General features: G+C 58.0%; 80 protein-coding genes, 3 tRNA genes and 1 pseudogene (2 of these 84 cut by a window edge). 37 read left to right on the top strand and 47 right to left on the bottom strand.

The genetic code is table 11. The features are described 5' to 3' along the window. Positions 1-1,749, bottom strand: partial view of a hypothetical protein gene (locus VEH04_17795; protein ID HYG24632.1) — the 5' portion only. It extends 555 nt beyond the left edge of the window; 1,749 of the gene's 2,304 nt are visible here — the first part of the coding sequence; its start codon is at positions 1,747-1,749; its stop codon lies beyond the left edge, outside the window. Between the two features lie 194 nt (positions 1,750-1,943). On the opposite strand from VEH04_17795, the gene VEH04_17790 reads away from it, so the two are divergent. After that, positions 1,944-2,858, top strand: a complete 915-nt coding sequence (locus VEH04_17790; protein ID HYG24631.1) for a purine-nucleoside phosphorylase — start codon at positions 1,944-1,946, stop codon at positions 2,856-2,858. Here VEH04_17790 and VEH04_17785 read toward each other — a convergent pair. The 7 genes from VEH04_17785 to VEH04_17755 all read right to left on the bottom strand — a co-directional run bounded on the left by VEH04_17785 (position 2,753) and on the right by VEH04_17755 (position 7,179). Continuing rightward, on the bottom strand, positions 2,753-3,349 hold the full coding sequence (locus VEH04_17785; protein HYG24630.1) for a hypothetical protein: 597 nt from the start codon (positions 3,347-3,349) through the stop codon (positions 2,753-2,755). The two genes, VEH04_17790 and VEH04_17785, sit on opposite strands and share 106 nt — an antisense overlap. A gap of 50 nt (positions 3,350-3,399) precedes the next feature. Further along, a complete protein-coding gene (locus VEH04_17780; GenBank protein ID HYG24629.1) occupies positions 3,400-4,536 on the bottom strand; it encodes a hypothetical protein in 1,137 nt (378 codons plus the stop codon). Further along, a complete protein-coding gene (locus VEH04_17775; protein HYG24628.1) occupies positions 4,526-5,149 on the bottom strand; it encodes a sigma-70 family RNA polymerase sigma factor in 624 nt (207 codons plus the stop codon). Before VEH04_17775 ends, VEH04_17780 begins: the two co-directional genes overlap by 11 nt. A 111-nt stretch (positions 5,150-5,260) precedes the next feature. Continuing rightward, positions 5,261-5,578: a hypothetical protein gene (locus VEH04_17770; GenBank protein HYG24627.1), complete on the bottom strand. Its 318-nt coding sequence runs from the start codon at positions 5,576-5,578 to the stop codon at positions 5,261-5,263. 29 nt (positions 5,579-5,607) lie between these two features. After that, the gene (locus tag VEH04_17765) at positions 5,608-6,009 is read right to left on the bottom strand and encodes a hypothetical protein (GenBank protein HYG24626.1); all 402 of its coding nucleotides are present in this window, start codon (positions 6,007-6,009) and stop codon (positions 5,608-5,610) included. Positions 6,010-6,147: 138 nt separating this feature from the next. Then, complete coding sequence (locus VEH04_17760) at positions 6,148-6,666, bottom strand: tetratricopeptide repeat protein (GenBank protein ID HYG24625.1); 519 nt, start codon at positions 6,664-6,666, stop codon at positions 6,148-6,150. Between the two features lie 87 nt (positions 6,667-6,753). Next, the gene (locus tag VEH04_17755) at positions 6,754-7,179 is read right to left on the bottom strand and encodes a hypothetical protein (protein ID HYG24624.1); all 426 of its coding nucleotides are present in this window, start codon (positions 7,177-7,179) and stop codon (positions 6,754-6,756) included. A 245-nt stretch (positions 7,180-7,424) separates the two neighbouring features. Between VEH04_17755 and VEH04_17750 the strand changes: the two genes are divergently transcribed. Continuing rightward, positions 7,425-8,948 (top strand): DUF5060 domain-containing protein, encoded by a 1,524-nt coding sequence (locus tag VEH04_17750; protein HYG24623.1) that lies wholly within the window; start codon positions 7,425-7,427, stop codon positions 8,946-8,948. Here VEH04_17750 and VEH04_17745 read toward each other — a convergent pair. Beyond that, entirely contained in the window at positions 8,939-10,039 is a 1,101-nt protein-coding gene (locus VEH04_17745; protein HYG24622.1) for a sugar kinase, read from the bottom strand. The genes VEH04_17750 and VEH04_17745 overlap by 10 nt on opposite strands. Positions 10,040-10,140: 101 nt before the next feature. Between VEH04_17745 and VEH04_17740 the strand changes: the two genes are divergently transcribed. The 5 genes from VEH04_17740 (at position 10,141) to VEH04_17720 (ending at position 16,349) form a co-directional block, all read left to right on the top strand. Continuing rightward, positions 10,141-10,320: a CPXCG motif-containing cysteine-rich protein gene (locus tag VEH04_17740; GenBank protein HYG24621.1), complete on the top strand. Its 180-nt coding sequence runs from the start codon at positions 10,141-10,143 to the stop codon at positions 10,318-10,320. Between the two features lie 14 nt (positions 10,321-10,334). Continuing rightward, entirely contained in the window at positions 10,335-10,640 is a 306-nt protein-coding gene (locus VEH04_17735; protein ID HYG24620.1) for a TMEM14 family protein, read from the top strand. A 52-nt stretch (positions 10,641-10,692) separates the two neighbouring features. Beyond that, positions 10,693-13,290 carry an ATP-dependent helicase HrpB gene (hrpB, locus tag VEH04_17730; protein HYG24619.1) on the top strand — a complete coding sequence of 866 codons (2,598 nt, stop codon included), beginning with the start codon at positions 10,693-10,695 and terminating at the stop codon, positions 13,288-13,290. A gap of 132 nt (positions 13,291-13,422) precedes the next feature. Continuing rightward, positions 13,423-15,858 (top strand): DUF3536 domain-containing protein, encoded by a 2,436-nt coding sequence (locus VEH04_17725; GenBank protein HYG24618.1) that lies wholly within the window; start codon positions 13,423-13,425, stop codon positions 15,856-15,858. 68 nt (positions 15,859-15,926) lie between these two features. Further along, positions 15,927-16,349 (top strand): response regulator, encoded by a 423-nt coding sequence (locus VEH04_17720; protein HYG24617.1) that lies wholly within the window; start codon positions 15,927-15,929, stop codon positions 16,347-16,349. 64 nt (positions 16,350-16,413) lie between these two features. On the opposite strand, the gene VEH04_17715 is transcribed toward VEH04_17720, so the two are convergent. From VEH04_17715 to nifJ, 6 genes are all read right to left on the bottom strand, one after another. Beyond that, positions 16,414-20,775, bottom strand: coding sequence for an immunoglobulin domain-containing protein (locus VEH04_17715; GenBank protein HYG24616.1), 4,362 nt, complete (start codon positions 20,773-20,775; stop codon positions 16,414-16,416). 119 nt (positions 20,776-20,894) lie between these two features. Then, entirely contained in the window at positions 20,895-23,480 is a 2,586-nt protein-coding gene (locus VEH04_17710; protein HYG24615.1) for a hypothetical protein, read from the bottom strand. Then, positions 23,477-24,409, bottom strand: coding sequence for an ABC transporter ATP-binding protein (locus VEH04_17705; GenBank protein ID HYG24614.1), 933 nt, complete (start codon positions 24,407-24,409; stop codon positions 23,477-23,479). Before VEH04_17705 ends, VEH04_17710 begins: the two co-directional genes overlap by 4 nt. Further along, positions 24,406-24,837 carry a GntR family transcriptional regulator gene (locus VEH04_17700; protein HYG24613.1) on the bottom strand — a complete coding sequence of 144 codons (432 nt, stop codon included), beginning with the start codon at positions 24,835-24,837 and terminating at the stop codon, positions 24,406-24,408. The genes VEH04_17705 and VEH04_17700 overlap by 4 nt, the downstream gene beginning before the upstream one ends. A gap of 410 nt (positions 24,838-25,247) precedes the next feature. Further along, the gene (locus VEH04_17695; protein HYG24612.1) at positions 25,248-26,243 is read right to left on the bottom strand and encodes a dihydroorotate dehydrogenase-like protein; all 996 of its coding nucleotides are present in this window, start codon (positions 26,241-26,243) and stop codon (positions 25,248-25,250) included. A 2-nt stretch (positions 26,244-26,245) separates the two neighbouring features. Next, a complete protein-coding gene (gene nifJ, locus VEH04_17690; protein ID HYG24611.1) occupies positions 26,246-29,887 on the bottom strand; it encodes a pyruvate:ferredoxin (flavodoxin) oxidoreductase in 3,642 nt (1,213 codons plus the stop codon). Positions 29,888-30,124: 237 nt separating this feature from the next. Here nifJ and VEH04_17685 point away from each other — a divergent pair, with 237 nt between their 5' ends. Together VEH04_17685 and VEH04_17680 are read left to right on the top strand one after the other, a co-directional pair. Then, positions 30,125-30,517: an NADH-quinone oxidoreductase subunit A gene (locus tag VEH04_17685; GenBank protein HYG24610.1), complete on the top strand. Its 393-nt coding sequence runs from the start codon at positions 30,125-30,127 to the stop codon at positions 30,515-30,517. Positions 30,518-30,592: 75 nt separating this feature from the next. Next, positions 30,593-32,020: a phosphoglucomutase/phosphomannomutase family protein gene (locus VEH04_17680; GenBank protein ID HYG24609.1), complete on the top strand. Its 1,428-nt coding sequence runs from the start codon at positions 30,593-30,595 to the stop codon at positions 32,018-32,020. Positions 32,021-32,032: 12 nt separating this feature from the next. Here VEH04_17680 and VEH04_17675 read toward each other — a convergent pair whose 3' ends face one another. Beyond that, positions 32,033-32,578, bottom strand: coding sequence for a hypothetical protein (locus VEH04_17675; GenBank protein ID HYG24608.1), 546 nt, complete (start codon positions 32,576-32,578; stop codon positions 32,033-32,035). A 152-nt stretch (positions 32,579-32,730) separates the two neighbouring features. On the opposite strand from VEH04_17675, the gene VEH04_17670 reads away from it, so the two are divergent. Both VEH04_17670 and VEH04_17665 read left to right on the top strand, forming a co-directional pair. Continuing rightward, positions 32,731-32,952, top strand: coding sequence for a hypothetical protein (locus tag VEH04_17670; GenBank protein ID HYG24607.1), 222 nt, complete (start codon positions 32,731-32,733; stop codon positions 32,950-32,952). A gap of 215 nt (positions 32,953-33,167) precedes the next feature. Next, a complete protein-coding gene (locus VEH04_17665; protein HYG24606.1) occupies positions 33,168-33,323 on the top strand; it encodes a hypothetical protein in 156 nt (51 codons plus the stop codon). 54 nt (positions 33,324-33,377) lie between these two features. Here the strand turns inward: VEH04_17665 and VEH04_17660 are convergent. Continuing rightward, positions 33,378-33,452: transfer RNA gene (locus VEH04_17660), tRNA-Glu, on the bottom strand. Between the two features lie 99 nt (positions 33,453-33,551). Between VEH04_17660 and ilvE the strand changes: the two genes are divergently transcribed. From ilvE to VEH04_17620, 8 genes are all read left to right on the top strand, one after another. After that, a complete protein-coding gene (gene ilvE / locus VEH04_17655; protein HYG24605.1) occupies positions 33,552-34,424 on the top strand; it encodes a branched-chain-amino-acid transaminase in 873 nt (290 codons plus the stop codon). Positions 34,425-34,428: 4 nt separating this feature from the next. Beyond that, complete coding sequence (locus VEH04_17650) at positions 34,429-34,938, top strand: UvrB/UvrC motif-containing protein (GenBank protein ID HYG24604.1); 510 nt, start codon at positions 34,429-34,431, stop codon at positions 34,936-34,938. A gap of 4 nt (positions 34,939-34,942) precedes the next feature. Beyond that, positions 34,943-36,055 (top strand): protein arginine kinase, encoded by a 1,113-nt coding sequence (locus VEH04_17645; protein ID HYG24603.1) that lies wholly within the window; start codon positions 34,943-34,945, stop codon positions 36,053-36,055. A 33-nt stretch (positions 36,056-36,088) separates the two neighbouring features. After that, positions 36,089-38,584, top strand: coding sequence for an ATP-dependent Clp protease ATP-binding subunit (locus tag VEH04_17640; protein HYG24602.1), 2,496 nt, complete (start codon positions 36,089-36,091; stop codon positions 38,582-38,584). A 244-nt stretch (positions 38,585-38,828) separates the two neighbouring features. Further along, positions 38,829-39,233, top strand: a complete 405-nt coding sequence (locus VEH04_17635; protein ID HYG24601.1) for a hypothetical protein — start codon at positions 38,829-38,831, stop codon at positions 39,231-39,233. A gap of 74 nt (positions 39,234-39,307) precedes the next feature. Next, positions 39,308-40,291, top strand: a complete 984-nt coding sequence (locus VEH04_17630; protein HYG24600.1) for a trypsin-like peptidase domain-containing protein — start codon at positions 39,308-39,310, stop codon at positions 40,289-40,291. 13 nt (positions 40,292-40,304) lie between these two features. Beyond that, the gene (locus tag VEH04_17625) at positions 40,305-42,236 is read left to right on the top strand and encodes a hypothetical protein (protein HYG24599.1); all 1,932 of its coding nucleotides are present in this window, start codon (positions 40,305-40,307) and stop codon (positions 42,234-42,236) included. Between the two features lie 15 nt (positions 42,237-42,251). Further along, positions 42,252-43,433 carry an MFS transporter gene (locus VEH04_17620; protein ID HYG24598.1) on the top strand — a complete coding sequence of 394 codons (1,182 nt, stop codon included), beginning with the start codon at positions 42,252-42,254 and terminating at the stop codon, positions 43,431-43,433. A 9-nt stretch (positions 43,434-43,442) separates the two neighbouring features. On the opposite strand, the gene VEH04_17615 is transcribed toward VEH04_17620, so the two are convergent. The 4 genes from VEH04_17615 to VEH04_17600 all read right to left on the bottom strand — a co-directional run bounded on the left by VEH04_17615 (position 43,443) and on the right by VEH04_17600 (position 49,608). After that, a complete protein-coding gene (locus tag VEH04_17615; protein ID HYG24597.1) occupies positions 43,443-45,746 on the bottom strand; it encodes a VCBS repeat-containing protein in 2,304 nt (767 codons plus the stop codon). 41 nt (positions 45,747-45,787) lie between these two features. Continuing rightward, positions 45,788-46,210, bottom strand: a complete 423-nt coding sequence (locus VEH04_17610) for a secondary thiamine-phosphate synthase enzyme YjbQ (protein HYG24596.1) — start codon at positions 46,208-46,210, stop codon at positions 45,788-45,790. Between the two features lie 5 nt (positions 46,211-46,215). After that, a complete protein-coding gene (locus tag VEH04_17605; protein ID HYG24595.1) occupies positions 46,216-48,153 on the bottom strand; it encodes a tetratricopeptide repeat protein in 1,938 nt (645 codons plus the stop codon). A gap of 135 nt (positions 48,154-48,288) precedes the next feature. Next, entirely contained in the window at positions 48,289-49,608 is a 1,320-nt protein-coding gene (locus tag VEH04_17600; GenBank protein HYG24594.1) for a type II secretion system F family protein, read from the bottom strand. A gap of 310 nt (positions 49,609-49,918) precedes the next feature. Between VEH04_17600 and purD the strand changes: the two genes are divergently transcribed. The 3 genes from purD (at position 49,919) to VEH04_17585 (ending at position 53,694) form a co-directional block, all read left to right on the top strand. Then, complete coding sequence (purD, locus tag VEH04_17595) at positions 49,919-51,217, top strand: phosphoribosylamine--glycine ligase (protein ID HYG24593.1); 1,299 nt, start codon at positions 49,919-49,921, stop codon at positions 51,215-51,217. Positions 51,218-51,300: 83 nt separating this feature from the next. Next, complete coding sequence (locus VEH04_17590; protein HYG24592.1) at positions 51,301-52,956, top strand: AarF/UbiB family protein; 1,656 nt, start codon at positions 51,301-51,303, stop codon at positions 52,954-52,956. Positions 52,957-52,983: 27 nt separating this feature from the next. Beyond that, a complete protein-coding gene (locus tag VEH04_17585) occupies positions 52,984-53,694 on the top strand; it encodes a class I SAM-dependent methyltransferase (protein HYG24591.1) in 711 nt (236 codons plus the stop codon). A gap of 28 nt (positions 53,695-53,722) precedes the next feature. Here VEH04_17585 and polA read toward each other — a convergent pair whose 3' ends face one another. Then, positions 53,723-56,554 (bottom strand): DNA polymerase I, encoded by a 2,832-nt coding sequence (polA, locus tag VEH04_17580; GenBank protein HYG24590.1) that lies wholly within the window; start codon positions 56,552-56,554, stop codon positions 53,723-53,725. 149 nt (positions 56,555-56,703) lie between these two features. Between polA and VEH04_17575 the strand changes: the two genes are divergently transcribed. Then, on the top strand, positions 56,704-57,108 hold the full coding sequence (locus tag VEH04_17575) for a hypothetical protein (GenBank protein ID HYG24589.1): 405 nt from the start codon (positions 56,704-56,706) through the stop codon (positions 57,106-57,108). 62 nt (positions 57,109-57,170) lie between these two features. Here the strand turns inward: VEH04_17575 and VEH04_17570 are convergent, their stop codons facing one another. Next, positions 57,171-57,314 (bottom strand): hypothetical protein, encoded by a 144-nt coding sequence (locus VEH04_17570; protein HYG24588.1) that lies wholly within the window; start codon positions 57,312-57,314, stop codon positions 57,171-57,173. A 1-nt stretch (position 57,315) separates the two neighbouring features. Between VEH04_17570 and VEH04_17565 the strand changes: the two genes are divergently transcribed. From VEH04_17565 to VEH04_17555, 3 genes are all read left to right on the top strand, one after another. After that, a complete protein-coding gene (locus VEH04_17565) occupies positions 57,316-57,846 on the top strand; it encodes a hypothetical protein (GenBank protein HYG24587.1) in 531 nt (176 codons plus the stop codon). Then, positions 57,840-58,859: a M23 family metallopeptidase gene (locus tag VEH04_17560; GenBank protein HYG24586.1), complete on the top strand. Its 1,020-nt coding sequence runs from the start codon at positions 57,840-57,842 to the stop codon at positions 58,857-58,859. Before VEH04_17565 ends, VEH04_17560 begins: the two co-directional genes overlap by 7 nt. A 108-nt stretch (positions 58,860-58,967) precedes the next feature. Then, a complete protein-coding gene (locus VEH04_17555; GenBank protein HYG24585.1) occupies positions 58,968-59,771 on the top strand; it encodes a prepilin-type N-terminal cleavage/methylation domain-containing protein in 804 nt (267 codons plus the stop codon). Positions 59,772-59,844: 73 nt separating this feature from the next. Here VEH04_17555 and VEH04_17550 read toward each other — a convergent pair whose 3' ends face one another. Further along, a complete protein-coding gene (locus tag VEH04_17550; protein HYG24584.1) occupies positions 59,845-60,642 on the bottom strand; it encodes a LamG-like jellyroll fold domain-containing protein in 798 nt (265 codons plus the stop codon). Positions 60,643-60,861: 219 nt separating this feature from the next. Here VEH04_17550 and VEH04_17545 point away from each other — a divergent pair, with 219 nt between their 5' ends. The 3 genes from VEH04_17545 to VEH04_17535 all read left to right on the top strand — a co-directional run bounded on the left by VEH04_17545 (position 60,862) and on the right by VEH04_17535 (position 65,879). Beyond that, entirely contained in the window at positions 60,862-62,808 is a 1,947-nt protein-coding gene (locus VEH04_17545) for a hypothetical protein (protein HYG24583.1), read from the top strand. Between the two features lie 318 nt (positions 62,809-63,126). Further along, positions 63,127-64,407 (top strand): glutamate-5-semialdehyde dehydrogenase, encoded by a 1,281-nt coding sequence (locus VEH04_17540; protein ID HYG24582.1) that lies wholly within the window; start codon positions 63,127-63,129, stop codon positions 64,405-64,407. A gap of 131 nt (positions 64,408-64,538) precedes the next feature. Continuing rightward, positions 64,539-65,879 (top strand): hypothetical protein, encoded by a 1,341-nt coding sequence (locus VEH04_17535; protein ID HYG24581.1) that lies wholly within the window; start codon positions 64,539-64,541, stop codon positions 65,877-65,879. Positions 65,880-65,901: 22 nt separating this feature from the next. Here the strand turns inward: VEH04_17535 and VEH04_17530 are convergent, their stop codons facing one another. Further along, positions 65,902-67,317 carry a nitronate monooxygenase gene (locus tag VEH04_17530; GenBank protein HYG24580.1) on the bottom strand — a complete coding sequence of 472 codons (1,416 nt, stop codon included), beginning with the start codon at positions 67,315-67,317 and terminating at the stop codon, positions 65,902-65,904. Between the two features lie 1,569 nt (positions 67,318-68,886). Between VEH04_17530 and VEH04_17525 the strand changes: the two genes are divergently transcribed. Genes VEH04_17525 through VEH04_17515 form a run of 3 tightly spaced genes read left to right on the top strand, consistent with a single transcriptional unit; the run spans position 68,887 to position 71,330 of the window. Beyond that, complete coding sequence (locus tag VEH04_17525; protein ID HYG24579.1) at positions 68,887-69,228, top strand: transcription initiation protein; 342 nt, start codon at positions 68,887-68,889, stop codon at positions 69,226-69,228. 55 nt (positions 69,229-69,283) lie between these two features. Further along, positions 69,284-70,453: a hypothetical protein gene (locus VEH04_17520; GenBank protein HYG24578.1), complete on the top strand. Its 1,170-nt coding sequence runs from the start codon at positions 69,284-69,286 to the stop codon at positions 70,451-70,453. A 7-nt stretch (positions 70,454-70,460) separates the two neighbouring features. Next, complete coding sequence (locus VEH04_17515) at positions 70,461-71,330, top strand: glutamate cyclase domain-containing protein (GenBank protein ID HYG24577.1); 870 nt, start codon at positions 70,461-70,463, stop codon at positions 71,328-71,330. A 148-nt stretch (positions 71,331-71,478) separates the two neighbouring features. Here VEH04_17515 and VEH04_17510 read toward each other — a convergent pair whose 3' ends face one another. From VEH04_17510 to VEH04_17490, 5 genes are all read right to left on the bottom strand, one after another. Then, positions 71,479-72,213 carry a hypothetical protein gene (locus VEH04_17510; GenBank protein HYG24576.1) on the bottom strand — a complete coding sequence of 245 codons (735 nt, stop codon included), beginning with the start codon at positions 72,211-72,213 and terminating at the stop codon, positions 71,479-71,481. Next, entirely contained in the window at positions 72,176-73,531 is a 1,356-nt protein-coding gene (locus tag VEH04_17505; protein ID HYG24575.1) for a glutathionylspermidine synthase family protein, read from the bottom strand. The genes VEH04_17510 and VEH04_17505 overlap by 38 nt, the downstream gene beginning before the upstream one ends. Beyond that, on the bottom strand, positions 73,531-74,328 hold the full coding sequence (locus tag VEH04_17500; GenBank protein HYG24574.1) for a hypothetical protein: 798 nt from the start codon (positions 74,326-74,328) through the stop codon (positions 73,531-73,533). Before VEH04_17500 ends, VEH04_17505 begins: the two co-directional genes overlap by 1 nt. A gap of 430 nt (positions 74,329-74,758) precedes the next feature. Next, positions 74,759-75,004, bottom strand: a complete 246-nt coding sequence (locus tag VEH04_17495; protein HYG24573.1) for a GIY-YIG nuclease family protein — start codon at positions 75,002-75,004, stop codon at positions 74,759-74,761. Positions 75,005-75,125: 121 nt separating this feature from the next. Then, positions 75,126-75,201: transfer RNA gene (locus VEH04_17490), tRNA-Ala, on the bottom strand. A 668-nt stretch (positions 75,202-75,869) separates the two neighbouring features. Here VEH04_17490 and VEH04_17485 point away from each other — a divergent pair. After that, positions 75,870-76,412, top strand: a complete 543-nt coding sequence (locus VEH04_17485; protein ID HYG24572.1) for a hypothetical protein — start codon at positions 75,870-75,872, stop codon at positions 76,410-76,412. Further along, positions 76,358-76,480: pseudogene (locus tag VEH04_17480) on the top strand (oxidoreductase). Before VEH04_17485 ends, VEH04_17480 begins: the two are co-directional and overlap by 55 nt. Before the next feature lie 9 nt (positions 76,481-76,489). On the opposite strand, the gene VEH04_17475 reads toward VEH04_17480, so the two are convergent. Further along, positions 76,490-77,677: an LptF/LptG family permease gene (locus VEH04_17475; protein ID HYG24571.1), complete on the bottom strand. Its 1,188-nt coding sequence runs from the start codon at positions 77,675-77,677 to the stop codon at positions 76,490-76,492. A 232-nt stretch (positions 77,678-77,909) separates the two neighbouring features. Between VEH04_17475 and VEH04_17470 the strand changes: the two genes are divergently transcribed. Together VEH04_17470 and VEH04_17465 are read left to right on the top strand one after the other, a co-directional pair. After that, on the top strand, positions 77,910-78,251 hold the full coding sequence (locus tag VEH04_17470) for a hypothetical protein (GenBank protein ID HYG24570.1): 342 nt from the start codon (positions 77,910-77,912) through the stop codon (positions 78,249-78,251). A 426-nt stretch (positions 78,252-78,677) separates the two neighbouring features. Next, on the top strand, positions 78,678-82,694 hold the full coding sequence (locus VEH04_17465; GenBank protein ID HYG24569.1) for an alpha-amylase family glycosyl hydrolase: 4,017 nt from the start codon (positions 78,678-78,680) through the stop codon (positions 82,692-82,694). Positions 82,695-82,916: 222 nt separating this feature from the next. Here VEH04_17465 and VEH04_17460 read toward each other — a convergent pair whose 3' ends face one another. The 5 genes from VEH04_17460 to VEH04_17440 form a co-directional block, all read right to left on the bottom strand. Then, entirely contained in the window at positions 82,917-83,729 is an 813-nt protein-coding gene (locus VEH04_17460) for a prepilin-type N-terminal cleavage/methylation domain-containing protein (protein HYG24568.1), read from the bottom strand. A gap of 180 nt (positions 83,730-83,909) precedes the next feature. Beyond that, a tRNA-Ser gene (locus VEH04_17455) sits at positions 83,910-84,002 on the bottom strand. 78 nt (positions 84,003-84,080) lie between these two features. Beyond that, positions 84,081-84,875 (bottom strand): prepilin-type N-terminal cleavage/methylation domain-containing protein, encoded by a 795-nt coding sequence (locus VEH04_17450; GenBank protein HYG24567.1) that lies wholly within the window; start codon positions 84,873-84,875, stop codon positions 84,081-84,083. Positions 84,876-85,013: 138 nt separating this feature from the next. Continuing rightward, on the bottom strand, positions 85,014-85,664 hold the full coding sequence (locus tag VEH04_17445) for a response regulator transcription factor (GenBank protein HYG24566.1): 651 nt from the start codon (positions 85,662-85,664) through the stop codon (positions 85,014-85,016). Between the two features lie 11 nt (positions 85,665-85,675). Then, positions 85,676-88,972, bottom strand: a complete 3,297-nt coding sequence (locus tag VEH04_17440) for a histidine kinase (protein HYG24565.1) — start codon at positions 88,970-88,972, stop codon at positions 85,676-85,678. Between the two features lie 259 nt (positions 88,973-89,231). Here VEH04_17440 and VEH04_17435 point away from each other — a divergent pair, with 259 nt between their 5' ends. Next, positions 89,232-91,133 carry a LamG-like jellyroll fold domain-containing protein gene (locus VEH04_17435; GenBank protein HYG24564.1) on the top strand — a complete coding sequence of 634 codons (1,902 nt, stop codon included), beginning with the start codon at positions 89,232-89,234 and terminating at the stop codon, positions 91,131-91,133. A gap of 92 nt (positions 91,134-91,225) precedes the next feature. Here VEH04_17435 and VEH04_17430 read toward each other — a convergent pair whose 3' ends face one another. From VEH04_17430 to VEH04_17380, 11 genes are all read right to left on the bottom strand, one after another. Then, entirely contained in the window at positions 91,226-93,595 is a 2,370-nt protein-coding gene (locus VEH04_17430; GenBank protein ID HYG24563.1) for a glycoside hydrolase family 95 protein, read from the bottom strand. A gap of 19 nt (positions 93,596-93,614) precedes the next feature. Next, positions 93,615-99,002, bottom strand: a complete 5,388-nt coding sequence (locus VEH04_17425) for a lamin tail domain-containing protein (protein ID HYG24562.1) — start codon at positions 99,000-99,002, stop codon at positions 93,615-93,617. Between the two features lie 146 nt (positions 99,003-99,148). Further along, positions 99,149-100,837, bottom strand: a complete 1,689-nt coding sequence (locus VEH04_17420; GenBank protein ID HYG24561.1) for a sialate O-acetylesterase — start codon at positions 100,835-100,837, stop codon at positions 99,149-99,151. A 13-nt stretch (positions 100,838-100,850) separates the two neighbouring features. Further along, positions 100,851-102,110 carry an endo-1,4-beta-xylanase gene (locus VEH04_17415; GenBank protein ID HYG24560.1) on the bottom strand — a complete coding sequence of 420 codons (1,260 nt, stop codon included), beginning with the start codon at positions 102,108-102,110 and terminating at the stop codon, positions 100,851-100,853. 176 nt (positions 102,111-102,286) lie between these two features. After that, complete coding sequence (locus VEH04_17410; GenBank protein ID HYG24559.1) at positions 102,287-104,440, bottom strand: alpha-glucuronidase family glycosyl hydrolase; 2,154 nt, start codon at positions 104,438-104,440, stop codon at positions 102,287-102,289. Between the two features lie 10 nt (positions 104,441-104,450). After that, positions 104,451-105,743 (bottom strand): glycosyl hydrolase family 8, encoded by a 1,293-nt coding sequence (locus tag VEH04_17405; protein ID HYG24558.1) that lies wholly within the window; start codon positions 105,741-105,743, stop codon positions 104,451-104,453. Between the two features lie 25 nt (positions 105,744-105,768). Beyond that, positions 105,769-107,853 (bottom strand): hypothetical protein, encoded by a 2,085-nt coding sequence (locus VEH04_17400; GenBank protein HYG24557.1) that lies wholly within the window; start codon positions 107,851-107,853, stop codon positions 105,769-105,771. Between the two features lie 175 nt (positions 107,854-108,028). Beyond that, complete coding sequence (locus VEH04_17395; GenBank protein ID HYG24556.1) at positions 108,029-111,115, bottom strand: zinc-dependent metalloprotease family protein; 3,087 nt, start codon at positions 111,113-111,115, stop codon at positions 108,029-108,031. Between the two features lie 61 nt (positions 111,116-111,176). Next, positions 111,177-112,661: an NADH-quinone oxidoreductase subunit N gene (locus VEH04_17390; GenBank protein HYG24555.1), complete on the bottom strand. Its 1,485-nt coding sequence runs from the start codon at positions 112,659-112,661 to the stop codon at positions 111,177-111,179. Next, a complete protein-coding gene (locus VEH04_17385) occupies positions 112,658-114,175 on the bottom strand; it encodes an NADH-quinone oxidoreductase subunit M (GenBank protein ID HYG24554.1) in 1,518 nt (505 codons plus the stop codon). Before VEH04_17385 ends, VEH04_17390 begins: the two co-directional genes overlap by 4 nt. A gap of 3 nt (positions 114,176-114,178) precedes the next feature. Then, positions 114,179-115,343 carry the 3' portion of an NADH-quinone oxidoreductase subunit M gene (locus VEH04_17380; protein ID HYG24553.1) on the bottom strand. The gene runs 395 nt beyond the window's last position, so only the last 1,165 of its 1,560 coding nucleotides appear in the window; the start codon falls outside the window, past its right edge — the gene reads right to left on this strand; the stop codon is at positions 114,179-114,181.

Genomic DNA, 115,343 nt, shown 5'->3' with positions numbered 1-115,343 from the left:
AATCACAAAGGGCGCCGGAATTCTCGCGTGGTTGATCCGATACTCCCCCGTGCCGTCCAAATAATAACTGTGGGCTACAACAGTAAAGATCCCGCTGTTGGTTGCGACGAAACTCAACCCTGCGTCGTTGTCGCTGCTGAGCGTGCCGAACGCCGTCGCAGACACTTCGCCCGAAGGACCGTAAACATCCATGCGCGGCCTGAATTGGGGCGCACCCATGCGCAGAAGCACCGTGTCCCCTGCCTGCGCCAGAAACGTCCAGGCATCGAGGTCCCCCAAACTGTTGGTGGCAAGATGCTGCGCGCCATTTGTCATGGATCCGCCTTCATCCCCGCCGCCCACGAAGATGGTGGCCGGAACACGCACGGCCGTCAGGGAGTAAGGGCTTGCGGCGTCATCGTAAACACTTTGCACGAGCACGGTAAAAACACCGCTGTTCGTGGAACGCACTGATAAATAGGCATCGTGGTCGCTGCTTACGGAACCGAAGTTCTCTCCCAGCAACTTTCCGGTCGGCCCGAACAAGCGCAGCCACGGCCTCAGGTTCGGAGCGCCCACACGGAGCACCAACTGATCGCCGGCCATCGCTGAAAAACTCCACACGTCCAGGTCCCCAAGAGTGTTCGTTCCCAGTGCCGCGACTCCGTTTGTCAGTTCGCCGCCCTCGTCCCCCGGCGAAACCACAAACACACCCGGCACTTTTGCAAGCGTCAGCGCGTAATCGCTTGTGTTGTCATCATAATAGCTTTGCAGCAGTACCCTGAACGTCCCCGCGTTCGTGGTCACAAAAGAAACGTTTGCATCGTTGGCGCCGCTGGCGGCGCCGAAACCTTGATCCTGCAATGCGCCGTTCGGCCCGATCACGGCAAGCCACGGCCGCATCGTCGGCGCGCCTGCACGAATCGACACGTTCTCACCCGCGTCCGCCGTGAATTCCCAAACGTCAATATCCCCGAGTTCAATGCTCCCCAAAGTCGTTGCACCATTAATCAACGGTCCGCTCTCATCTCCCGCTGCAACCATGATCTCGCCTCCTGACTTCGCCAGGTTGATGGTGTAGCCGCCCGCACCGTCGTCATAATAACTTTGGACGACTGCCGTGAACGTTCCGCCGTTGGTCGCGCGCACCATCAATGCCGCATCGTTCGCGGAACTCGTTGCGCCCGCGCTTTCAGCGACGGCGACGCCATTCGGCCCATACAACAGCACATACGGACGGAAACCTGGCGCGCCCACGCGAATGGCAATTGTGTCTCCCGCATCCGCATCGAGCCGCCACAAATCAAGATCGCCCAACGCAATTGCAGCCGCCGACGCAAAACCGTTCGTCAGTTCACCGCCCTGGTCGCCCGCCGAAACCACGAAATCGCCAGGAACGCGACCGAGCGTGATGGAATAGTCTCCGCTGGCGTTCCCATAAAAAGCGCTGAAGGAAACCGTGAAGATCCCTGAGTTCGTTGCGCGCAGGACCAGCAGCGCGTCGTTGGCGCTGCTGGACGCCCCGGCGGCTGCGCCGATTCGGATCCCGCCCGGATTGTAAACATCCAAACGCGGACGAAATGCCGGCGCGCCCGCACGCAACAGCAAGGCGTCACCTGCGTTGGCCGCAAACGTATAGGAGTTCGTGGTGTTTACGGCGAGAGCCCCCGCCTGGAGCACGCCGTTGGTCAGAACCTGCGCGTGCGCACCGCACAAAAAAAACGAGCCAACAACGCACACCGTCTTGATCGCCACATGAGTCCACTTCATCGATAAAACTTTCTTTGTGGGCTGTCGCCCGATTGCAAAAAGGCGTGGCGCCTGCGTTGATGCAGACGTCGACAAGTGGTGGGAACGGATTGCTTCTACTCCAGCGAGTCTCGAAAGTCCATAGCGATCAGCCCACAACTTTGATCATTGATATTGTCGATTCCAAACCGCGAACCCTCCTAAGCTGATTCAACATGAAACGGTTTCCGCAGGAACATGGCGCGGCGGCACTGATCCGGAACGCGTCATCGTTTCGTCCAAGACTGGCGGTCATGCTCGGCAGCGGCTTCGCTCAAGCCGCCACCCGCATGGCCATCGACGCAACGCTGCCATACGACCGCATCCCGGGTTTCCCCCGAACGCAGGTTCAAGGTCATCGCGGGAACCTGCACATCGGGCGATTGGGAGGAACTCCGATTCTCATATTGAGCGGACGCTCCCACTTCTATGAAGGGCATTCAATGGAAGAGATCACGTTCCCGATTCGAGTGCTGGCATGTTACGGAATCACCGACCTGCTGCTGACGAATGCGGCGGGCGGGATCAATCGAAATTTCCGGGCAGGCGATTTCATGTCCATCTGCGATCACATTAATTTCATGGGCGTGAATCCCCTTCGATCCAACATAGCGGAAACACCACCGCAGTTCCTGGACCTGAGCGCAGTTTATGACAGCAGACTTCGCAAGCTCCTGAAAACTGCAGCTTCCCGAGGTCGCGTTCTCCTGCGTGAGGGAATTTATCTGGCAGTAAGCGGACCCACTTATGAGACACCAGCGGAAATTGTGGCATTTCGACGGCTCGGCGCCGACGCAGTCGGCATGAGCACCGTGCCCGAAGCGATTGTGGCTCGCGCGTGCAACATCAGGGTTGCCGGACTTTCGTGCATCAGCAATCTCGCCGCAGGCATGACCCGCAACCCGATCAGCCACGACGAAGTTTTGGACATCGCATCTCTAAACCAGGCGCGCGCCTGCGCCTTGCTCGAGCAATTTGCGAAGCTCTACGGCCGCGGACCGCGCGCTTTGCGAACTACGAAGACCGTTGCCGCGATGAAGACAAAGACCGATGTGGACGGTTCCGGAACGGCTGCGATCGTTCCCACGTAAAAGTCATTCAGGTGAACCACTCCCTCGCCTCTCATCAACGCTTCAAGAAAGCCATCGGGGAGGGAAATGGTGCCCGAGTAAATCGTGGCGTAACGAATGGACGCGTTATCAATCAGGTAAGGATTGCCGTCTTCGTCGTACTGAAACGGCGGAGTCCAGGGCACGAATGGATTGCGATCCGCCACTGTGTAGCCACCATGCAGCGCCGCAGCGGTTCCTTGCCCAAGCGAAAATGACACGACGGTGCCATCGGCGATCAGCGCAGGCGCCAAGCCTTCGGACATTCCCGCGAAGCCCTGGAACAGCACCGCCATAAATTCCATTTCGTTCCCGCTGACACGACCCCAGAACCGGCCGGTACTGAGCTGCGCGCCGCCGTCGGGCGGGGTTGCCAGGCTTGCCTGGAACACTCCCTGCCCGTGGGCCGTCATTGCAAAAAGCGCGGCCGCGAGGCCGAATGAAGAAGCAGTAAACCGGAATGTAATTTTCATACTTTAGTTCGCAGAATTTTCACGAGTGGTGGGGCGTTCGACAAAAGCGTTCACGGCGGCGTTCCCTCGACTGAAATCTGGAACACCTGGGAAACACCTGACACGGAGGTTGCTGTCAAAATGAAGGTGCGGCTCGAGAACCCAGAGAGTGAAAGAGTCGCCACCAGCGGATTCTCACCCAAGAACGCCATGCCTATCGTCTGCGATGCATCGCCATTTGAAAAAGTCAGCTCGCTTCCTTGAGGCACGACGGTGGAATCGATTGCCACGACGAGGGTTTCGCCGGATACGAATGCCGGAACGGCAGGCTCTGGCCTCCCGGCATTCTCAGTCGGGGCCGAATCAGTCATTCCGCTTTGGATTGCAGGCTGCGCAGCGATCGGCCGGGATGTTGCATTCGTGCCTCGATCGAAATCGACAAAATCAACACCGGGATACTTTTCAGAAAGGGGAAGGTTTGATTCAAAAAGATCGGCGCCGGAATTCCAGCCAAGCTGGCGGGCAACTGCCAGCATCAACGCACGCTGCAATCCGGGTGAAAGGTTTGCGATTGCCGCGCCCTGGCCATTCGCGGACGTGCCGGAGGCGCGCACAAACCGGATGCGATTTGTTTCGCTGAGCGCTGACTGATGCCGGGCAAGCGCTTCGGACAAATACGCGACACGATTCTCGAGGGCTCTCACCTGCCACTGAAGCGCATCCGCGGCGTGCGATTGAGGCTCGTACGAAGAATGAGCGGCTTCATTGGCGGGCACCGCCGGCGCCGGGAGTTCATGATCATTGGAAGGAAACGATGAATTGGAAACGAGCGGAGTTTCCTTGGTGGACTGCGGCAAACCTAATTGCCGGGCGGGAGCATCGACCCACCATGCATAAAGAATCCATCCCAGCAGACACGCGCCCGCGGCCGCCCACCCGCTCTTCAAAAATTGAATCCAGCGTGCCGGCCGGGCGTGTTCGCAAGGTTGCTGTGCAATAGATTTCTCAATCCCTTTCCAGGCCGCCGACGGCGGCAGCTTCGGCGGTGCAGCCATTGCAGCGGCGACCGTTCCTTCCTCGAGATCATGCAGCAGCGAACGGAGCTCAGAGGACTCCGCCAATCGGGCTTCAAACTCCTGGCGCTGACCGGGTGTGAGTTCGCCCAGCACGTATAGCAATGCTTCGTCTTCCGAAGATTCAGGATTCATATTCCTTGAGCTTTTTGCGCAGCGCCAGCAAAGCGCGGCGGATCCGCGCTTTCACAGTTCCGAGCGGTTCGTTGAGAGCGCCCGCGATTTCTTCATGGGTCCACCCGCGATAAAACGCGAGCTGCAATGCACGCCCCTGTTCCTCCGGCAAGTGATTCAGGGCAGCGGCACAAGCCCGGGCCAGCTCATCCCGCTCAGCGGGCCGCGGCGTGTTGATCTCGATCTCCAAGGCAACAATCTCGCGTTCAAAAACGGCGCGATTGCGGTTCCGCCGTGAAGCGGCACGCAACCGGTCGCGAGCCAGTCCGTGTGCAAGCATGACCATCCAGGAAAGGGGCGATGAACGGCCTCCATCGTAGCGGTGCGCCCGTTTCCAAATCAGCACGAACGCATCCTGCAGCGTTTCCTGCGCATCGATCTCATTGTCCAGCATCCGCGCCAGCAACGAATAAATGAGTTTGCTGCGGCGCCGATACAACTCAGCCAGGGCATTCTCCTTTCCGTTTGCGACCTGCGTCAGGAGCCGTGCGTCCTCGCTCCATTCAGCCTCTGACGACGCCGCCGCGGATCGGTTTTCCGAAATGCCGGGCTCTTGATGTCGGATGCGTTCCACTCAGGGTATGCGTCGGTTTTCACGACTATATCCGCCGTCCCCTGCTGTTTGGATGCAGAAGTTTTTAAGGGAAGGAATCTTCTCCCGAAGCGAGCGGCCGCAATGGCCGTCCTAACGTTGAAGATTTCGAACGGTGATGCATGAAGTCTCGCTGTCGAGAGTCGCCGTGATCGAGAACCGGATCCCGTGCTGGAGCGGGTAAACGAAACGCAAATCTCCGCAGCGGCCAAGCTCCGCGAGCTGCTCAGCACTTGCCACGCTTTGGAGCAGCTCATGAACGTCTCCGACGCTCAGTGCGGGGACGTCGATTGGCAGGTGGGCGGAATCGCTGCTGAGGAAGGGCGACGTTCCGGATTTCAGCTGCAGCTCACACGCGTTTTCGCGCAGCAGGAGTTCCAAAAGATCCCGCATGCGATATGTTCCAGACATAGAATGGATTGCAAGAGCGGGCGCCGCTCTTATTTCGCGTAACCCAGGCTCAACTTGTAGTTCAGCATATGCTGGCAGTTCGACTGGCCATTGGACGCGACATTCCGCATTCCTGCACAGCGTAACTGGCCTTGCGCGCTCTTGCGGGTGGATGTCACCGCGTTGAGGAGAACCTCGCTCAAATCGAACCCTCCGCCGAGGCATGTGGTGCTGGGACAACTGAATTCCAGGATGACCTTCGCGTGCTCAACGTTGGCCCGATACCGCAACTGTCCCGCGTGGGACATGCGCATTTCATCAAAATAGCCGAGGACGACGCTCAATGATTTGAGGTTCGGATATTGGGTTGCAAGGGTGGGAGACTGCAGGAGGCGTTCGCGGTCGCGCTGGCGTTGTTCCTGGACAGGATTCATTTTTCGAGCGTAGGTCATGGCTTTGAATTCAGCCGAACCCAGAGGACCGTCAGAGCCCCGAAAAGCTTGGATAAATCGAAGACACTCTACACCAGCATGAGGGATCTACAAACAGCAAAGTTCCGGCAGGTGATGAACAGGAGGCGGTTGGCGATCTCAGCAGGCGGTTAATTCCACCTGGAGCGCTTTTGGAATCTGGATGCTTTGCGTGGCAGCCTTGCCGACCCATTTTTTGGCTTCCTTCGGATTTCGTTCTACTCCGATTCCGTGGGCGTACATCCGTGCCAGTTGCGCTTGCGAGGGAGCGTGTCCGGCTTCGGCCGCCTTGCGGCACCAGCGAAACGCTTCCTCGTTATTCCGTGGAACTCCCCGGCCAAGAAGATGATATTCCGAAACCTTCGCCTGCGCGTCCACCAACCCTTGGAAGGCCGCGCGAAGAAACCACTTGTGGGCTTCGTAATCCGATTGCGAAACGCGATGCCCGGTTTCGAAGAGCATGCCAAATCGAAATTGATTCAAGGCATCGCCGTTCTCGGCTCGGAATCGGGTGTAGTAGAAGCGTGCGTCGGCGATTTCCCGGCCGAACCAGGCGCGCACTGTGGTTTCAGCAATACGAACCCGGTTGGGCAGATTCGCCCACAGGCTGTTGAACGTTTCCGGTATCGGCAGGTTCATTGGCTTCAGCGCACTCCTGCGCGGAGCAGTCGCGTCGGATGAGTGGCGAGGACTTAGGCAAGCAGGGCGCTTGCCATCTGAGGGCGGTTAGAAAACTTTGCGCGTGGAAGCTTGTGCGAGTTGCTGTTCGCGTTCGCAGAGGTTGGCAAAGCGGCGGCAGCGCTCGGCCACCACGCGGCTGACACGGCCCCTGAGCACCTGCGAGGGCGCGTTCCACAAGCCGTAATACTCAAAATCGTTTGGGAGACGGCCGTATGCGGCTTGGAATGCCTTGACGCGTTTCTGCATGATGGCCAGGACGACATGCCGGGCTGTCTCGGAATCGGTATAGGCCACCGAATTCGTGACACTCCGCCATTCGCGGCGCAGCACCTGGTAACGGCTGACCTCCCCTGCTCTTCCAATCGCCCGGTCATTATTGCCGGTCTCCAGCATCGACAACGCGGCAAGACGTTCCGTTCCGAATACTCCGAGCGGGAGGCCAAGTATCAACGCCAGGATGAGGTTTCTCATAAGCAAAGCACATCAGATCAAAAGTCCGTGCTCATCGGAATCCGGGAGTCCCTAGAATTAAACCCCGGCTTTTCCCCTGAACACAGCCCGGGCAAACCCTTGGCAGATCCACCGCCCAATCCCAGTCCGGTCTGAAAAGATGACGGCGCCTGGGGAAGTCAGCCAGTGGGTGAATACCGGATTGCCATGAATTTTGCGGGAGGTGATTTGACTCCGTTCAAGTAATCCGTTTACCTCGCCATCCCATGAGCCACCCGCAATCGCCTCTGTTGCAAGTCGTCAGAACGATTGCCCGCTCGCTGCTCCTTCCACTGTGGGTCTGGGCGGTCGTGGAAGCTCAGGGCGCAGGTGTCCAGATCATTCCGAAGTGGGGCGTGTTTGAACAGACCCTGCGCAGCAGCACGACCTATGATTCCCCATCGGCCGATTGTTCCCTCCAGGCGGAATTCACATCTCCCTCAGGCGAAACCAGCCTGATTGACGGGTTCTGGGATGGCGGCAGAACCTGGCGCCTCCGTTTCAAGCCTGATCAGGCGGGAAACTGGAAGTACGTGACGCGCTCCTCTGATCCGGCCAACAGCGGCTTGCGGATCAGCGGGCAATTCGTATGCATTGCCCCTTCGGCCGAAACCCGCTTTTCGCGGCATGGTCCCGTGGTGGGTGAACCGCGAACAGGAAAATTCCAACATCGCGATGGCTCACCATTTTTTTGGATAGCCGACACGCTTCGCATCCAGGCGATCCACGCGTCCCACGACGACCTTGCGTTTTACGCGCAAACGCGCTGGCACCAGCAGTTCAGCGCTGTGCACCTGTCCATTCCTGCGAGGGAACCTGGCAGTCGTTCCGCTCATGCCGGCGCGCAGCCGGCAATTTCCTATTTCCAGCGGCTTGACCGTGCGATTTCGTTGCTGAACAGCCGCGACTTGCTGTGCGCTATTCGCCTGGAGTTGCCGCGTTCCGTGAGCGACTCCGAGGCGGCGGCACTCTTCCGTTACGCGAATGCCCGCTGGCATGCGTGGGATGTGGCCTGGATTTTCGATCAATTCCGCGTCACGGGTTCGAACACCCTGCTGCGCGCGGAATTGGCTTCTCATCCAGACGTGACCGCCATCCTCGCGCGCGAGCGGCTCGCATTGAATGCTGAGCCGTGGGTGGATGGATTGCTGGTCAGGGGTACGAACCGGAACCTGACGAACCCATTGATTCGGGCACAGCTTCGACTCCCCGTGTTGGTTGAATTGACAGCGCACGAAAACGCCCTCTCGGCTTCGAAACATCGTGTCACGGCCGATGCCGTCAGGCGGGAGCTTTGGCCCGCCTTGCTCCTGGGATCCGCCGGAGGTTTTGCCTACCAGGCCCAGGGCGTCGCGATTTGGGATACAACCGCAGTCAACAAAGACGAATTGCCTCTGTGGCAGCGATCGCTGTTCCTGCCGGGAGCGAAACAGATGCGCATTGCAGCTGAGCTGTTTGATTCGATGGAAGAAGAACATGAAGTGCGCATCGCATCCCCCGACGCATCCTCCGTTGCGTTAGCAATGGATTCCAACAAAACGTTTCGCGCTTACTATTGCGCTGACCAGGATGTGCTCGAGCTTCCGAGTGAAACCATTCCCGACATGCCTGGATTGCGCTGGTTGAATCCGCGAACTGGCGAGACGCGCGAAGCCGTTGCGGTGCTGGGTTCCGCAACGATCAAAGTGCCAGCACCGACAGCAGCCGATTGGATCCTTCTCGTCCGCAGCCGCCCGCAGCGTCAACGCTGAACGCGTGCGCTCCCGCCCTTCACCAGCGCCTCGACCTCTTTCAGCGAAGCCATTGAAGTGTCTCCCGGCGTGGTCATTGCCAGGGCGCCATGCGCGGCGCCGTATTCCACAGCCTGTTGCGGATCGTTGAATTTCATGAAGCCATAGATCAGCCCGCTGGCGAAGCTGTCCCCACCCCCGACGCGATCGAGAATCTCCATGTCGGGCCGGTTCGGCGCCTGGAAGAACTTCCCGTCCGCCCAACAAATGGCACTCCAATCATTGCGGGTGGCCGATCGCACCGCGCGCAGGGTCGTCGCCGTGACGCGAAAATTCGGGAATGTCTTGACCGCCTTTTCAATCATTTTTTCAAACGCCTTCACATCAATTGAGCTGATGTTCTCATCAACACCTTCAACCTCGAAACCAAGGCACGCGGTGAAGTCCTCCTCGTTGCCAATCATGACGTCCACATGCCGTGCAATCTCGCGGTTCACCTCCTGCGCCCGCTTCTGTCCCCCAATGCTTTTCCACAACGACGGGCGATAATTGAGATCGTAACTCACGATCGTGCCATGACGTTTCGCCGCCTGCACCGCTTCGATGACCAGTTTCGGCGTTGTGTCGCTCAAGGCAGCGAAGATGCCGCCTGTGTGAAGCCAGCGCACACCTGCCTTGCCAAAAATATAATCCCAATCAAAATCACCAGGCTTCAACTGGCTGGCCGCCGTATTCCCGCGATCAGGAATGCCCACAGCACCGCGCACTCCGAATCCTCTTTCCGTGAAGTTCAGCCCATTGCGTGTGACGCGCCCAACGCCGTCGAAAGGCGTCCACTTTACAAATTCGGTGGCAACGCCCCCCTGCAGGACAAAATCCTCAAGCAGGCGGCCCACGTCGTTATCGGCAAATGCCGTCGCCACGGCCGTATTCAATCCAAAACATCTGCGCAACCCGCGCGCCACGTTGTATTCGCCACCGCCTTCCCACACCGTGAATTGCCGTGCCGTCCGGATGCGTCCTTCTCCAGGATCCAGGCGCAGCATGATTTCTCCAAGCGCAAGCAGATCATATTTGCACGAGCCGGCCGGTTTGATTTCGAGCGTTGCCATAGGTTGATTCGAGATAGCGGGTGAATTTGGAAACAAACATCCCGTGACTCAATCCTTTTCCTGCGCTTGTGCGGGCAACTCCAACGCAGTAGTGGTGGCGCATGGAAATTCCCGAATCCATCCAATGCCCTTTTTGCGGGCAGGAGTCGACTGTCATGATCGACACGCGCCAGGGCTCGCAGCGATTCACGAGCGATTGCGAAGTTTGCTGCCGCCCGTTTGAGATCACTGTCGAATGCGAAGGGGGCGAGATTCTGGGCTTGGACGTCGCGCCGGGTTGAGGCACTCTTCGCGGATGCAAGATTTCGCCACGAAAGTTCTCTGGATTTATATCGTGCTGCTCGTGATTGGCGGACTGATCGGCTTTTTCAAAGGGAAAAGCCAGGTGTCGCTGATCATGTCGATTGCCTTTGCGGCCCTGCTGATGCTGACTGCGATTCCCAATTTCCTCACTCCCAGCACAGCTCGCGGCCTCGCCGATGTGCTCATGGCCATCCTGTTTGTGGTGTTCGGAATTCGATTGGCGAAGACCCGCAAGTTCATGCCTGCGGGAATGATGCTGATCGTCACGCTCGTCGCGATTGTGCTGCGTCACGTTTGATTCCAGGTGTGCCCGTGCGCCCAGGGCCTGAAGCCACGCCGCGCTTTTCTCCGTGCCAGCGACCTCCCTTCCCATTTGGGAAATCCATGAATCCATTGCCGGCGCCTTGCGTTCCGGCAACCGGCTAATCCTTTCCGCACCGACGGGTTCGGGCAAAACCACGCAGGTCCCGCAGATGCTCCTGCAATCGGGATTGCTCGAAAACGGCCAGGTCGTAATCCTGCAACCCCGCCGTCTTGCCGCCCGCCTGCTCGCGACCCGCGTTGCCGAAGAATTGGGAGTGAAGCTCGGACGCGAGGTCGGATACCAAATCCGATTCGAGAATGTGACTTCAGCGGAAACCCGCATTCGCTTCGTCACCGAAGGCGTTCTGCTTAGGCAGATGATCGATGACCCCAACCTGAAGGGCGTTGCGGCGCTGTTGTTCGACGAATTTCACGAGCGGCATCTCTATGGAGACATCACGCTGGCGCGGGCTCTCGACGTTCAGGAATCCGCAAGGCCTGACCTGAAGCTGGCGGTGATGTCCGCCACGCTCGATGCGGACCTCCTTGCAGATTACTTTTCAAAATCGAAAAGCGGCGGCCGGCATCCCTGTTCCGTGTTGACCTCCGCCGGCCGAACCTTCCCGGTTGAAATACGTTACGAGTCGGAGCCTGCCTACACGGACAAACGCCCGATCTGGGATCAGGCCGCGGACGCGTTCAGCCGTTATGTGCGTTCCGGGGAACCAGGCGATGTGCTGGTGTTCATGCCCGGCGGATTTGAAATTTTTCAAACGCTGGAAGCAATCCGGCACACCGACGAAGCACGCGATTTCATTCTGCTGCCACTGCACGGTGAATTGCCGCCGCGGGAGCAGGACGCCGCCGTGGCGCGTTACGGCCAGCGCAAGGTTGTGGTTTCAACGAACGTAGCGGAAACATCGCTGACGATCGAAGGCGTGCGCCTGGTTATTGATTGTGGACTCGCGAGGATTCCGCGTTACGACGCGTATCGCGGCATCAACACGCTGCTCGTCGAGAAGATCAGCCAATCCGCAGCCGACCAGCGTGCGGGCCGCGCCGGGCGCACGGCGCCGGGCGTGTGCATGCGGCTTTGGTCACGCCAGGAACATGAACATCGCGCGCCGCAGGAAGTTCCTGAAATCAAGCGTCTCGATCTTGCCGAAGTCGTGCTGACGTTGAAAGCGGCTGGCATTTCGAACCTTCGGCAATTCCGCTGGCTCGAACCGCCGTCAGAACAAAGCCTCGCGCATGCTGAAGAATTACTGACGGATCTGGGAGCGCTCAAGATGACACCCGCCAGCGGAGGCGCGGGCGATTGTGATTCTCTCGAAATCACGCCGATCGGCCGCAAGATGCTGGCTTTCCCCGTGCATCCGCGCTACGCCCGCATGCTGATGGCCGCCCAGGAATACGGCTGCGTCTATCAGGCCGCTGTCATCGCCGCCCTGACGCAAGGACGCGACTTGTTGCTGCGCGGAGTCGACAAGGCCACGCACCAGTTGCGAGAGGATCTGCTGGGAGAAAAGGCTTCGTCTGACTTTTGGATCCTCATGCGCGCCTGGACCTATGCGTCGAAAAATCAATACCGCGTGGACGCCTGCCGCAAGCTGGGGATCCACGCGGTCACTGCTCGCCAGGTCGGCCCCTTGCTCGATCATTTCCTGCGAATCGCCGAACGTGAAGGGCTCGATGTTGAGCCGCGTGAAGTCAAGGACGAGGCATTGCAGAAATGTGTATTGATCGGCTTCTCCGACCGCGTGGCGCATCGACTCGATCAAGGCACGCTTCGCTGCGAGTTGGTCCATGGCCGCCGCGGCGTGCTTGCGCGTGAAAGCGTGGTGCAGCACAGCCAGTTGCTCGTGGCGGCCGAGGTGCGCGAAGTTGAAGGGAAGGACAAGGAGTTGAACACGATCCTGTCGCTGGCCACCGCCATCCAAGCTGAATGGTTGCCTGAACTGTTTCCCGACGATATCGCGAGCGAACTGCGCGTTGCGTTTGATACGACACAAAAACGCGTGGTGGCCGCAGAACTCTCTCGCTTCCGCGGCCTTGCGTTGTCGGCCCGGCGGATTGAACCGCCGCCCGCCGAGGCCGCCGCGCGGTTGCTTGCCGAAGAAGTTCTCGCCGAACGGCTCACGCTGAAGGAATGGGATCACACGGTTGAGCAATGGATCCTGCGATTGAATCTCCTCAGCCAGTGGTGCCCCGAAATGGGTCTTCCGCCAATTGCGGATGAAGATCGAACACACCTGATCGAGCAGATTTGCCACGGAGCAATCGGTTACAAGGACATCAAGGATCGCGAGGTGAAAACGGTGGTGAAGTCGTGGCTTTCGCCCGCGCAGCACGAGTTGCTCAACAAACACGCTCCCGAACGCCTGCCCCTGACAAACGGCCGCACTCCTAAAGTGGTTTACGAAAAAGGCAATCCTCCTCATATCGCCTTGCGCATCCAGGAGCTTTACGATGTAGCGCAAACCCCGAAGATCGCGCTCGGCCGCGTGCCTGTGGTGGTTCACATTCTTACTCCGGGAATGAAACCCGTGCAGGTCACACAGGATCTTGGCAATTTCTGGCGCGAACAATATCCGCGGCTCAAATCAGAACTGCAGCGCCGCTATCCCAAGCACGAGTGGCGCTGAGCACAGGCCTGGGGTTGGCGAAAATTCAGGCCTCCGATTCCGATCATCAGACCCCCGGTTGGGGAAGCGCGACGCCCGCTTCGCGGGTAATCCCCCTATTGTTGGTGACAGCCAAAGCCACACACTGGTGGCATGAAAAAATTTATCTGCATTCATGGCCATTTCTACCAGCCGCCGCGGGAAAATCCGTGGCTGGAGACGGTCGAACTGCAGGACTCCGCGGCGCCGTGGCACGATTGGAACGAACGCATTGCGGTCGAATGCTACGCACCCAATGGGGCCGCCCGCATCCTCGATGGCAATGGCAAGATCGAGAATATCATCAGCAATTACTCTAAAATCAGCTTCAACATCGGACCCACGCTCCTCGCATGGGCGCAGGACAAGATGCCGGAAACGCATGCAGCGATCGTTGCTGCTGACAAACTCAGCCGCGAGCAGTTCTCGGGACACGGTTCCGCCATGGCCCAGGTTTACAATCACATGATCATGCCGCTCGCCAACGACCGCGACAAACTCACCCAGGTGATCTGGGGAATCCGCGATTTCGAGCATCGTTTCGGCCGAAAACCCGAAGGCATGTGGCTCTCCGAAACCGCAGCCGACACCCCCAGCCTCGAAGTGCTGGCCGAGGCGGGAATCCTCTTTACGCTTATGTCCCCGTTCCAAGCCAGTCGCATGCGCAAGATCGGGGCGGCGGATTGGGAGGACGTCAATGGCGCACGCATCGATCCCAGCCGCGCCTACCGCGTCAATCTTCCGTCAGGCCGATCCATCAACGTGTTCTTTTACGATGCCCCCGTCTCCCAGGCGGTCGCGTTCGAGAAGCTTCTTGTCAGTGGCGAGAAATTTGCGAACCGCCTGCTCGGCGCATTCAGTGAAGGACGGGATTGGGATCAGCTCGTGCACATCGCCACCGATGGCGAATCGTATGGGCATCATCATAAGCACGGTGAAATGGCGCTTGCCTACGCCATGCAGCACATCGAGAACAGCGGCGCCGCCCAGTTGACGAACTACGGCGAATTTCTTGAGCAACATCCGCCTGAATACGAAGTGCAGATCCATGAAGGCAGTGCGTGGAGCTGTTCGCACGGGGTTGGCCGATGGAAGGAGGATTGCGGCTGCAACAGCGGCGGGCATGGCGATTGGAAACAGCACTGGCGCGCTCCCCTGCGAAAGGCGCTCGACTGGCTGCGCGACGAGATGGCTCCGCTCTTCGAATCCAGGGCCGGGGAATTGCTGAAAGATCCATGGCTGGCCCGCAACGAATACATTCAGGTCATCCTGGATCGCACACCCGAAAACATCGACCGCTGGCTGTCCGAGAAGGCCAAGTCGGATTTGTCGCAAGAGCAGAAAACCATTGTGTTGAAATGGATGGAGCTGCAACGGCACGCGATGCTCATGTATACGAGCTGCGGCTGGTTCTTCGACGAGCTGTCGGGAATTGAAACCGTGCAGGTCATTCAATATGCCGCGCGCGTGATTCAGCTGGCCAGCGAACTCACCGGGCAGGATTTTGAACCCGGCTTCCTTGATCTATTGCAGCAGGCAAAAAGCAATCTGAACGAGCATTCGGACGGTCGCGCGATCTATCAGGCTTTCGTGAAACCGGCGATGATCGACTGGCCGAAGGCCGCCGCGCACTACGCAATCAGTTCGTGCTTTCACGATTACGAGAATGCCATCCGCATCTTCTCTTACACGTTCGAGGACGTGCATCGTCACGTTGCCACGGCCGGCAAGGCCAAGCTGGCAGTGGGAAAGGTTCGAGTGGTTTCGGAGATCACCCACGAATTCGACCAGCTTTCCTACGCAATTCTGTACCTGGGTGAACACAACCTGGTGGGCGCGGTCACCAAGTTCGATGACGATTCTCAATACCAGGCGATGGTGCAGTCGGTTCGCGGCGCGTTTGACACAGCGGATTTCCCGCAGGTGATCCTGCTGATCAACCAGCACTTCAAGAACGCGTCCTACAGTCTCAAGTCGTTGTTCAAGGACGAGCAACGGCGCATCCTCAACGAGATCCTCGCAAGTGCGAGGGAGGATCTGGAGTCGCGTTTCCGATTGATCACCGAACGTTACGAGCCGCTGATGAAATTCTTGCAGGGCGCTGGCGCGCCGTTGCCCGCCGGGCTGCAGCTTGCCTGGGATTTGACGTTGAAGAGCAATCTTCGGCGACAGTTCGAGAACGGCCACACCGATCTGGAACAGCTGAAGGGTCTCGTGTCGGAAGCCCAGAGCCGCGGCCATGAAGTGCTCACACCCGACATCAGCTTTGCGGTGAAGAACCGCATGGAACGCGCGATACGGCAGGTTGCGGAGAATCCGTGCGACCTGGAATGCGTAAAGGAACTGCAAACCATTGCGGGGCTGATGATGCCGCTGCCGCTTGGGTTGAACCTTGCCGAGGTTCAGAACACGTATTGGCAGCTGCGACACACAAAGCTCGATGAGTTCCGCGATCGCGCCGCAAATGGGGACAAAGAGGCCGCTGAATGTTTGGACGCTCTCGTTGCTTTGGGAGATCGCCTTGGATTTGCGCCCTCTGCCTTGACCTGAGAATTTTGCCAGCCTCGCGAACTTCGCAGTTCAAGAACGGGGCATTGTGTCCGATGTAGGTGTTCGAAATGCAGCAGATTGAAGCGGCTAAATTGGCGCAGAACGCGGCCCGACCAGCCTCGGTCAAACGCATATTGATTGTGGACGACGAGCCTGCCGTCCGCGGGGCGCTCCGTGCAATGGTCCCCAAGTCGACCTACACCGTCACGGAGGCAGGTGACGGTGTGGAAGCATTGGATGTCATTGCCAAAGGTCATGCGGACATCGTCGTGCTCGACTTGAAAATGCCTCGCAAGGGTGGAATCGCGACGTTGCGCGAGATCAAAGCCAGATGGCCGGGCATTCAGGTCATTGCCATCTCAGGCGAAGGTCTCTTCGCCGATGAATCCCGCCTTGAATCCAGCATCGTATTGGGCGCGAGTTTCATGATCGAGAAACCGATTTCCCGCGCAAAATTCCTGGCCGCCCTCGAGACTATGGCAAGACGTTAGATCACGGTCCTGGAACGCGGGCACTGCGGTTGGGGCTGCGCCCTTCGCTTGGAAATCTTTTCTTCTAACGCTCTTCAACTCGGAAGAATCGCTGCATGGCATTCGTTCCCACTGCGTCAAAATAAAGGATGGTTCCAACCGCCGCGGCATTGGTGTGCACGGGTTGCCATTGCAGCAGGTTGGTTGACGCATACACAAGCACTTCCCCGTGTCCCGACAAGCCCAGGATCCGCATTCGAAAAGTCCCCGGCGCCTCAAACCCGGAACCCGCTGCAGTGACCTGCGGCGTCGACCGCAATACCGCCAGCGACGCGGGATGCGATGCTGCGACTCCCGCCGGATTGGTCACCACGCAATGATAAATTCCAGCGGCCATCAGCGGCGCGTTTGTCAGAAGCAACGTCGCGCCTGTCGCACCGGGAACGTTGGTTCCATTGTGCTTCCACTGATAGCTCAATATTTCGTTTCCAAGCGCTGCAACATCGAACCGGACGGTATCGCCCGTGAACACCGTCTGCGTCCACGGATGTCGAACAATGTGCGGCGACCCGTCATTCAACAGTGCAAGGCTGTGGGTTCTTCCACCATCGATGGCAACGACGTTCGTCAGCCATGGCGGCATTTTATCCCGTGCATCGGACCCGTTGCCCCACGTCACCAATGTGCGATCGCTTCGCAACGCCAGCGCGTGACTGCCGCCTGCGGCAATCGCAACCACGTTCGTGGCCGAGATTGGAATGGTAGTAACCAGGGAGCCTCCGGATCCCCATGCAGACACACGCCCGCTAGAATCCAGAGCCATGCTGAAATCGCCTCCAGCCGCGACGCTCACGATATTTGACAACCCAGGCGGGACATTAGTTTGGCCCCGTGAATTGTAGCCCCAGGACACGACACCGCCTTCGCGTGTCAATGCCACACCGTGATAGTTGCCGGCGGCGATCGCTACAATGTTCGAGAGATTTGGCGGTACGTTTGTTGGGTTCAAGAACCCGTCGCCCCAGACTGTCAGAGTGCCATCCGCCTTCAGGACAATGTGGAATGCGTCGCCGGATGCTGTTTCGATGACATTCACAAGCCCGGGCGGAACGATGGAAGATGAATCAAAGAAGGGATCGCCCCAATGAGTCAATGTTCCATTCTGATGCAATGCGGAGCCGTGCATGCCACCCATGGAAATTTTTACGACATTGGTTGCGGTCGATGGAACCGCCAGCCGGCTGAAGGCATCCCAGCCCCAGGCGTAGAGGGTTCCATCATCGCGGAGTGCAACGCTGGTGGCGTCGCCTGCGGAAATGGCAATGACGTTGGTCACTCCAAACGGCGGTTCGGGCGTGCTCGCGGTAATTGTTCCCCACCCCACAATAAGACGTGGAACAACGGTGAGAACGGCCTCAGAAGTCGCAGATCCGAAAATGTTGGTGATGACGACGCGGTATGTCCCGGCAGAGCTCGCTTCCAGCAGGCTCAGCCTCAAGGATGCGTTGGTCGCATGCGAGATGGCGACACCCGCATGTTCCCATTGATATGTCAGCGGATCAGTTCCACGGGCTTCGACATCGAATTGCACGGTGCCTCCAAAAACCATTTCCCGGCTCTTAACGGGCGTTGTGATCTGCGGAACAGATGGAGTAATGGATACGGTTGCCATTGCATTGGTTGACCCGTAGGGGCTGGTGATCAGCAGGTCGTATTCTCCAGAATGATGCGCTTGAACATTGGTCAGGCTCAGTGACGTACGCGTCGCGCCGGCAATGTTTGTTCCATTGTGCCTCCACTGCAGGGTCAGCGGCGGAGTTCCGAAGACCGGCGCAGAAAGAACCAGATTCTCTCCTGCCGCAGCTGTCTGGTCTGCGAGGGGTGTCACGAATGGCGGGACCGCGCCTGGAGTGACACTCACCGAATCCAGAAGTCCGAAAATTCCTGTCTCGGAAGACCCGGCGGACCATTCGACTGCATTCGTTCCCGCAGGCAAAAAGACGGTCTCCTCCTTCCAAACCATTGACGAAAGAGACCGGGATTCGTAACCAAAAGGCCCATAGGCACGAAAGTCGAACCGCTTGGTAAAGCCGCTACTGAAGGCAACTGTATACCAAAACTTTAGAATTGCAGGTCCAACAACGTATGTCGAAAGATGGCTCGGAATAATCGGGTTCATTCGGATGCACATCCCGGCGGCAATCCCATCGTGCGAGTCGCCGGTATGTGGAATCCAACTGCCCTCTGCATAGGTTGCCCAAGCTAACTCTGGCGCATCCAGTGCCTCAGGCAAATCGATGACGATCAGCGCGGCATTCGCGCTGATCGTTTGGCCGAACGCGTTGCTGGCAACCAGCGAATACTCGCCTTCCTGTCCAATGTGGACATTCGTTAAGGTGATTTCCAGGTTGGTATACCCTTGGATGTTCGTTCCATTGAATCGCCACTGGAGGCTGATCGGAGGCATCCCAACAACGGTCGCTCTCAGAACTGCGTTGGAGCCAACCGCCACATGCACCAATGAAGGGTTTTGTGTGAAGGAGGGCTCCAGCGTGTTCACCGTCAGCCGTCCAACCAGGCCTGTAACGCTGCCGGAACCATGGCTCGCGATGATTGAATAGGCGCCGCTGTCGCCGGCTGCTGCCGCAGAAATGTTCAGCGCGCGATTCGTTTGATCCGGGAGGATCTCGTCGTTTCGCATCCACTGAAGGAAGAGCGGCTCAGAACCGAAGGGAGATGCCGCAAACGATACCGGCTCTCCAACAAACACCGTGCGATTGATCGTTCGGGTCAGAAGCGCCGGCCCCCCGGAATGTACCATTGCCAGGTTGTGAAAGGCGCCTGACGAAACCGCCACAACGTTCGTCAGTGCATCGGGAACAGCGGCTTGTCCGTGCTGATTAGCTCCCCACGCAATCAACGATCCATCATACCGGTGCGCGAGGATATGACCGAACCCGACACTTGCCGCGAAGATATTGGTCGCCGATGGTGGAACATTGGTTTGACCAGATCCATTGTCGCCCCACACCACAATTGTTCCGTCGCTTCGGATTGCCACGCTGTTCGATCCGCCTGCAGCGATCGCCACGACGTTGCTCAATCCGATCGGAACGTTTGTTTGGCCCGAGAAATTCCCGCCCCAGGCGCGGACGGTTCCGTTGGTCTGAAGCACCACATTGTGATGGGCACCGGCAGCGATCCCAACAACGGGCAGAAGGTTCGTGGGAATTATGCCCTGCCCTTGCACCAGAAATGAACCAGCTACCATGACGGTTCCGTTGCTTCGCAGTCCGAGAACGTGGCTTGATCCCGCGGCGATTGCGCTGAGGTTGGTCGCGGTTCCGACCTGGAAACTGATCGATCCCCAATACGACAGGGTCCCATTTGTTCGCAACGCGGCGCTGAATGTGCTGCCGCCGGAAACAGCGGCTGCATTCGTGAGGTCTCCGGGCGGCTGTGATTGCTGGCCCCAGATCGCAACGCGTCCATCGGGCCGGAGTGCCAGGCTGTGATAAAATCCAGTGCCAATGCTTTTTGCATCGACACCCGAAACTGGGACGGAGCTTTGGCCGAAATGCGGATTGAAATTCGAATTGGCTGTTCCTGCGCCCCACGCCACAAGATGAAGCACTCTGACCTCAGCATTGGTGCTCACTGCAAATCCAAAAGCATTCGAGACACTTGCGTGATAGGTGCCCGCGTCCAGAAACGTAACGGCATCAAAGGCGAGCGTTGCGTTGGTCGCGCTCTCCACTGGCTCGCCATTTTTGAACCACTGGATTTGCAACGGCGGCGTTCCACGGGGTTCGACGCTCATACTGGCCGAAGCGAAGGGTGCGAACACACGGCTGGCTGGATCAACCGCAATGGCGGCAGCCTGGGCTCCGGCGGCGAAGGAGACGTCTTCGAGCCACACGACATTGTTACCACCCGAACCCGTTCCGTTGCGGCTGTATTGCCAGGTGATCAGGTGTGATCCAAACCCGACGTCGATTGATCTCTGCCGCCAGGCGGGCACCTCACCGGAAATGCGCGCGTGCTCGTGGCTGTCGACGAGAATCGCACCATAGTCATTGTTGGTCTCTGTCGAAGCGCGCCACCAAAAGCTCACGGTTCCGGGACCCGTAACCGTTGTTTCAAGGGCTGAGGATTGATTGTGGGTGATGTTACCGCTGCGCGCGGCCAGATAATCGGAACGTCCAGGACTCTGCGCAATCCAAGGGAAATCACCGTGCGTGTTCCAGACCAGGTTCGTCGCGTTCAATGCCTCGCCGAGAGAGGCGGCAGAAACTGCAGCTGGCTGCAGGAAGAGCAGGAGGATCGAGGAAACAACGAAGCGGCTTGTGGATCGCAGCACCTCACGCAAGTGTCCAGGTTCTTGATCCGGCAATGGAGATTGGACGATTTCCCGGGAACCTTCCGACAGCAGACTGCAAACTTTCATAAATCGCCGCCATGTTACACGTAACGAAAGGACCGAAACAAGGCCGCAACATGAGCGCTCGCCGGATCGTGTCTGGGACGATGTCATTCGCGAGCGCAACGCTCTGCGAAACCGCATAGTTACTGGCGATCCGAGCTTCCAAAGATGTTCCCCAGCCAATGGGGTTTCCGCGAAGGCGCGAGCAACTGCAACTGGTCGGCCGGATGATGTTCACCGAAGTCGCCCATCAGGTCGTAGCGCCAGAGACTTCCATCCTTCGCAAGGGTCATCACGTCATACCACTCAACCGCGACCCCGATCCAGTCGCGATGATTCCCGACTGCCTCAACTTCGAAGTCACTGTTCCTCTTGAATCGCCACCTCCATAACGTCCCGTCCTGTCTCAGCGCAATCAATGGGTGGCTGGCGCAGGCGATCCAATCCGAAGACGAATGCAACGGGGTATGACTGCTAACGTAGCGAGTATTCCGAGGGCTGAGGATTTCCATTTGACCAAAGATCTCGAGACGCCCGTCAGGCGTGATCCCTGCGAGTGCGGGCGGTAGTCCCCAACGCCAGACTGACGAAATATCGCTCCACCGGCCCTGCTCCAACGCTTGAACACGTCCGAACGGATAACCACCGATCGAGACTTGCTCCTCACGATTTTCACCCAGGCCGCTGTAAACGGCTCCTGTCGTCGTCCGCAAGGCGACCCGGTCATCGATAGGGATCATTTCAGTCCATTCGATTTGCGGAGTGCTGATCGAGCGGAGAGGAAACGCCCGAAGGCCAGGCCAATGATCATTTGTGCCAGACTGCCATCCAACTTCAGGGCCGACCATCCACAGCGAACCGTTTTTCTTAAGTAGAAGACCGGCGCTCCCAATCCTGGCAACCTGTTTCCAATCCGAGTCTTCGCTCAACGGAACCATAACCCAAGCAACTGAAATGTCTCTCAGCACTCCGCGCCCGGAAACTTCTGGTTCGCGGGAAACCCACAAGGTTCCGTCCGTCTTCAGTGTAATGAATTCTCCGCCGATGCGGACGATCGCCATCCAATTCGAGCCCGAGAGAAAACCGCCAATCATCGCTGATGATTCGAGCCGATTCGTTGAACCAAAGCCCGGCCAGTGACCGACCCAGATACGGCTGTCGGGCAGGATGGCCGCATAGTTTCCACGTCCCAGCGGCAGCAACTCTGCGTTCTCAAGCCGCGCAGGGCCGTGAGCCTGATCCGAGGTCAGGAATTCCCAAGCTCGATGGTATGTTGCCGAGCTGAGCACAATTGCAAACGCTCCAGACGCCGCGAGAACTGCGATGTTTCGCCGCCACAAGGGCCAGCCAATCACCGTTCGCGACAAGTTCCAGAACGCCAGCGCGAGAATGACAGCGAGAAGAATCGGAACTCCGATCATTTGCGCGATCGGCCCGCGCCATAGCGGATAACCAACGTACGCCTCCGGCCAGAATGCTGCCTGATTCACCGCGACAGCCACGGCTAACGCCAGAACCGCGGGTCCCAGCCCGTGCAAGGTGCTGCGCGTGAGGCTCGAAAAATAGAACCCCGTAAAACCGATCAAGAGAATGGGAGCGGCGAAGGCTAGAAACGAAGCCACTTCATCCAAACGCGCGAGCCCCGGAAGAAACAGGTTGAGGAACATTTTGGAATCGGGGTCGGGCAAAATGCGCCTGCCCTCAAGCAGCACCGGCACCAGCACACCAAACACCAGCGTCAGAAACAACACGACGCTTAACTTCACAAGAAATTGGGTTCGCCGCCTGACAGGCAGGCACAATGCTGATTCCAGTGTTCCCAGCTTGCGTTCCTCGGCAATCGCCGCGCAGCCGACGAGCGTTGGAATGAAGAGCCACAGCACCCAAATTGTTTCCGAGACGAACCTTGCGGAATCGCTCAAGCCGTCCACGCGGCTGGATGCCAGGGCTCCGAGATGCAACAGCAGCAAGCTTCCTGCAATGATCCATTGTGCCTCGTGCAATCGAAACTCGCGGCGGAACAATGCTGTAACCGGTCTAAAACTGGATTGCTGCGAACGCGCCGTTTGACCGGCGAACGTGAACGTTGGCAACTGAATCACACCGCCTCCCCACTGAATATCCTGCGCACGGAGGAAGAGTCTTTGCGCAAAAAAGTATCCCGCGATGCTGTAGAGGATCAACGTTCCGCAAATGTAAATCAGGGGCTTCTCATTCATCTTTTCGGCGCCAAATCCCGTGGCAACGCTCAGCGCTAATGGAATCAAAATCGAAATCCAAAACGCCACTCCTGGCTGGCGCAGCAGGAGGACCGTCCACAACGCGCTTGAGTACAGCGCAAGCGCAAAGACGCCAGGCAACACAGCGAATTCTGCCCGGTGCGACCCTGGCACACCGGCCGCCGGAGCGAACATGCATGTGAACAGCCACGCCACGACAAGCACGGCGAGCGCTCCGAACAGAATGCTGGCTTTGATCCGCCATACCGACAGCCTGGCGACCGGTTGGCTCAGGAGCATGGAAAACGTTCCTGAATTCAGCTCACGCCCAAAGCTCTCAATGCACATGAGCAAGGCCATCGCGGGCGCACCGGGAAGCAGAAGCGTTAGAAGCCAGTTGGCCCCTTCGTTCTGAAGGTCCGGAAGCATCCACATCGACAGCGTCAACGCGAGGGCGCCGCCAAACAGTGGCAGAAGGCTTCGAATCTCCTTCCGAACCAGCGCGTTCATTGGCCGCCTCCCACGGTCGCAACACCGGCGTCACGATTTTCCGCAGTGAGCGCCCGAGAAGCTACAAAGATTTCTTCGAGCGACAACGATTCCACGCGCAAGTCTTCAAGACCGCGCTGGCGCAGTTGCGCAATCAAATGATCGCTTTTGCCGTTCACCAATATTTCGGCGTCTCGCCCGGATTGTTTCACATGCAAGGCGTCAAGCAGATCCACACTTGCGCCCGCCTCCCTGAATCGAACCCGGATCTTCTTAAATCGTTCCCGCGCCGCATCCGCATCCATCGTCATCAGTTCCCGACCGTTCTCGATGATGGTAAAACGATCAATCAACCCCTCGAACTCCGAGATCAAATGCGTCGATACAAAAACTGTGCGATTCAGGGGATCACTCGATTGATATGCGCCAATCACGGTCTCGATGAATTCGCGCCGCACGATTGGATCGAGACCGGAAGTCGGCTCATCCAGCACGAGCAATTCGGGTTCGGGACAAACTGCAGTGATGAGCGCGAGCTGCGTCTTCTGCCCCTTGGACAGCGCTGTGGCTTTCTGTTTCAACTCGAGACCAAATCGCTTGAGCAGGTCAGCTTCGATATCCCGATTCCAGTGCTTACGAAAAGATGCGAAGTATTCGAGAGTGTCACGAACGGTCATCCACGGATAGAACGCTACCGCGTCGGGCACATACGCCAGCCGCGATTTCACTGCGACTTCGTCCTTTTGCGGATCGACGCCAAACACGCGGATCGATCCCGCTTGCGGCCGCAAGAGGTTCAACAGGCACTTAATCGTCGTGGTTTTTCCGGCGCCGTTCCGCCCGAAAAACCCGTAACACGATCCCGTTGGCACCTTGAGGCTGAGCCCCTGGACCGCATCGAGTTTCCCGTAGCGTCGCGTGAGTCCGTCGATTTCGATGACATGGTTCATTGGTTTTTCCTTGGCGTTTTTGAAGAGGATTCCTGCGCGTCAGCGGCCTTCCGTTCGATTTCATTCAGGCGCTCCCCAACGAGCTTGAGGAATGTTTCGCGGTCGACCTGCAGGTGATGCGCGGTGATGACGGCTTCGTCAATCTCCCTGATCAAGAGCTTTTGCCGGACCGCTTTTGTGAAGGGCGAATGGGTCTCGCAAAGAAAACAGCCCTTGCCTGGAATGGTTTCAATGACTCCCTGGCTCTCAAGTTCGGAATACGCCTTGGCAATCGTGTTTCGATTCACCTTGAGCTCCTCTGCCAGCGGGCGAATGGATGGTAACGCTTCTCCGGGACGCAAGCCGCCCGATGCCGCCGCATAACGCACCTGGTCCACCAGCTGTAGGTAAACCGGCTTGCCTGACTTGAAATCGATTTGAAACACCATGGCACCTTCTGTCCTAGGACACTATGACAGTTAACAACTATGTCAAGCCGAAGTTGTACAGCAGAAATCTTTGGAAGGGGACTTGTTCCGGGAACGAAGGTTTCCCTCAGAAACGAGGAAGCGGGGCCTCGAAGCGCCGAGTGCAGTGGGCTTATGACGAATAAAAAAACGATAGCCCCTGCATGAAGAATTATGTCGATACCCAAAAGAACGCCACCGCTGGATGAGGTCGGGCGTCCATTCCGATTGAAAGTGCTATGCCGACTGCAAGTTGGCGCTTCGGTCCCCGCCGATCCCGTTCCAGTACGATTGTCGTCACGCCTGCAGCACCCGCTCGTTCCGGGGTTGCCGCAAATCCCATGCTGGAGACACGTCTCCGTCGCCGCACGCCGACCCGGTAGACACAGGTTTCAGCGCATTGGAAATGTCGCCAGCGCTTTCATGTATTGCGCGCGCTCGAAGGCTGTTGGATTGGCGGAGTTTTTTTGGCTGAGGCTCCCGCGCAATTGTTGAACGGAAACATATTCGTGTTCCTCCATCCATTGCGCGAGTTCGCGTTCAATGTGACGGATCTGTTGGATTCCGTGCCGTATCAGGACAGAACACAGCATCGTGACGTCGGCGCCCGCCATCAACATCTTCAAGGCATCGGAGGCGCGATGAACACCGCTCGTCGCCGCGAGGTCCGCCCGGATGCGATCATACAGCAACGCCACCCATCGCAACGGGACGCGCATGGCCATCGGCGTGCTCAGCAGGATATTCGGCTTCACTTCCAGGGTTTCGAGCTCGATGTCGGGCTGGTAAAAGCGATTGAACAACACCAATCCATCTGCCCCCGCATCGTCCAGCTTCTTCGCCATGTTCGCGAAGTTGCTGAAGAACGGACTAAGCTTTACCGCAACAGGAATCGTCACCGCCGATTTCACGGATTTCAGGATGTCGAGATAGGTTTGCTCAACCTCGTTGCCTGTGAGGTTCGGATCCGTTGGAATATAATAAATGTTCAACTCCAGCGCGTCGGCACCGGCTTGCTCGATTTTCTTTGCGTAGTTTGTCCAACCGCCGGTGGACGAGCCATTGAGACTCGCGATCACCGGCAGATGGACTGCCGCCTTGGCCTTTGCAATGTGGTTGAGGTATTCCTCCGGGCCGAGGTGATATTCTTCGGGTTCAGGAAAATACGTGAGCGATTCCGGGGAACTGAAGGTCCCCTGCTCCATCCGCTGGTTCAACTCAAGTTGATCCTGGCGCAGCTGTTCCTCGAACAGCGAATAGAGAACAACCGCGGCAGCGCCCGCATCCTCCATTTCTTTGATGTTATCGATCTCCTCGGACAGGGGACACGCCGCGACGACCAGCGGTGTCCGTAACTTCAGGCCGAGATAATTAGTCGCAAGGTCCATTGTCATACAGAGGTGATCTGGGATCGGGGTTGCACGGTTAATTCCGGCTTCGCAGCGGCCGCCGCATGTCCATTGGAGCCCGCCTTCATGTCACGTTGCGCCATGAACTGGTAGAACTTCCAGCGATTATCGGCATCGACCTGCGCCTGTGCGAAGTATCGCTTCGCGTCTTCGGGTTTGCTCTTGGTCAGCATCTTGAAGCGGTTTTCCGAGAGCATGTAATCCTGGACTTTCGCGCGGGCCGCGCCTGAGTCGAGCTGCAGCGGATTCTCACCCGCCTGCGCCCGGCGTGGATCGTATCGATACAAGAGCCACTGTCCGGAATCGACAGCCAGTTTCTGCTGGCGCGCGCCAACGCCCTGGTCGAGCGCGATGCCATGGGCGATGCAATGGCTGTAGGCAATGATCAGGGACGGCCCAGGATACGTCTCCGCCTCGATGAAAGCCTTCAGTGTGTGCTCATCCTTTGCGCCCATCGCCACACTCGCGACGTAAATGTGCCCGTAGGTCATTGCGATCAGGCCGAGGTCCTTCTTGCCAGCCGGCTTTCCGCCCGCTGCGAACTTCGCCACCGCACCGCGCGGCGTCGACTTCGACATCTGGCCTCCCGTGTTTGAGTAAACTTCGGTGTCCATGACGAGCACGTTCACGTTACGGCCGCTGGCGAGGACGTGATCCAAGCCACCGTAACCGATGTCATACGCCCAGCCGTCGCCGCCGAGAATCCAAACGCTCTTCTTGACGAGAGTGTCAACGAGCGGGACGAGCAGCTTGGTCTCAGGTGCGTCCAGTGTCTTGAGCTTTTCCTTGAGCGCGGTGACGCGCGCGCGTTGATCGTGAATGCCGGCTTCGTCACTTTGATCCGCCGTGAGAATGGCAGTGACAAGGTCGTCGCCGATTTTTGGGGCGAGCTTCTGCACCAGTTCAGAGGCAAATTCCTGTTGCTTGTCAATCGACACCCGGAAGCCGAGGCCGAACTCTGCGTTGTCCTCAAACAGCGAGTTCGCCCATGTGGGCCCGCGACCGCAGCTGTTTTTGGCATAGGGGGTGGTCGGCAGATTGCCGCCGTAGATCGAGGAACAGCCTGTTGCGTTGGCGATGACAATTCGATCGCCGAACAATTGCGTGAGCATCTTGATGTAGGGCGTCTCGCCGCAACCCGCGCAGGCGCCGCTGAATTCAAACAGCGGCTGCAGCAACTGCTGCTGGCGCAACACACCAGGCTTTATTTTTCGGCGATCCAGCTCGGGCAGGGTCAGGAAGAAGTCCCAATTGTCGCGCTCCTGCAGTCGCAATGGCGGCTGCGGGCGCATGTTGATCGCCTTGAGCTTGGCCTCCGTTTTGTTCTTCGCAGGACAGACGTCGACGCAAATGCCGCATCCCGTGCAATCCTCGGCTGCCACCTGCAGCGAAAACTTCATCCCCTTGAAATCCGGCAGGCGTGAGTCGCAGCTCTTGAACGTCGCAGGGGCGCCTGCAAGGTCCGACTCGTCATAAACCTTTGCGCGAATCGTGGCGTGCGGGCAGATCGCGACGCACTTGAGGCACTGAATACAGGTTTTCTCGTCCCACACCGGGATATCAGTTGCGAGGTTGCGCTTTTCATACTGCGCAGTCGCAGTCGGAAAGGTTCCGTCAACAGGAAAGGCGCTGACTGGCAGTTCATCCCCTTCGCCCGCAGTAAGTCTGCCGAGAACATTTTTGACAAAACGCGGTGCGTTGTCGGTGACGGGCGGAAGCAGCGGGCCAGTGCCATTCTTCGGGCTCGTCAACGAAACCTCATGCAGATGGGCAAGCGTGTTGTCCACCGCCTTCAGGTTCATGGCGACAATTTCCTCGCCCTTCTTCCCGTAGGTCTTCCTGATGGAATACTTGATCGCCTCAATCGCTGCCTCGCGTGGCAGCACGCCCGACAAGGCGAAGAAGCAGACCTGCATGATGGTGTTGATGCGTCCGCCCATGCCGCTGTCGCGGGCAACCTTCGTCGCATCGATCACAAACAGCTTGATGTCTTTCGCAAGCAGCGCTTCCTGCACAGGCGTCGGAAGGTGCGACCAGATTTGATCCATGGTGTAGGGCGTGTTGAGCAGGAAGGTTCCGCCGTTCACAAGCGGCTTCACCATGTCGAAACGTTCAAGGAACATCGGCTGATGGCACGCGACGAAGTTTGCGCGCGTCACCAGGTACGTGGAACGAATCGGCTCGGGACCAAAGCGCAGATGCGACACGGTCATGCTGCCGGACTTCTTGGAATCGTAAACGAAGTATCCCTGCGCGTAATTATCCGTTCCCTCGCCAATAATTTTGATCGAGTTCTTGTTCGCGCCAACTGTTCCGTCCGCGCCCAGGCCGTAAAACAAGGAGCGAATGACGGAAGCCGGTTCAGTCGAGAAGTCGGGGTCAACGGGAAGGCTCGTGTGTGATACGTCGTCGTTGATTCCAACCGTGAAGTGGTTCTTGGGCTTTTCGAGCTTCAGGTTGTCGAAGACAGCCTTCACCATCGCGGGCGTAAATTCCTTGGACGACAATCCATAACGTCCGCCGAAAATTCGCGGCAGCGATTGAATGCGCCCCCAGCCGTTGGTGAGCCCTTCGTAAATGGCGGCGATGCAATCCTGGAACAAGGGCTCGCCTGCTGCGCCCGGTTCCTTGGTACGATCGAGAACTGCAATCGTGCGCGCCGTTGCGGGCAGGGATTCGATGAAGCGTTTGCTATCGAACGGGCGATAAAGACGAACCTTCACGATTCCGACCTTCTCGTCCTGCGCCAGCAGGTGATCGACGGTTTCATGCGCTGCTTCGCAACCCGATCCCATCAGCACAACCACGCGTTCGGCCAGCGGCGAGCCGGCGTACTCGAACGGCTGGTAATGGCGTCCCACCTGTTTGCCAAATGCGTCCATCGCTTCTGCAACGATGTTGGAGCATTTGTCATAATACGGATTGCAGGCTTCACGACCCTGGAAAAACGCGTCGGGATTCTGTGCTGTTCCGCGAAGCACGGGACTGTCCGGAGTCATGGCACGGGACCGATGGGCGGCAATCAGTTCGTCATCGATCAGCGCGCGCAGGTCTTCCTCAGCAAGCATTTCAATTTTCTGGACTTCGTGCGACGTTCGGAAGCCATCGAAGAAGTGCACGAACGGAATGCGCGAACGAAGCGTTGCGGCCTGCGCAATCAATGCAAAGTCAGTTGCCTCCTGGACACTGGCCGACGCGAGCATCGCCCAGCCCGCGGAACGAACCGACATGACGTCGCTGTGATCGCCAAAGATCGACAGCGCGTGGGTCGCGACAGCACGCGCGGTCACGTGGAAAACCGTCGGCAGCAATTCGCCGGCGATCTTGTACATATTGGGAATCATCAGGAGCAACCCTTGCGAGGCTGTGAAGGTCGTGGCAACCGAACCCGTCTGCAGCGCGCCGTGAACGTTGGCGACTGCGCCTCCTTCGCTCTGCATCTCCACGATGGCCGGCGTGGTGTTCCAAAGGTTCTTACGGCCCTCGGACGACCATTGATCACACCATTCCGCCATGGGTGAAGACGGGGTGATTGGGTAGATCGCCATGACTTCGTTGAGCCGGTAGGCGACGTGCGCGACGGCTTCGTTGCCGTCCAAAGTGAGTTTGGGTCGATTGATCATGGATGAAGGTTCAACGTCATGTGCCGTTAAAATCTGTGTCAGTTCTGCCCGTTGGTCTCTGACGAATCTGAAACGAAACTAAGAGAGCCCGTGCTGAGCGCCTCCACGAATCTTGCTAATGAGACAACATGGTTTGTTTGGAAGCGCGCGCCGTTCGTTCGGTTCGCCAAGAGGTCCCAAGACGGGGCGGAAAACATCCTCCTTGATAAAAAGGGCCCGCCCCATAAATTTCAGCGCATGGATTCGGATTCGTCGCAACTGACACAATACATCCCGGTGCTGATGCTCGGCGTGCTCGCAGTGAGCTTTGCCTTCGGGATGCTTGGGTTCTCCGTGCTGGTCGGAAAAAAAGGCAAACGCCTTCCGATCAAAGATTCCGCTTACGAATGCGGCATGATGCCCGTCGGCGAAGGCAGCTCGAGGTTGTCGTTGAAGTTCTACCTCGTCGCGATGCTGTTCATTCTGTTCGATATCGAAGTCGTTTTCCTCTATCCCTGGGCCGTCATTTACAAGGATATGCTGCGCGAGAATGCCTCCCTGATTTTCGGATCCATGCTTTCCTTCATGCTGATCCTGTTCGTCGGCTATATCTACGCAGTGAAGAAGCGCGCCTTTGACTGGAGAAGTTAAGCAGCGTGTGACGCATTCACACGCGCGGGTCTTCGCTTCAACAAGCCATCACGCATTACTGACCTTCGTCACCCTATGATTAAATTTGGAACGTCGGGCTGGCGCGGCATCATTGCCCGCGAATTCACTTTCGACAATGTGCGGCTCGCGACGCAGGCGATTGCCCTCTACCTGAAGGACGAACTGAAGGATTCCCAATCTGCAATTCACGGCCGCAAGCCCGTGGTGATCCTTGGCTACGACACCCGATTCCTCGGCCGCGAGTTCTCGCTCGCTGCCGCTGAGGTGCTTGCCAGCAACGGCCTCACTCCCCTGCTCTGCAACCGCGATACACCCACGCCTGTGATCGCCCACACCATTCGCGCGCGAAAAGCGATTGGCGGCATCAACATGACGGCGAGCCACAATCCGGCGGAATACCAGGGCCTGAAGTTCTCTACGAGCAACGGCGCGCCGGCGACACCCGATGTGACAAAGCGCATCGAAGCGAACGTCGCGGCGCTGCAGCAGGACAAGTGGAGTTTCAACGGCGCGGTGATTGGATCGCTGGAGTTCAAGACCATTGATCCGCAACCGGATTACTTCAAACAACTGCGCAAGCTCATCGACTTCGGAACCATCAAACGCGCAAAACTCAAAGTGGCCGTGGAGCTCATGTACGGCACGGGCCGCGGTTATCTGGATCGTTTGCTTGAGGACTCAGGGGCAAAGATCACCGTGTTCCATGACGAGTTGAACCCGCTGTTCGGCGGACATCACCCTGAACCAAATGAAGAAGGCATGGCTGAAGCGAGCGCGTTCGTGCGCAGCGGCAAGGCGCAAGTCGGGCTCGGGCTCGATGGCGACGCCGACCGGTTCGGAATCGTTGACAAGGACGGCACCTGGCTCACCCCCAACCAGATCCTCACCCTCGCCCTGTATCATCTGAAGAAGAATCGCGGCTGGACGGGCGCCGTTGTGCGCACGGTTCCCAGCAGTCACCAGGTTGATGCCGTTGCCGAAATGCTCGGTGTGAAACTCCACGAGACGCCAGTCGGGTTCAAATACATTGGCGCGCTGATGGAAAGTGAACCCATCATTGTCGGCGGCGAAGAATCAGGCGGCCTGAGCGTCAAGGGCCACGTTCCGGAAAAGGACGGCATTCTCGCGTGCCTCCTGATGGCTGAACTGGTGGCAACTGAAAAGAAATCGCTCGGCCGCATTCTAACGGATTTGGAGAAGCAAATTGGCGAGTTCCACAGCGACCGCATCAACGTTCGCGTTCCCGAAGCCAAAAAAGACGCGCTGCTGTCAAAGCTCGGTTCAGGGCTCTCAAGCGTCGGCACTTACAAGGTCGAGAAATTTATTACGACCGATGGGTTCAAGTATCTCCTGCCAAAAGGTGAATGGGTTGCCTTTCGGGCGAGCGGCACCGAACCATTGATCCGCTGCTACATCGAAGCGCGTTCCACAGCGAGCCTCAAGAAACTCCGCCGCGCCTGCCAGCAATTGCTCGCCGTTTAAACGGTTTGGACTTCAGCGGCGATGCGGCCGCGGGCGCGGGTGCCGAATGATTGGGGCATTGTGATGATGATGATGGTGCCGCGGCCGTGGATTGATGTAAATGCGTGGGCCATAAAACATCGGCGGGTGGTAATGATAGTAGTACGGGTAGGGGTAAAAGCCCGGGGGATAGGGCGGCGGCGGCGCGTAGACAGGAGGCGGTTGGTTCAAATCGAAATAGATCTGCGGCGGGATGCGATCTTCTCCCGCGAACATCCTGCCCGTTAAGAACACGCGCGTCTGGGTGAACTGATTGGTCCGCGCGGGGTAGGCCCGCACAAGGAATTCATACGAACCGAAATCGTGGAACGTGCCGTCCGGGTCACCGAATATCTTCAGCGTCAGCGGCGATGTTCCCACCATCTCGCCGTTCACTTCGATCCTCGCGCCAGGTTCAGAGGTTTCCACGGGAACATGGAATGCCATCGTGCCATCGGGTCCACGTTCCGCTCCGGGTGGAATGGTCTGGCACCCAGTGAGGACAACTGCTGCAAGGAATAAAGCCGGTCCAACTTTCATGAACAACTGACGGTCAACCATTGAAGAACATTCGTTTTCCGAGCCAGCTCGGCCATTCACTCGACACCCCAGGCTCATCGCTGCAAAATTCCTGCGGTTTCTCGGGTTATACCCACTTTAGGCATTGTACTTGCGGACGTAGGTAACCAAGCATGAACAAAAACTACGTCATTCAATGGAAATCCACAGTGAACGGCCGCGCGGGCAAAGGCACCAAGGTTTTCGAACAGGGCGAAGCGGAGCGCCTGGTGGAGGAGCTCAATCGCGAATATCCGCAGATCCTGCACGAAGCGGTTCCGGCTGAAGCCGCGCCGCTCGCAAACGAAGCCGAACCTGCCCATGCCGGGACCACAACTCTCCTTGCGATTGCCTGAGCCGCGGCGTTGAACAGCTGCTGCGGGTTTTACCCCATTTGTCCCAAAATGGGCGGTGGTAGAGTGGCATCGCAATGTGATTGAGAGTGGCAATCACGGCGGCTCCGAGTGGAGCCGCATTTTTTTTGCCGCAATCCGTTTTGCATTTCAACGGCTGGATGATCATTGACGACAATACAGCTTCTCTCCCGGAAAAACGGGTGTAAGGTTCAACCATGAACTGGACGGGCCTGACTGAAAGCTTTGAGCAGGTTTGGCGTGCAAAGCCAGGGCTCCTGATTCTGCTGCTCCTCGCGTTCATTATCTTCGCAGCCTTCGTCATCGATACCCGAATTCATCGCAAGCGGCACGGCCGGCGGCGCCGGTGGTGAGGTCGCAGCGGTGCCTGCTTCGCAACGGGAGAATCATCCTTCTTTGAACGGAAGTGGCGACCCTATCGGGAATCGAACCCGAGCTACCGCCGTGAAAGGGCAGTGTCCTAACCGCTAGACCATAGGGTCGTCTTGAGCGGCGCAAAATATAATCAGCAAAAGGAGCATGTCACGAAAAATTCGCGTTTGCGTCGCATTCTGCCTTTCAATAGCTTGGCCCGCACGAGCATGAAAGTTTATCTGGACGGAAAATTCTGTGACGAACAGGACGCCAAAGTGTCCGTTTTTGATCACGGGTTGCTTTATGGCGACGGGATCTTCGAGGGGATTCGGGCTTACAATGGCCGCGTCTTCAAGCTCAAGGAGCACATCGACCGCCTGTTCTACTCTGCCAAGGCGATCCTCCTCACAATCCCAATGCCCCACGCGGCAGTCATGAAGGCGGTCGTGGACAGCTGCCGCGCAAACAACCTGCGGGACGGCTACATTCGATTGATCGTCACCCGCGGAGTCGGAACGCTCGGGCTGAATCCGAACCGCTGCAAAAATCCGTCAGTGATCGTGATTGCGGACAAGATCCAGCTTTATCCTGAGGAGTTGTATGACCGCGGTATGGAAATCATCACGGTTCCGACTGTTCGCAACCTGCACAGCGCAGTGAACCCCGCGATCAAGTCGCTCAATTATCTCAACAACATCCTCGCGAAGATTGAAGCCAACAACGCGGGCTGTGAAGAAGCCGTGATGTTGAATGCCGACGGCTATGTTGCCGAATGCACGGGCGATAACATTTTCATCATCAAGGAGGGCAAACTCCTCACGCCTCCCTTGTCGGCCGGGGCGCTTTATGGAATCACGCGCCAGACTGTGATCGACATTGCCCAAAAACGCGGAATGGAAGTGTCTGAACCAAATCTCACCCGCTATGACCTGTTCAATGCGGATGAGTGTTTTGTAACCGGAACAGGCGCGGAAATCGTCCCGATTGTTAAGATCGATGCACGCGTGATTGGAGATGGAAAACCGGGAGCGCTGACGCGGTCACTGGTCGCGGATTACCATTCCTTGACGAAAGTCTCAGGGGAGCCGATATACGATTAGATTTATGCTGTGCTGCATCTGCAAGGAACGCGAAGCCACCGTGCATTTAACCCAGATCGCTGGTGAAAAAATGCAGAAGGTGGACCTTTGCGAAGAATGCGCGAAGACGAAGGGAGTCAATGATCCCACCGGATTCTCGCTTGCTGACCTTTTGCTCGGGCTCGGCGCCTCGCAGGAAATGGAACAATCAGCCGGAGGCGTCGACCTCAAATGCCCGCGATGCGGCTTCACGCAGGCCGATTTCAAAAAAGCTGGGCGTCTCGGCTGCCCGGATTGCTATAAAACCTTCGCGGACGGCCTGGATGGATTGCTGAAGTCCATGCACAAGGGAACGCGTCATGTCGGCAAAGTTCCGGAATCCTTGCGCCAGTCGCGTGACATATCGGATCGGTTGAAGCTGTTGCAGAAGAAACTCGCAAAGGCCATTCAGGAAGAGAACTTCGAGCAGGCTGCGCAACTCAGGGACGAGATCAAGCAGATGAACGCGAAGCTTAGCAACATAGCAGCCACTTGATGACATGGACATTCATGAGTTCCTGATTCCACCGGCCGACACTGCCCGACGCAAAGGACCGCACGATCGAATTGTCATGTCCAGCCGGGTTCGCCTGGCGCGAAACATTCGCGAGGCGGCATTTCCGGGTTGGGCCAAAAAGCCGGAACGTGTGCGTGTCCTGGATATCATTCGCCCCGCCGTGGAGCATCTTCCCGAGATGAAGGATGCCTTCTCGCAATCGATGGACAATCTTACCACACTGGATAAACAAATTCTCGTGGAACGGCATCTGATCAGTCGTGAACACGCGGCAAAAAGCGCCGGCAGCGGGCTTGTTTTGAATCGGGACGAAACCCTCTGTGTGATGATCAATGAAGAGGATCATCTGCGCATGCAGGCGTTGCGCCCAGGGTTGCAGTTGCGGCAGGCGTGGACGGCCATTGACGCCTTCGATTCCACGCTTGAGAAGAAGCTCGACTACGCCTTCAACCCCGACCTGGGTTACCTGACCGCCTGCCCCACCAATATAGGTACAGGCATTCGGGTGAGCGCGATGTTGCACCTCCCAGGACTGGTGCTCGCAGAGCAGATCAATCCGATCATCCAGTCAGTCAACAAACTGGGCCTGGCTGTGCGCGGATTATACGGAGAAGGGACGGAGGCGCTCGGAAATGTGTTCCAGGTGTCCAATCAAATGACACTGGGGGAATCGGAAAGCGCGATCGTGGAGCGGTTGGAGAAAGTTCTCGCCCAGATCATTGAGCACGAGGAGAACGCGCGGGCCACACTGCTGGAGAAAAAGCCCAAGATGGTCTTCAACCATATCGGCCGGGCCTATGGCATCCTTGCGAATGCACACAGTATTTCTTCGAAAGAAACGATGAATCTGCTTTCGTTGATGCGCCTGGGCGTCGATGTGGGTGTGTTTCCGGGAGTCGAGCGGTCGCTGGTGGACGAGTTGTTCATCCTGACGCAGCCGGCGCACCTGCAGCAGCAGCATTCAGAAAAGCTCTCGGCGGAGGAACGCGACCTGCTCCGCGCTGACATGGTTCGCGAGCGGTTGAAGCAGGTCAGCAGGCCGATTTCACGGCCGAAGGGTGGGCAGGGTACGGGATTGGACAAACCGGAAAAATAAAAGCATTGTGATTTTATTATGAGCGATGAAGCCATGAGCAACTTTACACCGCGCGCCCAACAGGTTCTCGCCCTGGCGCGGAAGGAAGCGGATCGGTTCAACCATAACTTCGTTGGCACAGAACATCTCCTGCTCGGTTTGATCAAACTTGGCCAGGGCGTCGCCGTCAACGTGCTTCAGAAAATGGGCCTGGATCTCGAAACGGTCCGCATGGAAGTCGAGAAACAGGTCGGAACGGGTCCCGATCAGAAAATGATCGGCAACATCCCGTACACGCCGCGTGTCAAAAAAGTCCTCGCGCTTGCAGCAAAGGAAGCCAAGGCCCTGAATCATACCTACGTCGGCACCGAACATATCCTGCTCGGCTTGCTGCGGGAAGGCGACGGCGTCGCCGCACGCGTGCTGAAAAATCTCGACGTGGACATCGAGCAAACACGGCAGGAAATCCTGAAGGAACTGGATCCCAATTTTGCTGCGCAGGAAGAAGCGGCTTCGGCTGCACCTGGTGAAGGCCCTATTGAAAAACCCGCGCCTGGTGAGAAGAAAGGCGAAGTCAAGACGCCGGCTCTGAAGGCTTTCGGACGCGATCTCACCGAGATTGCCCGCAAGGGCGAGATGGATCCCGTCATCGGCCGCAAGAACGAGATCGAACGGGTCATTCAAATCCTGTGCCGCCGCACGAAGAACAACCCGGTTCTGCTGGGCGAAGCGGGCGTTGGCAAGACTGCGATCGTGGAAGGCCTTGCGCAGGAAATCGCCGCGGGCAACGTCCCCGAATTGTTGCGCGAGAAACGCGTGATCACTCTCGACCTCGCATTGATGGTAGCCGGGACGAAGTATCGCGGGCAATTTGAGGAACGCATCAAAGCCGTCATGGACGAAATCCGGCGCGCGAAGAACATCATCCTCTTCATCGATGAGTTGCACACGATTGTGGGCGCAGGCTCCGCCGAAGGAACGATGGACGCTTCCAATATCATCAAACCCGCATTGAGCCGCGGCGAACTCCAATGCATCGGGGCGACAACGCTCAATGAGTATCGGAAGTACATCGAGAAGGACGCCGCCCTTGAACGCCGGTTCCAGGCCGTCAAAGTTGAGGCGCCCTCCATCGACGAAGCCATTCTCATCCTGAAAGGTTTGCGTCCGAAATACGAAGACCATCACAAGGCCGAGTTCAGCGACAAAGCCGTGGAGGCTTCCGTCAAACTTTCGGATCGGTATATCACCGACCGTTTTCTGCCGGACAAGGCCATCGACCTGATGGACGAAGCCGGTTCGCGCGCGCGTATCGGCACCATGACTCGGCCACCCGAAGTGAAAGATCTGGAAGTCGAGATCGAAGACATCAAGACCCAGAAGGAACGGGCCATAAAGAATCAGGATTTCGAAGGCGCCGCGGCGATGCGGGACAAAGAGAAGCACGCCAAGGAAAAGCTCGAAAACCTGCTCAAGGAATGGCGCACCAGCCGCGAAGAAAAGCGCGTCAAGGTGGACGAGGAAGACATCCTCCAGGTCGTCTCCAAGTGGACCGGCATACCGCTCCAGCGGATGGAACAAGGGGAAATGCAGCGGCTGCTGAAGGTCGAAGAGGAAATGACCAAGGTCGTTGTGGGACAGAAGGAAGCCGTGTCGGCCATCTGCAAAGCCTTGCGCCGCTCCCGCGCTGACCTTAAGGACCCGCGCCGCCCGATCGGGACTTTTGCACTGCTCGGACCAACAGGCGTCGGCAAGACCCTGCTAGCCAAGACGCTGGCTGAACAGATGTTTGGCGATCCCAAAGCGCTCATCCAGCTGGACATGAGCGAATACATGGAAAAGTTCAACGTCTCCCGGCTGGTGGGCTCGCCTCCCGGGTACGTGGGATATGAGGAAGGCGGCCAGCTGACCGAACAGGTCCGGCGCAAGCCCTACTCCGTGGTGCTCTTTGACGAAATCGAGAAAGCGCATCCCGACGTCTGGAACATGTTGTTGCAGATCCTTGAAGAAGGAAAACTGACGGACAACGTCGGCCGCGTGGTGAACTTCCGGAACACGATCATCCTAATGACATCGAATGTCGGCTCCGACACGATCAAGCGCCAGAGCTCGATGGGTTTCTCGCCGATCAGCGACGAGAGCAGCTACGAGAAGATGCGCGAAAAAATCAACGACGAAGCGAAGAAGACGTTCCGACCGGAATTCCTGAATCGCCTTGATGACATCATCGTCTTCCGTTCGCTCACCAAACCAGACCTTGTTGAGATTCTTGATCTCGAAACGAGCAAGGTGCTGAACCGCCTGAAGGCCCGGAATATCCTTCTCACGCTGGATGAGAAGGCCAAAGACTTCCTCGTGGAGAAGGGCTATGATCCTCAGTATGGCGCTCGTCCGATGCGCCGTTCTGTTGAAAAGTTCCTCGAAGATCCTCTCGCAGAAGAGATTCTGAAGGGCAACCTGCACGAGGGTGAACCGATCGTAGTGACGGTTGAGGGCGACAAGCTGATCTTTACGCAGAAGGCTGCGACAGAAGGCGCTCTTTCGAGTTAAGACGCCGTATTTTCGCAAGCGCCAGCCACACCCGTGGCTGGCGCTTTTTATTTGCGTCGGAGGAGCACCGCAGATGAGAGGTGCACCCAATCCTGGAACCGCAAAGGGGTGTGCTCACCAAGTTCAGATCGGGTAAACGGAGGCATGTGCAACGCTGCAACGCTGCTTGCCAATCGCCGTCGGACATGCCAGATTGCGCCCGTTGAATTCCGACGCCGGGTCGGACGTCCACATCAAAGGAACTATGAAAGCAACCTTATGTCTGGCCGTGCTGGCGCTCGCCTTCGTCTCCAACTCCAACGCCCACGACAATTACGTTTCGGATTATGCTGAAACCGTCAGCTATTCAACCCCGGTCGTCTACGAGGCTCCCGTGGTATATCAGGCTCCCGTAAATTACTACGCCCCGGTCTATTATCTGTCATCCGCGGCAGCAGCAGCAGTGCAGGTGACGGCCAATGCCTATTGTCCCGAGCCTTCAACCGTCATTCACATCACGGGCGGACGCGGAACATACACGCGCTCGAATCTGGGTCACTATGGTTCTTCAGTCATCGTGATCGGCAGCCAGTACGCCCGCCGCGATGGGCCCTACCGCCCTCATGGATTCCACCACGGCGGCTTTCGTCGCCACAGCTGGTTTCGCTGAAGCTATTGCACGCGGTGCGGTCCCCGAAATTTCCGTCCCTTGTCAAATAACAGTTGCTTCACTACCGTCTGGGAATGCTACGAAAGTCTGTCGTTCTTTCCGCGCTTGGGCTCGCCAGCGTCCTTGCCCTGCCCGCGGCGACGATCCAGCTGAAGGAGAAAAACACAGTATCCGGCAAGATCGTGGCGGAAAATCGCCGGGAAGTGGTCGTGGATCTCGGCTACACATTCCTTACGATTCCGCGGGATCAGATTCTCTCGATCGTCGCAACGAATCTTCCCGCGTCGTCCCCTGCTTCGGCTGAGCCGCCGATTTCGACTGCCGTGGCCATTCCCCAGGGCGATGATGCTTCCCGATTTTATGTCGCCCCGCGCAGTCCCGGGCCAGCAAGCAATGTCCGCGACCTTGTGAAGCAGATCGGTGAAGCGGTCGTTCAGGTGCGCACGCCGGGTGGTTTGGGATCAGGATTCATCATCAACGAGGATGGTTTTCTGCTGACAAATTTCCATGTGATCGAAGGGGAAACCCAGATCTCAATCGAAGTTTACCTGCAATCAAACGGCCAGATCGAACCCCGCACTTTTCGCCAGGTCCGCATTGTTGCCATGAACAAGTTCGAGGACATGGCGTTGTTGAAGATCGATGACAAGGACGCCCCCAAGTTCAAGTTCGTCATGCTCGGGAGTTCCGATGCCATGGCTGTCGGCGAACGGGTATTTGCCATCGGCAGCCCGCTGGGTCTGGAGAGGACCGTCACCGAAGGAATCCTCAGCACGAAGACACGGGAAATGCAGGGCGAACTTTACCTTCAAACGACCGCTCAGATTAACCCCGGCAACAGCGGCGGCCCGCTTTTCAATCTCAGTGGTGAAGTCGTCGGCATCACCAATATGAAGGTGACCTTCGGCGAAGGCATCGGCTTTGCCATTCCGATCGAATCCGTGAAGTACTTCCTGGATCATCGCGAGGCGTACGCCTATTCCAACGATAATCCAAGCAATCCCTATCGCTACCTGCAGCCGCCGAGCAGCACGCGCCAGACTCCTGTCCTCGAATAACTCCCCTGCCCTCATGAAACCATTGCCGCGCCTTCTCATGATCAACAACATTCGGTCCGCAGCCGCTGCGCTCCTCATCTTCTGTGCGGGCGGCGTGATGTCTGTGATTGCGGCGATCCCGGCTGCCGAACGTTTGCTGCCGGCCGAGACATTGTTCGTCTTCAGCATCCCGGATTTCGCAAAGCTGCGGGAACAACAGAACACGCAACCCCAGACGCAATTGTGGAGCGATCCGGCGATCAAGCCGTTCAAGGATCATTTTCTGAAGAAGCTCCAGGAGGAGGTCGTCACGCCGCTGGAACGCGACCTCGGCATGTCCCTGGACACCTTTGCACGCCTGCCCCAAGGTCAAATAACTTTGGCCATCACTGCCCCAGCCGCGGGTTCAAAGGGTCCTGGATTCGTGTTGTTGATAGACACGCGCAACGAATCGGGGCTGCTGAAAACCAACCTTGCTGCGCTGAAAGCGAAGTGGGTCGAGTCGGGCAAATCAATCAAGCGTGAGACGCTGCGCGGCATCGAGTTTTCAGTGTTGCCCTGGTCCGACGGCGATCTTCCAGAATTCCTGAACAGCTTTTCCGATGCTGGCGAGGGCGATGAAGAAGCAGAAGGCGAAGACGAGGGGGACGACACGGAGGAAGGCGCAGAAATTGTCTTTGGCCAGTATGAATCCCTGCTCATCGCAGCGGATTCGATCAAGGCAGCGGAGCAGGTTGCCATTCGCGCAACGGGCGGTTCAGCGCCGTTGCTTGCCGATCAGGCTTCCTTTGAAAGCAGCCGGATCTCTGTCTTTCGTGAGTCACCGCTCTATGCCTGGGCCAACGCAAAAGCAGTCGTGGATTTTTTCCTCAAGCAGTCCGAAGATTCCGAGGAGGAAAACCCGCTCGAGTCTGTATTCAATACCAAGGCCATCTTTGATGCTGCGGGATTGACTGCTTTGCGGTCAGCCGCACTCGAGATTCAACTCTCGCCCGACGGAGTCTCCGGGCGATTTTCCCTTGCCGCACCGGAATCAGAACGCCGGGGCCTGCTGAAGCTGTTTCCGACTTCTGGCAAGCCCGCCCTTCCGCCACCGTTTGTGCCCGCGGATGTGGTGAAGTTTCAGCGGATCCGCGTCGATGGCTCCGCAGCATGGACAACCCTTCGTGCGATGCTGGCCCAGATTTCGCCCGATTTTAACAGCAGCCTTGATTTCATGATCAAGACTGCCAACGAAGCGGCGCAGCAGAAGGATCCCAACTTCGACCTTCAGAAAAGTTTTTTTGGGAACATCGGCGACGACTTCATTGTGTTTGAAAAAAAGCCGCGGGGCACCAATGCCGCCGAACTGGCATCCGCCCCGTCGCTGTTCCTGATTCAGTCACCGCAACCGGAGCAGCTGGCCGCAGGGTTTAAGGCGGTGCTCGCACTCATGAGCCCGGAAGCTTCGAACCCTGAGGAACGGGATTTCCTCGGCCGCAAGGTTTACTCGATCCCGGTTCCGAGCTCCCCGTTGAGCCAGCCTCAAGCGGCCGGCAAACTGAGCTACGCCACGAGCGGAGGATATCTCGCGTTGAGCACTGACGTTTCGACGCTGGAGGAATACCTGCGTCATGCCGAGGGAGAACAGAAGCAATTGCGCGAACGAGCTGGGCTGAATGAAGCCATTGCACGCGTCGGCGGCGGGAACACGGGATGGCTCTCATTTGAAGACCAGGTGGAGACCATGCGTTCGGCTTTTGAGTTGTTGAAGCAGAGCGAGAACGCGGAACCCACCATGCTCGCTGCCGGAATTCCTGCGTTCACGCCTGAGAATCCGTTCCAGGAGTGGCTCGACTTCTCGTTGCTGCCGCCGTTCGAACGGATCGCAAAATACTTCTCGTTCACAGTTCTTGCAGGCCAGGCAAATGCCGAGGGCATTTCGTTCCAATTCTTCAGCCCCGTCCCTCCCGAACTAAGGAAATAGGCTCCGCACCATGCCGTGAACGCAAGCAAAGGCGCGCTGCTCCTCATCTGCTATCTCGGCTTTGTAAGCCTCGGCCTTCCCGACACCGTCATCGGCGTGGCGTGGCCGTCGGTTCGACGCGAGTTCGGAATTGAGCATAGTGCGATCGCCTGGATCTTTTTCGGAAGCGGCTGCAGCTACTTTATTTCGAGCATCTTCACGGGGCGCATGCTGCGGCATTGGAACGTCGGGGTGCTTCTCGCTGGCAGCAGTGCATTGGTGGCGCTGGCCGAATTCGATTTCGCTCTCGCCCGTGCCTGGCCGCTGTTCGCCCTCGGCGCCGTTCTCCACGGCCTTGGATCAGGAGCCATCGACTCCGGATTGAACCACTATGTCTCCACGCATTTTGCAGCGCGGCACATGAACTGGCTGCACGCTGCCTACAGCGTTGGCGCCATGCTGGGCCCGCTCGTCATGACTGCAATGATCACCTGGCGCGACTCGTGGCGCAGCGGCTACATGACGGTCGCAATCACTCTTCTCGCACTTGCGGCACTCTTTATCGGCACCCGCCGCCGCTGGGACGATCCGACTCCGGCCGAATCCAGTGTTTCCAACAAGGTGGAGCAGGCGGTTTCCGCGCGCGAGGTGTTAAGGAAGGGCATGGTCTGGATGCACCTTGTTCTCTTCTTTGTGTACACGGGACTTGAAGTGGCACTCGGCCAATGGAGCTACACGCTCCTGACTGAACATCGACAGATTGCGCCCGAACGCGCGGGAATATGGGTCTCGGTATATTGGGGAAGCATCCTTGCGGGAAGAATCGGATTCGGATTCGTCGTCGATCGATGGGGGGTGGATCGGCTCATTCGTTTGAGCACACTCGCGGCACTCGCAGGCGCAGCGCTGTTCGCGTGGAATCCACATCCCCTGCTGAATCCTGTCGCGCTGGCCATCGGCGGACTTGGACTTGCGTCGATATTCCCGTGCCTGATGACACGGACCCCGCAGCGGCTCGGAAAAGCTGTTGCCGCGCACGCGATTGGATTCCAGCTCGGCGCTGCCATGCTGGGAGCCGCGGCGCTCCCGAGCACGGTGGGATTTATTGCCGCGAACGCAGGATTGCAACTCGCGGCACCTGCAATCGCGATGATGGCCGCGTGCCTGTTCCTGCTGCACGAAGTCACCCTTCGCGCCGCCGCAGCAAAGCGCCCCTGACGCGCGGGATTACTCCTGCGGATACACGAGCACGCGATCGTGCACCAGGACAATGAGATCGTTCCGTCCGTCGCCCGTTACATCCGCAACCGCTGCTTCACGCGGTTCGGGCAGGTCGGCCCGGCGACTGCGAAAAGTCCGCTCCTCGAAGACCTGCCATCGATTCGCGGGCACCAGCTTGTGCTCGGCGGAAAAGATGACGAGATCAAGGTAGTTTCGTCCCGTCTCGAGAAACACAAGGTCCTTGCGGCGATCGTTGTTCAAGTCGCCCGATACAACGTCGGTCAGATACGCATTGCGGATCGGCGTTTCATATCCATCCAGTTCGGTCAGTGACCAGGTGGACCCTTCCAGCGAGAGCCACGCCACGGTATTCAAGCCCAGCATCGTGACTGCGTTGGTCGTTCGCCCGCCCAGCGCCACTGGATGCAATTGGTTGAAGGTTGCCATCGGCAGATCCACGTTTCTGACGACCCGCCACACAGCATTTGCGTCACGTTCGCACAAAGTGAGCGCCTTGCGTTCCGCATCGAGAAGGAAGAGGGAAGCCACGGAGTTCGTGCCGTTTGGCACAGCCGCCGCGCCTGCGATGCGTGAGTCGCTCGCCGCCCCGTTAATCTGTTCCTTCACGCGAAATCCCCATCCACCGCGATTCGTCGACTCCTGCGCAGCATTGGCCTGCAACACCACGGCGCGCAGGAAATTTCGCTGCGGCAGAAGCAACTCCGCCCGCTTGTCGCCGTCCACGTCAGCCGAGCTGAGCCAGGGTTGGTCGAGCGCTCCGCCTGGCGCGGTGACATCGATTTCCTCAAAGCTCCCGCCCGCCTTCTGTCGCAGCACCTTGATTCGCTCATACGGAACCAAAATCACCACGTCCATCAAACCGTCCTGGTCAGCATCGTGAATTGCAATGGAACTGGGATTGGCGCGAAAGTTCTCCCCGAGCTTCTGCACTCTGGTTGTGCCATTGGGCAGGCAGGTGATGAGCGCACGCCTGCCTTCCTGGTCGACGATCACCGCAAGGGCGCGATTCGTGCCGTTGACAGCGCCCACTGCCATCGCCAGCGGCCGGCCGTCCATTGGAATGAACGATGGGAACGGAAGCCGTGAATGCTGATCCATTCGCATCACCCCAATCTGGCGCTCGTCGGCGCTCAACAGAAAGATTTCAGGACGTTTGTCGCCGTCCCAATCGCCAGCCGAAATATCCGTCACGCCTGCGAGCGTTGGAAATACTCGGGGATTCCCGATGCCGCCATTAGTCTGCAGGCACAATGCGATCTGACCGCTCTCGGGTTCGGCAACGAGCAGGTCCTCCAGTCCATCTCCGTTCACGTCAGCCCACGCCATTCCGCGGCGCGCCTTGTCGGTCCGGTTCAACGGAAGGACTTCGAACTGGCCGAGCTTGAACGTGCCGGAAAGCGGCTCGGCGTCGCGCCGGTTGAATTGCGAGACCTGCGCCCTTCCTGAATTCTGCGCGATCGTCATCACCTGGACTTTTCCGTCCTCCTCCAAGTTGTCAGCCCAGTAGGAACGGATCGGAGCCATAGAGAAATACATTTCCGGGCCGAGCGCACCGTCCGCCTTTTGCAGGCGAAAGCGAAACGGATTGCGATCCTCCCAATTCACGAGCAGCAAATCGTCCCGCCCGTCGCCATCCACATCGAGCACTTGAACGGACTTCACCGCGGCACTCAGCGGGATTCGCTCAGGTTCCCCCATGAGGCGATTCGGCAGCTGCGGAATAAAATGAATCGTATTTTCGCCAAGCAGCACCAGGTCGGCGAGGTTGTCCCCGTTCAGGTCACCCGCCGAAAGGGCATTCGGCGTCAATTGGCCGTTCCCAATGGCCCATCGCTTCGGTGCGCTCCAGACATTCGTCCCTTCATTGAACTGCACGACAAGCTCCTTCGGCTCGCCGTAGTACGCGATGTCGGGGCGGCCATCATTATTCAGGTCGGCCGCAACCATCGAGGCGATGCGTTTCTCCGATGCGATGGATTCAATCTGGAAACGCGCGTCGGGCGGCAATTCATTCAGCTCGCGCTTGAATCCGCGGTCGCGGGTCAGGCTGTTCGTCCGCCCGGTCTGGTTGTAAAGGATCGTGATCTTCGACCGCGTGTTGTTCGCGATCGCAATATCCTGCAGGCCATCCCCATCAAAGTCCGCAATCCGCAACTGCCCAACCAGGGGATCGATCGGGAAAATTTCAGGGCCGCCAAAGCTGAAAAGCGCATTGGTCGGCTGGGCGATGGCGAAGACCAGCGACGCAACCCAACCCGCAGCAGAAACCGCGCACTTCAGTGAAATCATAGGTTGCCGCAAACTGTCATCCGAACGACGGATTGGCCAGCCTATTCGCCCACGAGATGCGCTGCCACCTTGCGCGAGTGAGGCGCGCGACGATGCTCCCAAACGTAGATGCCCTGCCATGTGCCCAGAGCCAGCCGGCCCTCTACCAACGGAATGCTCAGATTGACCGCGGTCAGAGCAGTGCGCACGTGGGCCGGCATGTCGTCGTCGCCTTCTGCTGTGTGAATGAAAAGCGAATCGCCATCCGGCACCAGCCGTGAAAAAAACGATTCAAGATCCCGCCGCACGTCAGGATCGGCGTTTTCTTGAATCAACAACGATGCCGACGTATGCCGCAGATGCAGGGTCAGCACTCCAGTCGCAAGTTCGCTTTCGCGCACCCAGCGGGAGACCGCGTCGGTGATCTCGTAAAGTCCGCGTCCGCGCGTCGAAACCGTGAACTGGTGAACGGCCTGCCGCAGCATGGGCGTTAACGCGTTACTGGAACGGAGTTCAGCATGCGTTCCATGTCCACGCTCGGTTTCATCCCGGCCGCCGTGGCCTTGCGATAATGCACGCGGGCCAATTCCAGCTGGGCAGGTTGCTGCGCGAGATAGATCACGGCGAGATTGTAGTGGGCGCTGGCGTAATTGGGATCGATCATGATCGCCTTGCGCAACGCCTGTTCCGCCGGCTTGCGCATTCCCTTCTGGCTCAGGGTCAGCCCAAGATAATTTTGAATCTCGGCATTTTGCGGATCCAGCTTTGCCGCGCGTCCCAGGACATCCAGGGCATCGTCGTAGCGTGCCTGGCGGAAGCGCAGGAAGCCAAGCAGTGAAAGGCTGAACGGGTCCTCGGGAGCGCTGGCCAGAGCCGTCTGGAGATGCTTCTCAGCTTCGTCGTACCGGTTCAGTTCAATCTGGATCGCAGCGAGATTGGCCAGCGTGTAGACGTTGTTATTGTCCAGCTTCAGAACCTCCTTGTACTTCTCCTCAGCCTTGTCAAAACGGCGATTCGCAAAATCCTTTTGTGCATCGCTGACCAGCGACATGGCGCCGGACGGAAGGTTCCTCGCGGGAACCGCAGCGCTGCGGGCACTGACAACATCGGCTTCCGCCTTCTTGATCAGAGCCTCCTCCGCCTCAGTGTACGGAACCTTCGCCATATCCATCACGGCGAGGCGCGTTCGCAGAATCTGGATTTCGTTTTGCAATTCCTCGACGCGTCCGCTGCCGCCACGGGATTTCATCGACGCAATCTCTTTCTCTGCGTGCTGGAGTTTCCAGGCGAGTTCATCACGCTCAACTTCCAACTCCTTGACGCGGGCTTCGACGTTTGCAGGCACAGCAGCAATGACATTTGTTACAGTGACCGGTGGAACCTTGGTTCGCTGTTCGAGCGCGGCATTCTCCAGGCGCAGGACATTGCGGTCGGATTGCAGCACAGCAATCTCCGCCTTGGCTTCTGCAAGATCCCGATTCAGCCGTTCCGCGTCCGCCGGTGCCGCCTTTGCCTCAGCGAGCTGCCGCTTCAGGACTTCGTTTTCGGAGCGCAACGCCGACAATGCTTCGGTTTCGGAAGAAAGCGTTCGGATGCGTTCCTGAAGCGCAGTCTTCTCCAGGCCGAAACGCGACGCCGCTTCCGCCTGTTCGGCCAGGCGCGTGTTTGCGGCCTCAAGCGCTTTTCGGGTGGCTTCGATATTCGTCACGTTCCAGCCCGCGGGAATCATGCTGTCCAGCTTCGTTTGCAACGCCTCACGCTCGGCGGCAATCCGGGTTTCACGCTCAGCGGCCTCCGTGATTTTGCGATTGGCGTCGGCCAGCTGCTGCTTCAACTGGTCGATCGCCTTTGTGTCGATGACAGGGGCGGGCGGACGGTTTGTGGCGCTCACGGCGAGCAGCGCGTTTTCTTTCTGAAGCGCGCGCACCTGCTGCTCGGCGCGCTCGAGCGCGCGGGGATCCGCCGCGGCAGGCTGCACGCGCAGCGCTTCACGCAACTTGGCGTCCAGCGACGAATTCTCTGACTGCAGCTGGCGAATCTGGTTCTGCAGTGCCGTCACCTGGGCTTCGACTTCCGCAGGCACGACCACAGTCGCCGCTGCCGCAGCGTTCGTTCCGCCTGGATCAGCCGTCGTTCCCAGCGTCGCCGCGTGGCGGGTTGTGATGTCGGAAATCACAGTTTCCAAAAAACTGAGGCGATAGCGCACGATGTTGTTGTTCCACGAGGGGTAGGAACGCTGGAATCCCTGCAGTTGCTGGAAGGCGTCGCGATATTTGGCGAGCGCATCGCGGTATTGGCCTGAGCTGTAGGCTGCGTCCGCCTCCTGGATGAGTGCATAGATGCGAACGTATTGTTCATCCTGCGCCGCAGCACTGAAACAGCTGAGCAACAGCGCCATGAAGATCGGCAGCCAAAGCAGTCTTTTCATAGGCTCGCATGCTAACGGGAGCCGGGAAGGGATGGCAAACCATTAGCGGCCACAGCCCAGTGAGTCTGCTTGCAGTGGTCATGCCTGCCGGCTTGGAAGCACGGCGATACAGTCCCGACTCGTCGGGAGCCTGCCCTACGGTTCGCCCTCACCGATCGTGACGATCCCGCCATCCATGATCGAGATCAGCGGCAGAAACATCGCGATCACAATGCTGCCCACGACAATGGCGAGAAAGATGATCAGGATGGGTTCCAGGAGCGACGTCATCGAACTCACCGCGTTGTCTACTTCGTCGTCATAGGTGTCCGCCACTTTCAGCAGCATGTCAGGCAATGCCCCGGTTTGTTCGCCCACGTCCACCATTCCCCCGACCATGGGCGGAAAGACGTGGGATGCGCGCAACGGAGCCGTAATGCTTTCCCCTTCCTTCACACTGTCGTGAATCCTTTGGATGACGGACGCCACCACGCTGTTGCCTGCGGTTTCGCGCACAACCGCGAGCGCCTGCAGCACGGGAACGCCGCTGTTGAGGAGCGTTCCGAAGGTGCGGCTGAAGCGGGCGATCGCCACTTTCCGAAAGACCGGCCCGAGGACGGGCATTCGCAGTTTCAAGCCGTCAAACAACCGCCTGCCCTGCTTTGTGCGCAAAGCCGTCATGAACACGATCCCCGCAGTGATCAGGCCAGCGAGCGTCAGCACGAAATGGGCTTTCACAGTCTCGCTGACGCTCAACACCAGCAGCGTGAACTTTGGCATCGATGCGCCGTTCAGCAGTCCATCAAACACCTGCTTGAATCGCGGCACCACGAAAACCATCAGCACTGTGACGATGCTGATCGCCACCAGCATGACTGCGCAGGGATAGAACATCGCCGCCTTCACCTTGCCCTTTATTTTCTGCCACTTCTCCATGAACTCGGCGAGCCGCCGCAATGTAATTTCCAGCGCGCCGCCGAGTTCGCCCGCGCGCACCATGTTGAGATAGAGCGGATTAAAAACTCGCGGAAACTTCCCCATCGCTTCCGACAGCGACATGCCGCTTTCGATCGAATGCCCCAGCTCGGCAATCACCGTTCGGAGCGCAGGACTATCCTCCTGCTCCTGCAGGGTGCGCAAACCCCGAAGCACAGGCAGGCCGGCTTCCACCAATGTGGCGAGCTGCCGCGTGAACACCGCCAGGACGCGCGGCCGGGGACGACGCCGCGCCAGCAAAGGAACCGTGAACGAAATCCCGCGTCTCCCGCTTGCCCGCGTCGCATCTCGCTCCCGTTTCAACCGCGGCTGCCGCTGCTCGGCAACCTTCACGGGAAACAATCCCATCTGGCGAATGCGGCGCAATGCCTCGCCCTGGTCCATCACATCCAGCGTGCCCTCCATCTTCAAGCCGCCGGCATCGACAGCTTCATAACAGAAACTCGACATATGCACCTCCGCTTGTCCGAAGCATTTCATGCGCGTCCCGATCACATGATGCAGAAGACTTCATGGGAACTTTGACAGAGCCGGGCTGCATTCATCACGGCGGTGCCACGACGTGCGCGGTGCATCCTGGCAACACGGCGGACCGCGGCCCTTCAGGTCGCTTCAATGGGCGCACCGAAGCGTGTCAAACATTTGTCCCGCGGGTCCGCGCACGCTGAAGCGGATTTGAACGCCGCGCTCCTGCTGCATCGTGGCCTGGGACAGTGTCAGGACGCACCGGGCGAACGAGCAAAGGATTAATTGCTTTTGCGCGTTCCGGAATTCCTGTTGAATCCGCGCGATGAAAATTCTGGCCATTGGCTCGGGCGGACGCGAACACGCGATCGTCTGGAAGCTCGCGCAGTCGCCGCACGTCACACAACTGTGGTGCGCGCCCGGAAACGCCGGGATTGAAATGGAACGCCTCGCCAGCAACGGCGCACCTGTGCAACGCGTCGCGATCGGCGCCGAGGATCTCAACGGGCTTCTGGCGTTCGCCTCCGACCATCGACCCGCGTTGACAGTCGTCGGTCCCGACAACCCGCTGGCTCTCGGCGTGGTGGATCTCTTTCAAAAGAATGGATTCCGGATTTGGGGGCCCAACCAGAAGGCTGCGCAGTTTGAATCTTCGAAGGCGTTCTCGCAGCGCTTCATGGAACAGCACGGAATCCCGACCGCCCGTTCCGGGATCTTCTCCGATGCTCCTTCCGCGAAACGCTTCACCGCCGAACTGAAGGGGCGCTGCGCCGTAAAGGCGGATGGACTGGCGCTCGGAAAGGGCGTTCTCATCTGCAACACCATTCAGGAAGCTGACCGTGCCGTGGATGAAATCCTCGTAAGCAAAAGTTTCGGGGCCGCGGGATCCAGGATCGTCATCCAGGAACTGCTCGAAGGAATAGAGATTTCGCTGCACGCGATCTGCGACGGCCGGACGGCGCGGATGTTCCCGACATCCCAGGATCACAAGCGCGCCCTCGACAACGACGAGGGACTGAATACGGGGGGCATGGGAACCTATTCCCCCACCCCATTTCTCGATGACGGCCAACTGGCAGACACCGCGCGAAAAATTCTGGATCCGTGGCTGCGCGGCTGTGCGGCGGAAGGAATCGATTTTCGCGGCATTCTGTATCCGGGGATCATGATCACAGCCCAAGGGCCGAAGGTCCTGGAATTCAATGCCCGTTTTGGCGATCCAGAAACGCAGGTCTATCTCTCCCGTTTGCAAACCGACCTGGTCGAATTGCTTGAAGCATCAGTGGACGGAACGCTGGACAAACTTGAATTGAAGTGGAGTCCGCAGTCGAGCGTGTGCGTCGTCATGGCGAGCGGCGGTTACCCGGGCAGTTACGCGCAAGGCAAGCGCATTGACGGCATCGACTCCGCGAACGCTCTGCCGAACACAAAGGTTTTTCATGCGGGAACAACCTTGCGCGACAATCAAGTGGTCACCAGCGGCGGACGCGTCCTGGGCGTCACTGCGCTTGGCGCGGACCTCGGTGCGGCCCAAAGGGCTGCGTATGCCGCGGTGGAACGCATCCGCTTCGAAGGCGCGCAATTTCGACGCGACATCGCAGGGAAGGGCATCAGGAAGGGTTGAACCGGGCACCCCGCTGGCAGTAAGAAATCGACCCCATTTCCGAGGGAGGGCTTTATCCATACGTTGCCGATGGATAACCAACCATGAAACTCGGACCACACTACCTCAAGCGCTACAAGGACATCGCAGTACTCTTCGGCAAATATGGCCAGCCTGGTTTGATTTCAAAGTTCGGCATTGAAACTAACGGGGACGCCGGGCCTGGAAATGCCGATGCCAATGACCTTCCGAATGACCTGGAACGCCTGGGCCCGACCTTTGTAAAAGTCGGGCAATTACTTTCCAGCCGTGCGGACTTGCTGCCTGAACGGTATCTCAAGTCACTCGCGCGGTTGCAGGACAAAGTGAAGCCTTTCTCCTACCGGGAGGTGGAACTCATCGTTGAGGAGGAACTCGGCACCAAAATCTCCAAGGCATTTTCATTCTTTGATCACGAGCCGCTTGCCGCAGCATCGCTCGGCCAGGTGCATCGCGCCGCACTGCACGATGGGCGTCCCGTGGTGGTAAAAATCCAACGGCCGGGAATCCAGAAGCAGATCGAGGAGGACTTCGCAGCGCTCGCAGAGATCGCGCGGCTGATGCAGCGGCATACGGATTTCGGACGGCGTTATCAGCTGGACAAGGTGTTGAACGAATTCGCGACCACCATCGCGCACGAGCTCGATTATCGGCGCGAGGCTGCCAACCTGGAGGCTGTTGCGGAAAACATGCGTGAGTTCCCGCGAATCCGCATTCCACGGCCGGTCAACGATTACACGACGCACAAGGTGCTGACGATGGATTACATCGAAGGCACCAAGGTGACGGAATTAAGCCCGCTCACGCGGTTGGACATCGACGGCAACGCACTCGCGGAGGAAGTATTCAAGGCTTATCTCAAGCAGGTCCTGAACGACGGAACCTTCCACGCCGATCCGCACCCGGGCAATGTGTTTCTCACGTCCGATCACAACATCGCTCTTCTGGACATGGGAATGGTGGGACATACGACGCCCGTGTTGCAGGAACACCTGCTCAAGCTGCTGCTGGCAATCAGCGAAGGTGATAGCGACACGGCGGGCGATGTTGCCATTCGCATCAGCGCCACGACCGAACACTTCGACGAGCCGCAATTCCGGCACAAGATCAGCCATTTGATTGCGGAACAGCAGAATAGCAAGCTGCATGAACTGGACCTGGGCCGCGCGCTCCTGGAATTAACGCGGACAGCCGGGGAGACAGGCTTGTACGTGCCGATTGAGCTTACGCTGCTCGGGAAGACATTGCTGCAGCTGGATCAAATCGGCCAAATTCTGGCTCCAGATTTTGATCCCACCGAATCGATTCGCCGCAATGCCAGCCAGCTGCTGAATCGGCGGATGAAGTCATCGATGAGCGAGGGAAAGATCTACGCGTCTCTCCTGGATGCAAAACAATTCCTGGGTGCACTGCCGTCGCGGCTCAACAAAATCCTCGACGCACTTGGCAACGCCGAATTGAACGTGAAGGTGAAGCCCGTGGAAACGCAGTTCCTGGTGGAAGCGGCGCAGAAGGTCGCAAACCGGATCACAACGGGCTTGATTCTCGCCGCGCTCATTGTGGGCGCAGCGCTCCTGATGCAGGTGCAGACCACATTCCAGATCATGGGCTATCCAGGCTTGGCCATTATCTGTTTTATGGCGGCTGCGTTCGGCGGAGCGTGGCTCGTGCTCAACATTCTCTGGCAGGATCACAAGAGCAAGCAGCGCAATCGCAGGTAAAATACCGTTCCAATCCGTGTTGAACCCATGGATTCACTGCGGCAACGCATCACCCGTTCGATCGCACAACGTGGCGTGCTGGGCACGATTCCCATGTGCTGGTGGAGCCTCTGTTCGCTGTTGCGCCCGGCAGCAAGACGTCTCGAACGGCAGCGTGAGGAAGCCGACGCCCTCTTCGATCGCGAGCACGGCGTGGATACTGGCGGCGTCGTGCGGCCTGGTCCGGAAGCCGTGATCGGCCCCCACTGGGCCCATGGCATTTCGTATCAGGCAGTCGATGCCAATGAGTTCGCCCAATCGCTGGCGCGGTTGGAAATCAATCCCCCCGAATTCACCTTTGTAGATTACGGATGCGGCAAGGGCCGCGCCCTGTTGCTCGCGGCGAGGCTTCCCTTTCGAAAGGTCGTGGGCGTCGAGTATTGCAGGACGCTTGCAGACACCGCGGTTAAAAACATCGACAAGGTTTCTCGCGCGCTCCCGTGTTCTGTGATTGAAGTCAGCGTTGCGGATGCCGCGGTCTTTCCCATACCAGCGGGACCTCTCGTCCTGTTCTTCTTCAATCCGTTTGGCGAAGCCGTGATGAAGGAAGTGGTCAACAACGTCGCCCGTTCACTATTCGAACAGCCGCGCCCCGTGAAAGTCGTCTACTTCACACCCTACTTTGCACGCCTTTGGGAATCTGCCGGCTTTAAACGTACCGCGGATTCCCCTGCGATCCTCGAATGGAGTCCACCCTGAACCGCGCTACGAAGCTGCAAGGCACCGCTTAGTGTGCCGCCAGCCACGTTTCCCCGACGCCCACCTCAACCTCGATCGGAACCTCCAACGGAATGGCCGTCTTCATCAGTTCGCGCACGAGCGGAACAACAACCTCTTCCTCCGGCCGATGCAGATCGAAGACGAGTTCATCATGCACCTGCAGCAGCATGCGCGTGCGAAGACCCTGCCGCTCCAATTCCCCGTGAATGCGGATCATCGCCACCTTGATCATGTCCGCCGCCGTGCCCTGGATCGGCGCGTTGATCGCATTCCGCTCGGCCGCGGAGCGAACGGTGGCATTGGATGACGTCACATCGCGCAGGTATCGGCGGCGTCCCGTCACGGTTTCAACATAACCGTGCTTGCGTGCGAATTGGATGGTTCGATCCATGAACTCCCGAATGCCCGAGAACTGGGCGAAATACTGGTTGATGATCTCTGCGCCTTCGCGTCGTGGAATGTTCAATCGTTGCGCCAGGCCGAAGGCCGAGATGCCGTACGCAATTCCATAGTTCACCATTTTGGCCTTGCGCCGCATCTCCGCCGTAACGCCGGCGAGAGCCACGCCATATACGCGTGCAGCAGTCGCCGTATGAACGTCAACGCCAGTCCGAAATGCTTCCAGCAATCCTGCTTCCTGGCTCAGCGCGGCAATGATTCGCAATTCAATCTGCGAGTAGTCCGCCGAAAGCAGCGCATGATCGCGATCGCGCGGTACGAATGCCCTGCGGATTTCCTGCCCCTTGTCGGTGCGAATCGGGATGTTCTGCAGGTTCGGATTCTGCGAGTTCAACCTGCCTGTTGCCGTCGCCACCTGGTTATAGGTGGTGTGAATGCGCCCCGTTGCGGGCCACACGGTTTGCGGCAACGCATCCGCATAGGTCGACTTCAATTTGGACGCCGCGCGATATTCCAGAAGCCGCTGCACCACTTCATGCTCGGGCGCGAGCGCCATCAGCGTCTGTTCGTCCGTTGCGTATTGTCCCGTGCGCGTCTTCTTCGGCTTCTCGCAAACCTTGAGCACATCGAACAACACTTCGCCCAACTGGCGCGTTGAATTCAGGTTGAACTCCCGGCCGGCCGCCTCGCAAATCGATTTCTCGAGCGCATTCATTTCCGCTGACAAGTGCGCCGCGAATTCATTCAACGCACCGTGATCAATCCGGATCCCCTCGTGTTCCATCTGGACAAGCACGGGAATCAGGGGCGCCTCGATGTCATAAAAAACCTGGTGCTGGCCTTTTTTCTCCAGCAGCGGCTCCAGAACCGCACGCAATTGCAACGCGAGATCGGCCGCCTCCATCGCGCGCTCGGCCAGCCGTTCTGACGGATCCTCGCCAAGCGTCAATTGTTCCTCCTGTCCCGCGGCCGCCGCAGTGCTCGGGGTGTAGCCGAGAAACGCCTCCGATAAAAAATCGAGAGCGTGCCGCGTGTCTGGCTCGATCAGGCTGTGCGCCACCATCGGATCAAACAATCGGCCTCGCACCTCCATGCCGTGCCACTTGAGAACGCTCAGGTCGAACTTGAGATTGTGCCCCACCTTGATGGACCGCTCGTTCGCCAGGACGGAACGAAAACGCCCCAGAACCGCTGCAGCCTGCTCTTTCCCGTTTGGCAAACGAACGAAGAGCGCTTCGTGTGGTTTGAACGAAAATGCCAATCCCTCGAGCACGGCCTCCTTGGGATCGCCGCCGCAGGTCAGCGTCTTGAACCCGAGCACGTCCGCCGCGGCAAGACGCGCAAGCAGCGAATCCAATTCCCCAACGGGCACAATCCGATAATCATGGGAAACGTCCGCCAATTTCTTCAACTCGGCACGGTTGATTGCGGGAGCGGGTTCATCAACAAGAACCTCGCCGCGATCATCCTCAGCGGTGCCGCCCACCAGGTCCGCCTCAGGAGCTTTGCGCTTGTGAGCGGGAGCATTGGTCGCAGGTGGCGGAGCGAATCCCCTGCCCGCTTTGAAATCATCGCCGAACAGGCGGCGGCCAATGGAATTAAACTCGAACTCAACGCACATCGCCTTCACCGCTTCTTCATCGGGCGGACGCAACTTCAATTCCTCCAGCTCATAGGCGCACGGCGCGTCGCACAGGATCGTCACCAGCTGTTTCGACAGCAGCGCGAGCTCGCGATTCTTCTCGAGCGTTTCGCGGACGCGGCCTTTGAGTTCGGCCGTCCGTTCCAGCAGTGCTTCCACGGTGCCGAACTCCCCAATCAGCTTGATCGCCGTTTTTTCGCCGATGCCAGGAACGCCCGGAATGTTGTCCGATGAATCGCCCATGAGCGCGAGAACGTCGATCACCTGCTCGGGCTTTTGGATTCCCCAGCGCTGCTGGATTTCGGCCACGCCAAGAATCTCCACGCCTTCTCCGCTGCGGGACGGCTTGTAGAGGAACGTGTTCTCATCGACGAGTTGCCCAAAATCCTTGTCGGGCGTGACCATGTACGTTTGGAAGCCCTGTTTCTCCGCCTTGCGCGCGAGCGTCCCCACGATGTCGTCGGCTTCGTATCCGTCGCATTCCAGCAACGGAATCCGCAGCGCCTCAAGCATACGCCGCACATGCGGCAGCGCGGCGGACAGATCCTCAGGCATGGTTTGGCGGGTCGCCTTGTAATCGGGATAAACCGTGTGGCGCGGTGTCGGCGCCTCCGTGTCCATCGCAACGGCGAGGTGCGTCGGCTGCTGTTTGCCGAGGATGTCCAGGATTGTTTGGGTGAAGCCGTAAAGGGCGGATGTATTGATGCCTTTGGAGTTGAAGATCGGGCGCGCGATCAGGGCGAAATGCGCCCGATACACCAATGCCATGCCGTCCAGCAGGAAGAGCTTTTTCGCCATCGTAATTCGGAGTTGTTCGCGTCAACTTGGTGGCGGCCAACGGGGCGCGCAAGCGGAAACCGGGACGCCGGCGCGGCGTGCCGAAGATCCGAACCAACGGCGCACTTCTTGCGTCAGCCATCTTCCGTAAGCTACAGTTCTCCACTCCTATGTCATTGAAAGATATCCGCCTCGCTGATCGCAGCCTTGCTCAACAGCGAAATGTTGTTTCCGAGCTGAACGGCATCGTGCGCGATATCGAACGGTGCGAGCGCACGATCAGCGAACTCCAATCGGAATTGATCGACATCAACACCCGTTTCAACGGCCCGCGCGATACACGCCAGGACATTGAATATCTGAGCGGGCTGCTCGCCTGTGCGAAGCGCAAGCTCGCGTGGGAGAAAACAATTGCCAGCCTCCAGAAGCGGACGCCTGAAGTCCTGCAGGAACTCACGCACCTGCTCAACGATCCCAAAAATCCGCCCGCGGACGAGATGCGCGCGCTGATGCTGCGAGCGCTGCAGGGGGTGCAGGATGCGATGGAACGGCTTCAGAGTGTGAAGCCGATGTAACCGGCATTCCGTCGCAGAAAAAAAAACCACCCTGTTCGGGTGGTTCGTTCGGGCAAATCAAATCAGGCCTTCTTCAGCTTCGCCTTCACGGTTTCGCGCTTGCGTTTGTTGTAGCTGTCGCGGCGTTTGCGTTTCTCGGTTTTGTTGTACTGTTTTCCCATATCAATCTTTACTTTGGCAATGCGTTCGACTTTGTTAGCGGACACTATGATAACCAGGCGATTGGGATTCAATCTCTATTTGCTCGCCGTGCTGGCGGGATTGGCATGCGGCTGCCAGTCGCCGGAGAAAAAACGGGAGAAGCAGGTGACCACCCTCGCCATGCACCTGGAGGTCAACCAGGACAACACGGTGTTTTCCCGCACCATCGCCGTGTTCCGCGCAAAACCCGTTGAAGTCACTGTCGATCGCTCCCCTTTCCTCACGGAGGCCGAAGTAGCCTCGGCGGCTGTCGTCGGAGATCAAAACGGCTGGTCGCTGCAATTGCGGCTCAACGAACGCGGGAAGTGGCTGCTCGAGCAATACAGCACCGCCAATCCCGGCAGGCACATGGCCATCTTCAGCACGTTCGGTCCTGAGAACAAGGAAAGCCGCTGGCTGGGCGCGCCGCTGTTGAACCGGCGAAATTCAAGCGGAATCCTGCAATTCACGCCCGACGCTTCACGCGAGGAAGCCGAGGAAATCGCTTTTGGCCTGAATAACCTGGCCCGCCAGGTCGCGGAGAAATCGAAATGGTGAGAGCTGCCTTTGCGCGCGCCGCCGGCGCCTTCCTTCTGGTGTGGTTGTATTCACTCGGTTCGGCCGGACAACAGCCTTTCCGTCTTCCCACCGCCAATCGCGCGCTTTTCGATCCAGGCGGCGAGCCGAAGTTCTTCGTCGAAACCGTCGGAAAAACCTGGACGAGCGGCTGTTTCGGCTGTGTTCGCAGCGATGGCTGGCAAATGCACGAAGGCCTCGACATTCGCTGCCTGCAACGCGACAAGCGCAACGAGCCGCTCGATCCCGTCCTGGCCACTGCGGATGGCACTGTCGCTTATATCAATCGCAAATCAGGCCTATCGAATTACGGCAATTACATCGTGTTGCGACATCGGATTGAAAATCTTGAGGTGTACTCGTTGTACGCGCATCTGTCGGAAACTGTCCCCGGATTGAAAGCGGGCCAGGAGGTGAAGGCGGGCGAACAGATCGCCATCATGGGCCGAACGGCGAACACGCGCGAGGGGATTTCCAGGGACCGCGCGCACCTGCACTTCGAGATCAACCTCCTCGTCAACGACCGCTTCAGCACCTGGTTCAAGCAAAACTCGCCGGGAGAACGGAACGATCACGGAAACTGGAACGGCCAGAACATGCTGGGACTGGATCCGCGGCTGATCCTGTTGATCGAACAGAATGGCCGGTTCAACCTCGTTCCATTCATCCAAAAGCAGACGGAGTTCTGCCGCGTGGTCGTGCGCGACCGCGAATTTCCATGGCTGAAACGCTATTCGCCCTTGCTAACGCAAAACGCGGTTGCCGCGAAGGAAGGTGTTGCAGGTTACGAACTGGTGATGAACTACAATGGCGTTCCGTTTCAATTGATTCCTCGCGCGGCGAGCGAAATGAAGCATCGCGGCAAGTATCACCTCTTGAGCGTGAACGAGGCCGAATATCGCAAGAACCCCTGCCGCCGCCTCGTCACCCAAAGGGGAAATCGCTGGCAACTCACGCCCCGCGGCACGCGGCTTCTGGACCTGATCACCTATTGATCAGCTGGGTTATTCACTCCAATTCCCCGCGAGCTGTTGTGGGGTATTCGTCTGGGAGCATATTCACAGTCCATGAGTTCATTGTCTCCAGGGAGGCGTTTCCGGTGCTTGTTACTGCAAAAAAGTGAGGGGTTTTCCCTGGTGGAATTGCTCGTCGTCATCGCAATCATCGCAGTCCTCGCCGCAATCCTGCTTCCCAGCCTCTCTGAGGGAAAGGAACGCGCGAAACGGGTCGCGTGCATGAATCACATGAAACAACTGCAGACCTGCTGGCAGATGTACGCGTCTGACTTCGATGACAAGGTGCCGCCGAACAATTCCGTGGTGGCGATCCCCAGTTCCGGCGCGTCGCTCGCGTCCAGCGCCTCGTGGTGCGCCGGCTCGCCGCGGCACGACCTGACGACGACGAACATCGAACAGGGCGTGCTCTTCCCGTACAACAAGACCGTGGCGATCTATCGCTGTCCTTCTGATGATTCAACGGTCGAGGACGCCCATGGCAACAAGCTGCCGCAACTCCGCACGCGCAGTTATAACATGAGCCAGTCGATCAATTCCTTTCCCGAATACGACTCCGTGATGCGCGATTACATTCCACGTTTCAAGCGCGTTTCCGAAATCCGGGATCCTGATCCCGCGGGGTGCCTGGTGTTCATTGATGAACACGCTGACACAATGTATGACGCCTTGTTTGGAATGCCGACGGAGTATTATGACGCCAGCAAGACATGGTGGGATTTGCCGGCCAATCGCCACAGCCAGGGAGCGAACATGTCATTTGCGGACGGCCACGTGGAGCATTGGAAGTGGAAGGTCCCGAAGACATTTCGCATGTGGGTTCAACCCGTGCTCGACGAAGAAATGTCGGATTGGATGCGGTTGAAAGCGACCATCAAGCAGCGGATGCACTGAAGGCTCCGCTGCGCGAAACGGTACAAAAGAACGCTCCCGAAAAGTCAGGAGCGTCCCGGCTAAAAAAGAAAACTCAGGCGCGGCGGCGAAGAACCACCAGACTCGCCATGCCAAAACCCACCAACGCGAAGGCGGACGGTTCGGGCACGACATTGGCCCCCAAAACGTTATGAAGCGCAATTTCACTCGCTGGCAGCGCGGCATTCCAAATCCGGAACTCATTGATCGAGCCCTGGACCATTGCATCCCCGTTGTAAACTCCGCGGCCAAGGAACGCCGACTGCGTACTGAGCGAACTCAGCGCAGAAGGAGCCACTGCCGCAGTGCCCTGCAGGACGCCATCGATGTAATAGGCCAACTGAGTTCCATTAATCGTCACCGCATAATAGTGCTCGAGCGCATCATTCATTTCCGCGCCGTTGACAAAGACTTCATCCAGCCACGGTTCAACGTCGTCCGCCGTGATCGCAATCGCACCACGCGAAACATCGTCACCACGGGTTGTGGAAATCATCAGGTAATTTTGACCAAGACCGTTCCCCCAGGTTCCGCCGAAAGTCGCGGTCATTGAGAAGCCCTGGTTGATTGCCGGTTGCGTCGACCACATTTCCAACGTGACGCCGGAATACGTATTGATGCCGATGGTTGCAGCCGGAAGGTTGAGGTAATTGCCCGAAGCATTGTTTCCGCCGGGAAGAACAAGCTGACCGCCGGAAACTGAGGTGGTTCCCATCAGCGTGCCGTTCGCACCGCCGACGGAATCATTCGCAGTGCCGTTGTTGAATGAATATTGATGCAGCAGATCGGCGGCGGAAGCGCTGCTGGCTCCCAAGACCAGGGTGATTCCGAGAATCCAACGGGACAGTTTCATAATTTTATGGGTTGTGTGTTTTGCTTGACCTTCTGAGTTCCCAACGACTCTCCAAGGCGCCCCCAGGCCTGTCAACTTGCGAATCATCGGGTCGATTTGGGACGACTCACGGCCCGGAATTCAGCGATGCTCCAATCCAGACCTTGAACGTAAGACTCCCCTTTCTCGGGAAATCGCCCCATTTTTCCTTCCCCAAGGCCAGGATACGGTGCTTTCCGTTTGAAGACTTTGTTGTTTTATCTGTTTCGGTTCGGCCTGCTTCCCGGCATTGCGCTTGCATGTTTTTATCTCCTTCCGGCGCATCGAGTTTACGGCGATTCCACCTGGGTGCATGCTGTCCAAATTGTTGCCGCTACCGAAACCTCTCCACCGCAAATTCACCTGAACTGGATTCCTGACCAATATGGCGCCATCAGCTATACCGTTTTTCGAAAGGGCCTGGATGAAACGAATTGGGGTTGGGGCACGGTGCTGAGCGGATCCACCACGAACTTCACGGATGCAGAAGTGGAGATCGGCAAATCCTACGAATACCAGGTCGTTAAGCGCGCCGTGCCTGGTTACGTTTCTTACGGCTATATCCATTCAGGAATTGAGGTTCCCGAGGTGCACTCCCGAGGCGCGGTCGCAGTCATCATCGCTGATTATCTACTGCCCTCGTTGTCCGCAGAATTGGATCGCCTCGATGAGGATTTGACGGGTGATGGATGGTTTGTGCTGCGGCACGTCGTGACGACGAACCAATCTCCAGCACACGTGCGCAGCCTTATCGTCGCCGATTATCAGCAGCACACGAATCTTCAGGCGGTTCTGTTGATCGGACGGGTTCCGATCCTGCACTCCGGAAATTTGAATTACGACGAACACCTCGTGCGACCAATGCCCGCAGACGCTTACTACGGCGACGTGGATGGCGATTGGAGCGGAAATCCCGACTACCTGCCTTCGAACGTGGAACTCATGGTTGGACGGGTTGATCTGCGGGACATGCCTGGGATGGGATCGCCCACACCATTTCCAAACGAAATTGAACTCACGCGAAATTATCTGAACAAGGATCACGCCTGGCGCCATGGACTGATCAACGTTCCACGGCGCGCGCTGATGGGCGACCGGCGTGGCGTAAGCGACGGCTTTGCACCGGCTTCAAGTGGATTCAGGGCGTTTGATCCGCTTCTTGGGCATGGAGCCACAACGCTCGCGGACACTTCGGACTCGGCTCCTGCAAATCAGCGATGGATTTCGCGGCTTGCAGCGGAGAGTTATCTCTGGGCCTACGGTTGCGCTGGCGGCCAATACACGGGGATCAGCCATTTGGGAACGCGCGGCCAATATTTCGAGGCATGGACCATCGATGTCGTGAACCGGGATGCGAAGGCCATGTTCGTGATGCTTTTTGGAAGCTGGTTTGGGAATTGGGATTGCAGAGACAATTTCCAGCGCGCGTTTTTGGCAACCCCCACCATGGGACTCGCCTGCATGATGTCAGGCGAACCACACTGGTTTTTGCATCACATGGGGATGGGCGAACCGATCGGTTACAGCACGCGCCTGACGATGAACAATTCCACGCTGTATCAAAGCGACACCAACACCATGCAGCGCGCGATTTACATTGCGCTCATGGGCGACCCGACCTTGCGCATGCATCCATTTGCAGGCGTCACAAACCTCTCAGCCGCGCAACAGGGCGCAGTCAGGTTGACCTGGTCATCCACGATCTCGGCGGTTCTCGGCTATCACGTTTATCGAGCCGAGACAAAGGAAGGCCCCTTCATGCGACTCACGCCTGAGCCAGTTCCGAACACGGAGTTCGTCGATCCCTCTGCGCCCGCGGGAGAATCGTGGTACATGGTGCGCGCGGTGCGGGAGAAACTCTCTCCCAGCGGCACGTTCCTGAACCTCAGCCAGGGCGCCTTCGCATCCGTCAACGTGCAATTCCCGGCATCTCCCATTCACGTTCGCGCCGAATCTACAGAAGCTGGACTGTTGCTCACGTGGAACACACAGCCCGGCATCAGCTATCGCGTTTTCGCCAGCGATCTCCCATGGACCACGAATTGGACCGACCTCAGCGGCGCGGTGATTGCCTCCGCCGATACGATGAGCTGGCACGATGTTGAAACGAATCTTCCGCAAAGATTCTATCGGATTGGAAGTCCATGATCCCATTTCCGGCTTTAACGAAAAAAGCGCATTGCGGGTTTCTCCAGGCGAGTCGGGAGTGTCACGCTGGCCTTCCAAGTCGGCAAGCCGCGGGACTTCGCAGCGCAGGTGAAATGCTTCACACGCCCGATTTGGAACGGACGCAGTAACGTGCTGATCTTGTGAAATGATTGCGCTGCGGATTCGCGCGCGCTCGCGCGGCGTAAACGCCGCCCTCCTTCGGCAGTGTGGCTTTCGTCAGTGTTAGGACGCACCCGCTCGACGAGCACTCATCACTTTGAACTTTGATCCTCGCAGACTCAGCCCATATTCTTCGGCATGACGCTCAATGAGCAGATGACCGCGCTTGCCCGCGACGCGAAGCATGCCTCGCGGGAACTGGCGCGCTTGCGCAGCGAGGAAAAGAATCGCTGCCTGATGGCAATGGCCGATGCGCTTGAAGGTGCCGCCGCCGAATTGCAGGCTGCAAACGCCCTCGACATGGAAGCCGGCGCCAATCTTGGGCTCTCGTCCGCCATGCTGGACCGCCTGCGGTTGGACGACAAACGGATTTCAGGAATGGCGCGCGGCCTGCGCGAAGTCGCTGCCCTGCCCGATCCCGTCGGGCGACTGCTGGACGAACGCGTGCGTCCAAATGGTTTGAAGCTGCAGAAGGTCAGCACGCCAATTGGAGTCGTTGTCATCATTTATGAATCGCGTCCCAATGTCACTGCCGACGCTGCCAGCCTCTGCTTCAAAAGCGGAAACGCAACGATCCTTCGCGGCGGCAAGGAAGCGCTGAATTCAAATCGCGTCATCGCTCAAATCATGATAGAAGCAGGGCGCAGGGCGCTGCCCGAATTTCCCGAGCATGCGATTCAAGTCGTCGCAACGACGGACCGCGAAGCCATTCCCGTCCTGCTGTCGCTCACCCAGTATGTGGATCTCTGCATGCCGCGCGGCGGCGAGAACCTGATTCGCGCCGTGGCAGAGTGTTCGAAGGTGCCCGTCATCAAGCATTACAAAGGGGTCTGCCATGTCTATGTCGATTCCAAAGCCAATCTCGACATGGCCGAACAGATTGTCATGAATGCAAAGGTCCAGCGGCCGGGCGTCTGCAACGCCGCCGAAACTCTGCTGGTCAACTCGGAGATTGCGGATCGATTCCTTCCGCGCATCGCATCACGGCTTTGGGAAAACAACGTGGAACTCCGCGCCGACGAAGCCTCGATCCGCCTGCTCAGCGGTGGGGCGCCGGAATCGAAACTGAAAGCCGCGACGGAACAGGATTTCTTCACCGAGTTCAACGATTACATCCTGAACGTGAGGGTGGTCGATGGCGTGCGCACTGCGATTGATCACATCAATCACTACGGCTCGGCGCATTCGGACAGCATCATCACGGCGGATGAAACGCGCGCGCGCGAATTTCTGAACGATGTGGATTCCGCGGCCGTGTATTGGAACGCGTCGACGCGGTTTACGGATGGCGGGGAATTTGGAATGGGCGCGGAAATTGGGATCAGCACCGACAAGATTGGCGCGCGCGGGCCGATGGGTTTGGACGAACTCACGAGCTATAAATGGATTGGCCTGGGCAACGGGCAGGTGCGCACGTGACATTCCCATCGCGCGGCGTGTGCTGAAAAAGGCGTTCCGCTGCGAATTCGGTGCCGCCGCGAGCGATGCGGCTTGCGCATGATTCAGCTCCCCGCGTTGGACAAATCAAAACTCCGAGGCACACTCCTGCTGTGAACCCTGACTCAGTGACGCAACCAGAACTCTCTGACACCGAACGCGCGGGCTTTGTGCGAGGCCAGATTCCCACCGCGGGATTGTTTGCCGGAATGGACTGGCGCACCTCCCCTGCCCCTTTTTCACTGGGCCCCAAGGTCGCGCGGGAAATCGAGTCGCTCGGCCGCGTCCTCCTGCAGTTCTACCGCGCCGTCAATCTTCTCTACCGCAAGAGTGTCGAAGGCAAACAACCTGAATGGGTTGCACGCTGGCTCGACCAGGGGAAACCAGCTCGCTTGCTCGAACTGCAACGCTCCGCCGCATTCAAGAACGACGTGCCGCGCGTTATCCGGCCTGACCTCCTGATCACGGAGAATGGCATCACTGTTACGGAACTGGATTCGGTCCCAGGCGGGATTGGACTCACGGCGTGGTTGAATCAAACGTATTCGAAACTGCAAAATGCAAATCCGATTCTCGGCGCGCCCGACGCCATGCTGCGCGGTTTTGAATCCATCTTCGGCGATGCGCCCCGCGTTCATCTGGTCGTTTCCGAGGAAGCCGCAACGTATCGGCCTGAAATGGAATGGCTGGCACAGCAACTGGGCTCGCGTTTTTCGGTGAGGGACGGCTCCTTCACAGACTTTCAAGAAGGCGATGCGGTGTACAGGTTCTTCGAATTATTTGATTTGCAAAACGTGCCGAACGCGAAGGCGATTTTTGAACTCGCGCTCTCGAAGCGCATCCGCCTGACGCCGCCGCCGAAACCGGTTTTCGAAGAGAAGATGCTGTTCGCCCTGCTTTGGAACAGGAACCTGCAAGGCTTCTGGCGCCAGGAATTGGGCGAGAAATTTTTTGAGCGCATGCTGCGGCTGACGCCATACTCCTGGATTCTCGATCCGTCCCCGTTGCCGCCACAAGCGGCAATTCCCGAGCTGAACCTTACTGACTGGCAGCAGTTGAAAACATTGTCGCAAAAGGAACGCGAACTCGTGCTGAAGGTATCGGGCTTCTCACCCGACGCATGGGGCGCGCGCGGTGTCTGGCTGGGGAGCGATCTTTCGCAAGGCGACTGGAGCAGCGCCGTCGACAAGGCGCTGACCGATTTCGCACGATGCCCATACGTCCTGCAGAAGTTTCATCGACCGTCCCTCGTGGAAGCGCAATGGTTCGACTTTGAGGCAGGACAAACCCTTCCCTTCAAAGGCCGCGCGCGGATCTGCCCCTATTACTTCGTGGCAGGCGAAGGCGATGCTGCGCGGGCCCAGTTGGGGGGAGCACTCGCAACAGTGTGCCCGGCCGACAAGAAGATCATCCACGGAATGACTGACGCCGTTCTCGCGCCCTGCTCTGCCTGACGCGGGCGAATAGTTGACGGGTTTACTTCGAGGACAGCAGCGTCGCGATCACTTCGGCGCTCGTGTAGGACTCGGCGCCGGGCCTGGCGAATTCGGCTATGGTTTCGAAATCATTTCCTGCGGTGACGAGTGCGGGCTCGAGAGTTCCTTCGCGCACCTGCCCCAGGTCCACAGTCCCGAGCAGTCCATTGCAGACGCACTTGCGTCCTTCAGTTTCACTGAGCGCGCCACCTTTGCGCGTGAAATCGCCCTCAGGTTCCGCTGGGCAGCGGTATCCGATTGAACCATCTTCCTTTCGGTAAATATGACGCAAGTAACCCAAGTCACAGACTCGCGACCGTTCCCCGAAAGTGGAAGCGTCCGATAACGTGTTTTCCATCTGCGCAATCTTGAATGGGAATCCGGTGGGTGATGCAAGTGGATCGGTGAATATGCGTGCCTTGCCGCTGCGGCTGAGTTCAATGGCACGTTTCTTCAACTCGGCGGCAATGCCGGATTCTTCGCAAAATGCGAAGGCGGTTCCGACCTGGATTCCCGCAGCTCCCAATTTCCGTGCTTCGTCGAGCTTGCCCGGCCGGCCGTACGATCCCGCAAGCCAGAATGGCAGACCCAGCGCGCGAATCTTTTCGAGATCAGGCACATCCCGCACGCCGTAAACAGGTTCACCTTCCGCGGTCAGCTGCATCGGACCGCGCGGCGGCGCGTTATGTCCGCCTGCCGTTTCACCTTCAACAACAAAACCGTCGACCCGCCCGTTGGACTTTCGCGCCAGGGTCATTGCCAGTGTTGCTGAAGCCACAATCGCGAGAAACTGGGGCCGGATGATCTGCTGGTCGGCGGTTCGATAGCTTGATGGATCAAACGTCGTCGAGAACGTTTCACCGGGTTGGGCACCTTCGACGTCCAGCGACAGCTCGACGGATTCAATGCGGGCCAACCGATCGAGAATGCCCGGGATCGTGCGCGGAATGCCCGCGCCCATGAGCACGTAATCCACACCCGCGAGCATTGCGCCGAAAAGCGTTGGGAGCGTGGGCAACTGAATCTTCTCCAGGAGATTAATTCCCACCACGCCGGAATGCCCTTCCTTCGCGAGAAACACTTCGACGAAAGCGGCGGCGACCGTGAGATCGACAAGGGATTGTCCTGGTGCCGCGGTGGGCATTGCAACGGGTTTGAAAGATGTCGCGGCCGGTTTGCCGCCAGGAACAAAATACTCCGCAAGAATCCGTTCAGCGACATCATGTCGGGGAAACTGCGCAAGGGCACGCCGCATGTGGCCATCTGCGTCTCCGAGCTGGAGCCGGCGGGCGAGAACAACGGCGAGCGCGGTTCCTGAAACAACACCGAGCTGGCCGAGTTTGGAAACACTGTGCGCGAGGCGCCAGTCGGATACGGCTGCTCCCATGCCGCCTTGGATGATTAAGGGTAATGACATGATTTACGATCGAGCGTTCGATACGAACGCATTTGCGGCGGGGATCTGGAAAGCATGCTATCCCTGGGATGCCATCCGTCGGAAACCGACGCGCGGATAGACTAACCGGAATTGAGCAGGAGGCAAGGCGCATTGAAGATGGCATGAGAACGATCCGCCGCAGAACCGGACAACCACGAAATAGACTAATCACACGAAACTGGCAGGCGGAATTCGCGAAAACCATTTCCCTTTCAATCCGTGTCCCTCTCCCCCTCTTCCGAGCGCAGCCGGAGGAGGGGGCCGGGGGGAGGAGGAACGTTTCATCTGCCACTCCCCAATCCGTGTTCATCCATCTCTATCTGGGGTTAAACTTGCTCTTCAATTCGTGAGACTTCGTGTAATTCGCGTCAACGCCGCTCTTCTTTTCCCTGTCTATCGTGACATTAAAACGATCTACCAAACGGCCTCCTCCGCATCTCTGCGTCCTCCTGTTCAAATCCCCGTTTGCCGACGAACCAGTAAAAGAACCGTAAAACGACGAAACACATCAATCACACGAAACCGGCAGGCAATTCGCGAAAATTAGCGTAATTCGCGTAAACCCGTTTTTCTTTTTCGGGGTTCGTGGTCATTGCGCGTTCCGCGCGATGACATACGATCCCCCGCACACAGCCAGAGCCCGTTTCCAACTGCCGTGGGTGATCTTCGTTAACCATCGGAAGCACGCGAACGGCGGTCGATGGATGTTGCTCATCGTCGCGTTGGTGATTTGGTCAGAGTCTTGAATTCTTGGTTTTTTGGAACGGTTCAGGAGGATTTGGCCACTGCGATCTCGACTCTCCTGAACTGGGAGGCTTCCTTGCTTTTCCGGGCACTTCATTTTACGGTCATTTCGATCGCTATGACCGGTGTCACGAAAATGTCCAAGCAGATTACTGCCCACGAGCCCGGTGAATTATCGCGCTTCCGCTTTGTGACCGCCGTGGGTGAGTTTCATCGTTATGCGTAGTCGGACGGCAACAATGCGAACAGTGGCAACTGGCATTGGGATGGTGCTTTGGATTCCGTTTCTATTCGTGCGGTCGGTGTTAGAGTCTGCGGGTCTTCTTAGCACCAAGGACCTCCCGCCGTTTGTCGGCCACGAAGTTGGATCGATATCGGACTACGTTCTCAACGTTTGGCATTGGGACGTTGCTACGTTCTTGCTTGGAGTGACCTCGATTGCTTGCGTCCTCTGGACCGCGCTCGCATCCACCAGCGAAACTGAACGAGAGGGGATAAAACAACATACGCACCGAACCTCCGCACACGCGATCAGTAAGCGTGACCCATGCGGTTAACCCGCTACTACGAACCCGCGATAGCCTCACGATTTCATTCCGTGCATTTTTACTCGCGCTGACTGATCCGCAGCGTTCGGCAGCGACCATCCATCGATGAAGAAAGGCATATGGATTCAAAAGTTTCAGTTTATCGTGGTGATTCGCCGAACAAATCGGATGGAATTTCGCGAGTCGCAGGTATACGGTCCTGGATCCGCAGCCGGCGCGTTTTCCGCGATGGGCTGTGATCCGTTGATACAGTTCTATGGCGAAATACCTGATCTCATTTCCAAGCGCAGCCATGGTCGTACCCGATCAAGAATGGGAGGCAGTTGTCCGCGACTCACACGCCGTAATCGACGAAGCCAAAGCCGCCGGCGTGTATGTCTTCGGCGGCGGGATCGACGAAGCGGTCCCGCCGGTGCTCGTTGCGGGCGATGGCACGTTCTCCGAGGGCGGATACTCCTGGGCGCCTCCGCTCAATGGCGGCTTCACCGTCCTCGAGCTACCGTCTTGCGACGAGGCGATATCGTGGGCCGCGCGCCTCGCCAAGGCCTGCCGCTGCCAACAAGAACTGCGCGTGTTCGGGTTTGATCCGGCTTCATAACGCCGTGTCGAAACGAAAATTTTTGGAGCGCTGATTCTCCTTGGAGGTGTCGAACATGGCGGTTTCAAAGCTGCCGGTCCGTGAACGGTGGAGTGGCGCCCGGCGGTCCGTGATTCCGAACATTACGAATCGTGCTTTTGATTCACCCTTCCGCGAATCTCATTACGATTCAAACGCCGGGCGATATCCGTTGGCAAACAAAGTCGCGTATGGTTATGTCGAGGCCATGAACAATCCCTCGCAGGAGGACAACGCCTGGAAGAAGACATTCAAGGAGAATGACTGGCTTCTCGAGGTCATTGTCAGCGGCCTGGCATTGCTGGTAACGAGCATTCTCCCGCTCATCACTGAATTGAACGAGCGAACAAAGAACGTGGTGGATACCGTCCGTTGGTCAGCAATGGCAATCGCTCTGTGGTCAGTCATCCGGCTGTTCAAAACCTTTCACGCGCTGCAGATCCAAAACAAGGAGTCCGAACACGCGGTTCGGAGCGACATCGCGGCCACTCACGAAAAATTGGATCGCGCGCTGGAACATCTCGAGCGGGAACGACTCATCGAACTGCCGTCGGCTGAACTGTATTTGAGCACGTTGCGAGGTGTCATGAGAAACGCGAAGCGCCGCGTCCTGCTGATGTATTTTGTCGAGTCGCCGCCGAGCGACGATTCCACTGAGGAATATTGGCGGGCGTTTGTGGATCTGTTGATCGAGAAATCCAGCAAGGACCTCGAGTTCAAACGCATCGCCACCATTGCCTCACCCGCGAAACTTCAGGCGCTGCTGGCGAATCACGTCCTGCTCTTCGACGTCTGCAAGGAACGCGGAATTGATTGCCGTAAGATCAAGTATCGCCTCGTCTATTATCCCTTTCCCGAAATCAAACCGCCGCAGGCTGACATTGTGGACGATTCCCTGTTTTTGTTTTCACCTTACAGCGGCGGGGCGAGCCTGGATCGCGTATGGACCCGAAACCAGACGTTGGTTGAAAACTTTGCACGCTACTACGATGGCCTCTGGGGGTTTATGCAAGCGCGAGGCCACCTCATATTTGACTGTTGCAACCGCGACCGGCCCAGATACGAGGAACGGGAGGTCATCGCCTTCATGGAAATCGCGCGCACCCTGAAAATGGATGAACGGAAAACGTTCAATCGGTTCATCGAAAAATACAGTCCGATTGCATTTGCACGCGTGCAGGAATTACTGAACGCCAGGACGAATTAATTTAGTCATGTCCTTGCAAGCCTTGCTCGTCCGAAACGACACCCGCGGCATTGCGCGAAGATGCGCGGGCGTATTGCCCAGCGATAATGTTGAAGCGGTGGCAAAGGCCCTGCACAAACTCCGCGGCCAGACCGTCGCGATCGCGACCGGATTCTTTGTCAACAATCGATTGGAAACGGATGGGCCTCCCGGAGCCATCGCGCTTGGACACTGCCTGTCTCGGCTTGGCTGCCAGGTCGTCATGGTTTCGCGCAAGGACGCCCTCGAGATTATGCAACCTCACTGCAGGTTTGAAGCAGCCTACGCCGAAATCCGGGTTCGTTCGCAGCGTGCGGCAAAGAACGACGCCGCCGCCTTGCTGAGAAAATTCAACCCTGCATCCCTTGTTGCCGTTGAAGTTTGCGGCTCGAATCGTCACGGGCGTTATTGCGATATGAAAGGTAATGATATCTCGGCTGTGACTCCGCCGATGGATATCCTGTTCGAACTGGCACGAGGTCAAAATCGTTTCACAATTGGGATCGGCGATGGCGGAAACGAGATCGGATTCGGAAATATTTCTCCGTCGTTGATCCGCGAGGCGGGCGTCGAACCGTGTCGCACGAAAACGTCCGCACTGATCGTAGCTTCTATTTCGAATTGGGGCGCCTACGGCTTGATCTACTCGCTTTCGCGGATTGCTGGAGAAGCGTTTTTGCCGTCGCTGGCGGGCGAACGGAGATTGATACGGGGCCTGTTGCGGCAGGACGCCGTGGATGGTTTTTCGGGCAGGCCAATTGCGCGGGTAGATGGACGGAGCCTCGGACGCCACGAAGAATTGTTGCAGACATTGTTGCGGCGATTGCGCCGGGCCGTTCGCGTACGGAGAACGGATTGATTCTTCACTTCTGGTTCTTCATCTATCTCCATGCATGCGGGGTGTTTTTCGTCACTGGATACTTTGATGATCGAAGAGAACGAGAAACGCGGTGGAAGGTGGCAAACTCGACGTCATCCCCATCCACCAATAGAGCCGCTGCTTTGTGTCACCTCGGGAACCATTGCGCCGAATCCGCCCGCGCTGTCCGCCTCAAGCCAGCGAGCACGAGCGCCCGTTGCCACAACGTGCGAAATCCACTCGGCCGGCCTACCCGGATAGGGATGATACGGTCGGATGAATGCCGATTCACGGCGTGGATGGAAACTCCTGCTTCCTGCCACCGCAAGAAAACGTGCGCAAGATCAGTCTGCGGTGCGGAGCCCGATTCGGTCACGAGGACGGCCGAATTGATGCCGCGAAACCGAAGCAGCTTTCCCGACGGAAAATCCTGCGGAAAGACAGCCCATCGATTGTCAAAAGTTCCCGGCCGCGCGCTGCGATGTTTTCCAGTTCTTCGTTCGTCGAGGAGGAACGCGGGCGGAGCGTCGGCAGTAATCGCCATTGCCGCCAGTTCTTCAGCGCCGTGCCGCAGTGCCGCGGCGATCCCGCCGACGGGGATCAATGCTGACAGGTTGTTCGTTCCGTTGTACAGCGGCACGGGCCGATAACCCTGGTTCGCCATCGCCAGGCCGAACCAGACTGCGAGCGCGTCCGGAAGATCGAGAACGATCGCCGAATCGCGCCCAACTTGTGACACCCAGGGAGTGGAAAACTGCCGCCAGTTCGGCGGCTCTGGTGCGCCTGGAGATGACGATTGATCAGCGAACAGGACGGGCTTCGCCCAAGGCGACCAAAGGGAATCGTCAGGCGCCCAGATTTGATAGAGTTCGTTTGAATTCATGGAAAGCATGCCTGTGAGGAATGGTGTCGATGCCCCCTGCTGTCGGCGTTGCCCTAAAATCCCGCGTTCCAGATATGCCGTCGATCAATACCGCGCCGTCTTGCGCGAGGTGATTGATCAACGGTGTGCGAGCCAGGCGTCCGTACGCGCCCGACGCTTTGCCGTTCACTGTGTAAACGCCAATGCAGGGAAACAAATCGCCGGCGCTGCAACGCATCGGCACCGCGTCAAAGCGTTCCTGCGCAATCCAATGGCCGGGATGCCATCGCACATTGCTGGCAATGGCGCGTGATTCTTTCAGCGACGTGATTCCATGCATGCCGATGAAGTCACCGACCCGGCCGAGCGCGCATTTCCACACGATACGTTCCGGCGCAAGCTGCGTCCGGGCGGCGCGCGGAGTGAAAGTGCGCGGCAGAAGTGCCCGCCAATTGGGCAAGTCCGCCTCCAACCGGCCCCATACCAACGGGAACCGCTTGCTCTGGGTGAGGATGCTTGTTCCTGGGTTGCACAGCCCGGCGAGTGAATCCCCAAGCAGATGGGGCCAGGCGCACGACCGCGGCAATTGGGGCAGCCACTCGGCCGGAAAAAATCGAAATACAAAATCAACGGGACCGGAGAACCATTCTGTTTCGATGAAGGGTTGCCCTTCATTCCAGCGCAAGTGATCCGGCGCAACGAGCACTGGACTCAATCCCATTTGCCGCAACTCGCGACAGAAGAACTCCATCACCTGACGGTCGTCGGTGAACGCCGTCGCGTGAACGAGCGCAATGGTCCCACTGCCCGCACGCCCCGTTCCAGCAACGGAATTTGCCACCGCTTTGGCAAGGTCTCGCGTGGGATCACCGGGAAGCACAACATCGCCCAGGTGCGCAGCGACAAGTCGCGCGAATCCTGACGCTTCGTTGAAGCCGCCTGGAACGTCGCTGTTGGCTTCCGAAATCCGCCACCCATCTGCGGTGAAGTGAAAGTCGAAGCGAATCAGTCGAACGTCGCGTGCGTTGGAATCTGCGTCACGCCGCCTGCACAGTTTCATAAGCTCCCGCCGCAGCGCCCGTGGCAATCCGAGATCGTCAATCAACTTCGGTTGTCGAACAATCGCATTTTCAGCGGTTATCGTTTCATTCGCCAACTGCTCAGCCATGGCCGCGAGTTCAGTCCACGCGGTTGAGCGCAACACGATCGGTTGCGAAGACAGGGCGCAAACATCCTCAATCTGCGGATCCCACTTGCAGCACTCAAATATCGCGCGCCGCCGCAACGCTGCGAAGTCAACGGCAGGAACTGCATCAACCGTGAGCCAGGGGAGTTGCATCACCAGGGTCCTTGCAGTTGGGCCGCCACAAGGCCGATGACGATGAATGCGAACGCCGGAATCGCGCCGCACCAAAATGCATTTCGCAGCGGACGACTCGCATTCGGGCGCAACATCCAATCGATTGCAACGACCAGCGCCCACAAAATCAAGATGGGCCACCCTTTCACAATGAAATCCTTGACGGTGTCGATCGTTGAAATCCAATTCCCCGCTGCCGCCCTGCCCACAATGACACCGCCTCCAACGAAAAAGCCAGCCGCGCGCCAGCCTGATGCCGTGTCACGATCGATGGTGATTGCATCCGCGATTCCTGTTATGGCGTGCCATCCCATCCAAAGCGCGGCCAGCGTCGCCGTTGCAAGTCCGCCTGAGAACAAAACCACCCACCAACCCGGTCCGTCGCCGACGTTGCCACCTCCGAAGGCTAGCGTGATCCCGATCAAAGCGCCGCCAATCGCGATCGCCGCGCTGAGATTGCTTCTTTCCATGACATCATCGCGGAAGCTCAGGCCGAAGCGCGGAAGAGCGAGGATTGTGATGCCAGTCCACGCCAGCCAGATCAGCATGTAAAACACTGTGTACGTGGTGCTGTCACGAACGTCGTGGGCAGCCAGGCCTCGAAGAATGACGAGCATGAGGCTGAACGCGGCTATTGGAACGGCAATCGATATGAATCCAATTGCCGTCGAGGCCCGCGGCGGTTTGATGCGCAGCAGCGGCCCGCACCAGCGCCACCATCCCGCAACGCCTATGATACTGCTGATAAACAGTGCAAAGGCTTCGTCTCCTGACATGGGCACGACATTAAGGAAGCACCTCCGCGATCGGAATTACAAATTTGAAGACAAATGCGAACAGATACGCTCTGCATTGCACGATGTGATCGACACTTGGGAGACCGCGCAACGCGAAGGTGCCTACATCGATCGGGAATTTCCAATTTCGGAAGAAGGTCAATGAGAAAGATCCTGCAGCGGATGCGTGACGCCAAGCAGGGACGAGGGCGCAGGGAAATTCGCACACGTCAGGGCAAAATGTCTGACGTTTCTGATTCGCGATCAGCCGGGGATTCATGCTCCGGGTCTCAATGCTGTGGAAAACATAAGCATAGAACATGGCCTGCCATCCGTAGCTCGGAACCGCCTTGTGTTGTATTGACTCGAACCCGCCCTCCTCCGCCAAGGCTTCGGAGGGCACCATCCTTCGCTCAGAACCGGAGGCGGTTCACAACCCGAAGCGATGTTTTGCGAATGCGTAGCCTGACCCGGATTTAAGATATCTTTCGAAACTCTGGGCCAGTTCAAGCCTTTCGAACGCCGCATAAAACTTCAACTTCCATGGCCGAAACCTGGCTGTGTGCGGACACCTGCCAGCATTGTGGTCCGCCAGTCTTTGTCTCAGATCCCTCGTGTGGCCCCTATAGAATTGATCCGGTGTTTCAATGCTTTGGAGAATATAAGCGTAGAACATGGCCTGCCATCCGTAGCTCGGAACCGCCTTGTGTTGTATTGACTCGAACCCGCCCTCCTCCGCCAAGGCTTCGGAGGGCACCATCCTTCGCTCAGAACCGGAGGCGGTTCCGAGCGAAGGATGGTGGAGCCGAGGGGAGTCGAACCCCTGACCTTCTCATTGCGAACGAGACGCTCTACCAACTGAGCTACGACCCCATCCAACAAACGAACGCGCATACTTTGTCGGGAAATTGACATGCGCGCAACTCCGTTTTGCGCAACATGCAACTGTCTTCCCGAGTAACAGTTACTTTTGGCGCACGGGGACTGGCGGAGCGCGCCATTGGTGGTTGAGCATCTTTCCGCCGCCCCGAGTTCCGAACAACGTGCCCTTTCCGTCTCGCGCGTTGCTCTCCAGGGCGAGAAGCAGAATACACAATCGAAAGATAAAAAGCTGCCCCTCTCTCCGACTCTCTCCCCGTTCGTGTCTCACGGGGCGAGAGAGAAGACGAGGGTTCTTCTAATTTCGTGTTGATCCGTGGTTAACAACTCTCCGGAAAATTCGCGATAATTCGCGTAATTCGCGTAAACCCGTTTTTGCCCCTAAAAGCCGCTCCTCTCTCCAACTCTTTCCCGGTTCGTGCCTCACGGGGAGAGAGAAGATGAATGCAGGATGTGTGATCCGCGAACTATGGCTTTTTGGTTCCAATTTCGTGATTCGTGTGATTCGTGGTCATTGTAGTTTCTTCAAATCCGGATGCATTGGGTTCCATTCGTGGTTCGCGCGCTGTCTGTCGCGCGTTGTAATGCCCGAGGCCGGCACCTCCGGGGGCATCAATGTTTTCTCGCGCTGCACCGCGGCTTGGTTCAACTTGCTGCCCGATGTGAAGTCGAATTCTGTCGTCAGAAACGTGTTCCTCCTCTTTGCCGTGGTGCTGGCGTTCTACGCGGTCGCATACTTCGGAATCGAAATGCAGCGCGATGGCCGCGGACCCTGGCGGGTGAGATTTGCGGCCGATGCGGAGTGTCCGCTCATTATCATCCAGCAACCAAGCCTCGGCATTTCCAACGTGCAGGTGCGCTTTCCCAACGCCAAACTGCCGCCGGATTTTCGCGAGGAAACGGTTTCGTTCAGCCGCCCCAGGCATGTCCCCTTCCCTCTGCCATTCGGACAATGCATCTTCCTCGATCCAACATTCAAACCGGGGACCGTCGTCATCCGCTTCGCGGACCATGAAGTTCAACTTCTGCCACGGGTCCTGACCATTGATCAGCGCGAAACGAAGTGGGAATCGAACGCGACATTTCAACTTCCCGGCGCGGTTCCTGAGCCGTCGACAACCAATTCCGCGGCCCTTGCGCCATTCGTCATGCGGAAGACATCGCAGAAATCCTGGTTTGGATTGCCAGCAGGCCGCCCCACGTGAACATCGATGAAGTCCTCGTTAAACCGACCGATCAGGCGGCGCTGCACAAGGTTCATCGACGGAAGTAGACGCGCGATTCAGACGCCGCGGTTCGCGCGCCAGAGCAGGACGGCGCCGATGGCCTGAAACACAAAGTTTGGAATCCACACCAGCAGGTGAGGCGCAAATTCCGGCCGATGTGTCAACGACTCGGCAACGATCAACAGTCCGTAGTAAACCGCAACGAGCAGCAGCGCAATGGCAATTCCAATGTTGGTCTCGCGCCGATGCACGCGGATGCCGAGCGGAATTCCGATGAGCGCGAAGCCAAAACAGGCGAACGAGAACGCGACGCGGCGATGAATCTGAACCCTGTACGGTTGCGCCATGTCGCTGACCTGCTTTTTCACCGCTGCGCGCTGGGCGCTGACCTGCGGACCTGGTGGTATTGTCTGCTGCAACGGCAACCCGAGGCGGTTCTCCAGATTTTTCAATTCGCCGCGCAATTGCGAAAACGTCAGGTCAGTGATCCCCGGCTTGCTCTCCTTTGCCGATCGAAGGTCGAGGCGGATTTCGATGTCGCTCGAAATGGGAAGTTCATTGGCGACGTAAATGATTTGAGCATCGAAGAGTTGCAGAATCACTGCCCCCTTGGATTGGTCCATTTCCACCTTGCCCCTTGGCGCATTCACCATCATTTCGAGATTGGTTTCGTTGACCACACGAAACAATCGAACGTCTTCAAGGGTTTGGCGGCGATTGCGTCCGACTGAAATCGTGTAGGCGACCGGGCTTTCCGAATTCAGGTCGTCAGTCTTCGCCTTGAATTCGATCGGGCGGCCTTCAGGAAGCTGGATCATCGCGATGTTCGCCATGAGTTTATCCTTCAGCTGCTTGAATGCGACGCGTGAACGCGGGCCGGCATCGAGATTCACCACCGCACTGAGCGCCGATAAAACCAGGCTGAGTACAAGTATGGGTGTCGCGAGCGAGATCAGGCCAATGCCGCTGGCACGGGCAGCGGTGTATTCCTGGTCTGCGCTGAATCTGCCGAACACGAGCAGCGTGGCGGTAAGCAGTCCCATGGGAAGCGCATAGACGCCAACGAATGGAATCAGGAGTCCGAACGCCTGGAGCACCGCGCCGAACGTGGCGGTCTGGCTCATGAGGAGGGGCAGAACATCGCGTAGAACGTTTCCGAGCAGGAGCACGAACGTGAAAACCGCCACGGTGAGGAGCAGCGTGGCAAGAATCTGGCGCAGCAGGTAGCGGTGCAATGTTCTCAAGCGATCAATCCGGCGATATTCCGGCCAAGCTCAGGAAACACGGCTTCAGAGTCAAGGCTCCGGGCGATCAACGGCGCGCGGACTTCAGTCCGCTTCAGTGCTGGCTTCGCGACCATCCTTGCACTTTTTCTGAGCGCAAATCAGTCCACGACTCGAACAGTGTGAAGGCTGCGCCTGAAGCTGGGGGGATTGCGGAGTTGAAAAATTGGTCGATCACCCGAATAGTTCTGCCATGGGTGTATTCTCAAGCGCAAAGGATCGCATGGTCGAAACCATGGCTCTGCAATATGCCAACGCGTCTCTGCTCGCGCCGTACGGCCGCGCAACCAGTCTCAAGCTGGATTCGTCGATGAAGAACCTCGACCTGGAAGTGGAGTTGCGCGGCGAAACTTCGCCGGTGCAGCTGCAGATTCGAGGATACGAAATCAAGGAAAGCGGCGGACGTTATTTCGCAACCGCGCGCGAGGTTCACACCTCGCGGGAATGGCTCACGCGCCTCGCGGCCGATCGCCTAGCCAACCAGCAATTTGAGATTCCCGCGAACGTGGGCTCGATGTTGATGAAATACCTGTGAGCGCGCCGACGCAAAGAGAGGGAGAGGGTGCTCTGGTCCATTCTACAGCGTCGGCGTCGTTTCCAAGTTCAAGCACTCCTCCTCTCCCCGGCCCTCTCCTCCATTCCGAGTGGAAGAGAGGGAGACTTGCGCTGCCTCTCGTGAGAATAAGTTGCACCACTCTCTTCTCCCCTCTCTCTGGACCGGTTTCCAGACGTTCGCCGCGTTACGAACCCGACGTCTGAAGCATTTCACCGGCACCGCGAAATCCTGCTCCTGCCGACCGGGAAGTCGGCGATACAGACGGTTTGGTAACCTGCGCTGCGAATCGACAGCTTGGGCAAAGAGATCGCGAACAGTCTCGAGTTGCGCCGACGCGCGCATCTTACCGCATTTTCGTGCGGTGTCCTGGCGCAAGCCTCACGTATACTCTGTTCAATACGACCCATGATCGCGCCTGCATTCTTTTCCCGATTCGCTGCAATTGCGTTGATGATGTTCTGTGCGATGAACACGGCGCGCGGCGAAGCCATGCTGCAGTTGTTCAATGTGAACTGGAACGACCTCGCCGATAAAATGCCGGAGATTGCCGAGGCGGGTTACACCAGCCTGTGGCTTCCGCCCCCGGCCAAGGCAGGCAGCGTGTTTTCCGTGGGCTACGATCCGTTCGATCCCTTCGACCTCGGCGATAAAAACCAGCGCGGAACCGTGCGCACGCGTTACGGTACAAAACAGGAATTGTTGCATCTGGTGGAGATGGCGCATCGATTCGGCCTTCGCGTGTACTTCGACAACATCATGAATCATCGCGGCTTCGACACGCCCGGTTACACGGCAAGCACACCCACGAACCTTTATCCCGGCATGACCGTGCAGGATTTTCACGTGCGACGGCAGGGCGACGGGACGTACCGCAACTGGGACAGTTCGATTGATTACGGAAACGTGTTTCAAATTCAAAACCGGCCCCTCAGCGGTTTGATCGATATTGCGAACGAACCCGGCGGGTTGAACCTGAACCACGGGGCGACCGAAGGCAGCACCACGCCGAAAGTGGCTTATGTGCGCCAGCCGGCAAATCCCGAGTATTACATGGATCAGGCGCTGCCCGCGATCGCAGGCTCCTGGCGGCCCTTCAATGGCGCGCAGGGCGACCCTGTCGCGGAGGACGTGAATGCTTATCTGATTCGCGCGGCCATGTGGACGCTCCATGAAACAAAGTGTGACGGCTTTCGGTTGGACGCAGTGAAGCACACGCCGTCGACGTTTTTCGGCGATGCTGTGAACGCAAGTCCCAACGGTTACACCGGCGGCATCCAGACGATGTATGACGCGGTTCACGGATTCGGCAACAATGCCGGGGGCAACGGATTTATCGAAGCCGACGACAATCGCAACAGCTGTTACGATGCGGAAGCGATTCGGAACGACGCCTTGTTGTTCGGCGAACATCTTGGCGCTCCGCCAAGTTACCAGGAATATCTCGATCGCGGCATGCGTCTCCTCAGCGTGCCGCTGCACTCGCACTTCAACAATGTGCTTGGAAATCCAGGCGCAAGCCTTGGCGGGCTGGATCAGCGGGATCCCTCAATGCTGCCGTTCAGCCCGCGTTTCAGCGTTCTTTTTGCGCAAAGCCACGATGACGCGTTCGCGAATCGCCGTGAACTGCACAACGCATACAACTTCTTTCATGAGGGAATTCCCGTCATTTATTCCGACGGCTACAATCATTCCAGTCCGCCCGACTTCTTTCCGCGAATTGCGAACGCGCCGTATCTCGGCCAATTCGGCGATCCAAAAATGCCTGATCTGGCCCACCTGCACCATCAACTCGCCCGCGGCGGCACGCGTCCGCGCTGGAGTGATGCGGATGTTGTTGCATTCGAGCGCTACGATTATCGCGAGCCGGGAACAGCGGCGGACCAGACGGTGGTGCTGTTCGCGATGAACGACAACTACGCAGGCGCAGTGAGCTTTGATGACGGCCACGCACAACAGGCTGAAGGGACGTTCTACGAATGTTTCCCCGTCAGCAACAGCCGAGGGGTGGGACTCGCGGTCGGTTTTCCTCCCGGCACCGTCCTTGCGCAGCTTGCGGAATCGCCGAACCGCGGGAATGCGTGCTCGAAACTCCTGGTTCGGCACGCGACGGCGAGCGCGTCCGAGGCGGCAGATTCGGTGAGCGCCCCCGAACCCGTGAACCGCAGGATTTATGTCGGGGGCCAATCCATTCCGCCGGGAGGGGGCGCCATCGAGCTGAAGATCCCCCAGGGAAGTTATGTGGCGTATGGCATTCAGTGGCCCGAACCCAGCCGCGCGACGGGAGGCCCTGCCATTTCCATCCATCAGCAAGGAGCCGCCGCGCCACGCCTAACAATCCACAGGCGCGACGGCGTGAACGGCGACTCCGCATTTGCTCCGCAGTATCCTTTCCGCGTGCGCGGAAGCATCAATGCAATGGGCGAAGTGGAAAGCGGCACGAATGTTTCCAATCGCACTTATGCGATCGATGTACCTGTGGTCACCAACAGCGCCCTGGACCTGATTGTTCGCGCCGACGCTTCGGCCAACAATATCCTTGTCAAAATCGATGGTGGAATGGATTTGAACAGCCATCTTGGAATTGGGCCAACGGATTCGTTTGATCGCCGCGACAATCCCGCGGGTTCAGCCACGGATTTGCTCATGGGCTACGAACAGGCTGAATTCCGATCACGGTTCGGCCCTGAACGATTTGCAGCGGCAGCGACGAGTCGCAACAACATCATTTCGCCAGGGGCTGAGACGTATGCCTACAGCGTGGGCGCTGGAAGTAATGGATTGGTGAACGGAATTGGATACGGTGCGGCGATCAGCGAAGGCACGGCGGCGTGGACGACTCACGATCCAACCAACACCACGAGCATCCTCGGCGTGAGTCCCACCACGCAGAGATTTCCGTTGCAACCCAACGCGGGCCAGCCCGTTGACCTTTATGTTCGCGCGGGCTACGAGTTCCTCGTGAACCGCTGCGTCGTTTACTACACGACCAATGGAACGGTGCCGGAAGGATCTTTCGGAATTGGACGCCCTGGCACTCACGTCGCGATGGCGGAATGGGTGGATGACGATTGGACGGACGGAACCATTGATTGGTGGAAGGCCACAATTCCAGCCCATGCACAGGTGGACGGAACTCAAGTGCGTTACAAGGTGGCGTTGTTTCGGGAGGGCATTGCTCCGATGGCCGGTTCATCGCCCGCGAAAGTTTACGGCCTGACGACATTCGTCATTACCAATTTCTCCCCTGCCAGCGCGCGGGTATGGCTGCACAACAACCGAAACACCAATCACACGGCGGCAGGACTGGCTGAGGGATTTCATATCGTACGCGCGCGGGCGTTCCTCGAACGCGACGGAAAGTCGTCAGTCTTCAACACCTTTGCGCAAACGTTTTACTATGACGCGGTTCCGCCCGACGGCGTGATTGCGTTTCCACCAGCGAATGGCAGCACGTTGAACAGCGCCAGTTACGAGATCGTCATCCGTGCTGACTCAAGCGTGGAAGGCGTGGAAGTGAACATTGCTGATTCGAATCCCGCGAACGATGATGCGGTCACTGGAGGAACCAATGGCAACGGATCAATGAATGGCGCGCCCGTGTTTGTGCCAGCAGCCGAGGTGACACCGCAAAACAGCCTCAACGTGCAACATCCGACGCTGCCGCGGGAATTTCGTTTCAACTACTCGTCGATTCCGAGCGGCGGTGCGGCCACGATAACCGTCCGGTTGAAGGAGGCGACGACAGCGATTCTGCCCGACCGTATTCGCACGCTTTCCCGGACGGTGAATACTGCGGCGCCGTCGAGGGTTTTATTCATTCACACACCGGCCACCAACGGTCCCCTGCCCTTTGCGAGCACCAACGCGGCATTGACGATCCGCGCGTGCAACACGACTGCTGCCGACGGGACCGCGAATGCGAACAATTACAGTTTGCGGATCAACGGGGGATTGATTCCGTCGAGCGCGCTCACCTTGAGCCTCAGTCCCGCATGCGGCACAGGATTCCATTCTATCGCGTATCGATGGACAAACGTTCCAGCGGGACCGAACGAGATTCAGCTCACGTTCAATGGATCGGTTGTCCTGACCGACACCCGGACTATATTCGTGACTTATCCAGGATCTGCCGATGTGGATTCGGACGGCGATGGAATGTCGGACCTGGCAGAACAGGTGGCGGGAACCGATCCCCACGACGCAAGCTCGGTGTTGCGAATCACGGAATTGGCGGATGGAAATCGCGCGGTAGTTTGGGAGAGTGTTCCGGGGCTTACATATCAGGTGCTGGCGACCACGAACCTTGCTGCGCCACCGCAGCCAATCAGCCCATTGATTCAGGCGAGCGAAAATCTGACCGCCTATTACGACCAGATGTCCGTCGTCGAACAAAAGTTCTATCGCATTCAGGTAGTGCCCTAAGCGCAGCGGCGTGCCCCTTGGGCGAGAAATGTTGCAGGCGCGTCGGCCGAATTAGAAATGAACGCATTGCTGGCAACCTAATGGAAAGGACGCGAAGGTCGCGAAGCAGAGAGAAGTCAAACGGATTTCAGCTTTTAGCTTTTTTGCGTTTCAGCATTTTCCTCAGAAGCGGAATGCAGCGGTTCACTCTGCCCCTGCTCCGCCACGCGGCGCCGCGTTGCCTCATTGGACTACCGTCGTTCGTTCCTGCAGCCAGGGAAGATCATCCGACGTCGCGTCGCGCCGCATCGAAGTGCTTGGGTTCCTCAACAACCCGCTGTCGCTCCATTTCCGCGATTCAGCATGGCCATCGGCAAAGGAAAGATTGCCACGACGCAAATGGAACGAGGCGGGCACGTCGCGCCATTGATTCGGAGTTTCCATGCGGATCAGAAACCAGCCATCATTGATCAGCTTCGGGTTTTCGTCGATGGCGACCCAAGTATGGCTTGCGCGCACGATGTTCGCCTGTTTGCGAAAAATTCTGTAGCCGGCGGCGAGAACATCCTCCGTTTTAATCGGATTCATCCATGCATTCATCGACATGCTCCTTTGATTCAACACTCCGGGCGCAACGGGCGCGTCGTTGGGCCGCGGCTGCTTGTCACCCGAGCATTTGTAGACTTCCTGGTTATTGACGTAGGGCCAGAGCAGGCCTTTGCGAATGAAATTGGGATCCTGGTCATAGGCGTTTCCAAGTACCCAATTGGCTTTTGGCCCGCCAGGCTGGGCGTCAGTCACGTCGGCATCGGCGACGATCACCTGCTGGCCACCGGTGCTCACGATTTTGTCACTGTTGTCGTTCGAATAAAGCATCCAGCCGAGTTGCAGTTGCTTCAGGTTGTTCAGGCACGCGATACTCTGCGCCTTGATTTTGGCCCGGCTGAGTGCGGGCAGCAGCATCGCGGCAAGGATCGCGATGATTGCGATGACAACGAGCAACTCGATGAGGGTGAATCCTTGCTGAGAGGGACGGGGGCATTCGCGTTCAGTCATAATCGATCACTTTCTTCAGCGCCGCCATTTCCAGGGTGGGTGCGTGTCTGGAGTGGATGCGAGCTGTGTGTTCGCCTCAGACAGTAACATTCGGCGCGGCGGCTCTCCACCGCATCTTTGTGCGGGAAGCGAAAGGAACCGGGTTAAAGAGACTCTACGGAGAGAACGGATGACGAAAAGTGGCGGAGAGAGAGGGATTCGAACCCTCGTTACGGCTTTTGACCGTAAACCGGTTTAGCAAACCAGCGCCTTCAGCCACTCGGCCATCTCTCCGACCGTGGAACAGTCGTGTAAATTTAGGCTGAAAGAGACTGGCACATACTATCCTCGGGTCAAGCGGAAAGGCGGCAATCACCACCAGAAAGCAGGAAGATTTCCGCCCGTTCGCGGGTACATTTGTTCCGCGCCTTTTCGAAAGTTGCGCCAGCTCACATGAGCATCCTTGAACAACACGGTGCCTCCCGCCGGCAGGGAATTCTTCAAATGCGCCGTCGTATGGGGAATCTTGTAGCCCCCGGCAATCCTCGTGAAATTGTTGGCGGGCCCAGGCACGGCGGTCGCCTGGCTGATGGTGCAGTCTGCTGCGAGAACGCGATCGCTTACTGGTTCTTGATTGGCCTCCTGCCGGATGAATCCGTTCTGATTCGTCGTCGAAAGTTTGCTCTGCGCGCCTTTGAATGCGAGCGCGTAACCGATGATGTTAAACCCTCGGGTCGTGTCGAAGTTCCACAGGCTCGAAGTAGGGCCGGTTCCGGGAGCGGCAAAGTTTTCGGCATCACCGAATCCCTTAGGCCTTGTGCCTGGGCAAAAGAACGCGGGCTTGGACATTCCAGAGCTCAGCATGTTGGCAGCTGCAGCGGCCGGCAAATCCCAGGCCCACGCAGGCACCGCCGTCGCACCATTTCCATCATCCTCAATCGGCGGCAGCTTGTCTTTGAAATCGTTGGCGTAAATCGTGATGGCCACGCCCATCTGGTGCAGGTTGCTCAGGCATTGAGTCCTGAGCGCCTTTTCCTTCGCCTTTGACAACGCCGGCAGGAGCATCGCGGCCAAAATGGCGATGATCGCAATGACAACCAGCAACTCGATCAATGTGAAGCCTCGAACCTGATTACGAACGAAGCGTGTTTGTTGAGAGGTTTTCATGCTATGGGCTTTTTGATGATTCGTCTGAGCGGTGTTGCAAGATTGACAGCGGAACGGTCCGTCGGAAATGAGCAGGAATACCCAAGGGGCCGGCCTCGGGAGGCGGGTTGTCGACCCCTCCAGCCGATCGATTTAGCGCTATAGATAGGCACTGTTATCAAAGGCGAATTTCAGCAGGCTGTGAGTGCCGTGCAGGCGGAGCTTGTTGCAGATGTGCTGGCGGTGGTTGTCGACAGTCCTCACGCTCAGATTCAGGAGCGATGCAATTTCCTTACTGGTATAGTCCTCTCCGATCAACTTCAAAATTCTCCGTTCGGCGGGAGTGAGCGCCTCGATCTGCGGCTTGCTCAACAGCAGTTCCTTCACGCGATCCGCGCGCCGGCGCCCGGCCTCGAGCATGAGCGTACTGAGAAACGCCTCGTTGCGATTCACCTTTTCCAGGGCCGTGACGATTTCGTTGGCCGCATTCTCCTTGAGGACGTACGCCTTCGCCCCCAGATCCATCGCGACATTGTACATGTCCTCCTCGTTGTACATGGTCAGCACGATCACTTTGATTTCAAAGGGCAGGTCGCGCATCATTCGGATGGTTTCCAATCCGTTCAAGCCAGGCATGTCGATATCGAGTATGACGATCTGCGGTTTGAGGGAGATCATCATCCGCAGGGCTTCGTTTCCTTCAGAAGCCTCACCAACGATCTTAAGCCTTGGGTTGCGCTCGATGACATCGCGCAAGCCGTGCCGCAGCAACGGGTGATCATCGACGATCAACACAGCAATAGGGCTCATAGTGGTGGCACTCATGAAAACGAGGACGGCACTTCCATCGTCAAACTCGTTCCTCCACCGGGACGCGATTCAATGACCAGCGATCCGTGCAAGATTCGCGCGCGTTCGCTGATGCCGCTCAACCCGTAGCCGAGGTCATGCGTGTCCGGCGACTCGGTGGCGGGATCAAATCCGCAGCCGTTGTCGCGGATGGAAATCGATACCAGCGTTCCGCGCTTCCTGATAACGACAGCGGCCTCGGTCGCGCCTGAATGTTTGACGACGTTGGTGATTGCCTCCTGGAGGATGCGGTAGACATTGATTTCGGCTTCCTTGTCAAACAGCCCGTCGATTTCCTCAACGCGGCTGGCAAAAAGAATGGAGCTGGTTTCAGAAGCCCGCCCAACCAGGGCGCGAATGGCCTGTGTCAGTCCCAGCCGATCCAGCTGATAAGGCCGAAGCCCGTGCGTGATCTGCCGAATTTCCTCTAGCGCACTGGAAGTGGCGCCCGAAATCTGATCCAAACGGTCCCTCAATTCCGGTTCGGGCGGCGAATGGCTGGCCATGATTGCCTGATTCTTGATGACGAGAAGCGTTTGGCCAAGGCTGTCGTGCAGATTGGCGGCGATTCGGCGGCGTTCGTCTTCGACACGCTGCAGGACCTGGCGGGAGAAGACAAGCTGGGCAGCGTGCTGGCGTTCCAGCCGCCGGCGCAACAAGTGAATCCAAAGGAGCGACACAGCGAGCACGAACAGCAACGCTCCAACGAGAGTTGCGGCACGTTTCCATGTCCACCATGGCGGACCTCTGAGCACCGTGAGGTCCGAAAGATCGCGCATGAGAATCGTCAGGGAAGAACCCGTCTGGCCTTTGGGCAAATCGTTCGATTGCAGCACCGACACGGCGGCCTCATCGTTGAGAACACCAGTGACTTTGACGCGGCTGCCGGGCACGAGCAGAGGCAGGGCGCCATTCTGCAGCCAGGCTGCAAAGACACGCTGATGTTCCTGAAGTTCCACCACGCTGCTCGATCCGTTAGTCTTGCAGGCAAGCACGGTTGCCATCGTGTGAACGAGGGTTCCCTTCTGCTTGGTTGAAAGCGCATCCGCGAGATCCAGCTCACTCGATTGGACGGCGCTCGCTGCGGTTCCGGAGCGAACCAGCACATTAACCAGCACGCAGGTGCCACTACCGCGTGAGGGAAAGCCGATCACCTGGATCGGATCGCCAGGCCTGGCATTTTCGGGAGGCAACGCACGAACACGAATTCCGCCTGATGGATCCTGGACAAAGAACCAGTCGGAACCCGCGAAGGTGAGTTCGCCCGCGACTCGGACGCGATGTATCGGCAGCGATTCGGAATCCATCAATGTGAGATCGCGTATCGAATGCAACGGAACTTCGAGCGGATCCATGGGCGGATCCCGGTCAACGGAAATAAAAGTGGAGGACGGACTCAGAATCGTGGGCGCATCCAGGATATTCTGCAACAGCACGCCGCGTGCACGCACTGCAGAATCGACATACCGCGCCAGTTGATTGGAAGGGAATTTGCCAATCCATAAATAGGCGGCGCCGTCTTTGGACATGACCGAGAGCGTTCCGTTGCTGTTGACCGAGCGCACGACACCCTCCAGTTCGCACCACCTGCCGTGTCGCGTGACGTTCATGGGGGAACGTAAAGGCTGAGCGATGGGCACCGGCAAGGGCCGAAACTCCAGTTCGGTCAGGACGAGAGGGCTGATGGTGGGCAGATCGCTTCCTGCGTCAAGGGCGCCACCGAGTTCGACCCACTGGCCCAACTTCATGCGTCTATCAAAGGACGGATCGGTGGGAATGACACGAACGACGGCGCTGTCCTCCTGCACGAAAATGTGATCCGTTCCGAACACCCGATCATTGAAAGTGACAACACCGCGGGTTCCATAAAATCCCTGCATCGCTGGATCGGTTGAAACCAGGGGCTGGCCGGAGATTTCGCCTCCGCGGTGCAGGTGGATCGCTGCCCCCTTCACGATTTCGACCCCGCTGAAAGTCGAACCCCAGATCACCACAGGCACAAGGCTTCCATTGGCTTCCCGCATGCTTTCGCAGACGCCCTCGATGCGCACGATGGCGTTCTTAAACTGCTGCAATGTTCGGGGATCGCAATTGGGCACCCGCACCTCGAGGGATGTTTGGCCGTCTGTCAGCTCCAGGAATGCCATTGACCCGTCCATTGTGGCGAAGTTCACAAACCCCTCCACTTGAACCCACGCAAAGTTTTCGGATCGCGCCAGGCGCTGGCTCAAAGCGATCCGCTGAGCCACCGGTTTTTTTCCCGGCCCCAGATCGCGAATTGAAAAACGTTTAATCGATACGATCGAATCGAACGCACGGGCGCCGCCCATTCCGCTGACGCTCCCGATCGAATAATTCGTCCACGACTCACGCAGGATTCCATTGGTGAAGGACGCGTCCGCCGCAGAGAGCGGGTCCCAGGGGACGAGATATTCGCCTTCGATGACGCCCCCGGCCAGCGAGGGACCCTGCCACGCCACCGCGAGGTTTTCGCCGCCCGTCGTCTGCTCCTGAAGAGCTTCTATGTAGTAGGTTTCGCCGCCCGTGAGGTGGATGGGCTCGGACCGTTGGGATGGATACCGCGACCATTGGCGTGGAGCGACCCATTCGAATCGCGCGAGTGACGCAATGATCCGGGCGTTGGCTGGATTGGAATCGCTGCTCAGCCACAGCTCGGAAGAATTGTCGCTCGCGATCCAGAACCGATACTCCCCTGTTTCCGGGGCACGCAAGAAGCCGCGCATTCGGGTCAGGTGATAGGTTCCCCAATCGGAAGGCGCCTCGAACGAACTGCGAATTTCCAGCGAGGAAGGATGATGCGGATAGCTCGGCCAGCGAGGAAAATAGGGCACGCAGTCAGTGGCCTCAATCATTACGGAGTGTCCGGCCTCCAGGGCGTTGCCGGCGAGTGGGAAGAGATGCAATCCAGCCGCGCCGGTTGCATCCTGGATGACGACGAGATCGCGATTCGTATCGACGAGCGTGACGACCCCCGAGAGGCGAAAGTCGCAACCGTTGATGTAATCCGTACCTGAGAGATTCCCGAACTGCAGGGCGTTGGTAACAAAATGGCGTGGCGGTGGCTGGCGGGATGCGTGCCCGCTCGCAACAGCATCGGACGCCGCCGCTTCAGGAATCAACGCCATCAGCAGCGCCACCACCCAAACGGCAGACGCGGTTTGGCAAGGCAACAGGATTTCCACGAGCGCAATCCAACGGTCAACCAGCGCTGCGTGAAACTCCGTCACTGCAAACGGCAGGCAAACCACGGTGGACCACTATGGTGATATCAGGTTGTTTTTTGTGGGCAAGAGCATTCACAGGCAAGTACCGCCACGGGGTATTCATACTCATTTCGTGAGCATGGTTACTCGCTGCCAAAGCGATCCGGGCCGTGATAAAAGCTGGGATAGGCTCAAACGTCATGCGCGATCGAAGCATCGGTTGGTTTCAATACGGCACCATCGTATACTCCCGCGCAGCAACTGAGACAAGCAGCAACCACCAAACTTATTCCCTCACCGAAGCATGAGCATCCTAGAACCCTTCACCTTCACGCGCCGGATCGCGATGGCCGCCCTGCTCTGCGCGATTCTGCTGCCGACGGGGTACACCGCACCGGCAGCCACTCTCATTCACCGCTACAGTTTCAGCGATCCGGACGATGGCAATGGAAACTTCAATGCTTCGGTCACCGATTCCGTTGGCGGCCCTGCCTGGAACGGCACGCTTCCGTCCGGCGGCAACCTCACCACCGTTCCAAACCAGCTGGTTTTGACCGCAGGCGACAACCAATACGTGCAGTTCCCGCAGGGAATCATCAGCAATTACACCTCCCTCACCATTGATATGTGGGCGACGGTCTCGAATCCGTGGGGCTTTCTTTGGTCGTTTGGCGATACGGACGTCGATACCGGCAACGGCGGCCGCGCGCTCTGGTTGCACGGCAACGCCCGGTTAACCATCAGCGACACGATGCCGAGCTGGGGCGGCGAACAGAATGCATTCTTCAACACGCTCGCCGGTCCTATTCACATTACTGCTGTCGTTGATCCTCCGACCGGCCGCCTTCTCGTATACACCAACGGGATGCTGGCCGGGATCAACACAGGCGTCACACGCTCGCTCACCAATGTTTGGAGCATCAACAACTACATCGCCAAATCGGTTTGGGCCGTTGATGGATTGATCGACTTGACGGTGGACGAGTTCCGCATCTGGAATGGCGCTCTCAACGGTGTTGAAGTCGCCGGATGTGACGTGGCTGGCCCAGACGCAATTGGCACGGCCGCGAGCGTGGGGACGATCACGCAGCTGGATGTGACAGTGCCGTATCCCGCATTGGTCCAAGGGGGCCAGCAGGTCGCGAGTGTGACCGGGGTCGCGACGCTCTTCACCAACCAGATCGCCATAGACAACATCCTCTGCACATTCCAGTCGAGCGACACGAATGTCCTGACAGTGAACTCAGCCGGCCGCATCGCCGCACTCAAGCCAGGCACCGCGACCGTCACGGCGCATTACGGATCCACGAGCGATTCGGTTGCCATAACCGTGTTTCCCGAGCCCACCACTCTATTGCACCGCTGGAGTTTCAATGAAGCCGATGGCAGCGTGACGATTGCTGATTCGGTGGCGGGGCAGGCGGGCGAAGGTATTATTCCGAATGGCGGGACATTCGCTGACGGCCAGATATTCCTCTCCGGAGCTGCGCAACAATACGTGAGCTTCCCGACGAACCTTTTCAGCGGGGTGACCAACGCCACGATTGAAGCCTGGGCGAGCTTCCAGCCCGACCTGCCGTGGAATGCATGGTTCTTTGGATTTGGAGACACGATCAACGAAGACCACGGTGCGTATTACCTTTTTGTCCAGCCCCAAAGCGGCCGTTGGGTCATGGCCGGTCTCGATCCCGGCTGGCAGGGGGAACAATCCGCGAATTCGGGTTTGAACTTCTCGGCGCAAACCAATCTGCACCTCGTGTGCGTCGCAGCTCCGGGCGGAGGGTATCTGTCGGTCTATACCAATGGAGTGCTCGCAGGCGTCAACAATTCGTTGACCTATCCCATGACGTCCATTCGAAACAACTACAGCTATATCAACCGCTCGCTTTACCCGCCCGATCCGTATGTTGATGTGGCCGTAAACGAATTCCGCATTTACAAAGGAGCAATGAGTGCGGAACAGGTGGCACTCAATTACGCCATGGGACCGGATGCCTTGGAACCACTGAAACTTTCTGTATCCGTTGCTGCCGGCAACCTCATCCTCTCGTGGCCGACCAACAGCGCGGGCTTCACATTACACTCGAGCGGATCGGTGGATGGAGGGTGGAACTCCGTCGGCGGCTCGCCTGGCGTTTCTGGAACGCACTACCAGGTTTCGCTGCCGGCAACGAATGCAACACGCTTCTTCCGCCTGGTGAAATAACATCACGGGCCGATTGAAAATGACAATCGCCGGAGGTGGCCGATGCCTCCGGCGATTTGCCGTCGTGAGTCTTCTTCTCTTCTTCCGCGTGCCTAGCGCCCGTTCCATCGAACCGCCCTGCCCCCGGAAAGCTTTACCTCGCGCGTTACGGATCCATGCCGCAACTGGACCGCCGCACCTTTTCGCGAGAGCACGCTGGCTTCGACAAGCTTTCCGTCCTTCCACGTCAGATCGACTTCAAAACCGCCCCGCGCGCGAAGTCCTTTCATGCTGCCGCTCGGCCACGCGTGGGGCAATGCAGGCAGCAATTCGATTTCGAATTGTGCACCTGAGTTGTTCGAGGCCGATTCGACGCGCCGGCTCTGCATCAACATCTCCGCGATTCCCGCCGCTCCGCCGAAGTTGCCATCGATCTGGAACGGCGGATGCGCATCGAACATGTTCGGATAGGTGCGTTCCGGGCTGATGAGGAATTTCAGGATATCGAACGCGTGATCACCATCCCCCAGATGCGCCCAAAGACAAATCCGCCATGCGGTCGCCCAGCCCGTGGCTTTGTCGCCGCGGATTTCGAGTGACTTCTTTACCGCAGCTGCCAGTGCGGGTGTGCCGCGCAAGGTGATGTCGCGCCCGGGATAAAGCCCATACAGATGGGAGACGTGGCGATGCCGGGGATCGGGTGCTTTCATGTCCCAATCCTCGAGCCATTCCTGGAGTTGACCCGCACTGCCAATTTGATTTGGCGCCAGACGCTGCCGCGCGGCATACAGCTGCTTTCGCAGCTCCGCATCGACACCGAGCGTCTCCGCAGCCTCGATCGTATGGGCAAACAAATCACGGAGAACCTGCATGTCCATTGTGGGTCCGGCGCATAGGGCCGAGCCATGCGGGTGATGATTTTCAGGCGAGATGGAAGGATTCGTGACGAGCCATTTGCCGGCTGGATCCTCCTGGAGAGTATCGAGAAAGAACTGCGCCGAGCCTTTGAGCGCGGGGTAGATGCGCTTCAGATCAGCTTTGTCGCCGCTGTACTCGTATCGATCCCAGAGGTGCAGACAAAGCCACGCGCCGCCGCATGGCCACATACCCCAGTTGGGTCCATCGATTGGGGCGGACGCGCGCCACACATCCGTGTTGTGATGCACCACCCATCCGCGCGCTCCATACATTGCCTCGGCCGTTCTCGCACCGGTGACCGTCAGGTCCTTCACCATGTCGATCAGCGGTTCAACGCATTCCGCCAAATTGCCGGACTCGGCGGGCCAATAATTCATCTCCGTGTTGATGTTGATCGTGTATTTGCCTCCCCAGGGCGGATTCTTGCTCTCGTTCCACAACCCTTGCAGTGGGGCCGGCTCGCCTCCGGGGCGTGAACAACTGATCAGAAGGTAGCGGGCAAATTGATAGTAAAGCGCCGCCAATTGTGGATCGTGCCCATCAGCAAATCGGCGAATGCGAACGTCGGTCGGCTGGTTCATCGCCTCGGTTCGCCCCAGATCAATCGTCACGCGGCGAAACAACGCCTGGTGATCTTTGCAATGACGCGCACGCAACACGGCGAAGGACTTTTTCGAAGCGGCTGCCAGATGCTTCTTCACCACGCGTTCCGGATCACCGCTCACATCATCGAATTCCTTGTACGATGTCGCGGCGCTGATCAGCAGGGTGACATCATTGGCGTCGCTGACCGTCGCGCTCGCAGAATCGACTGCCGTTCGTCCTCCGTTTGCAATGACCCGGACCCGCGCCTCATATTTGAGCTGGCCCTTGACCCCAGCCGCATCCCCGCCCCTCCCGCGCATTACAATGGTATCGCTTCCCTCAGTGGCGATAGTCGCGGCCATGGACGTTTTCATCCCGGCAACGAACGATATCTTGCCGGGTTGATTCGCGGTCAGCCGCACGACGATGACGTTATCGGGCGCGCTTGCAAAGATTTCGCGCGAATATCGGACACCCCCAACGGAATAGCTGACGAGCGCCGTCGCGGTATCGAGGTTCAACTCACGCCGGAAATTTTCGACATCCGAGGAGTGCGGAAATGCGAGGGTGAGATCGCCAACGGTCTGATAGGGCATCTGCCCGAGCGGCTTTGCCATGACTTTTTCGCTGACGAGTTTGGCGGCATCCCGGTATTTCCCTTCGTTCACCAATTGCCGCACCGTCGGCAGGGCCGCTTTCGCATCAGGATTCACCGGGTCGTACGGTCCGCCTGCCCAGAGCGTCCCTTCATTAAGCTGAAGCCGCTCGTTGTCAGGTTTGCCAAAAACCATCGCGCTGAGCCGCCCGTTGCCTACGGGCAAAGCCTCTTCCCATTTAACCGCTGGCCCGCGATACCAAAGGCTGAGCGGTTCCTCTGGAGCAGGAACATCCCCCGGCGCCGGCAGCGCTGCCGAGCACAGACGGGCAAATGCAAAGGCAATGATAAAAGAACATGTGAGTCGGTGAACGGAGGTATTCATGTTGCGATACCGGATGGTTTCAATTCTGGGCAGGTGTCACGATGCGGTAAAAACGCTGCGCACCCGCAGGCACGCTGTTTGTAATCGAAACGACGCGCGGCGCGGCTTGGGCGAGGACGTCCGCGGCTTTCAGCCATTGAGTGTCGGCGAGCGCCGATTTGTAAAGGAGGCTATAAGTGCGATTGGCCGCTGCGTTGAACTGCAGGTAAACAGCACCTCCGGAAATCGACACGTGTTCGAATCGAAGCACGTTGGACGCACTGTTGGGATGAGTTCCTGCCATGAACTCCTCTCTGTTCGTCAGACCATCCTTGTCCGGGTCCTCGTCGGCGTCGGGAATGAACACGAACGTCCCGTGTTCCTGCTCCCATTCGTCATTCATGCCATCGCCATCGGTATCCCCGGTCCCGCTCACGTTGCCAGGAGTCGGTGCGGCGGCGATCCAGTTCAATGGTTCGCTTCCGTATCCGCTAGCCGGAGCGCGTTGCAGAGACAGGCCGCTTCCGTCGGCCGCGGGCGGCCATGGATTACGATCGTTGTAGCGGACCGCGTCGATGGTAACGTAAGGCACCCCCTCGGGATTTGGCGCATCTGGCGCCTGTAATTCAAGGTTCTCGCCGCTGTTCTGCAACTGCCCGGAAAACGGCCCAAGCACCGCGACGCCCTCCGGCACATTGTATCGGGCTCGGAACAGAGCCGCGTTCGTCGCGCTCACCAACACGGTGCTGTTCGCGACGAGCGTCATGTTGGTTGGAAACGAATAATCAATGCCGCTGAATCTCCAGGTGTTCGTGGGGAATCCCGTGCTGAACAGCGGAACCGGATTGCCCGTTATGTTCAAGACCTCAACGAATTCGTAGCCATCCGCCTCCGGATTGTAGTGAATCTCACTGATCACGAGAGGCCCCGATACAGGACCGGAATTGACTGCACCCAGGCTTCGCGAAATCTGCCGGGGATAAAACTCGTCGCCGGCACTGTTCACATAACGTCCGAAGCTCACACCATTGAAGGAGGCGCCGAACACAGCCGAATCACTGTAGCCCGTCAGGCTTCCATCGGCCGCTGCCGAAAATAAATGCACGTCGTCCCCGGTTGAACTCAAAAGAAAACTGGTTGGCGCGCCCGGAATTGCATTGAAATCGTCCTGGTCAAAATACAGGTAACCGCCTGCAGGAATAATCGTGTTATCCGGGATTCGAAACTTCTTCGGTGTGTCAGGCTCGTCAGTCAAATACCAGCCGCCGAGGTTCACATTGGTGCCGCCGGGATTGAACAACTCGATCGAGTCGCGGAGGGGTGGATCGGTATGGGCCAAAACTTCGTTGATCACAATCCGCGGAATGCCGGGTTCCGGATCATCCGAACCCGGAGAACCGCCCAGGTTCGCGCTGGCTCTCCACCGGTTTCCCTGGTCGGGCGCCTGTGCCGAACCTGGAAATACAGGAACGATTGAAAAGTTCGCGATGTCAGGAGCCACTGGCCAGTCGGGCCGGTCGTCGTAGGTGACCGAAAAAACCTGTGAGCCGAGAGCGTGCGAAAGCGTCAGTTGCTCGCCCGAGTTGTCGAGCTGGCCGGAGTAAACACCGCTTACTGCGACTCCCGGATATTTGGCGGCAAACGCGGCGGGATTTCGCGCGAGGACAAAAAATTCGCCGGGCCCGAGCGTGGTATTGTTTGGGAAGCCGAAGGTGATGCCGCTCGTGAATAACAGGCCGGAAAGGTTCAAGGAACTCGTGCCGGTATTTTTCAGCTCAAGAAATTCAAGGTCGTTGCCGGACGCGCCGCCCGACGGAGGCGGATTGTACATGATTTCCGTGAGCGCGAGCTTGCTCAAATCCTGGGGCGGGTAGAATTCTGCGGTGACCAGTGCGCTCCATTGCCCCGCCTGGTAGACACGGGCATTTACAACGGTCGCGCTGTTGATTGAAATCGACGCACCATACGCCTGCGCACCCGGTGCGATCGCGCCCGTTCCATACTGTCGAGGATCGCTGCCGTCGAGAGTGAAGTAGATCACGCCCGAAAGATTGGTATGTGACAAAGCCAGAGCGAAACCGTTGGTCACCGCGCCGCCAAACCGGCTGAACTCAGGCGCGCCTATTAATGGGTAAAGCCCCGCAGCCTGAAGGCGTGCGATGGCGCGCTGATTCATCACGTTGGGAAACCAGTTCGTGTACAGCTTCTGCAATTCGGCAATCCAATGGTCACGGGACAGCGTCAAACCGGTGCCCTCGTTGCCATTGATGTCGAATTCCCGCGCATCGCCCCAGCGCGCTGATTCCCCGACAATGGCGCGGTCAATTTGCGCAGCAAGTGCTTGCATGCGCGCGATGTTGTTCGACGGCGACAATGCGCCGCCGTTGAACAAATGCTTCTGCACGCGGTCGCCATACATTCGCCGAAACTCCGGCCAGGCACGCAATTGAGAGTAGATGCGAGAGGGCATCTGATCGGCGCTCACATTGACCCGATCCTCAGTTCGAGCCTGGTTCATGGCAATTTCCTGATCCCAAGGGAGAAAAATCCATCGCGTCGCGGCGATTCCGTTTGTGGGATTCGCCCGCCGATGGGCGGCCACCCAGTTGTGGGGATTGGCGTCCTGAAGCCAGTCGTTGGCCTCCGCCACGGCATGCAGCAGCATGTAATCGATGAGGTTATTGATATCCACCTGGGCTGCCACCGCCTGGAATGCAGGTTCGCTGTGAATGCCTGAGTTCACAAAAGCGATGAGATTGGTCCAGTCCGCATCACTGCCGTCCTGCAGTTCTGCCTTCCATCCCCCGCCGGGGAGGTCTTGTCGATCCTTGACGATGTCCCAATCCTTCTCGAGCCCGCCGAGATTGTTCGCAAAGAATCCCGTATCCAGCCGCTCGCTCGGATTGTAGATGCCCCAGTAAAGGCCGTTCACGTAGAGATGCACATGACGGCTGCGGGACGCCAGGTGCCCCATGCTGCGCATGGTTTCTTTTACCCACACATCGCGAAGGTAAGTCGCTGTTTCCGGCCGGTATCGCAACGGACTTGTCTCCGTATAAGGGGGTGTCACGCCGCTGAATGGATCATAGCGCGTGGTCCATGTGTCGGCCCAGGTTGCCCGGAGAATAATGCTATCAAATTCCGAAACACCCCCTCCAAACCAGTTATAATCCAGCCGCGTGGGGCCGTACTCGCCTTTAAAATCGAGGCGGAAGGAGTGCTTCGCGGAACGCGTGTTGTCGCGCCCCGCCTGCCCATGCATCTGGATCGCAGAATTGATCTGAAACTGTGAAACGTTGTTTCCGTTGAACAACTCGACAGACGTGGGCACTTCGCGCTCGAGCATCGCATCGGGGTAAATCCCAATCGAAGAACTCCAGAACGCGTCGTGAGAGGAAACGAGCGAAAGCGTCGGGATGGAACGGAGATCATTCGATACTGTTGCGCCGTAGACAGGGTGGTTCACGACATTCGGATCCATGCCGTAATCCGCGGGATAATTCCCCTGCCACACCGCGGGGTATCCAGGCTGCGTGCTGGATTGCTGGAGCACCTGGCTCAGAAAAATATACGAATGTGTTTCAGGCACGCTCGGCACATGACCCGCCAGAAAAGCCGCCGACCGCAGCAGGCGCGTTCCGGGAATCGCAACGGGACCGGTGTAGAGCGCGCCATTCGTTGGCGATGGAAGGGTTCCGTTGGTTGTCCAGTAAATCGACGCTGACGGGGTTGTGGATGTGATTGTAACGGTGAACGGGCTTGAATAGAAACCGCGGCCAAAACTGGATTGCGTTTCAGCCACGAGTCCGGCATAACCCACGCCATTGTTTGTGCCTGGCGTCGGCGGAACGAAGTAACGTTCGATAGGAGTTCCGCTGGCAAGGCCCTCCAATTCGATCGCTGCGAGGAAATCCGAATCAAACGCGTTTGCGTTCAGGCCGTGGATTGCCAGGACGTTCGCCCCTGCTTGAAGTAATCCGCCGAGTGGCACCACAACTACTTCCTCGATTAGCGCCTCGTCGTTCGCCATGGCAGCCGCCGAGTTCCATTGGGGAATTGCCGGAGCATTGCGAACAGCCACTTCCTGCCCATTGATGTACGCAATCATTCCGTCGTCGTAACGCATGCGAAGCCGCAAGCTGTGAAACGCGGCCGGATTCGCCACGTTGAACGGAACACGGATGTAGGCTGTGGCATTATTGCTCAGCATCAGATTGCCTACGGCATTCGTCGGCGCCTGCGGTGTGAGGCGTTCGGCGCGAAGCGCGTTCAGATACACTCCGAACGAAGAACTCACCGGATCCCGCCGGCCAGCAATGAACAGTGTTCCCGCCGGCGTTGCGGCTGCGTTGAACTGGAAACGATACTGTTGATTGTTTGTCGGAGCGGCGCTGGACGAGAAAGCGTAATTGCCTTTTACGAGATTGCCGTTGGCGAACCAGTCCGAGACTTTTGTTCCAAAACCCTGTCCGTCGAACGACCAAACCGTGACGCGATGCGGCAGGTTCCCGGCCAATCCTGAAAGTCGAATATCCAAACCGCCCGTGCCACTGTCGTCCTGTGAGCTGACATAATCGCGCAGGAGCAGTGATTCATTAAATGCCCCGCTGTTGCCCGGGCCATTGCGCAGCCGATCATCGTAGCCAAAGCCAGGCGTATTCGAGAGAGTGACAGTGACGCCTCCGAAGCTTCGAAACGTGGGCGCTGTCTGAATCGCGGTGCTGGAACCCGCCGAGTTGATAACGAACGACGAGAACCCGGCCTGTGTCAACGGACCCGCAGCAGACGAGCGATCATTCACATCCATTGCCAGAACCAGCGTCGCCGCGACCCCAACATTGTAGGCGGCTGGGCCGTTGATGGGCGTCCATGCAGTGTCGTTGAAGCCCGACGTTGTCCAGGAACTTCCCAAACTTCCGTCCACTGGGACAAACACCCGGGCGCTGGCACTTTCCGCAACGAGCAACGTTGGAATCATTGGGGTCTCGATTCCGTAAGAAACATTCTGACGCTGGCCTGGATAGGCCGGAGAATAGGCATGGGCCACCGTCCCATCGGGTTGCACCAATGCAAGATACTCGCCCGAGTTGCTGAGTTGAAAATTCGCATGAAGCGGCATTCCTGGCGTTGTACGATTTTTGCCCGATGTGAACACGATCAAGTGGCCGCCGGCAGGCAGGGTGACGGCAGGGAAGGTCCACTTGGACAGGTCGTCTTCGGCGTCCGTCAGGCGCCAGCCCTCGAGGTTCACAGGGGTTGCACCGCGATTCACTAATTCGATCCACCCTGGACTTTGCGAATCCTCGTCCCGTAATCCGCCTCCGTTGCTCGCGAGGAACTCATTGATGACGACGTCCGCAACAGATGTTGCGGGAACACCGAACAACATGAAAATAAAACAAGCGGCGGTGGCAAAGTGGTACAGCATTCGGCATTTCATATCTCGACAATTTGGTTAGTTGCGAGCACCCACAATCGGGTGCGTGCTGTGCCGCCGCGACGGCCCCTCATCTGTTCGGCAATCGACCGGCCCTGACTTCGTGACAAAGTATTTGTGCCGGCTGCGAATCCGCCTCAACGAAACAGCTTTTGGGCGAAATGAAAAAGGCTGTTCCGCCAATGAGTCGCGTCGTGGCCATGAGTGTCGACATGCCAGATGTGCGGAACGCTGTGCTGCTTCAGATAACGATGCATTCCCTGGCTGATATTCATGAGGCCATCCTGATTGCCGCAGGACAGAAAGAGCAGTTTGAGTTTCGCCTTTGCCAGGTCCGGATCGGGCAGAAGCTCGGAAGGCGGCCTGGTATTTGGGGCGGAAGAAAACCCGCCAACCCAGGCGAACTGATCCAGGTGTTTCAGGCCGAAGTTCAGTGACTGTCCGCCTCCCATGGAAAGGCCGGCCAGCGCCCGGTTTTCGCGATTTGTTAAGGTACTGTAGCGCGACTGAATCGCAGGAATCACATCCTCGAGCAGGTCCTTCTCAAAAACTCCAAACGCCGGGGCTGAAGCAAATACATCTCCCTCGGCACGATCGTTCTTCTGCGCGCGACCGTTCGGCATGACGACAATCATGGGCACCGCCTTGCCATCGGCAATCAGGTTGTCGAAAAGTACATCAGGCGTCGCAAACCGCTGCCATTCTGTCTCGTCGCCACCAATGCCGTGCAAAAGATACAGGACGGGATACTTCTTTTCGCCAGAGTAGCCAGGCGGCGTATAAACCTGCATCCGTCGCCGGGTGCCAACGGTTTTGGAATCATACTCGACCATCTCCATTTTGCCGCGGACGACATTTTCACGCCGGGCTACAATGGCGGATGAAGGCTCTTCGAAGGCCGGCTTGTCGTCCTCGTCCAGGACAATGGCTCGTCCTCGCCGCCGTGGCTCGCGCGGCTCGGACGCTGCTGCACGCGCCGCGGTGCCCGCCCTATTGGTGCCGCCCAGCAATTGCAGCATCGTTTCAGCGTAGCGCCTCCCCAATTCGCGGTAGCCCGCCGGAGAAAAATGAAGGTGATCGGAAAGCGCCTGACATCCCTTGGACGAGATGACATGCGCCGTTGAAATCGTCTTTGGCAACTCACCAATGATATCGTTCATGCTTGCGCACCTCCCGTTCTGGTCCGCACCAACGACTTCGCCGGCAAGCAGCGGCACTTCATTTGCCTTCAGCCCAAGATCATTCAGCAGATTCGAATACACGCCCTGGACCTTGCGCGGCCAGTCACGGTCGCCCGTATTGGATTCGCCCTGGTGCAGCAGGATGCCTTTGATCACGCCGTCCTTCTGAGCGAGCTTCGCCATCTCAACGAGACGTTGATAAGGATTGCCGCCGTACATCGCAATCACGTTTGTCATCCAATTCGGTGCGGCCGCCGCGTAGGACTCGAACGATTCCTTCTCAAACAATTCAATCTTGCATCCGCCGACCGAAACGTTGACGACGCCGACTTTGATATGCGGCGGAAGATTCGAAACAAGCGTCCGGCCGAAGTAGTCGGCAGGCCCGAGTCCTGCGGAAGGACGCGAGAGCGGCGGCACTGCGGAATACCAATTCCCTTTCTTCCTCTCCTGCCGGGGGAAGTCGACTGCCGCGAGCATCCGGAACCGGTCGTCGACTCCAAGCCGGTCTTGTTCCTCGAGTCCTGGAAAGCCCTCCATGTTCGATTGGCCGAAGCACAGGAAGACAAACAGGTTTGTGTCCTGAGCCGCGCACGGAAGAGCACCGAGCAGGGTGCCTGCAAGCAACAATGATTGGAATTTCATGGATCGTTTTGGATTACTGCACAGTCGGGTTTGCCTCGGCAGCCACCCGGATCACGCTGTCGAACGCCGGTTTTGGCCTGTTGCTTCCATCGAAAAGGAGCGGCTTGCCGTTCGCCCTCCAGGACACCGCGTCGTTTACACCCCAAAACGTAACCATCTTCACATGATCCCGATGCTTTATGAACAGCTTGAAGAGGTTCGCGTATTGCTCCGCCAGCCGGCGGTTTGCGTCGTCCACAAGCCCGCCCTGCGTGCGTCCGGCGCTCTCGGAGATGTCGGCGCTCGTACTCGCCTGGCCACCCTGCGCGCCGTTGACGTCCAGTTCGGTAATGTGAACCGGAAGGCCGAGGGACGCCAGTTCAGTAAGCGTCCGGTCCATGTCCTCATAACTCGGCCGCGATGCGGTAACATGCGTCTGCGAACCGATTGCATGGACAGGAACTCCCTGCGCCTGGAGGGATTTGATGAGACTGATCAACTTCTGGCGTTTGGCCGGATTCTCGAGTCCGTAATCATTGTAGCGAAGGATCGCCTTCGGATCAGCCTCGTGAGCATACTCGAATGCTTTTGCGATGAAATCCGGGCCAATGATCTCAAGCCACAGCGAGTTGCGAAGCACGTTTGTTCCGGCATCAGAAATAGCCTCATTCACGACGTCCCAGCATTGGATCTTGCCCTTGTAGCGGCCAACGACGGTGTGAATGTGTTCGCGCATCCGCGCCAGCAATTCCTCCCGCGACGCTCGTGGTCCGCTGTATCCGCGCGACCCTCCAAAACGCCGGCGAGGCAGTGTCGCCCCGGCCTGCGTGTTTGAACTCGATGCTGCATTCGCCAGCGCGGGCGGCGGATTGGTTCCCCGAAAGACCCAATCAGGCGTCTGCGAATGCCAGACCAGCGTGTGACCGGCAAGATACATCTGATGCCTCACCCCAAATTCCACGAAAGCGTCGGCAGGGCCGAACTCATAGCCGTTTGAGCCTTCCCTGGGATGAATCATTTCCCACTTCAGATCATTCTCCGGGGCCAGCTGATTGAATTGCTCCAGCACCACGCTTGTGTCCTGGCGCACCTGCTCGAGCGTGCGGTTTACATTGTTCGCGGGAGCATCATTGCCCATGGCCGTCGGCCGATTGATTGCGACGCCTACAAGGAAATGATTTTTGTAAGCCTCTTTCAGCGTTTGCTGGCCGGCCGCCTGAGCTGCCGCCCCTCCTGCATCCATCGCCACCGCGAACATCACCAGCCAGCCGCCAAAACACGATTGAATCTTCATAACATTCTATTTATCTGCCGCCGCGAACCTGCAAGTGGTGCCGAGTTGGACGCCTGGACGGTCTCATCGATTACATGGGAACCGTGCGGCCATCGCAAACTATCCAAAACGCACGCACCCCTGAATACGACGAGTGTCATATGCCGCGGGCGTTAAAACTGGAATTCACGCGACGTTCATGCGGGACGGGGAACAGCCCGCTTACTGAAGCGCGCGAAATACTCCAGGATCTGGTCCCGCCACTTTGCCGCATCCGTCACCTGGATCGTCAGGCGCTCAGCAACTTCCCTGTGGCGTTGAGCATCGACGTTTCCCCTGAGTGAATCCCAAGTCTGTTGCAAGACCGCTGCCTGACTCGCTCCCGCGTGATAGTGTGCGCACAGTTCGTCCCAAAGGGTTTTTCCTGAACGCATCCGATGCTCCCAACCGCATCGATGAAACCAGAGCAGGAACTTTTCCGGGCATCGCGCAACGTCATCGAACTCGTCGCAGACAGGCTGGAAGTATTGTTCCACCGCGCCGTTTCCTCGCCGGGTGCGATCGAATCCAATCCCCTGCTCCGACGCCTGATGGTAATAGGTTGCGGTCCAGTCCTCCCTCGGCGCGCGATTATTCCAGGGCATGGGAGCGTAATGATCGCCGCCTATTAAATGATGGAGTCCTAGTGGCATCGTGTAGTTCACAAAGGTCTCCCGCGACGACATCATCATGTCACGAATCACTGCAACCGTTTTCTCATCATTCGTGAACGTCATCCGCGTCCATTCCTCCGCCACTGCACCGGCCGCGAGTTTCGGATTCCATGCCAGACGTCCGGACGCATACCAGTTGGACTGGGAGAAGTGATGTCCGCACCAGTTGCGATCGAGCCCGGGATTTACAACGGAAACCATGCCCGTGATGCGGCTTGGCTCCGCCTTGCCCGAAAGCACACTGGCCACTGTGGAACCGCTGCCGTGCGCATGTGTGTCGGCGTCCAGGAACTCCTTCCACATCGTTCCCAGGTAAACGAGATGCCGTGCCTGGCCGAGGTATTCCTGCGTCGCCTGGATTTCGGCAATGACAGGCGTGTGCTTCATGGCGCCAAAAAGCGGGTGAAACGGTTCGCGCGGTTGAAAGTCGATGGCACCGTTCTTCACCTGGATGGCGACATTGGGGCGGAACTTTCCATCGAGACGCATAAACTCGATGTAGGCCCGTTTGGCGCGGTCGGGGTCCACGTCCTCGTCATAAACAAATGCCCGCCACATGACATTCCCCTTGTGAGGCGCGAGCGCGTCGGCAAGGACGTTCGCACCCTCGGCGTGGGTCCGCCCGTAAGTCTTCGGACCTGGCTGCCCCTCTGAGTTCGCCTTGACGAGGAAGCCACCGAAGTCCGGAATCAGCCCGTAGATTTCGTCGGCCTTGGCCTTCCACCAGGTGATCACGGCCGGGTCCAGTGGATCCGCTGTTGTCAAACCACCTACGCGCACGGGGGCCGCGAAGTTGGCGCTCACGTAGGTTCGAATTCCATACGGCCGCCACACATCCGCCAGGGCAGCCACTTTGCGAAGCCATTCTCCCGTCAGGATGCGCGGATCGGCGTTGACGTTGTTCACCACTGACCCGTTCATTCCAATCGAGGCACAGGCACGCGCGTAGTCCTTGTATCGCGAGCTTGGCGTCCGTGGCAGTTCATTCCACTGCCAGAGCGACCGGCCAGCGTAGCCGCGCTCAATAGTGCCGTTCGGATTATCCCAATGATTCATGAGACGCAGCTGAAGCGCTGGGCTCTCCTGGATGTTGAGATCACCCAGGCGCGATCCCGTTTGCATCAGGCGCAAGAAATGGAAGACCCCATAAAGCGCGCCGATGTCCTGATTGGCTGCAATCACAGTCACGTGGCGGTTGTTTGATCGAATGGAACGAATCAAAAACCCCTCAGCGCCGACGCCGGCCAATTCAGCATTCCAATTTAAATGGCGAACGAATGCCGAACCCGCGGGGGTTCCCACCACAATCGCACCCTGCCCAGGTGCTGATTTTATAACAGGAATGTTCTGTTCCAGCATCGATGACAGCGCCATGGCAAGTTCGTCGCGGATGACACCAGCCGTTGCAGAATTCCCATCGACCCGAATCTGCCGCACGACCTGGCGGTAATTTCGAAGCATCGGACGGAGCGGTTCATACCTCAGCCACAGCTTGTAGCCGTCCTCGTCCGGAAGCGCCGCAGCAGCGGCGCGGCCATCGCCATCTGTCGCGCATCCGCCAACATAGAGGCCCGCAACGCTGGCGAGACTCGCTGCAACAAACTCTCTTCGGGAAATATTCATGAACCGATGTGTCATCAGGCCGTTTTCACCAAATCCGAAACTCGCCGCCACAATGCAGCAACGCCATCATATACAACAGCCCTTCGTAGTAACGCTCCAACCCGTCAGGCGTTTCCGTGTTCCACAGTTCCTCAACAAACTTCTTCGCCCGCGGATGCGCGGCTGAAAGGCTTGCGACAGCGTTGATGGCCACCAATCCCTGTGCGTGACGTTCCTCGAGCCTCTTTCCATCCAGAGTGAACACGCATCCATAGTTGGTTCCCTGCGACTCAAAAAACGCCTGCAAGCGGTCGCTCAATTCCTTCTGGCGCGGGTCCTTGCCCCACCACGACCAGTCCATGGCCCAATTGCCTGCCGTGCGAAAGGCATCGTAGCTGAAGTTCGTGCTGTAACTGCCATGTGTTGGGACCAATGATCCGTCAAAGTTCGCGTAGCAGGGATTCAATCCCGTTTCCGGATGGGTGACTTTGACAAAATAATCCCTGCTGACAGCTGCCGCTTCCATCCAGAACTTTGAATCCTCGTTTGGCCCCCAGCGCGACCAGAGTTCATAAAACGCCGGCAAATGGTACGATGGATCGCTGAACCGGGATCGCTCATCGCTCGGCGTGAACAGCACCATCTTGTGTTCGCGATCGAACAAGGGCCCTCCCTTCACCGTCCGCGTGTTCCCGCGCCACGGGATCTGTCCCGCGATCACGGGCCGATGCAGAAGGCGCGACAGCAGTTCATCGGCCTGTGCCTTGTAGTCGTAGATGCCCTTTCCATTGCCCCATCGATGCGCGGCAAAGTACAGTGCCATCACATAGTATTCCTCTCCATCGGGCGCCACGAACTGGCTCATACGAACGCCGTTGGTCCGCGCCTGCCATGCGAAGAAGCCGTAAGACGGATGATTGGTTTCGCTGACATACAGGTAAGTCTTCGACCAATTCCAAATCGCATCGAACTCCGCTTTTTTATCGAGTTGAACGGATATCATCATGCCGTATGACAAGCCTTCCGACCGCACGTCGCGATGCTTGATGTCCGTGACAAATGCCAGCCTCCCGTTCTCGTTGGTTCCTGCCTCGTAATACACGGCTTGATTGGCGGGATCGCCATGGAACAGTTGCTGGAAAGCTGAATCAATCTTCCCCCGAATTTCCAGGGGCGATTTTCCGAGTTCCGCAAACAGGTTCCGATACTTTTTCGTCACATACGCGCCGTTGCCGTCGGCACTCTCCCCATTGTCCGCCGCCGCCGCATTCATCAACAAACCGACACATGCCAGGCCGCAAAACCAGCGGCAGGGCACCGAGAGAAAATGTGCATTCATGACGATGTATTCGGAATTGTTTCAACTAGGGCAGTCGCATCAGGAAAAATCTCGCCGTTTCGCTGGCGTCAAAAATATTCGTCACCCGAAATGTTCCTCCATGCCCGAGCTGATTCGTCGACAGGATCGTCCAGCTTTTCAGCGGCGTTTCCAGGTTTGTTGAGGTGAGAGTGTGAAATTCAGTTCCTGGTGCGTTCCCGTTCGCACCCTTCAATATGAGTTCGGTGCCGGAGATCTCGATATCGCTGATCAGCGGCTGCACGATTGGAGCGGCTCCCGCAAACGAAACGATGCTGTTCGGCGGCAGCGTGTAATGGAAGGACCCGTTCGTTACGCTGAATTCGGACAGCGCCGTGAGGGACTGGCTTGCCGAGGTAATCCAGGGTTTCAACATGACCGCCGCTGGAAAGTTCGTCAGCTGGAAATTTTGTTGGAGCGGCAAACCGTAGGTGTTAATTGCAATGATGGTGAACTGGTTGTTGGTGATGTTTCGGTACGCGCTCACCGCACCCGATCCGGAATTGGATTCACCTATTCGAACATGACCCGGCCTCACGAACCGGCTGAACTGCGCCATCACGTAGCCGCGCCGCTGCACGACGCCCGAAGCGCTCAACAGGCCATTCACGTTGCCAAGGCATTTCCACCAGATGTAGGCGCTCATTCTTCCGCCAGTCAGGCAGTCGTGAATTTGCTTTGCCGTCTGGATCGAGGTTTCCATCGTCTGGTCGTTGACGAGATATTCAGTCTGCCAGACCCGCTTCCCTTTATTCAGCGCGTTCGAATAGGGAACGATGTTTGGGAAACCGTACAGGTGGCCGCCGATCAGCGCGATGTTCGTGACAGCAATGGGATCGTTGAGCGACGGATCGGACAGCGCGAAGTTGAAACCCAGCGACTCCGGCATCATCACCGGGGCGCTTTTGATGACGCCCGCATTGGTGTGGAAAAAATTGCGCAACTGTGTTCCCGTCCAGACGCAACCCTCGTAATCGGGATCCCAATCTGGCTCGTTCTGGATTGAGATCGCACTTAGCGGCACGCCATTCGCAAGCATGTTGCTGGCATACTTTTCCAAGTACCGGCCGTAGCTGCGGTAGTGCTCCAGCTTTAGGGAACCTCCGACAATGTTGGTCGTCGTCTTCAATCCCGCGGGCGGCGTCCAGGGGGACGCGAGCACACCGGCGCCGCGCGCACGGGCAAGTTTCGCCTCATTAACACTGCCGTTCCAGGCACCCACGCTGTTCGACCAATTGTTGTTCGGCTCCACTCGCACCCGCAGCAGCGTGAGGCCGAGGCGATTCGGCGCATCCATTTTGAACAATGTGTCGGCATTCGCATTGTTGAGCATTGATCCGTCATTCAGGAACACCACGCCTCCTCCGAATCCGTCGATTTGCTGGCGGAGATCATTCCAGTTCAACTGTGCTGACGCTGGGGGCAGGAATCCGTCTGCCGCGGAATCCAGGTTTGCCACGGTGTATTGCACACCCGCCATCCCGAACACGAATTTGTCGATTTGAAGACCATCCTCGCGCGCGCCGATCTGGAAGCTCTGTGTCAGGTTGGTCGAACTCACCGGGAATCCATTTCGGCCAGTGAACTGCGAGAGGTTCACCCATTTCCAGACGTTGGCTCCCGCTTGGCCTCCGCCCGTCACGATGGAGGAACCGTCCGTGAAGCCTGCGGCTCCCAACCCATTCACCGTCACCCAATCAGCATCGCTCACCGGGGATTTTGCCCCAAAACTATTCCCGTAAAAAAGGCTGTCGTCATTTGGTGCATCCGGCCCGACACGCATTCGTGCGTAAAGCTCGTAAACCGCCGGGGCTGGAAACGTCACAGTATAGGTACCAACGCGAGAAGGGCTGCCGGGATTCCCAGGATTGATTCGATCCGTTGACGGATGGATGTAATGAACCTCGCCTGCCGTTTCTTGTGCGAGATCCGAACCCAACTGACCCGACTCGGCTTCGAACGTCACTGAGGAATCGGCGCCGTCGACTGACTGAATCGTCGCAGTCAGCAAAGCAGCACCGAGAAGCAAACGGCCTGCAATGCTTGGGAATGTAACTGCCGATGGAGTAAGATGAATCGCGGCTTTCGGCATGAATAGACGGGCGCAGCCAATACATTGAGTGTGTGCGCGAAAGCTACAGAAGGCATTCCACCGCTGATATACGACGAATGTCGTATGAAAACAGTATGTCCCGAGCCGTCTCGTTGGACCGCAGCGCGAGCGCGGCAACTTGCCTGCGATACGGACGCCGCGTGGCTGCCTGGCGTCAAGGTTGGATGACAACCCTGTAAAGCCGCATCGGATCGGAACCCGTGGAGTTGGTGAACGTGAGTTGATTGCCGGCACCCGACAAAGGCGCGCCGAGATTCATCCAGCTGCCTGTCGTCAGGTTGGTCCGATATTGAACCTGATACTGCGCGCCCGGAACTGCGCTCCAGTTCAACCGAATTACATTGTTCGACACTGTCGTGCTCGTGAATGCAGGTGCCGCGATCGTACTGCAGCAAACGAGGTTGGACGTCACAATGGTCACATTCCACCCCTGTATAAACCCGCCATCGACCTCGTATTGGTCGAGCACATGCAAGGCCCATGCCCCGTTCGGCGACTGCAGCAACGGGGCAAGGGTCGCGCCAAAAGGCTCGGGTGGATTCCCGGCGAAATTGTCCGGATGGTTGCCTGTATGATCCGTTGGCCGGTAGGTTCCCGAAAAAATCCGGCTCGTCTTGGGAAGAAGATCTCCTGTGTCGTGGAATACGAGATCGATTCCGTTGACTTCGAAACCGCCGCCCGAATCGGAGATGAGTTTAACGCTCTGTCCGCCGGGACCCACCAGCACAGCATCAATGTCCGACGGCCACGTATGCCAAAGGCCCAGCACGGAAACTGTCGCGTGGAATACTGAACCCTCAATGCCTGAAACCACGATGGTCGATGGATACGGACTACCCAGGCCATCGGCCAGAACGATTCCGTCCATGTTGCTGAATACGTTTGTCTGCAGAGTCAGCTGACCCAGCACAACCTGCTGTGTCACGACGCCGAGGCTCTGGGCTCCATCATTCACTGCGAATACGGCAGTAATGACGCCGCCGCACGCGCCGGCAGCAACAAAGGTGAACGAACGTGCCACACTTTCGCCGGGCGCCACCGTGCCATACGCTTGGACGCCGCTCAACGCCTGGATGCCGTTGGTTGTGAGCAATGACACGTTGAGATTCAGTGCCGGTCCGCCTCCAATGTTTTCGAGAACGAGCTCGGCAGTCACGGATTCAAACGCATCAATGGCTCCATTTGCCGGGACGCAGGATTCAACAGTTGGGTTCAGCGCAACAACGCTCATCACGGGCGTTTGTGGAATCACCGTAAAGTCACCCTCGGAAATATCGTAGAAAATGTTGCCCGCTGCCTCCACCTTGATGCGTGCTTGCGATGTCGAGACGTCAGGCAAGGATACCACGCATGCCCCTGTGTTCGGCACATTGGTTGCCAGCAGATAGGCAAACGTTTGTCCGCCATCGGTTGACAGCCGGATGTTGACGCCGCTCGCATTAATCGGGCTGTCGGCCGTGCCCGCCACGTCCCAGATCACCGTCTGTTCCCCCGTCCAGGCGACGGCGGCCTGCGGCGAAGTGACAACAAAGGGCCCTGCAAATCCGATCACGTTCACCTGCATATCCGCATCAGCAACGCCACCACCGCCCGCTCGATTGTCGCGCGCGGTGACTCGAAACGTGAGCGTTCGAGTCGTGCCAGGCAATCGCTCCTGGTTCCAATTCGTGTTGGCCAGCACGCTGCTCAATTTTGGAAAATAGCGGACGGGAACATTCGTCGGCGGCAGCGATCGGAACAACGGATTATACCCAAGGTCAGGATCGCTCAGGTTGTCGGAATATCCGCCCGCATCCAATTGTTCCCAGCAGAACGTCAACGCATCGCCGTTTGGATCGGATGCGGCCGCTTCGAGCACAAACGGTGTCTGCGCAGGAATCGAAAAGCTGCCGGGAGTGCTTACAACAGGTGCGCCATTCCCCGTGGCGGTGGTCGTGCCGCACGCAACCGACGAAAGGAACTGCCGGATCTGATCGAGGCTGCCAGCATGAAAGTAGGCGTCGCTCGCATTCTGCACATCGTTCGGATAACAAATTCCCGCATAGGCCATGATGGTCGAACCGCTGCCCGGCTCGAACGCTGCATTCGCCGCGCGCTGCCCGCCACATCCGTCGGTTTCCGCGTTGAACGTATGATCGGCTCCGAATTGATGTCCCATCTCGTGCGCCACGAAATCGATGTAAAAAGCGTCGCCTGTCGGGGTGGGCAATCCCGTAACTCCACGTGCCTTTATTGTCGATGTGCAAACGGAGCGCATCGTCGCAATCCCGCCCCCGCCCGTGCTGAAAACGTGGCCAATGTCGTAATTGGCCGCGCCAATCTCCGCAGTCAGATTGTTCTGGTTTTGCGCGAGCATCGCTGACCCGTTGTTGTTCGAATAAGGGTCAGAGGCTCCGCTCGTGTAAATGATCCGATGGTTGTTGGCAACCAGCACCAGCCGCACCGCGAACTCGCGTTCGAACAGCCCATTGATGCGATTGATTGCGGTGACGATTGCAGCCATCGCGTTGCTGACTGTTCCGCCGAAAAACTGCGTGTACTCCCCCGTGGCCGCGACTGCGAGCCGGAACGTCCTCAAATTTGCGCCGAACATCGTTCGTTGCGCATCTTCAGGCGAACCGCTGTCCGGTTCGGCCGCTTGAACATTCGGCTCCGAAATGCATTGCATCGGGAAGGGCATTGGGTAATCGCGTTTGTAGTAGCTGATGTGCAGGTCAGTATTGCCGCGATAAGCGGGATCCACGTAAACCGCGCCCCCTGCCGACAGCACCTGCGCATGCAAACCGAACGGCGACTGGTTCAATCGAACGGTCGCGGTCGGATCATCCACCCCCTGCCCTGCGTACGTCTTCAATTCAGGAAATCTCGCGGCAAGTTCAGGCTCCATCGTCGCAACTTCAACGACGGTGAATCGTTGCAGCGTGCCATCTGGCATCGGCAAAACCACCTCCGTACCAACCTCACCGGAGCCACCCGGCCCGGCGGCGCGCGCCTTTGCAGCCTCTGCGTTTGAGATGCCGGCGTTCCGGGAAAACAACGTGCCCTTTGCCGGGCTCACCCACCGTTCCGCCGTATTCGTGGATGCATCACCGCTCGCCCGGGTCCACACCGACTGCGCCTCTGCCTGTGCCACCGCGTCGGGGGTCAACCTGCCCAAACAAACGAGGGAAAACGCCAAAGCAAACCAGCGCGCTGCCTGGAAAAGTTCGCCTGGCCGCATTAAAAAAGGCGGTTTATGCATGTCGCATTCTATCGGCGTCCTCCACAAAAAAACGAGGGGAATTCAGGACGCAGAGCGCCCTTCAATGCCCGGCAATTGCCTCGACTGCATTCGCCAGGGGCTGCAGCAGGAGCGAGGGTGCGCAACCCAGGATCACAACGCCGAGGGCAAGGAGAATCAGCACGGTCTGGCGTAAAGGCGAGACGGGAAACGCGACCGCATCGGCACCAGGTTCCGCGACATAAATTTGCTTCAGCACCTGCAGATAGTAGTACAACGACACCGCGCTCATCGCGATGGCCAGCACCACGAGCCAGAGAAGTCCGAGGTTGGGATCGCTCTGCAGGACCGCGGCGAAGACGTAGAACTTGCCGAAGAATCCGGCCAGCGGTGGAATGCCGGCCAGGGACAACATGAAAATGAACATGCAGAATGAAGCGACGGGCGAACGGCGGCTCAACCCGGCGAAATTGACCAGCCGATCCGCACCTGTCCCCTGCTCCACCACTGCGACCACACCAAAGGCGCCCACGGTCGTTAATCCATAGGTCAGGACATAATAAATCAACGCAGGAACCCCGGCGCCGGGATCGCTCACGACTCCAAGGAGCGCGTAGCCTGCGTGCGCGATTGCCGAGTAGGCAATCAATCTGCGAACGCTCGTCTGCGCAATGGCAGCGAGGTTGCCCAGGATCATCGACAACGCCGCGAGGATCGCAATCAGAGGCGCCCAGCCGGTTACAAACTGCCGCCACGCGCCACTGCCCTCCACGGTTTCGAACCCAACCATCATTATTTTCGCGAGGACAAAGAAGCTTGCGACCTTCGATCCCGATGCGATGAAAGCCGCGCTGGGAACAGGCGCACCTTCGTAGGCGTCCGGCGCCCAGAGGTGAAATGGGACAGCGGCGACTTTGAATGCAAAACCAACAACAACCATCACAATCGCAACCACCAAAAGCGGGTCTCCCCCCTTTCCAGCCAAACCGGATGCGATCACGGAAAGCGTCGTCGAGCCCGAGAAACCGTAGACCAAACTCAATCCGAACAGCGTGAACGCCGCTGCCATTCCGCCAAAAAGGAAATACTTCAACGCCGCCTCTGCAGACTTGATGTTGCGCTTGTTGAACGCGGTGAGGATGTAGAGCGAAAGACTCGTCAGTTCCAGCGCCACAAAAATCATCAGGATATCCTCGGAGCTGACCAGGAACATCATGCCCACGGTTGCGAGAAGGATAAGGGCGAAATACTCGCCGATATGCGGCGTGAAGCCGGTGTCAATCGATAACAAGATGGTGAATACCGTCAGGATGAGGATCCCGATCTTCACAATTCGCGTCAACGGATCGGCGATGAAAATCCCCTCCAAGACATTCGTCTGCCCAGTGCTGATCAACATCCACGCCATTGCGACGCCGCAGCCAACCGCCGCAATCATGGCTCCCAGCAACCGCCGTGATCGCGGCGCCAGGTCGCGCATCCAGAAATCTCCAAGCAACACCGCAAGCGCAGCTGCCGCCACGATCGTTTCTGGCAGCGCCAGTTTGAGCAGCTCAAAGTAGCTCATTGTGCGCCTCCCCTCTGAATCCATTGAAACAGCGGCGAATCAAAACTCGGAACAATCACGCGCAACAACACATGCGGATAAACGCCCACGATCAATGAAGCGCCAATCAACAACACTGCACCCAGGCGTTCCGGCACCGTGATGGGCTCCATCGGTTCGTGGACGACGGGCTTCCCCTGAGCGTCGTCGGAGTCTCCAAAGAACGCCTTCTGCATGGCGCGCAGCGTATAGGCCACGCCGATGAGAATGCCAATGCCGGTGATCAGCGCGAAAACCGGATACGCCTTCCACGCGCCGATCACAACCTGCAGTTCTGCGATGAATCCGCTGAAGCCAGGCAGCCCCATCGAAGCCATTCCCGCGATCACAAACGTAACAGCCGCAAACGGCATCGCGCGCGACAGGCGCATCACCTCGAGCAAGGGCAATTCGCGAGTGTGCGCGCGTTCATAAACCATCCTTCCGACAACAGCGAACAGCAGGCCCGCGATGACCCCGTGCGAAAACATCTGCAACACGGCACCGCTCAATCCGATCGTATTGAGCGTGACCAAACCCAGCAGCACGAAGCCCATGTGGCTGACGCTGGAATAGCCAATCACAAATTTGAAGTCCTTCTGCACGAGTGCAACCATTGCCCCATAAACAATTCCGATGACGGCAAGCAGGGCAAAGACATCGCGCCAGGATTGAAAGCCAAGGACGCTGAAATTCCATTGCGCCATGCCCTCCGGGAACAACGTCATGGCAACGCGGAGGCAGCCGTAAGCGCCCAGCTTCATCACCACGCCCGCGAGCAGCATCGAAGCCGCGGTCGGCGCGGCCACATGGCCTGTCGGCGCCCAGGTGTGAAACGGCCACATGCCGGCCAGGATTGCAAATCCGACGAAGACCAGCGGGAAGGCCCACATTTGGAAATTGCGCGGGAAAGGGTATTGCGCCAGTTCGATGAGGCTCATCGTGTGTGCGCCGGAAACCACATACGCGGCCACGAGTCCCACCAGCACCATCGCGCTGCCAATAAAGGAATACAGCGCCAGCTTCATCGCCCCGTATTCTCGCCGCGTCGATCCCCAAATCGCTATCAGGAAGTACTTGGGAATGATTGCAATCTCGTAGAACACAAACAGCAGGAAGAGATCGAAACTCAGAAACACTCCATACACCCCGCCAATCAGCGCGAGGTAGAATGCAAAGAACTCCTTGGCCCGATGCTCGATGTTCCACGAAAAGAGCATTCCCGCCACGGCCGCAAGCCCCGTCAACAACACCAGCGTAAGGCTGACACCATCCGCGGCGAGTTGGTATCGAATTCCAAGCGTTGGAATCCAGGCTGCGTCCGCCACGGTCGCGATGGTTCCCGTCTTGAACTGCGCGAACCCGAGCAGCGCAACCACGAATCCGGCCAGGGCCGCTGCAAACGCGACCCCGCGTGCCGCGCGCGCATTGCCCGCGGGCATGAGCATCAGGGCGAACACGCCGGCGAACGAAATGTAGATGGTCCAGGCTAGCATGGCTCAGAACGGCAGTTCATTCACAATCCGCACCACCGTTGAATTGAACATGCCGAGCAGCAGTTGTGGATAGATGCCCAGAACGAACATCAATCCGGTCGGCACCGCGAGCAGCACGCGCTCGCGGGTGGTCAGGTCCGGGAAACTCGACCACCGCGCGTTCAGCGGCCCATTGAATACCCGCTGCAGCAGCGTCAATATAAAGATCGCAGTCGCCAGCAATCCGATCACGGCGAAGGCGGCGGAACACATCGCCAACGGAAATACACCCTTGAAAATCAGAAACTCGCCAACGAAGCCGTTCAAGCCGGGCAATCCGACCGACGAAAACAGCGCGATGCCCATGAGTCCGCAGAACACCGGCGCCACTTTCCGCAACCCCCCAAAATCATCAACGCCGCGGACCCCGCCGCTCCGCTGTTCGATCAGGCTCACGAACCAGAACAAAGCCGCCGCTGTGAGGCCGTGATTAAAAATTTGCAGCAATGCTCCGTTCAATGCGGCGGCCTTTTGCAACGGAGGATGGGGCACGCCGGATCCGGCCGTTGCCACTGCAAACACCGCGAGCATGCAGTATCCCAGGTGATTGATCGATGAATACGCAAGCATTCGCTTGATATCGCGCTGCACGAACGCAGCACTTGCTGAAAAAACGATCGTGATGACTGCCAGCACCAGGAGTGGCGTGCGCCATTGCTCCAGTTGCTGCGGAAAAATGGGGAGCAGGATTCGGAGGAATCCATACATGCCCATCTTCGACATCACTCCAGTCAGCAGCATCGTGATGGGCGATGGCGCTTCGCTGTAGGTGGCCGGAAGCCACGTGTGAAACGGCATCAGCGGCACCTTGACCGCAAACCCAAGCAACGCGCCGGCAAAAATCAGGGCCGCAACCGTCCCAGCGTCGAGCCCCGCCCAGTTCAGGCTCGCGGCGACAGACGGCAGCAACTCTCCACTGCGCGCCAGGGCAGCCAGCGCTGTGAAATCCGAGACATGGCCGGTGCCGAGGAACAGCGCAAGGAATGCGAGGAGCAATCCAATGCTGCCTACGATGGTGTAAACAAAGAACTGCGCAGCCGCCGCGACGCGCTGCGATCCGCCCCACAGCCGCACAAGGAAGAAAGCCGGGATCAGGCTCAGCTCCCAAAAGACAAACCAGTGAAAGAAA

Source organism: Verrucomicrobiia bacterium (assembly GCA_035629175.1).
Taxonomy (GTDB): Bacteria; Verrucomicrobiota; Verrucomicrobiia; order Limisphaerales; family DASXHY01; genus DASXHY01.
The sequence above is the reverse complement of the archived record's forward strand: the minus strand, read 5'-3'. Positions and strand labels throughout refer to the sequence as shown.

Bases quoted from the DNA above. Each gene is read 5' to 3' on its own strand.
- VEH04_17720 (HYG24617.1), top strand. From the start codon at position 15,927: ATGCAGCAGATTGAAGCGGCTAAATTGGCGCAGAACGCGGCCCGACCA.
- VEH04_17515 (HYG24577.1), top strand. From the start codon at position 70,461: ATGTCCTTGCAAGCCTTGCTCGTCCGAAACGACACCCGCGGCATTGCG.
- VEH04_17565 (HYG24587.1), top strand. From the start codon at position 57,316: ATGATAACCAGGCGATTGGGATTCAATCTCTATTTGCTCGCCGTGCTG.
- VEH04_17750 (HYG24623.1), top strand. From the start codon at position 7,425: ATGAGCCACCCGCAATCGCCTCTGTTGCAAGTCGTCAGAACGATTGCC.
- VEH04_17780 (HYG24629.1), bottom strand. From the start codon at position 4,536: ATGAATCCTGAATCTTCGGAAGACGAAGCATTGCTATACGTGCTGGGC.
- VEH04_17585 (HYG24591.1), top strand. From the start codon at position 52,984: ATGGATTCACTGCGGCAACGCATCACCCGTTCGATCGCACAACGTGGC.
- VEH04_17425 (HYG24562.1), bottom strand. From the start codon at position 99,002: ATGCTGTACCACTTTGCCACCGCCGCTTGTTTTATTTTCATGTTGTTC.
- VEH04_17650 (HYG24604.1), top strand. From the start codon at position 34,429: ATGCTGTGCTGCATCTGCAAGGAACGCGAAGCCACCGTGCATTTAACC.
- VEH04_17465 (HYG24569.1), top strand. From the start codon at position 78,678: ATGATCGCGCCTGCATTCTTTTCCCGATTCGCTGCAATTGCGTTGATG.
- VEH04_17390 (HYG24555.1), bottom strand. From the start codon at position 112,661: ATGAGCTACTTTGAGCTGCTCAAACTGGCGCTGCCAGAAACGATCGTG.
- VEH04_17445 (HYG24566.1), bottom strand. From the start codon at position 85,664: ATGAGCCCTATTGCTGTGTTGATCGTCGATGATCACCCGTTGCTGCGG.
- VEH04_17790 (HYG24631.1), top strand. From the start codon at position 1,944: ATGAAACGGTTTCCGCAGGAACATGGCGCGGCGGCACTGATCCGGAAC.
- VEH04_17740 (HYG24621.1), top strand. From the start codon at position 10,141: ATGGAAATTCCCGAATCCATCCAATGCCCTTTTTGCGGGCAGGAGTCG.
- purD (HYG24593.1), top strand. From the start codon at position 49,919: ATGAAAATTCTGGCCATTGGCTCGGGCGGACGCGAACACGCGATCGTC.
- VEH04_17605 (HYG24595.1), bottom strand. From the start codon at position 48,153: ATGAAAAGACTGCTTTGGCTGCCGATCTTCATGGCGCTGTTGCTCAGC.
- VEH04_17765 (HYG24626.1), bottom strand. From the start codon at position 6,009: ATGACCTACGCTCGAAAAATGAATCCTGTCCAGGAACAACGCCAGCGC.
- VEH04_17640 (HYG24602.1), top strand. From the start codon at position 36,089: ATGAGCAACTTTACACCGCGCGCCCAACAGGTTCTCGCCCTGGCGCGG.
- VEH04_17755 (HYG24624.1), bottom strand. From the start codon at position 7,179: ATGAGAAACCTCATCCTGGCGTTGATACTTGGCCTCCCGCTCGGAGTA.
- VEH04_17460 (HYG24568.1), bottom strand. From the start codon at position 83,729: ATGACTGAACGCGAATGCCCCCGTCCCTCTCAGCAAGGATTCACCCTC.
- VEH04_17705 (HYG24614.1), bottom strand. From the start codon at position 24,409: ATGAACCATGTCATCGAAATCGACGGACTCACGCGACGCTACGGGAAA.
- VEH04_17665 (HYG24606.1), top strand. From the start codon at position 33,168: ATGAACTGGACGGGCCTGACTGAAAGCTTTGAGCAGGTTTGGCGTGCA.
- VEH04_17715 (HYG24616.1), bottom strand. From the start codon at position 20,775: ATGAAAGTTTGCAGTCTGCTGTCGGAAGGTTCCCGGGAAATCGTCCAA.
- VEH04_17525 (HYG24579.1), top strand. From the start codon at position 68,887: ATGGCGAAATACCTGATCTCATTTCCAAGCGCAGCCATGGTCGTACCC.
- VEH04_17710 (HYG24615.1), bottom strand. From the start codon at position 23,480: ATGAACGCGCTGGTTCGGAAGGAGATTCGAAGCCTTCTGCCACTGTTT.
- VEH04_17600 (HYG24594.1), bottom strand. From the start codon at position 49,608: ATGAAATGCTTCGGACAAGCGGAGGTGCATATGTCGAGTTTCTGTTAT.
- VEH04_17510 (HYG24576.1), bottom strand. From the start codon at position 72,213: ATGAATTCAAACGAACTCTATCAAATCTGGGCGCCTGACGATTCCCTT.
- VEH04_17615 (HYG24597.1), bottom strand. From the start codon at position 45,746: ATGATTTCACTGAAGTGCGCGGTTTCTGCTGCGGGTTGGGTTGCGTCG.
- VEH04_17735 (HYG24620.1), top strand. From the start codon at position 10,335: ATGCAAGATTTCGCCACGAAAGTTCTCTGGATTTATATCGTGCTGCTC.
- VEH04_17685 (HYG24610.1), top strand. From the start codon at position 30,125: ATGGATTCGGATTCGTCGCAACTGACACAATACATCCCGGTGCTGATG.
- VEH04_17415 (HYG24560.1), bottom strand. From the start codon at position 102,110: ATGAAGATTCAATCGTGTTTTGGCGGCTGGCTGGTGATGTTCGCGGTG.
- VEH04_17495 (HYG24573.1), bottom strand. From the start codon at position 75,004: ATGTTCTACGCTTATATTCTCCAAAGCATTGAAACACCGGATCAATTC.
- VEH04_17550 (HYG24584.1), bottom strand. From the start codon at position 60,642: ATGAAACTGTCCCGTTGGATTCTCGGAATCACCCTGGTCTTGGGAGCC.
- VEH04_17590 (HYG24592.1), top strand. From the start codon at position 51,301: ATGAAACTCGGACCACACTACCTCAAGCGCTACAAGGACATCGCAGTA.
- VEH04_17575 (HYG24589.1), top strand. From the start codon at position 56,704: ATGTCATTGAAAGATATCCGCCTCGCTGATCGCAGCCTTGCTCAACAG.
- VEH04_17675 (HYG24608.1), bottom strand. From the start codon at position 32,578: ATGAAAGTTGGACCGGCTTTATTCCTTGCAGCAGTTGTCCTCACTGGG.
- VEH04_17610 (HYG24596.1), bottom strand. From the start codon at position 46,210: ATGCTGCGGCAGGCCGTTCACCAGTTCACGGTTTCGACGCGCGGACGC.
- VEH04_17700 (HYG24613.1), bottom strand. From the start codon at position 24,837: ATGGTGTTTCAAATCGATTTCAAGTCAGGCAAGCCGGTTTACCTACAG.
- VEH04_17770 (HYG24627.1), bottom strand. From the start codon at position 5,578: ATGTCTGGAACATATCGCATGCGGGATCTTTTGGAACTCCTGCTGCGC.
- VEH04_17400 (HYG24557.1), bottom strand. From the start codon at position 107,853: ATGCCGAAAGCCGCGATTCATCTTACTCCATCGGCAGTTACATTCCCA.
- VEH04_17745 (HYG24622.1), bottom strand. From the start codon at position 10,039: ATGGCAACGCTCGAAATCAAACCGGCCGGCTCGTGCAAATATGATCTG.
- VEH04_17785 (HYG24630.1), bottom strand. From the start codon at position 3,349: ATGAAAATTACATTCCGGTTTACTGCTTCTTCATTCGGCCTCGCGGCC.
- VEH04_17530 (HYG24580.1), bottom strand. From the start codon at position 67,317: ATGTCATTACCCTTAATCATCCAAGGCGGCATGGGAGCAGCCGTATCC.
- VEH04_17670 (HYG24607.1), top strand. From the start codon at position 32,731: ATGAACAAAAACTACGTCATTCAATGGAAATCCACAGTGAACGGCCGC.
- VEH04_17635 (HYG24601.1), top strand. From the start codon at position 38,829: ATGAAAGCAACCTTATGTCTGGCCGTGCTGGCGCTCGCCTTCGTCTCC.
- VEH04_17560 (HYG24586.1), top strand. From the start codon at position 57,840: ATGGTGAGAGCTGCCTTTGCGCGCGCCGCCGGCGCCTTCCTTCTGGTG.
- VEH04_17695 (HYG24612.1), bottom strand. From the start codon at position 26,243: ATGGACCTTGCGACTAATTATCTCGGCCTGAAGTTACGGACACCGCTG.
- VEH04_17395 (HYG24556.1), bottom strand. From the start codon at position 111,115: ATGCATAAACCGCCTTTTTTAATGCGGCCAGGCGAACTTTTCCAGGCA.
- VEH04_17420 (HYG24561.1), bottom strand. From the start codon at position 100,837: ATGAAATTCCAATCATTGTTGCTTGCAGGCACCCTGCTCGGTGCTCTT.
- VEH04_17520 (HYG24578.1), top strand. From the start codon at position 69,284: ATGGCGGTTTCAAAGCTGCCGGTCCGTGAACGGTGGAGTGGCGCCCGG.
- ilvE (HYG24605.1), top strand. From the start codon at position 33,552: ATGAAAGTTTATCTGGACGGAAAATTCTGTGACGAACAGGACGCCAAA.
- VEH04_17725 (HYG24618.1), top strand. From the start codon at position 13,423: ATGAAAAAATTTATCTGCATTCATGGCCATTTCTACCAGCCGCCGCGG.
- polA (HYG24590.1), bottom strand. From the start codon at position 56,554: ATGGCGAAAAAGCTCTTCCTGCTGGACGGCATGGCATTGGTGTATCGG.
- VEH04_17680 (HYG24609.1), top strand. From the start codon at position 30,593: ATGATTAAATTTGGAACGTCGGGCTGGCGCGGCATCATTGCCCGCGAA.
- VEH04_17500 (HYG24574.1), bottom strand. From the start codon at position 74,328: ATGTCAGGAGACGAAGCCTTTGCACTGTTTATCAGCAGTATCATAGGC.
- VEH04_17630 (HYG24600.1), top strand. From the start codon at position 39,308: ATGCTACGAAAGTCTGTCGTTCTTTCCGCGCTTGGGCTCGCCAGCGTC.
- VEH04_17450 (HYG24567.1), bottom strand. From the start codon at position 84,875: ATGAAAACCTCTCAACAAACACGCTTCGTTCGTAATCAGGTTCGAGGC.
- VEH04_17430 (HYG24563.1), bottom strand. From the start codon at position 93,595: ATGAATACCTCCGTTCACCGACTCACATGTTCTTTTATCATTGCCTTT.
- nifJ (HYG24611.1), bottom strand. From the start codon at position 29,887: ATGATCAATCGACCCAAACTCACTTTGGACGGCAACGAAGCCGTCGCG.
- VEH04_17540 (HYG24582.1), top strand. From the start codon at position 63,127: ATGACGCTCAATGAGCAGATGACCGCGCTTGCCCGCGACGCGAAGCAT.
- VEH04_17760 (HYG24625.1), bottom strand. From the start codon at position 6,666: ATGAACCTGCCGATACCGGAAACGTTCAACAGCCTGTGGGCGAATCTG.
- VEH04_17645 (HYG24603.1), top strand. From the start codon at position 34,943: ATGGACATTCATGAGTTCCTGATTCCACCGGCCGACACTGCCCGACGC.
- VEH04_17385 (HYG24554.1), bottom strand. From the start codon at position 114,175: ATGCTAGCCTGGACCATCTACATTTCGTTCGCCGGCGTGTTCGCCCTG.
- VEH04_17505 (HYG24575.1), bottom strand. From the start codon at position 73,531: ATGCAACTCCCCTGGCTCACGGTTGATGCAGTTCCTGCCGTTGACTTC.
- VEH04_17625 (HYG24599.1), top strand. From the start codon at position 40,305: ATGAAACCATTGCCGCGCCTTCTCATGATCAACAACATTCGGTCCGCA.
- VEH04_17405 (HYG24558.1), bottom strand. From the start codon at position 105,743: ATGAATGCACATTTTCTCTCGGTGCCCTGCCGCTGGTTTTGCGGCCTG.
- VEH04_17435 (HYG24564.1), top strand. From the start codon at position 89,232: ATGAGCATCCTAGAACCCTTCACCTTCACGCGCCGGATCGCGATGGCC.
- VEH04_17470 (HYG24570.1), top strand. From the start codon at position 77,910: ATGGGTGTATTCTCAAGCGCAAAGGATCGCATGGTCGAAACCATGGCT.
- VEH04_17410 (HYG24559.1), bottom strand. From the start codon at position 104,440: ATGACACATCGGTTCATGAATATTTCCCGAAGAGAGTTTGTTGCAGCG.